Below are 115,343 nucleotides of genomic sequence, written 5' to 3'. Positions count from 1 at the left end.
CTAGAGCCGCCTTGAATGGCTGAACTCCGATTCGCACTGCATTGCCTGCCAATTGCACGTAACAATCGTGCGCGGCATAGTCGGCACCCATCACCAGCGCGGGACCAGTCATTCCCTCTAAGCCAATGAGGCCAACTTCGGCATCCTTGCCGTCCGGAGTCATCGCGACAACAGAGCCGATGCCTTCCTCAAGGAAGTAAACGGCCTCTATCCTTGAACCGGCAGTCTCCAACGGCATTCTCAGATCAAGGGCACGTCGCTCAAAATGCGGCTCCAAACGCGCGAGGTCATCCGCGCTAAGCCGTCGCAGCAATTCATTTTTGTAGGAAGCATTCACTGGATTGGTCATGGCTCAATCCCACTTGGGGCAAGAGCATTCCAATCTCCTTGCCGTCCGCGCCCGTAAAAACGTGCAGACGATCTCGTGACAATACGCCCCTTGGTACGACAATGACAGCGGAATGCGAATCGATGCACGGCGAGCCCCCGCCGCGTGATTACAAAAGACGCGAAAAGTATGTCAGAGTGGGAAACGTACCAAACTCAGCTTTGTACGAAACCGACATTCTGAGGTCCCAGCTCTTTCCCGTTACCTGTCGTCCTAGCGCGCCGATTCCCTTGAGCTTCGTGAGAATCGCACGAACTCCTGATTTAGAGCCGGCGCGCTTTCAAATCGTAACTGTTCACTGAGAACGACACCTCGCGCTCGGGGATGCCGCTAGATGTAACCGCTCCCCAATGCCGCAGCGCGTCCGGTCGGCCGCGGTGGGGGGCGGAGGATTTTTGTTGTCCTTCGCCGATCGCTCGGATCTACGATTGCTCGGAAAGTTGCGTCGGCGGGACGTCAGCAACACTCAGCGTGTCCGATCGAAATGCCCTAGTGGCGGCTGTCGGATTTATTCTGTACGGGGACACGTTTGAGGATCGACTGATGTCAGCCCGGGGCCGTCTGGTCCAATGTCGCGCGGATAGCGCCGATTCCCAACTCGTCGATGATCATGTTGTGGTGACTGGCCGTCACCACATCCTGCAGGATGGGCGGCCGTTCGGACTTGCCTTTGTTCGAGCTCAGGTTCCGCTGATGACGGAGCATGAGGTACTTTGGCGAATTCTCCCGGCCAATCTACATTCGCGCTGCCGCGAGACTGTTGTGCAGGCTCGGCCTCAATGTGCCGCACCGCACTTCCGTGGTTATCGGGCGTCCGCGACGCATGGGCACGGTCCGAGATCACGAGTGCTGTAGGCACTGGCTAGCATGCCGCGCCCGGCTGTGAACGAGGCGACATGACATTGCCGTGTATACGCAGGTGCGCGCGCCGGGGTCGCTTGCTTTTAGCGAACTTGCATGGCTGTATGGTTTATGAAAATGGCCGGGGGGCTATATGACCATATACCTGTTTCTCAATAGTGTCGCTGCATTCGGCTTGGTTATCCCACTCTATTTTATTCAGCGCGAACCGACCATTCTCGAGACTTTACGGCCAGGCAGGGGGTCGCCTGGGACCGAAAATTAGCTGCGGTGATTCAGGCGGATTTCGGTTGAGGAAAACAGTGCGGCCTGTCGTCGCCGGGTGGAGGGGAGCGTGGCGATGGGCTTAAGCAGATTTGAGAGACCAGTCGTCGTTCAGGTCAACCGTAACAGCTCTGAACGCATCGTGCTTGAGGTGAATGACGCGGCAACTATTTTGATGCGGGATCTTCGTTCTCAGACCAAGAAGCGGAATGCAGCGATGGATGCCTGTCTGCACGTGTTGCGTGGTGAGGCTCATCCGCCAACTGCAAGGCGGGCATTCGTTGCGGCCGCGCTCGAGGCGAAGATTCTACGCGGCGATTAGACCAGCGCGAAGGTCGGCCGGATATCCATTCAGGTTCAATCCTCCTCCCGATCGAAGCATAGAATGGGAAGTCCCTCTGCGTGATCATGGCGCGACCAAGCAGGGTGGCGCGGAGCATGCCTCCGGTGATCTAGGTTTAACAGCTTCCAACGCCCGCAGACTTGGCTCAGCTATTGAACAGAAATGCCGCCTGGAACTCCCGAAGGGCGCCTCGAGCGGTGCAGAGGGTTCATTTGAGGATCACCTGGACGCATGGTGGACACCCTCGCGCCCGACACCGCCTGCTTCATACCACCAACGGAGTTGCTTTGAAGCATTCGCTCGGTGTTGATCCCAACTTCCCTTGTTCCAAAGCTTCCGCCACAGGACAGATACGGTTCTTGGGCGGCAACCCCGTAAATCGTGCAATTTGGCGTGACGCACGACCTGCTCCCCATCCTCGAAGCGAATGACGGGAGCTGAGCGGCCTTGAATTTCTCTTCCTGAGCCACTGTCATGTCACTGGCTATCTGTGGAAGAAAGTACCGTCCCTGCTTAAGCGGCGAACGATAGACGGGCAAGGCGGGTCGCGAACTGATCCAGGGCAGGGTGATCCACCGCCACCCCAGATAAGTAGACGGCCAGACTGCTGCTAGGAAGTCGAACGCTGGACACGCGTGGCCACCGACGGAGCGTCACGCGCCTTCGTGCGCCTTCTTCGGATGGATCCTGATGTCAGCCTGCTGGCGCGGGCCCCGGACGGTCTGATCGCCGTCTTCAACCTCGAAAACGGAGAGCAGTCGTGGCAATCCCTCCTTACACAGCCCCTTCGCGCAATGCCTATGATATCGTGATCATTGGTGGCGCGGTAGTCGGCTCGCCGATGGCGTATTGGCTGAGCCAGGATTTTTCTGAGTACAGTCACAACCAAAGAGGCTCGTGACGGTACTTTTTTGCCCTTTAAGGCACTGGAAAAAGGGATTTCCTGCTGCCGAGCCTTGAAATTGTACTGACGGTACTTTTTCAGGAGACCATTGGGCTGCTGACGGACGCCGCCCTTAAAGCGCTGAAAGCAAAAGAAAAGGGCGCACGTCGTCGGTAGCGGCTGACGCCGGCAGCGCGGCGACGAAGAGTTTCATCTGCGAGACCGCGTTGATCGGATCGGCGTCGGAGAATTGCGTCCCGTCGGTCGAAAAGCTGATGTCCTTGAAGTGCCAGTAGCGATGCATGTTCTTGTCGGCATAGCCGATGTTCTGCCCCGTTGGCGTGTCGTCGTCCTTGGTGTAGCCGTGGGCAGGGTCTTTGATGTCATCAGCCCAAACCGCCGCATGAACGAAAGCATACTGCGCCTTCTTGTCGTCCGGCACGCCGGCGACCCAGCTCTGATAGTCGGGGTTCAGTTTGATCGGGGCACCGGCCTTGGCCTTCGCCTGTGCGCTCAGCTTTGATTAGGCCACGGCGGCGATCTGCATGGGGCCGCCGTCCCACCAGGCCAAGGCGGGAGCCGATGATAGGATCAATGAAAGAACGGAACCAAAGACGAGCGCGCCACGCATGTATTCCTCCCCAGAGCCAACATCGCTGAGACGACACGGCAATGACGACAATGGTGCCTTCACGGAAGGCCGAAACCTCTTCTGGATTCGACAGCAAGAGACAAATAGCGCATGATCCTTCTTGGGTTGGGGAATTCATTCATGCATGTGCACGAATTTTCGTGCGTGTTGTCCGTGGTACTTATCTCGGGCTGCGCAGCCGACTATTTGAACAATTACGATTTCGGTGACGCTCGCCGCTGGCGATGCGTACCACGCCAACATGCTTTTGCAGACGGTCGATCCATTCAATCCCAACAGCAACAACACCCATATCGAGGGCGACGGCGTACGCGCCGCAGCAATCGTCAACAGGTATCGAGGCGTGGCCGCAACTGCCGCAGCTGTGCCATCTGGCGGTGCTGATTTGGACTGCGCAGGCGGCAAGGGAAACAATCCGGTCGCACCCCATGGGGTGAAAATCACCAACGGTGATCCTAACGGACTAGATCGCGATCGCGACGGCATCGGGTGCGAGTGAAAGCGGCCAGGACGGTGGAACGATCTCGCTACGACAATCGGTCCGACAAGTGGCTGAAACGCACCGGAGCCAAGCAATATCGCCCGCGCCGGTGGGCTGGCATGCCTTTGCGAGTGATCTACGTGACGGTAGCCGCGGCTTCGGCTTTGGTGGCGCAGTTCTTCATGCAACACAGCGGCTCATTGCCCGAGGTCACCTACTGAATCTGACCAAGCCGGCTCCAGCGCCGATTGCCGGTGTCGCCTCCATCATCGATGGCGACACGATCGAGATCCATGGGCAGCGTGTCCGCTTCAATGGCATCGACGCGCCCGAGAGCCGGCAATACTGCGACGACGCCAAGGGATTCGAATATCCATGCGGGCGCCGTTCCGCCGAAGCGCTGGACGGCTTCCTAGCAGCCTCGAGGCCGGTCAAGTGTACGTTCGGGACTTGGTCGCTACGGCCGGTTTGTTGGTGACTGCAGGCGCGCCGACGGTCGAGCGTCGCCGCCTGGATGCTCGAGCACGGCCAAGCGCTCGATTGGCCAAAATACAGCGATGGCGCCTATGCAAAACAACAGACCAAAGCGAAGGCGTCGAAGACCGGTCTTTGGGTCGGAACGCTTCTGCCGCCATGGGACTGGCGGGCGCAGCATGGCGACGATGCGCAAGCGCCGCCGGCACCGCTTTTGCGATTGGCAACGGCAACTCCGGCTGCAATATCAAAGGCAACATATCAGCAAACGGCGGCGCATCTATCACGTGCCTGGACAGAAGTACTACAACGTCACCAAAATCACCGAAGCCAAAGGCGAAAGATGGTTCTGTTCAGAAGCGGAGGCCATGACAGCGGGCTGGCGGCGATCGAAGCGCTGATCGGTTTGCGGAAGCATATTCCGTTCGTTTGACTGATTTGGTTGGCGTCTCGACGGAACGGCGGAAACGTCTATGTTGCAGACCTATTTGTGGACTGCACTCGCTGACGCATATGATTGCCGCTTGTTTGATGGGCGGCACCGCTGTCTATGCAAGTTCGCCCTCGCGACCGAATACACTCAATCCGTAAAGCCTTGGTGCATCACCTGTTGATAATTGCTCCAAAAACGAGTCGCTGGAGTGCCTACCGCAAAAAAATGTTACGATGGGACAAATCACGAACAAGGAGATGAAAATGTCTGAATTTGCAGCGGGTGATGTTGTTCAACTGAAATCCGGGGGTCCTCAAATGACTGTTGAGCAAGTAGGCAAGACGAGCATGACGGACGAGGACGGCGTGTGGTGCGTGTGGTTTGAAAAAATCGGAAACAAGCAAGTCGTTCAAAGAGAAACTTTTCCGCCCGTGGCGCTGAAAAAATACGAACGCCCCGCCACCGGATCGATTGCGGTGCACAGAGCCTAACCATGATCCGCGCAGCGTTTATCGGAATCAACAAACATCTTGATCCGCTTGCGCGGGAACTGAGCGGCGCTGTGGGTGATGCTTCGACTATGTGCGCGGTGCTGTCGGATTCTATTGACCGGTTTCAGCCAACGCTTATCACTGACCACGACGCGACTTATGCGAGGGTTTCGGCCATCTTTGACGATGTGCTCGACGGTGCATCAGAAGATGACGTCGTCATCCTGTTTTTTGCCGGCCACGGCACGCAAGACCACCGATTAGTTTTAACGGATACGCGCTCTGACGACGTTCCGGGAACGACAATAGACATGACGGAGATTGCCGCGAAGTTTCGGACTTCGCGAGCGCGCGCTGTCCTGCTTTTGCTAGATTGCTGCTTTAGCGGTGGCGCGCCGGCACGCGTTCTGGATGTCGGATACATTCCGCGCGCAGCGGGGATGCCGCTCGCCGAAGTTGGTGGACAGGGCCGTATTCTTTTCGCTGCATGCAATCCAAACGAGGAGGCCCTCGAAGACCCCCAAACACGCCACGGTCTTTTTACGAAGGCGATTTTGGATTGCATACTGGAGAGTGATGGGCCGGTGAGCGTGGTTGCGATGGTGGACCGCGTTGTGCAAATGGTCCGCGCCAACGCAGCCCGATTCGGTTACGAACAGACTCCGGTGATGTTCGGTCATGTCGAAGGAGAGCTAACCCTGCCGAAAGGTATGCGCGGTAAATGCTACCGCGCGCTCTATCCCGAAAGGGGCACGGTCACTGTTTCAGGTCCAATTGGGGAGCTTTCGGCCTACGGAATTCCTCAGAATGCGCTGAACGCTTGGAGCGATCGTTTCCCCGCCGGTCTGAATTCATTGCAGATCGCCACTGTGAATAGCCATGGCGTGCTCGATGGAAAATCTCTTCTCGTCGTAGCGCCGACAAGTGCCGGCAAAACGTTTGTCGGCGAGATGGCAGCACTGAAAGCAATCGGCGAGGGAAAGAAGGCGGTTTTCCTCCTCCCTTACAAAGCGCTGGTCAATGAAAAATTCGAAGATTTCTCTGCGCTCTATGGCGACCTTTTGAATCTGCGCATCGCCCGATGCAGCGGCGATTGGCAAGATCAGGTTGGCGACGTTCTAAGGGGCAAGTACGACATAGCCTTCTTCACTTATGAGAAGTTTTTGGCTCTGTCAGTTTCCTCTCCGCACATCCTTCACCAAATCGGTCTGGTGGTGATTGACGAAGGACAGTTTATCACAGAGCCGGGTCGTGGGATGGTTGTGGAGCTAATCCTCACCAATCTTTTGAGCGCACGCGAGCGGGGGATTGCACCTCAGTTGGTGACCCTGAGTGCGGTAATCGGCGACACAAACAACTTTGAGCGCTGGCTTGATTGTGAACTTCTCCTTACGACCGAGCGTCCGGTTCCCTTGACAGAAGGTGTCATTGATCGGAGCGGCGTGTGGAAGTTGCAGCGTCCTAATGGTGAGGTGGAGGTCGCGCAGTTGTTCGCACGCTGCGAGATACGGCAGCGCCGGGATAAGCCATCTTCCCAAGACGTTCTCGTACCGCTGGTTCGGCATCTCGCCGGTCAGGGCGAAAAGGTCATCGTCTTTCGTAACGCGAGAGGACCATCCGCCGGTTGCGCGGAATATCTCGCGGCCGAGTTGGGTTTGCCGCCAGCACAAACAATCGCGGACATGCTGCCGGGAATGGATCGTTCGGATATGTCCGAACGCCTTCGCCGCGCGCTCAACGGCGGCGTTGCCTTTCACAACGGTGATCTTAATCGCGAAGAACGCATGATCGTGGAGAGAGGCTTTCGCGACCCAAACGGTGGGATTCAGGTTTTGGTGGCGACAAGCACCGTAGCTGCCGGCGTAAACACGCCGGCTTCGACCGTCATCGTGGCGGAAACGGAATTTCGCGGAGTGGAGCCGCAGCCTTACACTGTCGCTCAGTATAAGAACATGGCGGGCCGTGCAGGTCGCCTGGGCTACGAGACAGAAGGCAAAGCCATAGTTCTCGCCGACACCGGCATGGAGCGAGAGAATCTCTTCCGGCGCTACGTTCAGGGACGTCCCGAACGCATCCAGTCTTCCTTCGACGAAAGAAGCCCGGGCACGTGGGTCGTTAGACTTCTGGCGCAGGTAAAGGATATTCCAAGCAATGCAGTTGTCGATCTGGTGGCAAACACCTATGGAGGATTTCTTGCCTCGCTGAGAGATCCCGCCTGGCGCGGCAGCATGTCAACCCGGCTCCTCAATTTGATGACGAGGATGCAGCACGATGGGTTGATTGATGAGCGCGATGGAAGGCTGAGGCTAACGCCTCTAGGGCGCGCCTGCGGCGAGTCACCCCTCAGCTTGGAATCCAGTATGCAGGCTGTTGAGCTGCTACGCCAATTGCCGCCGGATTCGATAGGACTAGAGACGGTTCTCGTTTTATTGGAAGCGCTGCCCGAACGCGATGAAGACTACACGCCTCAAACAAGACGCGGTGAGCCGCAACGGCAGCAACAAGTTTCGCAACGCTTTGGCCAACATGTGGCGCGTGCCCTATGGCATCGTGCGGAAAGCGATGTGAAATATTACGGTCGCTGCAAACGTGCGCTCATCGTTTCGGACTGGATCGAAGGCGTTACAATCACGGATATTGAGACTGGCTACACCACCAATCCGTTTTCGCCCATTCGTCATGGCGACATAAGGGGTTTTGCTGACGGTACCCGCTTCCTGTTGGACTCGGTGCTCCGAATAGCTGCGATCGTTCTTGGTCGAGCTGATGATCCCGATGAGGTGAGTACTTTGCTTAAACGCCTTGACCTTGGAATACCCGGCGCAGCCTTCTCCTTGACTGAATTACCTATCGTCTTAGCGCGCGGCGAAATCCTCGAGTTGTGGAAAAACGGATATGGAAGTCGAGAGCAAGTCGAACATGCAACCGAAGCCGAACTCGTATCCTTGTTGAACGCGAGAGGGAATATGTTGTACGCCGCATTGCACGAGGAACTTGCTATCACTGGGTCCTGAACAGCCTTCGTATGGCTGCGGTCGATAGGAAGGCAGGGGTTGCGATGGCTTTTTCACGCCCGCTCCAACCTCATTTGGCCAACAGATCGCGATGCGGCAACATGGCATGTAATGATCATCACAAGACCGATGACCGTGCCCAGATTTTGCCCTGAGGAAGAGAACGCGACCACTCCCCTCAGATAGAAATGACCAAGCCCTGCTCGCCTTGGGCAGGAAACACGCAGTGGTAATTGAAGCGGCGCATTGTCTCGGGGTCGTTCCAGATCGTGGTGTTCTCTTGCGCATAATTGAAATAGAGAACCTTTTGACGCACCGGGTCATTCACAAGGATTCTTGCGATAGTTTCGGGATCGGGGTGGTTGTGGCGCGAGCCATCCGTCGAAAAGGCGAATGCCGTGCAATCGAGAATCCTAAGAATCTCTGGCGAGGTATTGGCCTTGCTGCCGTGATGGGAGACTTTGAAGCAAGCGAGGGGATAGGGTTCGGCCTCGCTCGCTCCGAGCTCCCGCAAAGCGCGCTCCATGATGCCCGGATGGGCATCGGCGCCCAAAAGGACGCGGCGACCGCCGAACTCGGCAATGAAGGCGATGCTGCTGCGATTAGGCGCGGCGGTGTCTTCCTTGAAGCGTTTGGAGGCGAGTTGCTCGACGTCCAGCCCGGACAAGGGCTCGCGGCCTGAGCCAGGTTCGCCCATTCCGTGGTCAGGGTCGAATGGGCGGAGTCCATTGGCTTCAAGTTCGTCCATCCAACGCGGGATCAGCGCGGCAAGATCTGCATCGTTGGGCGAGAGTAGGCGAATCGCGAGCCCGGCGAAGCTAATTTCGCCACTTGCCTCCGGGCTCCCACGTGAGGCTATGCGGCTGGCGAAGCGGGAGTTCCATTTCCAATTGAACTTATCGATGCCGGACGAAAGCTTTTCGCCCTGCTCGGCGTTGAGTGGCTCGGTTTCGAGACCCGCTGTAATGCGGTCACGCGCTTCGACAAGCTGATGGTAGGCATTGAACCACACCTCTTTGGGATTGAACGGCGCCGCCGCCTCGCGCACCAAAGGCATGGCTCCTTCGATGTGATCGGCATCGATGTGGCTGATTACGAAGAGTTCGCAGTTGCTCATCTCCTTTAGCGCAGGCCGGGCAGTGCCGTAGTCCTTTGTGCGGCCGAGATCGACCAGGGCGTGATACGAATGGTCCTCATCGCCCCAGGCGAGGACAAGCGCATCGCCCTCAGACGCCGGATTCATGGTGAGTGTGAACATTGAGCTACCTCATGGAGTAAGCTTGACCACTGTGAAGGCCTGTTGCGGATCGACGCGAGCCGCGACCCGCCGGACCAGCCCTCGCTCCTCTGAAGACTCCTCCTGCGACCCAGGAACCGATTCAAGACCGCGGGCCAGCCAGTCGCAGGTGAGCGAGAAAAATGGCACGCCGCGGCTGAACCCTTGTTCGAGCAATTCGGAGATACGATCGAAGTCGGGCGACCTCTCGGTCATCAGGCGACGCGCCAGGATAATAGGCCCGTCGGGGATTTGCGGAAACCGGTTGGTGATGTTCTCGAGCCATTGCCGTGGCACAAGCTCCGATGCTCCGGCTCCCACTGCGATTAGAGCACCCGCCACGGCCGCAAGCGGGTTGGTCATCTTGCTGCGGACGGCCTCGCGGACCTCTCCTTGCATGACCTTGAGAACCTCGGAGCCACGCTCGAAGTCGCGCGAAGCGAGGAACGCCAGCAGGCCGGACCATCGGTATGACTCGACGATGCCCGACGTCGCGGCTCGCCCTTCTGCTGGAGCGGCGGCGACGATTAGGTGAGCGGACCATTCGTTTGGGTCGCTCGGCCGGCCCAACTGCGGCAGAAAGGCCGCTTCGATGCGGGTACCGAATCCAAGGACGGCCCAGAGCGGCCCGCTGCGCTGCGTGTAGGCGTCCTCGAAGACCAGAGGATTGTGCTCGGGCACATCAAAGCGAAGAAAGTCCCGATCGCCCGCTGCCTCCCGCAAGGCGGGTGTTCGCGGGCCTGCCGCACCTAGGCGGGCTGCGTCGCGCGGCTTGGCCATTACCCCGACGAGTTCGGAGAACGAGGGGGCCGGCATTGAACGGGCGACACTGGTGACCGTCGGTCCCCTAGGGTTGAGAGGCTGCTGTGGAAATCGAGGTGCGCTGACCGCGTCTGGCCCCTGGGATATTGAGGTGCTGGCAAGAAGCGCGCCGGCTAAGGTCGCATACCCCAGCCATTCATGCAGGGAAGGGCCGCTGACAATCAGGCTATGGACACTCGCGCCTTGCTCGGCTTGGAGTTCCCTGCTGACGCTCGTCCCGTCGGGAAGCGTAATGACGGCGCTGTAGGCACCCGGCTCGACGTCAAGGCGCAGCTTTTCGCGAGTGCCGCCGACTACTGGTTTCAGTGGACCGGGGTTGTTGCCGTCGCGCCGCGACAATGCGACGACGAAGCCGGCCCCTACCTCCGCTGCGGCAGTAAACTCAAAAACCAATTCGGCGCCGGGGCCGCGACGCGGGACTGGCGAGGCGGTTTCGACGGTCGGTACCGCTCCGATTTCGACGAATGCCACGGGAGCGCGAGGGGTAAGTATCTCTGACCCAAGAGCCTTGCCGTCCCGATCAATTGAAATCGTCACTGTCTTCAGTTCTTCGAGGTCAAACTCCGCGAAGAAGGGCGCGGCCTCGCCCGCAGTTTTCGTAGACACGACCTCCCGATGGTCTGAGATGACGGTGCGACAGCGTGGCCATCGGGCTCGATCGGAAAGACTGACATAGGTTTTCACCCGATCAAGGCCGCCAGGATAGGTGATCGCAAAGCTTCCAGCGGCTCGGCCCGCCGGCGTCTGCAACGACCCGTCTGGTCGAGCAAAGAGCCTTAGAAACTGAGTGAGCCGGTCAACGAGAATGCCGGGTCGAACCGGCCAGCGTGCCCCCGACACGTCGGCCGCGGCACCGTTGAGCGCTCGGAGCAAACTGTCGGTGAAGACAGTTGTCTTATCGCGCCGACCGTCGGCCTCCTCATAGAGGCTAGTTGAGCAGAGCGCCCATTGGTGGCGCGTTCCACCGTGGTCGTCCCGCGCTCGTGAAAGCGAGATCAGCTTGGTGCCGAACTCCTCTTCGGCAGGCAGCCCCAACGAGGTCTTCAAACGGCAGCAATCGAACAATAACAGCTGCGACGTCGGCACAGCGTTCTCGAGCGCTGTAATGAACTGCTCGATCTCGGTCATTCCGGCGGTCTGCTCAAGCGGGTCTGTGTCGTAGTCTTCAAGTAAGAAGGCTGTCCTCCGACCGAAGCTCTCGCCGTGGCTTGAAAGGAACAGCACCATCACGTTGTCCTTGTGCGTATTGGCCCGCTTGACCCAGTCCTTCACTGCAGCCTTCACCTCGGCAAACGTCGCTCGTGGCACGGTTACGCTTGCATATTGGGCGCCAGCCTGCCCAGGGGGCGTTTCAGAGAGGGCCAGTGCAAGGCTCCCGAGCGGCCGCTCCGGGTTGGTGAATCCGGCCTTCTGATCGAGAAACCAGTCGGCGATAGCGCGTGCCGAGATCGGCGGTGAAGTAACCGGCTTCAGCTTCTTGCTCTGAAACGCGCCGACGCCAATGATCATCACATGGGTCGCGGGCCGTCGGTCGAAAGCGGTATCCACAAAGACGAGACCCTTGTCGCGTTCAGCGTTGTCGTCGCTACTCATCAGTCCCCCAGTTCCATTTTGGTCCGGACGCGCCGGCACGAACTATCAGTCTCAGGCGGCTGGCGTTTGCCCCTTCACCAACACAACCTGATCAAGGTCTATCCCCGATCGTGACAACGACTCGAGCAAGGAGGCGTCGTCCAGCAGCAAGGCGTCCTTGAGGCCAAGTCTGGCCTGCTGCAAAGCCATCCCCGCCGGCTGTCCCTCAGCGATCGCTGCATAAAAACGCACTGCGAATACCCTGGCGCCAATATCCCCGACTTCACCACGCATTCCGATAATAACAGGGACCGTTTCGAGCAGCGCTTCGGCGCCGACGAGACTGTCGCACGCATTGAGGACAACGAGAATCGGTGGCGTTGTCGTTGCCGCCAGCAGATCGGCAATCCACTGCAGCGGTATCGGTCGTGCTTGAGTACTGTGGACAAGCCCGTCGTCAAATAGCAAGGCGCCCTCGGCGGCATGACCCGAAAAATGGATAACATGCGGACGTCGTTCGTTTGTCCCATCGATCAGATCGGCGAACGTCGCTGCCGGAAGATGCTCGAGATCGATGAGATCGCGATGCAGCGCACTCTTGAGTGCCTTGAGAACGTCCCGCACCTCACGGTCGGTCTGGAGCCAGCGGCCCTCCTCGACGACTGACCCGTCGTCGCGCTGGTAGATGCGTTCGGTCGCTTCGGGATTGGCTGTGACGTAGAGGACTCGGAGCCGTTCGGGTTTGGGCTCGGGGATACGCGCGAGATGCGGGGCCGACTGCAGGAGCCCGTGAACCTGACGCGCGTGAGTGAGTTCCTCACGTCGGCGCTTCTTGTCGGCGCGCTCGCGTTCCTTGCGCAGGTCTTCTTCCGCGCTAGCGATCGCTGCCTGCTTCCTCGCTTGGTCCTTGGCGTTGCGACCGATTTTCTCGGCGACCGCGGCAGCCTTCTTACCGGTTTCGGTGGCCTTGTGGTCGAGTGACACAGCCGAGCGGAGATAGGAATTGATCGACGACGCATTGCGGGACCGCGCCGCCGACTGACGCTTCGAACCGGCATCTTTCCGCGCCAAAGCAACTGTTGCCTCGTGCCCGGCGAGTTCCTTCCGAAGCCGCCCTTCCGATTGCTTAAGCCGAGCGAGTTCGCTGCGCAGGCTATCGATGCGCGACATTGTCTACTCCGAAATCAGAATGGGTGCGGTCGAGCCAAGAGCAAGGGCTGGCCGGGGGCAATCAAACCGTGGCGCCTGAAACATCGGACCTAGGCCTCCTCGCTTCCCTGGCTCGCGTTTCTGAGGACAAAGTTCAAGTAATTCCGCTCAGAAGGCGGCAGAGTTGGCTGGTTCATGCAATTCTCCATCACTGCTCTTGAACTGGAAGCTAAACCGTATGAACTTGCCTACCAATTGTCGACCCACGAGGCGACGTATGGTCGATCAAGGCGACGGGGTATTCTGCTGAAAGTTCGTGGCGACCGAACAGCGTTCGAGCGGGCCGCGGCATTGGCGCTAGGAAGCGCAGCTCCGCCGAGAAGATCCCAGCGATCCCATCGGCAGGTGGTGGCGGCAGCGGATCGCAAGAGACGTCGGCTCGAATCGGTTCAGGCGAACACAGCTCGCTTTAAGGTTAAGCTCGCGCCTCACGACGGGTACATTGCTCGGCATGCGCTGCATTGGGGATTAGCGTGGCTAAGACGGAAATCGACGCGAACGGAAGTGGGCTAAAAAGCCTTATTGGCTCGCTCAAGGCCAGGGCGAAGCGTACCGCTGGACACTACCGTAAGGAAGACACGGGTATCACGCCCGAAGAATGGCCCAGGGACGCGGAGGTCGAGCTGATTGAAAGCCTTGTGCGGGAGAAGGCCAGACGGGTGACCGGAGGGGATTCCAGCCAGCAGTGGAAGGGGTGCCGTGAGTTCGCGCAGGCGATCAGAGATTCGCGCAACCCAACTGTCTCGCGTGAACATTTCGGGACGGAGGAAGCGCAGCGTCGCTACGAACGCGCAGAAGCCGATTTCTTCGATGGTATCGCGCTCTGGGCCGACAGTACAATGGACTATGTGACCTATCTGAGCGCACTAGCTGTCGAGACGGCTACGAAGCTCCGGATACTCTTTCTAGCGGCCAATCCCTCGGACAGAACTCGGTTGCGGCTCGACAGGGAATTGCGGGACATTCGAGAAGAGCTGGCAACGGCAGGATACCGCGAGCGGTTTGACCTCCAAGCACGCGGAGCAGTCCGTGCCAAGGACATGGTGCGGGCACTGCTTGAGCTCGAACCGGCCTATGTGCACTTCTCCGGCCACGGTACTGCTGATGGTGCAATCTGTGTGGAAGCATCCGATGGCACGAGCCACGAAATCGACCCCGACGCGTTGGCCGCGCTGTTCGCGGCGGCGGGCGAGAAAGTCCGGTGTGTCCTGCTCAACGCTTGCTTTTCTGAAAACCAGGCTCTTGCGATTGCCCGGCATGTCCCCTTCGTCATCGGCATGCGCACGACAATCAGTGACGAGGCGGCGATCGCGTTCGCCACCGGTTTCTACCGAGCACTTGGTGCCGGAAAGGGCGTCCCGGTCGCATTCGAATTGGGGATTGTCGAATTGAAACTGTTTGGCATCGCGGAGCACGAAACGCCTGTTATCGTGCAGTGTCCTTAGCCGGGTGTTCGCTTCTACAAGCCGCTTGAGCTCCCACTTGCGCAACACGATTTGAATGACCTCCGACCGCCCACTTTCATCTCTGCAGCAATGCTGATGAGCGCATCCTCAGTTGCGAGGCGCTTTCTAGCTCTTCAGCAAAGGATTTGCGCGTCACTGTCGGGTTTGGAGCCGTTCTCTGCGCAGTTTTGCTCTCTCCAACTCAGCGGCGATGAAGGGTGTAGCGTGTCTATCGCGCGCCTAGTGTTCTCACGCATCTCGAGGACGGTCGCGGCGCAGCGACAGTCAATGGCGGCTTTCAGTCAACCGCAGCGGCGGGCTTTTGGCCCAACCGAACTGTTGCCAGCGCAAAGCAATACGCGAAAGTCGCATCCTGTCAGGATTGCGGAAACCAAGAGGAAGCGCAAGCTTCGGGATATCGAACCTCGTTCATCCGTCCAACGTTGCTAAAGTGGCTTACGTCGGCCTTCGGCGCATCGGGAGGCGTCGGATGCTCACCCCTGAGGTATGGCGGGCAACGAACCTGACCGGTCAGTTCTTCCATTGAACGTTATTGATGCATCCGCGGCGGGTTTCAGACACTGGACCTGTCGCCATTTTCCTACGAGCGATTTCGTGCAACGAACCGTTCCTCGATGAGGCTGTGATCTAGACCATTCAGGCCGCCGGATACTCTTGCGATGACGCCAACTACGACGTTGAAATGATCGGTCGCATGTCACCCCGGCGGCTCAGGAAGGAGACGGCACGCTAGCCTGTGTGCCCACGTGACCTTATGTGGTGATCGACGCCAGCCAAGGAACAGCTCCATGGATGTGCGACCCGATGATTGTCGCAGCCGCGCTCAACGCCGGCGATGCAGGAACCTTGGCTGCGGCTCGGTCAGCCCTCGAATTGACTTGTCTTGGTCAAAAGCAACCCATCGCACCAAACGTGGTCTACGCAGCCCCACTCACAGGCGGCAGCAGCATCCGGAAAAAAACCACGTCCATTGAGATTTGCACTCGTGTTGCAGAGCAGCGAAATGCCCGTGAGTTTCTCGTACTCTATGAGAAGTTCTGCAAATTGGGTGTTCGGAAGCTCTTGAAACCGTCTGAAGTCGCGCAGTTCCGTCGAGATGGACGACCGCCGGGATTATTTCTTTCCACTCTGAACGGGTTCGGTGGTCGAACAGCATGTAAGGATCCGGCGTGCCGGGGTCAAACATGTCAGGTGCACGATCCTCCAAGCATATTGGCGCTACCGGCCGGAAGTGCTCTCGCACTTTGATCTTGTTGAGATGGTCCTTCATTTCCGGCGAAGTCGCAGCCGCCAGAATGCTTCTGCCTCCCAAGGCACGCGGACCAAGCTCTGCGCGGCCTGCAAGGAACACCACAGGCTTGTTGTCGGCGAGCAAACGGGCAAGATCTTTCAGACTGAAAGCAGCAGATTGCCAACCGGGGGGAATCTTGCCACGGCCCACATTCGGCCCGCTGTAGACTGACCAGTCTGACATCGAGAATTACGGCTTGGGGGGTACTGCCGCGCGATGTCGGCAATGCCCCCCCCCGTGTCCGCCGTTAGCACACGAAACCCGTAACCCGTCAGATATTCCGCGAGCATGGCGGACAGCCGCCTGTCTTCATCGACGATGAGGACCTGGTCCGCCATGCTCGTTTGTCCGCTCCGTTCGAACCTGTGCTCGTACAGAGCTTATCCGCGATCTTCGAGATCCCCGAAATCGTCGAGCAACTGCTCAAGCTGCTCGGCCGTCAACACCTCGGTGGCATCCAGCAGATCGGTCGTCAGCGCGCGCAAAGCCTCGCCGGCCCACTCGACAATCTCGGCGCGCACCTCCTCCACTGCGTCGGGATCGAGGGTTGACGCGCTGAGCAGCTCGGCGAGATCATTGTGCGCCTGGATTAAGCCCTGCTTGATGAGGCGAATATGGTTATGGACCTGGTCGGTGATCGCCGCCAACTCTTCTTCCTGCTCGGGCGTGATGTCAAGATCAACGAGCTTGGACCCTAAGTCATGCGCGCAGTAGCCCGTCCCATGGCGGAGGCCGGTCTGCATGTGCATGTCGGGTCCGCCGTGGCCGCCGCCGACGTCGAAGCGCTGCACGCCTCCGTAACCCTGGCTGAGCGCGCCAGAGACGCCGACGCTGGCAAGCGTGACGACCGCAATGCCGCCGATTGCGATGCGCTTGCCCCAGTTCTTCGACTTCGGAGTGCGGGAGAAATGTTGACGAAGTTTCTGCCACGCAGAGGGTTCAGTTTGGGGCATGAACATATTCCTTTGAATGTTGGTCGAGTGGAATGCCTGGATCAGTAGAACCGGCATTTGCAGCAGATAGGTTTGTGCCAGTTAGAAGGCAAGAGAATATAAGTATATTTCTAAATATATCCGACTATTTTTGCGCGAAACGATGCAATCGGGCATGTCGCCTACAGTTGAAGAGGCATAAGAGCCTATTGATAAGATAGTCTGACTTATTGTTCAACTTCTGGATTGATGTGATAGCGTCAGGAGCCGCGGCGACTCCACGTACCCCTTATGACTGCTGGGCCTGAGGGTGGCCCGTCATCCGATAAGCAACGGCCGAGGGTTAAGCCAGCTGGCCGGCGCAGTGCCTCATGCACAAGAGGCGGGCCATATGTGGATATTCACAAGGAGCGGATTTCGATCGCGGTGGCAGCGAGCTGACGCGGCGGATCGCTGGAATATTTCGGCGAGATTCCCAATGACACTGATGCCATCAAAAAGCTCTGCAACCGTCTGGGCATTCCGGCAAGCCGCTAGCGTTTGGCTAGGAGACCGGCGCGTGCGGTTATGGCCGTTATCGCCAACTCACAAGCCTGAGTCATCGCTGCGACGTGGTGGCGTCATCGCTGATTCCGAGGCGGCCGGCGATCGGGTGAAGATAAACCGTCGGGATGCCACCATGCTCGCCCGCCGCAATCGGGCCGGAGAGTTGACCCCCGTCTGGGTGCCCATAACGATCACGAAGCCATTCGCGACCTGATCGCCTGTGTAGCCCCGTCGTGCGACAGATATTGACGCGAGCGCATGAACGTCTTCGCGATTTCTGCTGCGTCACGGGCATAAGCAAGAGCGTGGGGCGGCCTGGCGAATGGCTTGCTGCCGATTGCTTTTGACATTGGCCTTCGAACATCCCGCTCAGCAGGTCGGATTCAGGACTACGTCGATGCCGTCATGATGCGGAACGGCGCCTGCAGCAGGTCCAGTAACAGATACTCAGCCGATCCCGGAATGAACCGGCGCTCGGTGGGTGATGCCTGCAGGCAATACGCGGTATCGCGTCAGCCAATGCCGTGGTGCTGGTTGCGGAAGTCGGCGACTTCACCCGCTTCTTCAATCCACGCCGGCTCATGGCCTACTTCGGCCTGGTCCCGGCGAGCAATCGAGTGGCGAGACCGTCTGGCGCGGGCCGCATCGCAACGGCCGGCAACACCCATGCCCGGCGCGCGCTGGTCGAGGGCGCCTGAGCTTACAGGATCAGACCGCATCGGCCGGCGCAAGGTCGACCCGATCGAAGCGCTGCCACACGTCGTTCGCGATCGGGTCGTTCCAGACGCGCCGGCGCGTCCAGGCAAAAATGCGGCCCGTCAGGGCGTCAAGTCCGCCTCTTGCACCTGATATCCGCAGTCCAAGTGCCTCGATCGCCGATCGAGTGGCGGGCCAATTTCTACGCCAAAGGCCGTTGTCAGCAATCATGACGGTGGAAGGAATCTAGCGCTTGGTGCCCGCGTCTGGTGTCGACGATGATTTTGATCGCGCACTCGATCTTCTTTAGGACTAATTTGCGCATGTACATGAAGCCAGTTCCCGCTGCGGCGAAGGTCGTGGCGCATGCTGCGCGAATGCCTCGCCGGCATGGCATCGTTCGTCCCGGCCGAAGACGAGCCCACGTCGACCCCGGAGCGGATCGCCGAGGAAATCGTGCGGCGCGTGTTTGCGGAAATGTCAGCGCTGCCCAGAATTGCCTTGGCTATCGGACGTGCAATAATGACGAGTGGAGCGTAGAGGATTACCCGCAATCGCGCGCCCCATGAACACCTCGGCTGGCCACTTGGATCAGATTCTCCACAATGGAAGGGCGGAAGGTGACGGGGGCAGGCACTGCAGGCAGCGAACGACGTGATGCTAAGTACGCGGACATTTGTTCACTAATATACCATGGGAAGTGAATAGAGGCGGCGCTCTGGCAAAGTGAGGCTGCGACACGCACTGACTTCATAGGAGACGCAGCGGCTTTGCTTTCGCACTGGAGCGCTGCGGTGAGCGAGCCTGTCGAGAATGGCGGCGGCCCCTGATATTTAGCTCGGCGATGATGCCATCTGGCAACAGGCGGTGATCAGGGTGGTTTGCGTCGATAGCGTTTCTCGACGATTTCGAACAGATGGAAGTGCTGCTCCTCAATGAGGGAGTGCGTTCCGAAGTCGTCGAGGATGAGGAGCCGCACGCGCGTGAGCTTGTAGATGAGGCGGCGGCAGCGGCCATCAATGCGGGCGAACGCAAATCCCTCGGAGAGCCGTAAAACGCGCAGGTAGAGCACGGAATGATCGAGCCGTGCCGCCTGACGGTCGAAGGCGCAGGCCAGCCATGACTTTCGATCCCGGTCTGGCCGGCGACGACCAGGTTCTGGTGCGCCTTAAGCGAAACTTAACGAAACAAGAACGATACCGATGGCATGGCGAAGCTCGCTGAGGCCAGCTTCAAAGCGGCCGCTTTGGCTCACCGTTTGATGTGGCGGCGAGGTTCAAATGTCCCCGTGGGGCAAAAATGTCACTTGCGCGCACGAGGATCAGCCCCATCTAACCGGCTCCCCCGGGTTGTAAGGGCAGATCGGGCGGGCGAGGGACACCAGGAGTGGGGCTGCAGCCCAAGCTTCTTTGAATAGCAGAAACCATTCTCCCAGGAGAAGGCATGTATAGGCAGCACGAAGATACACCAGGATGGGATCGGTCCAAGGCCAATCGACTCTATAAAGCATTGAAGAAACTTATCGTCGATTTTAAGGTGCCCCCCGATACGCGACTCGACCCACGTCTAATCAGCGTTACCCTGAAAACGAGCGTTACCCCGTTACGCGAGGCATTGATTCAGATCGAAACCGAAAAGTACATCGTCGGATCTCCTCGCAATGGCTACTACACAAGAAAGCTGGATACAAAGCAATTATCAGATGAGTATGGTGTTGCCAACGCAATACTTCAGGGTGTTTTCAGGGAAGGCCCAGATGAGCATTCCAAGCCGTGGTCGACGCTTCCTACGATCCCCAGCTCTAACGACTGTATTTTGTTTGGGGAGTTCCTCGAGGTATTTTATGAGAAGATCGCAGAGGGTGGAAACAATGGAAAAATGCTGGATCTCGTTCATGAGTTCAACATCCGAACGAGATATGTACGTCTTTTGGATTTGCAACGGCCGGAGCGTCTATCATGTATTATAACTGATATGAGACAGCTTGTAGAGCTTCTTGACAAGCAAGACAAAAATGGGGCGATCGCAAATATTGGTCGGCAATTCAGTGCGACAATTGAAACCGTCCCCGAGCTTGTGCTGGAGGGTAATCTTCGTGCCGGGGATACGAAAGAGAGCTGGTTGAAGACATTGCAGTCGAATTTCGACGAGAGCTGACCGGCGGTTTCCACTGAGATGTGGCTCTGGCTCACTTTTGCTGCTGTTGCTGCCGGCGCTTTTGCGGATTCCCCGGAGGATTAACTAATGCAACATCGACTTGCCCGCGCGAGCCTCGCGCCTGACGGATTGGCGCGGTGATTGATGTGAAGGTTATAGCGAACACCGCTCAAAAGCTTCGATCGCGCCAATTTTCGGGAATTTTTCCAGACGGGGGCCAGCCGGAGCGTTCAAAGTAGATATGTGCGTCGGCCCGCTGGCCCGCTCCTCGTCGTACGGACGAGCACACGCTGGTGCTGCTGCGGGGGCTTGCACCGCATACCCGACGCCGTCATCGCCGGCATTCTCAACAAACAAGGCCGCCGAACGGCGTACGGCACCGCTTCGGCGCGCCACGCCGAGGCTCGCCGGCGCACGCCCCCTCGTCTGGCGACAGACGTCACGGTCTCGCCCGAAAGGAAACTCTCCTCAGCGCTTCGGACAGGACCTTGGCCCAATCGACCGCGTGGTCCCCGGCCATGGGGTTCGCTACCTGCCCGGCATCGTGGATGCGCGCCCCAGGCCTTCATGGCTATTACCCATCCGGTTATGCCTGGGGAGCAGGGAGGATTTGCTCCACAGGTCAATAGCTAGGGCGATCGTCTCAGAAGCGACGCACATCCGGAAATGGTAGCACCTCCGCCTGTTGGCGGGGCTGTTTGAATTCTTCGAAGGCGACCGCCTCAATTATAGCGTCCAAGGCTTCACGCCCCGTCTGGCTCATCGGGTCATCACCACCAAGATAGTGGTACGCCCGATCTAAATGCACCCGGGCCGCGGAAAAATCGCTCTTCATTTAACCTCTCAGTAGCCGCCGCGTCAGCCCTCTACGAGGTCAGTGTCGCGCAACGGTGAACATACATAGGACAATTTGATTTAAACTTGACACAATCAGGAGGAGTAGCATGCTCGGACGATGACATTTTGCCAGAACTGTGCCGCAGTGAGAGCTGGCCTCGCAAGCCGCTGAGCAAGGATGTGGTCCCGAGGGACGGGAGGTGCTGCGCTCCCTCGGCACACACGGTGAGCTCGCTGGGTAGGGGTCGAGAGCTGTAATCCGTCGGTGGTCAGCACACCACTCGAAAGCGGGGCTTACGATTGGGGCACCTGATCCTAAACGGGCCGGGACTTCGGCGACCTGGTACTTCGCGGCAGCGGAAACCGGCTTGATTGGCCGTGGGGGCTGGGCGGAACAGATTTCGAGGAGCTCTGCGATAGCGTAGACAATGCGAAGGCTCGAGAACGTTTTAAAAAGCTCCCACACCGGGCCAGCGTAGCGTCTAACCCGTGTACTTCTGTGTGGTCGCCGTGCCGAGCCGCTCTGACGATCCCCAGGCAGGGCTCCGGCAAGATGCCACCGAGGACGCTGTACCATGCATCGGCGCCCGCGATCAGGGCCGCCGTGACGTTCCAGTCGCCGCTGTAGCCGATTGAGAATTCTTTCGGCAATATTTCTTTCTGGTACGCAAGTTGGCCTTCGATAGCATCGCCCCGGTCCGCTGAGTTTTTCATAGCGAGGATCTCAGGCAGCTGTCCCAGACGCGGATGAGTGCTGGCGTGAAGCGAAAATGCGTGTTTGCAGGATCGTCGTAGATCACGATCGGAAGGCCACTTTCGCGCGCCACTGTCGTAAAAATGCTCGAAAACCTCGTCCTCAGTGAGCGGACTGTAGGACAAAGCGGCGAAAATCCCGCGGCTGCGCCGAGGGCCTTCGCATCACTTGCATATTTTACCGCTTCATCGGTGCGCAAAGCGCCCACGTTCGCCTGCTTGAGATCGGTGATCAAATCGGCGCCCTGTGCAGCAAAGGTGGATTCCATCGGCCTGCTCGGCAGCACCGGCACTTACATGTATCTGTCACGCGAGGAACGCCGTCGGGCTTTTCCGAGGCGCTGGACGAAACGGGTGGACGAGTCCCGCTCGCGGTTTACGCCAAGCGATAGTGACGGCAGCGACGGCGTCTTCAAGTCCTACCCACAGGCGCATGAGGTCGTCGCCGACTGCTTCAGGCAAATGCGCGTCCTTGCAGATTAACTTGCGCGAGCGGGTCAGGCTTGCCGGATGATAAATGAGACGGTCAGCATCGCCAAGGCTGACTGCCCTGGTGATCAACGTGAGACCGTCCATCATACGGCGCGCGCCCTCGAACCCCGTTTGGAGAGCCAACATGCCTGAGCCGTTCGACATCTGTCTGCGCGCGATCTCATGGTCGGGATGAGAGCGGAGAAACGGATAGCTAACCCAAGCCACAGCCCGGTGCGTCGAGCGCCTGGGCGACCGCGAGCCCAGAGGCACTGTGACGCTCCATACGCAGCGTGAGTGTCTTCAGCCCGCGCAAGATCAGGAACGCGGACATGGGCGAGAGCGCTGCCCGGGTCGGATAGCGCAGGCCAGTTTCGCGCAACAGGTGCAATGTCTTCGCATCGCCGAGTATGACACCGCCCCGCGCATCGCCATGTCCGTTGATGTACTTGGTCAGCGAATGGATCACGATGTCAGCTCCGAGTTCCAGCGGACGCTGGAGGGCGGGCGAGGCGAAGGTGCTGTCGACCGCGACCTTCACGCCGCGAGAGTGGGCGTGTTTGGCAATGGCAGCGATGTCGAGGATACGGCTCAACGGGTTGATCGGCGTCTCGAAGAAAACGAGCCGAGTCCTTTTCGGTGATGGCCCCCTTGAGATTACTGGGATTTGACAGGTCGAGGGCAACGACCTTAGTCAAAATGCGGCAGGCCCTGTTCGACCATGGCGAGTGCATTGGCATAAACGGTGTTGTGGACGATGAGTTCGTCACCTTGCGAAAGCAGCGAAAGGATCAGCGTGCCGAAGGCCGCCATCCCCGAGGCGAGTACCAGCCCAGCATCGGCTCCTTCGAGATTGGCGAGCCGCTTTTCGAGGACCCCAGTCGTCGGGTTGTATTCGCGTGCGTAGAAGTCTTCCGCCAAGGGCTGCGGCGGCTTCGTTTGCTGCCACGCCTTCAAATCTAGGTCGATGTAAGAAACACAGGCGTCTGAACGGAATTGGAAAAGCCGGCCGGATCGTAGCCGTGATGGATGACCCGGGTGGCAAATGCGAGGTCGACCTCGTTCCGGAATGGCATTGATATTGCCTCGTTTTCAAGCGGATCTTCGGCGCTGGCCATCGGCTTTAGCCCTCTTGATTTCGGGGACAATGCCGTCACACTAACTCAGATGGAACGTTCAGTTGGCGATGAAAGAAATGGTCCAGCCTTCTCCTGCCGCTTCGACAGCTCGCCCTCAAGGTCTGGGCGCGCGCCAGATCTGCGAAGCTCTTCGCGAGCAGATCCTGGGCGGCATCTATGAAACGGGCAGCCAACTGCCGTCGTCCCGGGGCCTCGCAAATGAACTCGGTGTGTCGCGAACCACGGTGACGGTGGCATATGACCAGCTGGTCGCCGAGGGTTTCATTGAGGTCATCCAAGGCGCAAGACCTCGCGTTGCAGCTTCGCTAGTCGGGAGTAAAGCGACCAGCGCGGTGCCGAAACGGACTGGCCCGATTCACCTTTCCAGTTACGGCGAGCGACTGCGCGCCAGTCCGCCACGGTCCGACTACCTCCCCAACCGTCTCAAGGTCGATTTCCGCTACGGCGACCTCGCACCATCTGATTTCCCTGCACTGACGTGGAAGCGCGCGATGAACGCGGCGATGTCACAAAGTACCGGAAGGCTGGCCTATCACGATCCACGCGGCTCGCATCGCTTGCGCCAGGCGTTGCAGGGATATTTGTGGCGCGCCCGAACGCTTAGCTGCCGGGTCGAGCAGATCCTCGTCGTGAGTGGATCACAACAGTGCCTGGACCTTTGCGCGCGTCTGCTGCTGGATCCTGCTGACAGCTTCGTGATCGAGGATCCCTGCTATAGAATGGCGCGCCTGGTCTTTGCCAGCACAGGAGCCACTCCAGTGGCCGTCGCCGTCGATAGCGAGGGCATGAAGACGGAGCTGCTGCAGGAAATTCCGGCGCGGCTGGCCTATGTCACCCCGTCGCACCAGTTCCCGCTCGGCGGCGTCTTGTCGATTTCGCGGCGCTATCAGCTTCTCGAATGGGCTCGGCGCAACGACGCCTATATCATCGAGGACGATTACGATGGCGAGTACCGGTACGACATTCGTCCGGTGCCCCCGTTGCACAAGCTGGAAGACCGCAGTTCCGTGATCTATGTTGGGACGATCTCCAAGACACTGTCGCCGATGCTGCGCATCGGCTACCTGGTGGTTCCGGCCGAGTTGCAAGATGTCTTTGCGACGGCCAAGCAGCTTCTCGACAGGCATTCTCCGGTTGCCGAACAGGAGGCCCTGGCCTCACTTATCGAGAGCGGTGGTTATGAAAGCCATGTGCGACGCGTCCGCCGTCTCAACGGCGAGCGTCGAGAGGCGCTGCTTGCCGTCCTTCAACGCGCGTTCGCAGACAGTATTGTCATCGAGGGTGCTGATGCAGGGCTGCATGTCGTCGTCTGGTTCAAGGATCTTTCTCGCTCGCTGGAGGACATCCTGGTTGAAGAGGCGCGGCGGGTCGGGGTGGGCATCCATCCGATTTCATCACTATACATTCGAGATGAAGGCCGTGCTGACCGGATTGGACTGGTGATGGGCTATTCCGCCCTGACCATTCGGCAGATCGAGAATGGCGTTCGGCTCCTTACTGGCGCTGTTCAACGGGTAAAAAGCCTTGCGAGCACTCGGCAACATCCTCAATAACCGGCCTGACGGTGCACAGGCCTGGCTCGTGACCCCAGAGTCACGCCGGCAGCGATCGCAGACTGGATCAGCAAGACTTGCCATGACTGGCCCTGTCGCCCAGTCAGGGTCCAGGGCAGTACTCTGACCCTGCGACCTGGCGAAGAGAGTTCTCGACGAGACTCCTACATCCAGTGGAAGCAAGGCGCCGTGCGGCCGGCTTAAAGGAGAAAGCGTTGATGGATTTTCCGCTGATCGACGAGGAAATGGCAGAGATCGCACCTGACTTTCGCGCTATCAGCATTCTTGTTGATGCACAGGACAGTGCGCGAGGCGTCATGGCTCGAGACGTGTTGGGAGAGGCTTGCGATTTCGTCCGAGCGGGAGGACCCGCCTGGGGAGAAGCGCACTTAGCCAATTGGGCGGAGGCATACGTCCGATTCGGAGCAAAACCAAACCGGACGCCGTGCTCGGCGCACGCATTGAAAAAACGGGTGGAGAGGGACGGCCGCATCCCATCGATAAATCCTGTCGTTGACCTCTACAATGCAGTGAGCCTGCGTTTCGCAATACCCGTCGGCGGCGAAAATTTCGATGCATACGTCGGTAAACCACGGCTGACAATTGCGGAAGGAACGGAGTGCTTCCACACTGTTTTGAATGGCGAAGCGGTCGTCGAACAGCCTTCCAAGGGGGAGGTCATCTGGCGCGACGATCTGGCAGTTACATGTCGCCGCTGGAACTGGCGGCAGGGCACGCGCACCCGGTTGGAGACGGTGGGCGGCCGCATGTGGTTTATTTTGGAAAGCTTAGCAGCGATGCCGGAGGGAGCGCTCGAGGACGCAGCTAAGATGCTCGTGAGCGGTCTGAGAGAGCTTGCACCAGGGTGTAAGGTTTACGAACAGGAAATCACCACCGCAAAAGCCTCGGTCGCCAGTTCCGCCAGGCGGGTCGGTTGAGGAACGTGCCATCCCTGTCATCGCGGCTGAGCTGGCCTGCATGCGCGGCCTGATAGGCAGGCCGGCAGCACGGAAGCCTATCAGAGATGTCGATCGAGAGGCGTATGCTCACCCGTCGGGGGAGCTCTCCGCCTCCTTCGAAGGCTAACTTCCCGAGCAGATCGGTACGCAGCCATATCTGCGGGTCGCGAGCTTGCCGCCGACACCGCCAGCGGCTCGGCGGCACATGCTGTGTCCTAATTAATTTTGCCAACCCGGGAGGACGGCGCCAGCTCGGCGTCACACAGGTCCTGCTGGGCTACGCAAGCTGGACACACGGCCCTCTACGACTGTTGGGCCACTAAGATAGTTGGCCCGATGATCTGGGCTCGCCAGGTCACTTCACCAACTGGACGACTTCATTTGTAATTAACTGGCTGTTTCCTGAGGGTCAGATTGCCGGTATCCCGACCTGCAGCGCACACACGGAGTTCCCCCGATGTACACCCCTCCCGCCTTCCGCGATGATGATATGGATTTCCTGCGGGCGAGCGTCCGCGCATCTCCTCTGGCGAACTTCGTCACCGCGACGGCCGAGGGACTCTTCGCCTCGCCGCTGCCCCTCTTGCTTGATGAAAGCGAGGGCGAGCACGGCGTGATCTACGGCCATCTCGCCAAGGCCAATCCACAGTGCCGTGTTCCCCCGCTGGGCGACGGTCTGGCCATCTTCATGGGGCCGGAAGCTTACGTGACCCCGGCGTGGTATGCGACCAAACAGGAAACCGGGAAGGTTGTGCCTACCTGGAATTACGTCACCGTCCACGCCTATGGCCCGGTCGAGTTCTTCGAGGACACCGGGAGGCTGCTGGAGGCCGTGAATCGCCTGACCGACCACCAAGAGGGTGAGCGCGTCTCGCCCTGGGCGGTGTCGGATGCGCCGTCGGATTTCGTGCAGGCCCAACTCCGCGGAATTGTGGGTCTGCGCATGTCGATCACGAGGATCGAGGGCAAGCGCAAGATGAGCCAGAATCGGAACGCGGCCGACCGTGCCGGAGTGGCTGCGGGCCTCGCAGCGAGCGAGCGGGCATCTGACCGTGAGGTCGCCTCCTTCATCCCTTAGCAACATAAACTTCGTTGGTATCGACCACCATGACAAATTTGACGCAACTCGCCCCACGCCTTGCCGCGGCTTTTGTGCTGGCGATAACGCCTGGTGCTCGGCGACTCTATGTTGTCGCCCGCAGTCTCGCCGGCGGTCGCCCCGATTGCGTTCAATACGCTCGCCGACGCGTTGGCCTTGTGCCCAGAGCCATTAAAGGCCGCACAGCAGCGCGTCCTGGATTGAATCAGAGCCTGAGGGAGAGGTCGGGGAGGCCCTATGATTGCACTGGCCGTCCACCTCGCTACGGCGGAGCAGCCGGCCACATCAGTTTGGCTCCGGAGCGGTTCAGCATCCTTGCGGCCTGGTACTCACTCTGCAGAAGCGGCTGGGTAGGCTGGATCCATCTTCGGTCATTTCGCTTAGCAGATGAATGTCTCAAGAGGCGCGGTGGTACCCGTTGCGTGAAAGTCGGCTCACAATGATAGACAATCCTATGAATAGAGAGCGGGTGACTTCGACCGGCTCGCCTCCCTATGCCGAACATTTCGGCCTTGAAAATCGAGAAACGGCCAGTGAGCCGCGAATGGCGGCCGCCTTGATGAAAGAACGCCACTCCGTGCGCCTGGCGCCGCTTCGGTTTGCGCTCGACCATATGGCGACACCTGGGCTTGACGTCATGACGTTCCTCGCACTCGCCCGCGATCTCGGTCTGACCGACGTGCAAGTCCGGACTAATCCTTGCAGCAAGGCTGTTGTGCGCGGCAAGCCGTCGGCGGATATCCGGGCTGCCGCTGCCGAAGCGGGAGTCACGATTATCTCAGTCAACGCCTTGCAGCGATTCGACGAGTGGACTCCCGCCCGCAAAGCCGAGGCCAGCAAGCTCGCCGATTATGCGGCCGCCTGCGGCGCCCAGGCGCTCATGCTGGTGCCGGTGAACGACGGTTCGCGGTCCGCCAATGCCGAGCGCCAAGGCAATCTCCGCGTCGCCTTAAAGGCGCTAAAGCCAATACTTCAGTCGCGGGGTCTCGTTGGGTATATCGAGCCGCTTGGGTTCCAGACCTCCTCACTTCGGTCGAAAAAAGAAGCGGCTAGCGCCATTGCCTCGGTTGATGGCCAGTCCGCCTTCCGGCTTGTCCACGATACATTCCACCACACGCTTGCCAGCGAGACGTCCTTCTTCTGCGACTTGACCGGTCTCGTGCACATTTCGAGCATAAACGATCCAACCTTCTGGATTCGCCCGGATCGCATCCTGGGCGGCTCGGACAATTGCAGCCAAATCCGGACGCTACTCGATGGCGGCTATTCGGGCCCCTTCTCCTTTGAGCTTGTGGAGGAGGTCCATGCGTTAAATGACTTTGCAGGCGCATTTGCCGCCAGCATCGATCTCATCCGACGCGGGCTTCTCAGGCGAGTTCCGGTTTGAGGCGCGGAGGCAATTGAGCGGAGAAGTCATTGGAGATCGCTCCTGTGCCCTGATCATGCAGGTGCTTTGCGGGTCGCCATTGTTTCAAGACTGGCCATGGACCGCCTTGGGCGGCCCTGCCAAGTAGATGGGTCGGCAAGGCGAAACCTTGGATCTGGTGCTGAGGGGGCGGGCTATCGAAACTTTTGTGTTAGACCATGTCTGATTGAGGGGCGAACATTAGCGTAGCCCGATCTAAGTCAAGCGAGCTTGCGCCCAGCCGATTTGGGGTTTCTTCAGCACTGCCTCGCAACGTCCGGGGTTCAGCTCAAAGACATCGATCGTGTGTCGTTCCACGCTGCCGAAGCGAATGTAACCCCCGCTCGATAAAGGCCTCGAGCCCGACGCTTCAATCCCTTTCACGCCAACCCCCCCCTACGCCGCTCGCTCACTGCCGCGCTGTTGAGCGCGCGCTCGCGAGCGGCTTCTCCCGTCGAGTTACACCGTCCCGGCACGTGACCCGCAGAACTGACAGACAGATTGGATCGGCTCTTGAGCAGTTCCTTTCAGTTCGTACCCCTGCCGTCGATGCACAATCAAAGACACGATAGATAGTTTTTGCATGCTGCGGACTCCGCCACCTGGTCGATATCGAGAGATGGCATAGTGCCTACTTGCTTCTAGGTACTCGCAGGAATCGTTATGGTCCGCGGTGTACGTCACCAACAGGTCTTGCTCGGGCGGTCGGATGCATATAGCTCGACTGCAGAAGAATCGGCCGGACCTTCACCCGTCGCCTGCCGCGACTTCCAGCGCAATTCGTTTTCAACAAGGAACTACCTATGAGGCGGCAGCCCCCGGCATTCACGGTCGAGATAAGACAGAAGCGCAGTTCTCAAAAGCGAAGTGGTTCCATCTGGAGCGGTGTCGATCTTACCGCAGCAACGGCCGAGACAAGAAGAGAACTCGAGGAGATGGATCTGCCAAATCATCGACTTGTTGACTCAAGCGTCGTAGCGCTTGATGCTGAACACAGGCACAAACCGCGAGCGGAGCATCTCATGGCAAATTCCCTGGACGCTGAACCAGTAACAACTACAACCCAACCGGCAGCCAAAGTGGAGATGCCTGAAAAGAAGAAGGCCAAACGGTCGCCGAAGGCGAAGGCTGAGCCTAGGCCAGCTGCTCGGAAGAATGCCAGCGCGGCGTCTAAGGCGGAGGAAGCACCAGCAGCGACGACCGGACGTAAGACCTACTCTGAAAAGGAGCGCGCCGAGATGCTCGCCCTCATACAAAAGTCTATCAGTGGCGGCGCCACCCACAAGAGCGCCGTAAAGCAGGCCGGCATCTCGGAACAGACCTACTATCAATGGAAGAAAGCTACGCCGCCGGCGCCGGTTGGTGACGATCTGAAGGACCTCGTCGCGCTTGAGGAAGAAAACAAGCGACTGAAGAGCCTGCTCGCGGAACGCCTGCGCAAGGAGAACGCGGAACTGAAGAGGAAGCTCGGGCTTTAGTAATCCTGAATCGCGGATCGGAGCGCCAGAATTCTTGTCCGACGCCCGCTATCCGAGAGGTCGTAGTTTACGCGTCTGCGCTTCCCAAGGACCTGAACGCAAGTCGAAGAGCATTTGCGTCAGGCACTGCCCACCGTATTGCGGGGCAAACAAGCAAAAGGCCGCCCGTTGTTCCGGGCGGCCTTTGCCATTCAAATCATGCAGCGTGCCTATTCGGCGGCTTTCGGGAAGGCGATCGCTGGTTCCGGACCGGCATCCGCTTTTTGCGCATCCGACGAGATCTCACCCTTGCCGCGCCGGTACAGCCGGCTGAACAAGCCGCGCCGTGCGCCCGGCTTGATCTTGGCGCGGGTGAACACCATCAGCATCGAGGGTGTCACCACCAGCGTCAGCACCGTCGCGAAGGACAGGCCGAAGACGATCGCCGAGGACAGCGAAATCCACCATTGCGTCGACGGCGCGTTGATCGTCGTCTCGTGGTGGAAGATTTCCAGCCCAAGGCCAAAGGCGATCGGCAGCACGCCGAGAATGGCCGATACCGCCGTCAGCACCACCGGGCGCGCGCGCTCGCGGCAGGTCTGCAGCACGGCCTCCATCTTGTCCCAGCCCTCTTCGCGCAGCCGGTCATAGGTGTCGATCAGCACGATGTTGTTGTTCACCACCACGCCGGCCAGAGCGATGACGCCGATGCCCGACATGACGATGCCGAACGTCTCGCCTGTTATCAGCAGTCCGAGGAACACGCCGATCGTCGCCATGACCACGCAGGACAGCACCAGCCAGACGCTGGTGAATTTGTTGAACTGCATCAGCAGCACCAGGAAGATCAGGAAGATCGCCGCCCCGAAGGCCTTGCCAAGGAAGGCGCTGGCCTCGGCGCTGTCTTCGTTCGAGCCGGCCAGCTTCCAACGTATGCCGCTGCCGAGATCCATCCCGGAGACGGCCTTGGTGACCTCCGCCTGCACGGCCGCGACCTGGGCGCCTGCGGCAACGTTTGCCTGGACGACCACCGTGCGCGCGCCGTCGATACGGTTGAGGATACCGACCGTCGGCTCCGGCTTGCGCACGACGAAATTCGAGATCGGCACCGAGCCTTGCGAGGTCTGCACCCTGAGCTCGTCGAGCGTCGACAGCGTGCGCCGGTCTTCCGGCAGACGCAGCCTGATGTCGACGGCGTCGTCGGCGCCGGCAGGCCGGTATTCCGAAAGCTTCAGCCCGTTGGTCACCAGTTGCACCACTGTGCCGACAGCGGTTGGGCTGATGCCATATTGCGCTGCCTTGGCACGGTCGACCTCGAGCGCCCAGTCGACGCCGGGCGGCGGGAGGCCGTCGGAAATGTCGATGACGCCAGGCACCTTGCCGATGCGTGCCGCAACCGCGCGCGCTTTGTCGTCGAGCCCCTTGGGGTCGACGGCCGAAAGCCTGATCTGGATCGGCTTGCCCGTCTGCGGGCCGGCTTCCGGAACGCGAACCTCGACGTCGACGCCTGGAATGCCGGCCATGACGCCACGCAAATCGTTCAGGATATCGTTGGCCGATTTGCGCTCGCGCCAGTCGATGAATTCATACTGGATGACGCCGACGACGTCCTCGGACACATCCTGGCCGCCGCCCTGCGTCTTGCCGACACGGGTATAGACAGACTTCACGCCCGGCCAGCCGAGCAGCCGGTTTTCCGCCGTCTTGGTGGCCGCGTCCATTTCGGCAAGCGAAAGATTGCCGCGGGCGTGGACATAGAGCAGGCCGTAGTCAGGCTCGACATTCGGGAAGAATTCGACGCCGGCGCCGAATTTCGAATAGGCGTAGCCCACGCCAAACAACAGCGCCACGGTGAGGACAAGCACGGTGATGGGATAATGCACCGCCTGCTTGACCACGGCCATGTACCAGCCGTCGCGATTGTCGTCGGGGTGATGGGCGGGCGCCTTGGCGAATATGGCGCCCAGCGTCGGTGCGAAGACCAGCGCATAGAGCATCGAGGCCGAGAGCGTCACGATCAGCGTGATCGGCATATATTTCATGAAGTCGCCGATGATGCCCGGCCAGAACAACAGCGGTGAGAAGGCGGCAATGCGCGTCATCGTCGCCGCGATGACCGGGCCAGCCATGCGCTTGGCGGCAAGCGCGAACGCTTGCTCCTTCGGCATGCCCTCGCTCATGCGTCGCTCGGCGAACTCGGTGACGATGATGGCATCGTCGACCAGCATGCCGACAGCCAGGATGAGGCTGAACAGCACGATCATGTTGATCGTGTAGCCCATCATCGCCAGCAACAGGATGCCGATCAGGAAGGATGAGGGGATGGCCAATCCGATCAGCAGCGAGGCACGACCCGACAGCGCGTAGAGGATGACGATGAACACCAGGATGACGGCGATCATGACGTGGTTCTGCAGATCGCCGAGCAACTGGTTGACGAAGACCGACTTGTCCTGCGTGTAGGTGACGTTCATGCCTTGCGGCATCGTCTTGACGTAGGCGTCGGACACCTCCCTGACCTTGGCGAGCGTGTCGATCAGATTGGCGCCGATGCGCTTCTTGACTTCGATGGCGATGGCCGGCTTGCCATTGAGGCGCGTGATCGTCGTGGCATCGGCGAAGGTCGAGCGGATCGTCGCGATGTCCTTGGCCTGCACCACGGCATTGGGGCCGGCGACCACGGGCAAGGCCGCCACGTCCTCGGGCGTCTCGATCAGTGACGGCACCTTGACGGCGTATTTGCCTTCCGAGCCTTCGATATTGCCGGCGGCGACCAGACTGTTGGAGGCACCGACAGCGCCGATCAGCTGATCGAGTTGCAACCCGTAGGACGACAGTTTCATCGGATCGATGACGACTTCGACAAGATCGTCGCGCGAACCCTGCAACGAGCCCTCCAGGACGCCTGGCACTTCCTCGATGCGGTCGCGCAACTCGCGCGCCGCGGCGGCTAGCACGCGTTCGGGCAATTCGCCCGACAGGGTGACGACGAGGACGGGGAATTCGGAGATGTTGACTTCGGTAACGACCGGCTCTTCGGCCGCCTGCGGCAGGTCGGCCTTGCCGTCCTGGACCTTGGAGCGCGTGTCCTGCAAGGCCGTCGCCAGATTTGTCTGCGGCTGGAACTCGACCAGCACATAGCCGCCGCCCTGGAAGGCGGCCGAGCGCATTTCCTTGAGGCCTTTCAGGCTCTTCAGCTTGCTTTCCATCGGCCGCAGCAGAAGGCGCTCCGAATCCTCCGGCGAAATGCCCTGATAGATCAGGCTGATATACATCATCGGAATCGGAACGTCGGGCTCGGCTTCCTTCGGCGTCGACTGATAGGCGACCCAGCCGGCGAGCAGAAGGAAGACGAGGACCGAAATGGTCAGGCGGGCATTGTTGATTGCGAGTCTGACGATATCCATGGCTAACGCCTGTTCTTGAATTTCACGAGCTGCGTCGCAGCCAAGTGTCCCCGCCCGGGGTCTGTCCGCCGTACCCCATGCTACTGCGTGCCGGCGGTCGCTTCGCCCAGCAGTTTCTGGATGGTTGCCTGGTCGGCTTCGACCGGCTTGACCTCATCGCCTTCCTTCACCAGTTCCTGGCCGGCAACGATGATGCGCGCATCGGCAGGGATGCCGCCAAGCACCAAGCCGGTCGGCGTGTCGTCGACGAGGTCGATGGGGAAGAACGCAACCTTGTTGTCCTTGCCGACGGCACGGATGCCGAGGTCGCCCTTGTCGCCGAGCGTCACCACCGAGCGCGGCAGCAGCACCGCATCGGTCGGCAGCGCGCTGAGTGCGATTTCCGCCGTCATGCCGGCCGGCACGGAGCCGTCGGCATTGGGGACGGCAACCTCGACGCGGAAGGTGCGGGTCGCCGAAGAGGCGTCGCGGCTGATGTAGCGCACGGTGCCTTCGACGGTCTGGCCGCTGACCAGCCGTATGGTGGCCTTGTCCCCGAGTTTCAGGTAGCCGAGATCGCGCTCGCTGACTTCGCCGCGGGCAATCACCGGATCGAGCTTGAGGATGGTTGCCACCTCGCCGCCCTGCATGATGGAACTGCCAAGTTCCACCGGCACCCGGTCGATAACGCCGTCGAAGGGCGCCTTCACCTCGTTGCGGTCAAGTTCGGCCTGTGCCGTTTCCAGTTGCGACTGCGCCGAGGTCAGGTTCGAGCGCGCGGTGTCGAGCTGCAGCTTCGGCAGATTGCCGGTCTTCATCAGCCGCAAGGCTGCGTCCAACTCGGCCTGGCGCTGCACCACCAACTGCTTTGCATTGTCGACCATCGAGATCTTTTCTTCCGCCGCAAGCATCAGCACCAGATCCCCCGTCTTGACGTGATCGCCTTGCTTGACAGGCAGCTTGTCGATGACACCGGCGACGCGCGTCGCCAGCACCGCCCGCTTGTCGGCTTCGGTCAGCCCGGAAATGCGGATGGCGCGTGCATAGGTCTTGCGTGGCGGCGTCACCACCGCAACGGTGCGCAGCGGTGCCTTCGGCTCGGCTTCAGCCGTCTTCGGCTTGGCCGCGTCCGGCGCCTTGGCCTGTTCGGCTTCGGCTGCCTTGGCTTTGTTGGCGGCTACGCTGCCGACCGACGAAAACTCGCCTGTCGCCATCCACGCCGCGAAACCAATGAGCACAACAATGGCTGCAAGCTTGTGAAACCTGATGTTGGGCATCGTCATTTTTCCACCGCGGGTTCACCTCTGTATGAGGCAAGCGGTCCTCGTTGATGCCGGAGAAGCCAACCCAGGGAAGCGACCACGATCAGATGGCACAGAAGCTAGGCTGCGACCGTGAACCGAGAACGGCGCCAGTCAGAGAGTCCCCGCTTCAAAGAACCGGGCGTAAGGTCCATCCGCGAAGTGGAGCTGCAACTCATCAAAATTCTGCACGGTCTGGTCTAGCGCTCGCGTTTCCTGGCGCTGAAGGTTGGCTGGATCAGATAGCTCGATGGTCGGCGCGCCCAGGAAATCCCAAACCTTTCCTAAGCAAGCAGCGGGCTCGTGAAGGAGGCTCTCGTATTCCACTACGAGCAGCTGGCTCGACGTGAAGGAGTGCTCAATGCGCGCGTGGAAATCGTCCGCGGCTTTGAAGTAAGCCTCACAGTCAGCGATTGACAATCGGACGCGCGGTGGCCGAGCGGCGTCCGAACTGAATTTCAGCCATTGCCCGCTTTGTCTTGCCTGTGCAAAGGACCGTAGCGATTCTAATATATTTCGAGTTACGAGAATGACTTTGAGGGCTGGCCAACGAGTCAGTTCGGCAAAAAAAGCTGGGCGTTCGCGAAATTGGGGTTCATTGATCTTGCAGCCGACATGCGTCACTTTCTTGTAGTCTGGCGTGGGATAGCGCAAGTAGGCTTGTTCGAGGAGCTCACGATCGGTGCGTAGCAGGCGATCCTTCCCGGGCCAATTGGCATCATACTCATTGAGCAGCTCACCGTTGCTTAGTACCGTCGGATGCTCGTTTAGCAATTCCTCGAGATAGTGTGTGCCAGTCCTTGGCATCGCAAGGATCACAAAAGGCTGAGGCGTAGGCGTGGGGTGAGTCATTGCTATGTGTTTCCAGCTAGTAGCGGTCGCGAGGGTTTAGGGCAGACCAGGGCACAACAAGCTCGGCTGCTATGTCTTGAACTGGACTCAATCCTCTCGTGCCGGTCGCAGCAGCATCAACGCATCAGACGTCGACGAAACAGCGCAGCAGAGAGGAAAAACGGCAATACGGCGTACATACAAAGTGCGCCGATATGCAGCCCGACGTTGTCTGCCAAATGGCCGAGCATTACCGGACGGATCAGGTCGATAGAGTTCGCCAGCGGGGAGAAGGCCGCGACGCGCTGAAAGGCGCCTGGCAGTTGGCCGACTGGAAAGACCGCACCAGACAGGAACAGCATGGGTGTGATGACGAGCGTCTGATAGAATATAAAATAGTGGTAGCTGGGCGCGAGCGCGATGACGACCATTGCGAGGCTGGCAAAGGCAAAGCCGGTGAGAGCGACCACCGGCAGCACATAGGGCACGGACGTCCACGCCGCATAGCCCAGCGTAGCAGCAACAATGGTAATTGCCGTGCCTGCGAGAAAGGCCTTGGTGGCTGCCCACGCCAATTCACCGAGAACGATGTCGCCCAGCGTGAGTTGTGTATGCAGGATTGCTTCCCAGGTGCCCAGGTCGCGCATGCGACTGAAAACCGCGTATATTGTTTCGAAGGTCGATGCGGTCATCGCGCCTGTCGCGACCATCCCGGCTGCCAAGAAGGCAATATACGAGGCGCCTTCAACCTGACCCACCATTAGGCCAAGACCAGTACCGAGCCCGAAAAGGTAAATTAAAGGATCGGCGAGAGTACCGAGAAGAGACGCAAATGCGACCTTCTTCCACGCCAGATAGTTGCGGCGCCACACCGCAATCCAGTTCCACGCGTTGGCGGGCAGTGCCGCCGCAAGATCTTCACGCATCATTCACTTCTCCATCTCGCGTCCGGTTAGCCGCAAGAAGACGTCCTCCAGACTTGGTGGGCGCTCCAGAATCCGCAGACCTGCGCGCCCGCGAAGCTGGCCACGCACCTGCTCTGGATCGGGCGCATAGCAAAAGAGTGTCTCGCCGCTTACCTCAATGCGCTGAACGTACGGCTTGATTAGCGAAGTCAGCTCCTGCGGATTGCCGCCAAAGATCTCGATCACATTGCATCCAATATGTTCGTCTATCAACGCATGAGGGCTGCCCTCGGCAATCTTGCGTCCCCGCTCCAGTACACACAGCCGATCGCATAGCCGCTCAGCCTCTTCCATGAAGTGGGTGGTCAAAATGATTGTCTTTCCGCTCGCCAGCAGAAAACGGAGCCGCTCCCAGATCAGGTGGCGGGCGTGCGGGTCGAGGCCGGTAGTTGGCTCGTCCATTATAAGAAGTTGTGGGTCGTTGATCAGCGCGCGTGCCAACGTTAGACGCCGCTTCATGCCGCCTGACAGCTGGCCGACACGTGAGTCCGCCTTGCTCTCAAGGCGGGCAAACTCGAGGAGAGATGGAACGACCTCTTGAATCTTCCGTGTGCTCATGCCGAAGTATCGCCCGAACACCACCAGGTTCTCGCGGACCGTGAATTCCAGGTCCAGGTTGTCGAACTGCGGAACGACACCTATGCCCTTGCGGGCCAAGCGACTTCGAGCCGGCACCGGCACCCCGAGCACCGTGATCTTACCGGAGTCAGGCCGGGTCATGCCGAGGAGCATGCGGGCAATGGTGCTCTTGCCTGCACCGTTCGGCCCCAGCAGGCCGAAGCACTCTCCCGTCCCCACAGTGAAGGACAACCCTTTCACAACGAGTTTGCTGCCAAATGACTTGGTTACCTGGTCAAGGTCGATTGCTACATTGGACATACGTCTATCTCAGGCTGAAAACAGGCCAATCGGCCGGCCGGCAGCTTACTTTCGAGGTTCTGGTCCAGAGCAGCTGGTACCTGTGCTGGTCCTTGAGGAATGAGAGAAAGCGATTGTAGCAGCCGCGCAAAAAAGGGTCGAAGGCTACAGTCGCTTTCGGCTGGTTCTCGGTCTGATCGTTGATGTATGCCTAAGCTCACGACGTATTCTCTACCCAAGTGCTCAGTCGGAGCTGTGAAGAACGCCAGGCTCAACCAGCTGTGCAGAATCGCGCGAACGATCAGTACGATTCGAGCCGGCAATTCCCGGACTGCCTGTACCATTTGCCCTGGTGATCGGGTTTGCGACGATGATCGGCTTCTTGCTCCCATGGGGCTGGATGGCATTTTTGCGCGACAGCCAATCACTGTTGCTCAAGGTGCACAACGCATAAGCTTTCAAGGGAAGTAGGAGAAAGATGTTGATGAACGTGTGCAGAGAAAAGCCGAAGAACCGGACTTGGCGTGCACGCAAAGCTATCACGGTGCATCGAATGATCGTCATGCCGGCAATGATGATTGCCGTTGGCCAAGGCACCGTATTTGCCAATGCGAGCTCTGCGAGCCCGGCGAGTACAGCGACCGCGAGCAACAATGGACCGAGATTCTGTCCAATCACGTCCAACGTGAGGTAGCGATCGAGGCCCGGCAACAGGCGCAGTGCCAGCAGCGTGTCGCGGAAAGTGCTTCGTGCCCAGCGTAGTTGTTGGCGCAGATAGGGTCCCATCTTGTCCGGAACGACTGTCGCCGCGATGGCGTCCGGAACGTACTCGGTCCGAAAGCCTGCTTTCAGCATCAGGATGGTAAGATGGCGGTCCTCGCCGAAGTCGCTAGGTTTGCCCCTAAACAGCTGAGTTTCGTATTGATCCAGCAGCGACATCAGACAAGAGCGGCGGTACATTGCACAGGGGCCGCAACAGCACATGACCGCACCAAAGCGGGCCTGCGCTGCCCGTTCCTCGTTGCAAGCGAGCCAGTACTCCATGTCAATTAACCGGGTCAACCAAGTGTCGCTCCGGTTGGATGCCGTCAGCTGGCCCATGGCGGCGCCGATCGCTGGATCCCGCATCCTTGCGGTAAGTTTCGCGATCACGTCGGGCTCGAGAGTCGTGTCAGAGTCGACGCTGAGCACGAAATCTCCAGACGAACCACGGATCGCGGCGATCTGTGCTTTACGTTTGCCGACGTTGTGGGGGAGCTGAATAAAGGTGAATCTGGGGTCGTCTACGTAGGCGTGATGCACCGGCATGAGGGCGTTGCGATTTCCAGAACCGTCATCAACCACATAGACGTGCAGCTTTCCGGCGTATTCCTGGTTTGCAACCGAAGCCAGACAGGCCGAAAGTGTGCGCGGCTCCTCGTTGTAGCAGGGGATAATGACATCCACGCTCGGCCAAAGGTCGAAGGCGAGCAAGTCGTCCGAGCTTGAGGCAACGTGTCCCGGCTGCGCATAAACCGCTTGCATGCCTTTATAAACGGTCGAGAGCAGCGCGTAACACGAAACGGCGACGGTACTGGCTGTGGTAAGCGGGTCCATAGGATCTCGTTTGTTCAATGATGTTGAGGAAGGGGTCGGACTGTGAATCCGCGGTCGTGCAGCGCTGGGATCAGGCGGGACAGCGCCATAACGGTCTGGTCGCGTGGATTCCTTCGAGAGCAGTCACACCCGTCGTGAAGGAGCACAATCGCGCCCGGGCGGACCCCGGCGAGAACTGCATCGACAATCAAGTCCGCGCCGGGGCGAGACCAGTCTCGCGGATCGACTGACCAATGCAGGGGTGCCAATCCAGTGCTCGCCGAGACTTTGAGAGCTTCTTCGGTCCAGCTCCCATAGGGCGCACGAAAGTACCGCAGCGCAGCTTGGGGGCACGCCATCCTGATGGCGCTGTTCGCCTCAACTATTTCACGTTCAACTTCGCCGGGTTCGCATCTGGACAGGTCGCGATGAGTCATCGTGTGATTGGCCACTTCATGCCCATCCGCAATAATTCGCCGGACAAGCTCCGGCCGGTCTACAGCCGCGTCACCGATCAGGAAGAATGTCGCCGGTGTCCGGTGTTGCGCCAGCACGTCGAGGACCTCCGGTGTCCAAACGGGATCGGGACCGTCGTCAAACGTGAGATAGACGCTGCGCTCTTGGGTGCCGTCTGCGCAGTGACTGGACATTTCACATATGCGGTCCAGATGTTTCATAGCTCCGGACCGTTCCGCTCGATGAAGGTGCCGGACGGCCACTCGTCAATCGACCGCCCAATCGGCGAGACAAAGAGGAGATCGTCCTCCAAGCGCGTGGGCGGCAGGTCGGGATGCATGTCTGCCAGGGTCGAGCGGATGCGAACGTCCGGCACAATCTTCCCAAGCCCCACCTTGCAGAGCCTCTGGATGTGATTTCGCATTTCGTGCCGAACCTGGCCGAAAGCGAATGGAACGCCCATCTGCTGCAGCGCCGGATACAGACTGCGCAGGGACAAGCTGATGCCGAGGCCCTCAAGATCCCTACGCACCCCGTACAATCCGAGTTCGGCCACCAGCACGTCGATTTCGCCAACTTTGATGAACCGGCGCAGTAGACCGAGATGTGCCGCTACACCGTGCGTGTCCCTACCAATTGCGCGGAACTCTGGCCTCGCGCCGAACCAACTGCGGCCGCCTTCGAATCGCATTGCGGAGAAGGTGCCAGTCCCTCCATAGGTTTTGTGCAAGAAGTCTGACAGCTCGACATGCTCATGCAGTTGCAACTCGTTTTCCCAACACAACCTCCACTGCACTTCAGAGCGCATGGAAAGACCTCTGTCCGTTCCTGTTTTCCTGAGGTAAGCGCCTAATGACGGGGAGCTTGTCGCGTCGAGCCGGCGCGATATGGCTTTCGCAGGTCACCGGTGAACTTTAGCCGCACTGGACATGCGATCCGGTCGACACCGGAAGGCGTACGCCAGAAATGCTGTCCGGCACCCACGCAAGCATCAAGTTCCTTTAGGGCTTGCTTACATCTCTTGTGAGGTCCCTATGCGACGTTCAGCAAAACTGGTAAAATCGTTTGTTTCGATGAAAGGTATCCACTCTATGGATAGCCGCACGCATGCGTTTCAAGGGGCTTGATCTCAACCTTCTCGTTGTGCTGGACGCATTGCTGGCCGAGCGCACTCTCTCGGCGGCGGCACGCCGCATAAACCTAAGCCAGCCGGCCATGAGTGCGGCTGTCGCCCGGCTGCGCGACTTTTTCGGTGATGAACTGTTCAGTATGAACGGTCGAGAGCGCATCCTGACCGCACGAGCGATTGCACTTGCCCCCGCAGTCCGCGACGCTCTCCTGCGTATCCAGTCCTCGATTATTTCTTCGGATCCGTTTGACCCGGCTCGATCCGATCGACGCTTTAGGATCATTATTTCCGATTTCGCCACGCTCGTTTTTTTTGAAAAAGTCGTGGAGCGTGTCGCTCGTGAAGCCCCCGCCGTCACGTTCGAATTGCTGCCACTCGATGACTACCCAGACGAGCTCCTCCGGCGCGGCGACATCGACTTTGTAATTCTTCCGAATATGTTCATGTCGGGCGCGTTTCCAAGCGTGGCGCTTTTCGATGAGAAGCTGGTATGCGTGGGCTGTGCCGCCAACAAGCAGCTGCCACGGCAGCTTACATTTGAGAGATACCTGTCGATGAGGCACGTCTGCGTCAGGTTCGGACGTTGGCGCAAGCCCTCTATCGAGGAACTGTTCTTGCTCGAGCACGGCCTAAAAAGACGTGTCGAAGTCGAGGTGCAGGGCTTCAGCATGGTGCCGCCAATGGTGTCCGGCACAGCTCGTATTTCGTCCGTGCCCTTCCGGCTGGTTAAGCACTTCGAAAGAACGTTCCCCCTTAAGGTCGTCGAACTTCCACTGCCGCTTCCCGTTTTCACCGAAGCCGTCCAATGGCTGGCCAACCACAACGGTGATCCAGCCAGCATCTGGATGCGGGAGATAATGGTGCAGGAAGCATCCCGACTTGCTACTCCTGCGAATCCACGCGAGGCCCCCAGCGCTCCTGGATTTGTGTCGGCCGTTACCGCCCACACTCATGTTGCCTGAGGCGACAGATCGTCAGCTGATCGGCAGGTGTTGCGCTTGCAGACTGTGAGACGCCCGGAGCGAGGAGCGGAGCTCGAAGTGCATGTCTCTGGTCGGTACCTCATCCGGTTCGCATCTTGGCTGGCCTTGGTCTGAGGCCCATCGTGGGTTATGCCAGGGTTGCGGTCGATGCTCGCTTCGAAGCTCTGGTTGGAGTTGTCCTGCCATACGCTTGGGTGCAGAAGAAGTTCTCGATCAGATGACGCTTCCAGATCGAGAGGCGGCGGCAAGGCGCGCCTCGGATCGTGCTGGATTGCGATCCTGGCGCCGCGCTCGTTCAGATCGGCAATGATGGTGTTGATGTTGAACCCCGTGTCGGCGATCGGATCGCCGAAGGCGACGCCCTCGATGCGCGGGCGAAACCCCGTATCGAAGCGGCCTCCTGACGGGGGACGAAGCACACAAGTGCCGAGCGGATCGGTGAGCGCAAGGATCTTGGTCGCCATGACGACCCTGGAAAGGCCTGCGCCTGGCTTTGAGACCCCTGTTGCGCTTCCGCGGCACGCGTATCAAACTCATCGCACGGCCATGGGTGCAGCCGTGGCCGGGCTGCGGGATGAACCGTTTACGACAAGCGCCGCGGACGTTTGATCCGCATGCAGCAGCACATGCCCTGCAAACCCCGGCGGTGAGACCTGTCGCGCGATGCCTACGACAAGGTAGGCTCCGGTTACCCGTGCTCAGATCATGGCCATGCCGCCATTGACGTGGACGGTCTGGCCGCTGACGTAGGCTGCTTCATCGGAGGCGAGGTAGGCAACCGCGGACGCGACTTCAGCGCTGGTGCCCATCCGCCGGGTCGGGATCGCCGCCATAATCGCCTCTTTCTGCTTGTCGTTGAGCTTGTCGGTCATGGCCGATTCGATGAAGCCCGGGGCGACGCAGTTGACGGTGATGTTGCGGGTGGCGATCTCCTGCGCCAGAGACTTGGAGAAACCGATCATGCCGGCCTTGGAAGCTGAGTAGTTGGTCTGGCCCGAATTACCGGTGATACCCGAAACTGAAGTGATGTTGATGATGCGGCCGTGGCGGCGGCGCATCATCGGGTGGGTCAGTTCCCGGGTCAGCCGGAAAACGGCGGTCAGGTTGACCTCGAGCACTGAGTCCCAATCGGCGTCCGACATGCGCACGAACAGGCCGTCCTTGGTGATGCCGGCATTGTTGACCAGGATGTCAACCCCTTCGAGATCGGCCTCCGTCTTCTGGCCAAGCGCCTTGACCTCGTCGCGGTTCGACAGGTTGGCCGGAAACAGCTTGACCCGGTCGCCCAGTTCGTTGGCCAGCGTCTCCAGCTTTTCGATGCGCGTACCATGCAGGCCGACAATGGCGCCCTGCGCATGCAGTATCCTGGCTATCGCCTCGCCGATGCCTCCCGATGCCCCGGTGACGAGCGCCTTGCGGCCCTTCAATTCGAACATATCTTGTCCTCTTCTCTTCAGGCCGGCGAATTCGGTTTCGCCTGCCGGAAGTCTCGGCTCGATGGATGGCTTCCTGGGCGCTCCCGATCCGCGGCGACGTAATATTTTATCCAGCCAAACGGCCTTGGTGAGTTCACGCACCAATTGGGTTGCGGCGGCATCGGCCGCACGACCAGACGCGGCTCGACCGATCTGACCACCTGGAGCTGACTGGTGGACACTGGGAGAGCGTTCAGACTGTCTAGCAAGGCTCGCGGAAGGACTTTGCGGCGACATGGACGCTCACTATACGTGCTTGAACGCTAGAACTGCGTTCGTGCCCCCCATGGCAAACGCGTTGCTCATGGCCACACGCACCTTACGCTCGCGCGGCACGTTGGGCGTGACATCGAGATCGCAATCGGGGTCTGGCTCGCGATAGTTGGCGGTCGGAGGTACCACGCCCTCCTGAATCGCCATCACACAGGCGATCATTTCAATCGCGCTGGCTGCACCTAGGCAGTGACCGTGGGTGGATTTGGTGGAAGAGACGGACATCGAATGAGCATGCTCACCGAAGACTCGCTTGATCGCCGCCGTTTCGATTTGATCGTTGGCCTTGGTGCCGGTGCCGTGCGCGTTCAGGTACTCGACGTCCTCTGGATTCAGTTTCGCATCGGCAAGGCAGGCGCGCATCGCGCCTTCCGGCCCGTGAACTGCCGGCGCGGCGATGTGGGAGGCATCGGCAGACAGACCGATGCCCGCGACCTCGGCAAGAATCTTTGCACCCCGGGCGGTAGCATGCTCATAGCTTTCCAGTACGGCCATGCCCGCACCTTCGCCCAGCACCACTCCCTTCCGGTCCGCGGAGAAGGGCCGGCAAGTGTCCGGAGCGAGCACGCGCATGGCTTCCCATGCCTTCATCATCATGTACACGAACGCCGCGTCGCTGCCTCCCGCAAGCATCACGTCGGCCCGGCCATACTTGATCTGGTCTACGGCCGAGGCAATCGCATGATTGCCCGATGCACAGGCGGTGGTGACGGCGAAGACCGGCCCGCGAAGGCCGAGGCTCATGCTGACCTGGCACGCAGCCGCGCTCGGCATCGCCTTTACTCCCGAGAACAGTTCAACGCGGGACGCTCCCCCCAAAAGGACGTCGCGGTAGCCTTTCTCGGTCGCATCGAAGCCGCCGAAGCCGGCACCCACTATTGCGCCAAAGCGATGGGCATTGCCTTCATCGCAGGAGAGTCCGGACTGTCGCATGGCTTCGCGTGCTGCAAGCACGGCAAGCAGGCTGAAACGTCCCATGGAGAGCAGCTGCCGAGGCTCAATGTCGTGCTCAGGCAGCGTCTTGATCTCGGCGCCGATCGCGCCCTCCAGTCCGTGAAGCTGTGCATTGACAATGGGACCGATGGCCGATCGGCCCTCGCGCATGCCTTTCCAGATGGACCCGACATCGGTGCCCAGCCCGCACAGCCCGCCCAGTCCAGTGATGACGACCCGGCGATCCATTCAAGCCGCCTTGTTGAGCAAGCCGCGGATGGCTTCCACCATGTCCCCGACAGTTTGGAGATCAGACCACGCATCGGCCGAGTTCATCTCGATCTTGATGCCGTACGCCTGCTCGAGATCCCAGAGCACGTCCGCCAACCCCAGTGAATCGATCCCGAGCGCAGTCACTTCGTTCGCAGTGGTTATTTCGCCGACGGATGCTGCAGTCGTTCCCTCGGCGTTCTCCGATTCGATGCGCTTCCTGATTATCTCAATGACTTCCGTTATAAGTTGATCAGACATTTGTCTCTTTCCATTTCAGCTTGTTTTTACGTGGCGCGACATAACTCCTTGAGCCGCGCGCATCGGGGAACCAGCCATCAAACTTCTGCAACTGAAGAAGCTTAACGCCCATGGAGCCGGATAAGTCCGGCTGGCCTGCGGCGCAGGCCGCGATGGCGAAGAATCTTGCTGGGAGGCCGTAGCCACTCGGGACGGATATGCAGCCCCGAAGCTTCACAGCTCCGGACCGTTGCGGTCGATCAGCGTGCCGGAGGGCCATTCGTCCATGGAGCGTCCAATTGGCGATACCAACACGAGTACGTCATCCAGGCGCGTGGACGGCAGGTCGTGATGCACATTTGCGCGGCTCGAACGGACCCGGACGCCTGGCACAATGGTGGCTATGCCCTCTCTGCAGTACCTCTCAACATGGTTACGCATGGCGTGCCGAACCGTGCCGAAAGCGAAGGGAACCCCCATCTGCTGCAGGACGGGATATACGGCGCGCATAGAAAAGCTGATTCCGAGCTTCTCAAGATCCTGACGAACGCCATACAGGCCCAACTCAGCCACAAGAACATCGACGTCGCCAACCTTGATGAAGCGGCGCAGTATTCCGATGTGTGCCGCTACGCCCTCAGGGTCGCTGGCAATAAGGCGGAGTTCGGGTCTTGCGCCGGCCCAACTGCGGCCACCTTCGAATGGCTTTGCGCCGAAGACCCCGTTTCGTCCATAGATCTTTCGGAAGAAATCGGAGAGCTCGACATGGTCGGCCACTTGCAAGCTATTTTCCCAGCATAACCTCCACTGCACGGCAGAGCGCATGGAAGAATTTCTCCTTTCGGGTTGTCCTTAAGACGCTCATCACGGCATAGAGGCAGCGGTGATCGGTGCGTCAGGTGTTTGTCCATGCGAGATTTCAGCACAATGATAAAATCCTTTGTTTCGATGGAAGGTATCCACTCTATGGATAGCCGCAGAAATGCGTTTCAGGGGGCTTGATCTCAATCTTCTCGTCGTGCTGGACGCATTGCTGGCCGAGCGCAATCTCTCGGCGGCGGCACGCCGGATCAATCTCAGTCAGCCGGCGATGAGTGCGGCCGTCGCCCGACTGCGCGATTTTTTCGGCGATGAACTGTTCAGCATGAACGGCCGCGAACGTATTCTGACGTCACGTGCGGCAGCACTTGGCCCCGCAGTTCGCGACGCTCTGCTGCACATCCAGCGTACGATTATTTCTTCCGATCCGTTTGACCCGGCTCGATCCGATCGTCGCTTCAGGATCACTATTTCCGATTTCGCCACGCTCGTTTTTTTTGAGAAAGTCGTGGAGCGTGTTGCCCGGGAAGCCCCCGCCGTCAGTTTCGAATTGCTGCCTGTCAACGATAGCCCCGATGAGCTCCTCGGGCGCGGCGACGTCGATTTTGTAGTTCTTCCAGATTTGTTCACGTCGAGCGCGCATTCGAGCGTGGCCTTGTTCGACGAGAGGCTCGTATGCGTCGGCTGTCCCACGAACAGGCAGCTGAGACGGCAACTTACATTCGAGAGATACCTGTCGATGAGGCACGTCTCGGTCAGGTTCGGACGTTCGCTGATGCCGTCCGTCGAGGAATGGTTCTTACTCGAGCATGGTCTTAAAAGACGTGTCGAGGTGGCCGTGCAGGGCTTCAGCATGATCCCACCCATGGTGTCCGGCACGGCTCGTATTGCGACCATGCCCTTCCGGCTGGTTAAGCACTTCGAAAAAACCTTCCCCCTTCAGATTGTGGAACTTCCGCTGCCGCTTCCTGCTTTCACCGAAGCGGTCCAATGGCCAGCACTCCATAATACCGATCCGGCAAGCGTCTGGATGCGCGAGGTAATGATGCAGGAGGCAGCTCGCATGGCTGTTCCGCTGTGACAACACGCGAGGCTTTACACGTCCATTTCGCTTTCTACCTCTTCGACCAACTGCTTTCGCGTCGACAGCACGCGCTGGATGAAATCAATACTGGCGGCAAGCGCGCCAGCGAGCTCGTCAATCGTGCACACTTCCTCTACCAGTTCGAACGAGAAGGGTCCCGCATAGCCATGGTCAAGCAGCGCCTGGATCTGACTGGCATTGTCAGAACCTCCAAGAAGGCGATCCGGGCAAATCCAGAACATCGGGTCGTTCACGCCTGAAATGTGCGCCAGTCCGGTAAGCTCGCCAAACAAGGAGGCCTCGCCGGCGAGCGTGTGGTGGAACGTATCGTGCATCAGGCGAAACACGGTCTGGCCGTCAACCGCGGCAATCGCCTCGACCGCTTCCTTCTTTGATCGGAGCGAGCAGGTTCGAAAGCCCAGCGGCTCAATCAGGCCGACAAGGCCGCGCGATTGGAGGACCGGCTTGAGCGCGTTTAGAGCGAGGCGGAGACAGTCATGGCGCTCGCCAGCGCTGGCGCGCGAGCCGTGGTTGACTGGCACCAGCACGACCGTCTTGGCCCCGCACGCCGCAGCGTAGTCGGCCAGCTTGCTCGCCTCCGCCCGGCGGATGGCAGTCCAGTCGTCGAAGCGCTGCAAAGCGTTCATCGAAATTATCGTGACGCCGGCTTCGGTAGCGGCCGAGCGGACCTCAGCAGCCGGAATGGCGCGTGCAACAGGATTGCTGAAACGATGGTCACGGATTTGAACATCGGTCAGGCCCTGATCACGCGCAATTGCGAAAATTGCACTGACGTCGACAGAAGGCGCCGCCATGTCTTCCAGCGCAAAGCGGGGAGATACCTGGCGCATGGGCTTGGCTTTTCCTTCAAAAAGTGCGGCGCCAGTCTTGTCTGGCTTCTCCGCGCGCCCCACCGCAGGCGGATGCACAAAGCTGATTGGAGCAGGCTAGTCAATCGAGCGATTCTTGCATTTATGATAGAAAATTGGCACGCACTGATAGAATCACATCATTCAGATATTCTCCGGCACATAGATATCGAACGGCAGAAATGTCTGGCCCGATGTCTCCGCCGTGCCGTTCTTGAGGGCGCGGTCCATCAGCAGCATCAGCTCCTGGCAAAGTCGGCGCAGTGGCGTGGCGAGCGCCATCGTGACGATGTCATCCGCGAGAGCCGCCCGTGACTCCGGCGTGATTTCATTCACGATCACGACGAGATCCTGACCGTTGCACTCGTCCCGGAGCGCGGAGATGGCACCCTCCATGCCACCGCCGGCCACGTAGAACCCGACGAGCTCAGGTTCCCGCTGCATAAGATGCAGTAGCGCCTCGTAAGTGATCTGTCGTTTCTCAAAGTTCAAGAGCGTATCGAGCACCTCGAATGCTGGCTCGTTCTCACGGAAATAGGAGCGGAAGCCGCTTTCCCGCAGCTCATGACTCTGGAAACGGTGGCTGCCGACAAACACCGCCACTTTGCCAGGCCGTTTAGCGGCTTTGGAGAACATCCAAGCTGCCGTGCGCCCGACCCTGTGGTTGTTGAGACCTACGTAGCCCTCGCGCGCGCCAGCGGCGAAGTCAGAAAGCAGCGAGAAAACCGGGATGCCTTTTGCCTTGAGCTCCTCGACTGCCGCCGTGATCTTAGGGTGGTCTGGCGCCACCATGCCGATCGCGTGACAGCGCCTACCAAGATTCCTGAGGCTAGCCGCCAGCTCCCCGGGCGAATGCGAAGGCGCGAATTCGATAACCGGAGTGCCATGGAAGGTCTCGGCCGAAGTAACCGCTGCTTCGACCTCGCGCGCGAAATCTTGGTAGAAATGCTGGGCCGGCTTTCTCAGGATGAAGCCTAGCCGGTACTGCGGCAGGTCCCGTTGCAAGCGCTGTTTGATGAGACCCGCCGCATGATAGCCGATCGCGTGGGCGGCTTCATTGACCAGCCGCGCGGTCCGCTCCCGCACCGGAAGACGATCGTTCAGGACGCGATCGACCGTTGCTACGCTCACTCCGGCTTCGCGGGCGAGATCGGCAATTGTGGGGCGCTTGGCCGTCGCGCCAATTCTGATCGGCTGTCCCTGTGTCATCGGCCCGGTCCCGGCGACGGTTCCGGGCGGCAACGTGAAGATTTCGACATGCTCCACGATCGGCAACCTATCCAATGAACAGCGCTCAAGGAGCAACCGAGCATTCGTCGCTCTCGGTTTCGTTTGCGTAAGGCATCCATGTTTCTTGATTCACCGCATTGGCGCTTCTGATCTTGTGTCTCGCGACGCGCTGTTTAGAGCCGCGAGCCGATTGTTTCGTGCTGATGACAGCGCGGCGACTTGATTGGTCGCGCTGCAGCAATCTTGCTGGGGCGGGGTGGCCGGTTTAGTCTCTCGGCAAGCTCCCGCAGAAGGCGGCTTTCATGCGCGCTTCGTCCAATTCGCCTTCCCAGCGGGCGACGACGAGCGCAGCCACCGCGTTACCCACTACATTCGTCAGCGCTCGGCATTCGGACATGAAGCGGTCCACACCAAGGATCAGAGCCATCCCAGCAACGGGAACAGTTGGTATTACGGAAAGCGTGGCGGCCAACGTGACGAAGCCAGCCCCCGTAATACCTGCGGCACCCTTCGAGGAAAGCATCGCGACGACCAACAGGAGAATCTGATCGGCAACCGACAAATGCGTGTTCGTTGCCTGGGCGATGAAGAGGGCGGCAAGCGTCATATAGATATTGGTACCGTCCAGATTGAAGGAATATCCCGTCGGGATGACGAGACCCACGACGGAACGCTTGGCGCCTGCCTTCTCCATTTTCTCCATGAGCGAGGGCAGCGCAGCCTCCGAGGAGGACGTTGCCAGGACCAGCAGCAGCTCTTCCTTGATGTATCGCACGAGAGAAAAGATTGAGAAACCGTTGTATCGGCACACCGCGCCAAGAATCCCGAACACGAAGACGAATGCGGTGAAATAGAACGTCGCGACCAGCATGGCGAGGTTGGCCACTGAACCGATGCCATATTTGCCGATTGTGAAGGCCATGGCGCCGAAAGCGCCGACGGGCGCGGCCTGCATCAGGATGCCGACCAGCTTGAACACCGGCGCGAGTAGCGCTTGAAGCAAGGAAAGCACAGGCTTGCCGGTGTCTCCGGCCATCGCCAGAGCGCTGCCGAACAGAATCGAGAAGAACAGGACCTGCAGGATGTTGCCTTCGGCGAAGGCACCAACGATAGTTGACGGGATGATGTTCATGAGGAAGCCGGTCACCGACTGATCGTGGACCTTGGCCACATAGCCCTGCACGGCCTGGCCATCGAGCGAGGCCGGATCGATATCGAGGCCAGAGCCGGGTTGAACGACATTGGCGACAATGAGACCGACGATCAATGCGAGGCTCGAGAAGGTGAGGAAATAGATCATCGCCTTGCCGGCGACCCGGCCGACCTTCTTGAGATCGTTCATGCCCGCAATGCCGGTCGTTACGGTTAGAAAGATCACAGGTGCGATAATCATCTTCACGAGCTTGATGAAAGCATCGCCCAGCGGCTTCAGAGCCTCTCCGGTGCCCGGATACAAATAGCCGACTGCGACACCGAGGGCGATGGCGGTAAGCACCTGCACGTACAGTTGGGCGTAGAAGGCCTTGCGGGCTGGGGGACCGGCGCTTCGAATCGGTGGAGCCAACAGCTTTTCTCTCCCTGACCGGATCGGGGTGGGCCTCCTCCCTTCCCGCGCTTCTCCATCGCGGCGCTCCGGTCGAGCGCTGCTGTCGTTTCGGCTGCAAGCGTCGTGCCAAGTGGAAATCCCGCGCCCAATCGTGCATGTTCAGACGCTCGGTCACCCGGTGTCCCCGAGGTTTGTGCGGGTTTCCGCACTGGCTGCCTGATCCTGGGCGAAATCCCGCACTTAGGCTCGGCATTGTGCCGCGTCGAAGCAATACGGTCCGGTAGAAGAAAGAGGATTGACAGGGCGCCGTGCAGTAATTGCTTTGCCTGGCAGAGCGGCCGCCGGTTGTGTCTCTGGCGCCCCGATGTCCCCGCTTCCTTGTCGTATTTGCGACCGACCGCCACCGGAGTGGAGGATCACCTACACGAGCGTGCTCTGGCCGCGCTCCCGCCGAAGCAGAGCGTCTCGAAGGGGCCGTCGACAGACCGATTGATCCCGCGGGTCCTGGCGCAACCGTGTGATTGAGGAGATGCTTTGCAGCACGAACACTGAAGCCCGCACGACGACAACTTCGCGCCATGGCACGCGCCAGCCTGCTCTCGTGGGAATGGCATCAAATAGCGAGGAATGAACGATTGTCGCGGTCACTCAGCGAGCCGGAACCAGGAGGACGTCGGCAGCGATTGCCGGCGATAGAAGCGCGCAAATGCGTCGGCTCGCTCAGCGCGCCAGGCACCCTCGAGACGCCGGGGCAAACATCTTTGCCGTTCCCATCGATCTCCTAGAATCTGAATGATGGATTCTATCATAGCCTCTCTCATCCTTTCAGAAATGCAAGGAAGTTCGGTTGATTGGCCACATCGTTCCGAGCAGCTGTTGACTGCCCATCTCGTTCCGAGCAGCAGTGGTGGCCACCGGAAGAGCCTGTAGAGCGCCCCGATTCACTAAGGATAGTCCAGCTATGCATCGAGCATCGCCTCCCGCATTTTTCGTGCCTGCCTTTCATCGGACCCTGACCGAAGCCAAAAACCGAGACCTACTTTTCGTCTTATGCCTCCTGCGGAACTCCGGCGTGCTGCCGCCAACCCCGCGTCACGATTGTTTCTATCGACGTCCCAAGCACTCGTGGCTCCGACGCGCGAGCAAGTGCGCCAATCTGCGGCGGCCTACGGGGCGAAGAAACTCATGCCGGTCCCGGCCAACGGTGGCTGGGGCGCCGATGCCATTTGACCAGGGCCTCTACGCCCGGCGACGTCGCAGGCCCACATGGCGCGGCGTTGCTGTCGCGGCCCGGAATGGAGGATGACATGCTAAATCATGACAACAATCGCCAATCTGAAGAAAGTGCTGAGCAGACGCCGTCATGCTGCCCATCGCTTCACGACGCCAAAATGGAATCCGCTACTCTGCCGTCACGTGAGAGCGAGCTTGCCGGCGTAGTGGAAATATTTACTACAGCACTTGCCGCCCCCTCCGCGCTCGATGTCACGTTGACAAAGGTCGTAGATATTCTGCGATCGTTTCTGCCGATGCGGCACGGCATCATCTCTCTCTTAAACAGTCATGGCGAACTGGAAATCTTCGGCGCCGGCTCGAGCGAGAGCCGCCGTGTGCCGCGGAACGCGATCGACCACATTATGAGGGCGGGCACGCCCCTGGTCACCGAGAACATCGCCTTTCATTCGGCTTTCACCGCCGCCGACACGGACGTGCTCGGGGTCTCCAACAACGCAGCAGTGTCCTTCATCGGCGTTCCCATTCGCGTCGATGCGGATGTCGTGGGCACACTGACCATCGACCACGTACTGGGCGAAGACCCAAGAGCTTGGCTCGATCACAACCTCTATCTGCTCAACCAAATCGCTAATTTGGTAGGTCAGACAGTCAAGTTTCGTCGCTCCCTAGGGGGCGGTCGCCAGCAACCCATGGCCCAGCACGACTTGCAGCCAAAGCAGAACCAACCGGCGCGGCAGCGTAACAAGATTCACATCGAGGGGATGATTGGCGACAGTTTGCCGTTTCGCGATCTGATTGAGAATATCCAGGTCGTAGCCAAGCTCAAGATTGCGGTTCTGTTGCGAGGCGAGTCGGGTACCGGGAAGGAGAAGGTCGCCAAGGCCCTCCATGATTTGTCGCCGCGCGCCAAACGCCCCTTCATCAAGGTCAATTGCGCTGCGCTATCCGAGACAGTCCTGGAATCCGAATTGTTCGGTCACGAGAAGGGCGCATTCACAAGCGCGTTCAACTCGCGCAAGGGGCGCTTTGAGCTCGCCGACAAAGGGACGCTGTTCCTGGACGAGATCGGCGAGATCTCGCCATCGTTCCAGGCAAAGCTCTTGCGTGTGCTGCAGGAGCAGGAGTTCGAGCGCGTCGGCGGCAACCAGACCGTCAAAGTCGATGTTCGGATCATCGCTGCCACGAACAAGAACCTGGAAGAGGCAGTTGCCAGAAATGAGTTCCGGGAGGACCTCTATTACCGCATCAATGTGTTTACGGTGCGGGTGCCGGCGCTGCGCGAAAGGCGCAGTGATATTCCGCTCCTCGCAGCCGAGTTTCTCAAAAATTTCAATGATGAGAACGGCGTTACGATGACCCTCGATCCCGGTGCGGTTGAAGTGCTGATGAACTGTGATTTTCCCGGCAACATTCGCGAGCTCCAGAACTGCGTGTATCGGACAGCCGTTCTGGCGATGGGGGCATCGATAGGGAGAGGCGACTTTGCATGCTGCCAAGGCCAATGCTTCGCAGCGGCGCTGCATAAGGTCAGATCCGTCAGCCTGGCGCTGCAATCGCGTCCGATGTTGCCGGCGCCAGGGGGTGCGGCCATAACGCCGGCTGCTGCCGGTACGTCTCCCTCCGTCGCAGTCCCGCCTGAGACTACAGGGGAGCCGCCACTCAGCAGGATAGCTCACTTGAACGGTACGAGAACGACCGGTGCTGAAGCTGTCATCGCGGCCATGGAAAGATGTGGCTGGGTCCAGGCAAAGGCGGCACGCCTGCTTGGACTGACGCCGCGCCAGATTGGCTACACGCTGAGGAAATACGGCATTGAGATCAAACGTCTGTGAAGAATCAACCGAACCAGATGAAGCCTTGGTGCTTTGGCGCCTTGAGACGAGCGATGTGGGGTCCCCGCGTCGCCATTTCGATTCGATCGACCCAGGCAAGAACATGGGGCCATGACGCTTTGCTACCTAGCAATGAGATTGGCGGGCAGGAGGCCAATTTCAAGCTGTTTCGACCTGGTTGGCCCCAACGACAGGTGGCCGTTATGTAAAGCAAAATAGAACGAGGAACCGGTGACCGGTGCTACCACCCGATATGAGCTCTGTGCGCTCGCTATCCTTTTTGGTGTAGAACACGTCCATGCTAAAGACTCCTGTAAATTGCGGGCCCGCCTTTAAATTGCGGGCCCGCCTTTTCGCAGGAGCCCACGATGTCTTTTGAAAGGAAAATCTGGAAGGGCGTGCCGACCAAGATCGAAGAGAACCCTTGGCAGGCCGCACACCTTATTGACGAGGACTTGTACGATGGATCGGTGATCGCAGAGCAATGGATCGTTGCAGCGGCCGACTGGCGGTTTGGGCCTGAACAGGTTCGGTGCGTCGGAGCCGGGTCCCAGGCGCCCGGTAGCGGGAGCATCCCGGCGAAGTAGTTCATCTCGACATCAAGAGCTGGGCCGGCCTTGGCCTCGTCGGACATCGCATCACCGGCGGCAAACGGGCGTAGTCAATCGCCTCCTCGGCATCGGCGGGATTCGTCCATGTCTGGATCGACAATGCTCCGTGTGTGTCCGCTTTCGTCCAGGTCATGTCCGACAAGCGCAAGGTGTCCGCGGTCCTCAGAAGCCGCTGGTGTGGTTTGCCCGCTCTTGCTGATTCACGCCTGATGTTGGTCATTCATCTGACGACGTTGCTTGCGCCGGCAAGGGAAAGGTCTCGTCAATGCCAAACACAGGGTACGCACGAAGGGTGACCCTCACAGCTGCGATGTCCGACGAGTCACGCGAACTCCTGATCCAGGCGAAGACCCGACCACTGTCTACAGAGTGATTGAAGCAACGCCTCGGGGCCTTAACTGAAAGATTCCTCCAGCTGGCGGCGCAAGAACAATAGCGCCACGACTGAGACCGGTACGCCGGCGAACTGGATGGCCGACGTCGCCAGCAGCGCGATCGCTACTAGCGGCGCCGGCGCTGGGCCGCCGAACCCGTTGATGATCAAGCGGATCAGGGCTGCCTCGCGCGGCTTGTGCCGCGTTGGTTTGTACCCCATCAGACTCCCTTCATCCTATTGTCACGGCCGGCAGCTGCGACGATAACTAGCCCGAAATCTTGAACCTCCTGCCGACCCACGACAGCCACTTGGCCCGCCTGGGGTGGCGCGGGGAAGGGCAGGGCGCTCCGTGCATCAGGGACACGACCGGGAGCCCGGAGTGCGAATCGAACTTGCAGGCGATCTCTACAGCCTGCTGTGAGGTCCCGCCGGATTCGAGAATGGCCTCCGCGTAATGGGAGCCGCTGCCGACAACAAAATAGGGGCTTTCGAGCATGCCGGTCAGTGTCCAGGCGCCAGACGCCACTTGAGCGCGCCCGTCGGGATGAACGACCAGCAGACCGACGTTGGAGCCTTTTACACCCTCTGGCGTGTTGTGAACGTCAGCGCCAGCGGCGTACCAGTCCAGAATGGCCTCACCGGCGCCAACCTGGGGAGTCGTTGCGCCAATCAGGCGTCCATCCGGAAGACGGCGGATTTTGAGCTTGGAGCCGATTGACCCCAGGCCGGCGCCGTAGGCACGGCTGTCGGCGGCCATTACGCCGTGTTTGTAGGCGATCGTCGTCACAGCCACGTCCCCTCGTCAACCTTGCTCATGGCCGCGTCGGCCGAGCGTACGATCTCGACAGTGTCGACGCCGGCAGCGACCGTTTTCGCGGTTAGTTCCTGGGGCTGGAGCCCTCGATTCTTGACGACTGCCCTGGCCTCGGTCACGCATTGGTTGGCGATCTTGTGGATCTCCCGGTCCAATTGTGCGGTATCCATCTTTACTCCTGCTAACGGTTTCGAATTCCTTGCTATTTCGGTAACGGTCACGCAATCCTCGTGCCAAGGAGAGCGCCGACAACAGCAAAATGCCGGGCGTGCAGGTCACTTGTCGATTGCGCAGTCGTCGCCGGCTGGCGCGTGTGCAGGTTCACGTGGTTTTCGTCTCTGGGGTGCTATCTGAGTTGGCCCTTGCTGGCGGAGGCCAGAGCGCCGTGGCCACGTTGCGCGAGGGGATGTGCCGTGCCCCGAAGGTCTCGTATTCGTAGCGCTGAGGTATCATCGAGCTCACAGCGGTTTCCGGTGAGATAGGCGTCGGGATCGGCCAGAAAAGCGAGCGCCTGCTTGCGCGAGATCGTCAGCTCGCGCCCAGCATTTAGATGGAGACGCCGGCGAGACGGAGCGATCGCATCTGCGGCACTCGAGAGGAAAAAGGCGAGCGGATAGCGCAATTGGTGCTCCTGCCATGGTCGGGAACGCCCCGCCCTTAACGAAAGGCCGGTAGTCGGACCGCATTCGCCGATGCTGCACAACACGTGCCGTCTGCTGGATTGACGCGATCTTGCGAAGGAGTGCTCGAACTATGCCCGAAAATGAGTTCTCACGCTGACGCCCGCAGACTTGCCGGCCTCATCCCGGTGAGACGTAGCCTGCCGTCGCCGAACTTGGAAAAGGCGGGCTGGCCTCGATATTGGCTGACGGCTGTGTCGAGTGTCCAGCAGGCAGAACCTAGAAACTGGCGATGAACACGGCGAAGACGGCCAGCTTCGGCAATGATGGTTGAGCGACGCGGCTACTGGAACGCGACTGGGGCGAACGTAGACTGGTCGCGGGTTCGTCGATTACGCTCCCACAAACAGCGGGGAGGTGCCTTGCACCAGACGGCTGGGCGCCGGGTCCGCGGGATCAATGGCTGCCGAACCGACTCTAGGCCGAATGGCCTCCAGCGGTCTCGTGCTCAATCGCGTCCCACTCGCTGCCCCACTTTTCCGGTATCCGAGTACGATAGCGGTCTATGATCGCCATCCGACACGGAGTGTCGGATTGTCGGGTCCGCGACAAACCTCTTCGTTCAGGCACTTTCTTGTCTAGGGCTTAGGCTAACCGCTGGAAACGAATGTCGGGTCGATGGGTGAGTTGATACGATTTTTGCGAGCCTTGGTGTGGAGCAGGAAGAGGTGGGATCTTGGAAGCGTGGACCGTCGATGCCACACGCTCGGCGCGCGGCAGCCGGTTTGCCTCGACCAGAGCCACACGCTGTTGCGGGACAGTATGCTACCGAGGAAAAACCTGAAGTGACCGCAGATCAAACATCATCCGCTGGACAGTTGCCCACCCGTCGGGGCTTATGGCCCTGCGTCAGGTCTACAGCGTTTCTTCAACGCTTGGAGGCAGATGGTTGCCGCCGTTTTCTGGATCGGTCTCGTTCGCACGGCTTCTTGTCCAGGGCTTGCTGGAGGCGAGGCAGCGTTCGTCTGATTGGAAACGGATTAGGGTTATCCCGCTCATCATACGGCCGTCACGCGGTTGGCTTCCTTGAGTGCGAGTGGTTTTCTCTGCCCGCTTCATCCGCGGCGTTCGCCGACGCGCCTAAAGCGGATACTGCCGGCGATGCTTGCATCAGGTACGAGAGGCGGCTTTTACGGTCGCATCAGCTTCCTCTTTGGGAATGTCGTCGAAGGATGAGTAGTTCAGATCGTACAGTTTGGAATAGAGCCCGCCCATAGCCATCAGTTTGTCGTGGTTGCCGGTCTCGATAACCTGGCCGTTCTGAAGTACGATGATCCGATCGGCATAGCGGATTGTGGCGAGCCGGTGAGCGATGACGAGGCCAGTGCGGCCTTCCAGGAGTTTTCTCAGAGCCTTCTGGATCAACATTTCCGTGTAGCTGTCTATGTTGGCGGTGGCCTCGTCAAGAACCAGGATCTTGGCGTCGGCAACAAGAGCGCGGGCGAAACTGACAAGCTGACGCTGGCCGAGAGAAAGGTTGCCGCCGCGTTCGCCGAGCTGGGTTTCATACCCGTTGGGAAGGCTCGTGATGAAGTCGTGGGCTCCGACCACCTTAGCGGCCTCGATCACCCTGTCGCGCGTGGCCTCGGTCTTGTGATAGCGGATGTTCTCGAAGACTGTCCCGGTGAACAGGAACGGTTCCTGCAGTACCATGGCGATCTGGAGGCCGAGGGATTCCTGGGTGAGGTCGCGCACATCGCGTCCGCCGACCAGCACCTGGCCTTGCTGAACATCATAGAAGCGGTGGACGAGGGCCATTGCGCTCGATTTACCAGAGCCGGTCGGCCCGACCAAGGCGACGGTCTCGCCGGGATTGACCTCGAAAGATACGTTGCTCAGCACCGGATGGTTGGGATCGTAGCCGAACGTAACGTTCCTGAACTCAACCGAGCAGTCCATTTCCGCCGAAAGTACCCGCGCGTCGCGTTTGTCCTGCACCTCGATCTGGACGTCCAGCACCTCGGTCAGGCGCTTGCCGGAGGCCATCGCTCTCTGCATGACCGAATATTGCAGGGTAAGTGAACGAATTGGGTCAAAGAAGCGTTGGATATAGAATATGTAGGCAACCAACGCTCCTACTTCGATGGGACCATTCATGGAGCCGCCGACCACAATTACGACAGCCATGGCGAGGCCTGTGAGGCCATCCACGATCGGCACCATTATCTGTGTATACCTGGCAGCGATCAGGTGGGTTGTGAGGTCAGCATGTGCCTTGTCGTCATACAATGCGAAGTTTACCTGCTGGCGGTCCATGGACTGAACGGTGCGCACGCCGTGAATGGCTTCGGCCAACGCGCCGTTAACAACTGAATTGGTGTCTTGTGCAGCAGTGAAGGCGTCGCGAGCACGCGGCAGCCAGACGATGCGGATAACCAACAGGACCGGCAAGACAGAGAGCGTCAGAAGGCCGAGCCTGAAGTTGACGCACAGCATAACGACAATGATGCCGAAGAGAAGCGTTATGTCGCCTACAGAGTAGATTGAGCTTTCGAGGAATTCCTGGATAGAGTTGACGTCGCCTTGGAGGCGGGACATCAGGCGTCCGATCTCGGTCTTGTCCATGAAGGAGAGCGATACCATCTGCAGATGCGCAAACATGGCGCGGCGGATGTCGAAGAGGACGTTTCCGGCCATTTTCCCGATCACGGCTTCCTGTGCGTAAGCGGCGCCGAAATTAACCAGAATGGCGAGCGCAAACGCGCCGGCGGCCTCAAGCAGTGCGGAGCGATCAACGCCTGCCGGGGTTATGGCCTCGTTGATCGCGTAGCGGATGATCAGCGGGATGAGAAGCTGCGTGCCAGTGAAAATCAGTAATGCGGCGACGGAGACGGCTGCCGTGGCCTGGTAGGGACGAACGAAGGCCCAGATGCGCCGAACGATCTTTTGGTCAAAGGCCCGGCCGAACATCTCCTCCTCGGCGCGATGGGAACCGACGACCGCGCGCGGGGGACGTCTGCCGCCGTCATTGGGTTCGATTTCGATTTCGCTGGCGTGCTCCTGGGCCATCAGGGCGCGCCCCTATACTTCGTCACAATGTCATCTCCCGGGCGCAACTGCAGATCATGAAGGGCCTTGTAGCGTCCTTGCTTGGCCAAAAGCTCTTGATGGGTACCACGTTCCACGATCTTGCCGTTGTCGACAAACAGGATCCGGTCGGCGTGCTTGAGCGAACTTAGCCGGTGGGCGATGATGATCGTCACCCTATCCTTGGCGAAACGCCGTATCGCCACGCGAATGCGCTGTTCGGTGGCGGCGTCGATCGCGGCCGTTGAGTCGTCGAAAATGACGACTGATGGACGCAACATCATGGTGCGAGCTATGGTGAGGCGCTGCCGCTGACCCCCTGACAGAGAAGTGCCCCGTTCGCCGACGACCGTCTTGTAACCTGCGGGGAGGCCCAGGATGTAGTTGTGCAACTGGGCGGATTCGCTAGCGCGCTCGATCCGCTGTTCCTTTGCCCAAGGGTCGCCATAAGCGATGTTGTTCTCGATCGTGGTAGTGAACAGGAATGCATCCTGCTGTACGACAGCGACCGCCTTGCGAAGCGTGGCGAGGGTGACCCCACGGATGTCCTGCCCGTCAAGCATGATGGCGCCCCCAGTGACGTCGTAAAAGCGGGGGATCAGGTGAGCGATTGTCGATTTGCCCGAACCCGGCGGACCCACGATCGCGATCGTCTCGCCCCTACGGGCACAAAAAGTGACATTCTCAAGAACGGCCCGGTTTCCGGTGCCGGGATATGCAAACGAGACATTGTCGAAGCGCAGAGTGCCTTCACCGATCTCAAGTGGTCGGGCGGTGGGAACATCCCTGATCGTATTGTCCTGATCGAGCAGACCGAAGAGGCGCGAACCGCAAGTATAAGCGCGGGCGAAGCCGTTGACCATCAGGCCAATCTGCCGGACGGGCATTTGCAGGATCGTCATGAAGGCCAGGAACATGGTGAGCGTCCCAACGCTGATCTGGCCGACGATGACCTTGTTGCAACCGATCCAGAGGACCAACCCCATGGCGAGAAAGAAGGCCAGGGTCATCGCCGACGTATTTGGCACGTACACGTCAACCTGCTGGTGAGCGACTTCGAGCGCGTTTTTCGACGCGCGGTCGAACTTTGCCATCTCGTAGGCCTGTGCCGAAAAGGCCCGGACAACGCGGATACCCGCCAGATTTTCCTCCATCACACGGCCGAGGACGGAAAGCCGCTCCTGCAGGTTGAGCCAGATGGCGCGTAGCTTGACCTGCGTGATCGACGATCGCCAGGCTACGAAAGGCACGAAGCTCAGCGCGATGAAACCGAGCAGCGTGTCGGTTGAGATCATCCTGTAGCCGCCGATCCCGATCAGCATGGTGAGCAGAAGCAAGCGAACCAGGGCGGTGGAAAAATACATCCGCACACCATCGAGATCGAGGATGCCGAGGGTGATCAGGTCGCCTGAATGCACCCGGTCGTGAAAGGAAAAGCTGAGGCGCTGGACCTTGTCGTAAAAAGCCAGCCGCAGTTCGTACGCGACGTGATGTCCGACGGCCTCGGCAAAATAGTTTTGCGCCATCGTGAAAAGGCCGCGTAGCGTACTCGCGGCGAGCAGCAGGAGAGCCGGAACCCACAGCGCTTGTTCTGCAGCCGCCCCCGTGGCACCGCCCCCGAGGACTACCTTGGTCTGGTCGATAGCGTCGCCGAGAAGCTGGGGAATGAGCACCTGCAGGATTACGGCTGCGATAGTCGACCCGATCGCAAGCGCGGCTTGGCCCGGATGCCTCAGATTCATGCGCGTGATGCGCAGCAGCGTGCTCAAGCCCCGGCCCCACCCGGCCGCTTTCACATGCGCGGACGATTTGAGAGAGGTCGTGCCAACAGCATCACTGCTCACGGTGTGTCCCTAACTTAACTTAGCGCCTTCAAAAACAAGCCATCGACTCACACCAACGAAGTCCTCAAGTTGACCAGGGCATTGGCTCAAGTCGTTGACCCGGCGAGTTGCGCCACGGCATCGCTGTCTGGCATGTCAATCACCGTGATCCCGCTTGCCCCAAGGAAACGCGCTTCGTTTCTGGTCAGCGTTTTCCCGTCCATTATCGCGTAACGTGGGCCTTCTGAGCGCTTCATGATCTGCCTGGCGTAAGTGCGCAGCATCTGATCGTTGAAGCGGCAGCCGAGGAATAAAAAGCCCCGGTCGGTGCGCCGTTCCTTGACCACGTCAGGGATAGGGGTCTGGATGTCGATCTCGGTCAGGGCTTCGACATAGTCGGAATCGGCTATGAGGAAATTTGCGGCCGGCCTGATACTGCCATGAGGCGCGTAGAGAACCGTCCTTGTCGCTGCTCCGGGCTCGAGCTCCGTCCCGAACAAGTCGTAGGTTCTGGTCCAAATGTCGCGAGTTTCGTTCGCCCGGGTGACGCCTTGTATCTCGGCGACGTCGGTTCGGCCGGCCTCAGCCAGCGCCGCCCTCATGGCGCCTTCGTACCAGCTGTCGACGATGAGGGAGAGCGGGAGCTTTGCGAGCCAGTTGTGGAGGAGCGTCGGCGCCGTCGGCCCCGCGAATATATCTGCCATCCAGGCTTGAAGTGTGCGGCGATGCCGGCGCTGCTCGATGAATTGCGCGACCGACCACATGTTGGTGCGGATCTTCGAGGGAGCTGTGGCCCGGGTGTTGAGTGCGGCGGCGACGGCCTCCGGGGTGCACGGTACAGGCGGCTCCGCTGAGCTTAGCCGCAGCAGACCCGGACCGAGATACGGGATCACGTGATCGGAAATGAGCGCTTGTCTGGCCAGCTCAAGCAGCTTTCGGGCAAAACTGTCGCGGACGACGAAGAGGTGGCCCGAGGTCGGGATCGTGTTCATGCTCGTTTCCTCTCCACGCCTCCTGATTGAGGCGAAACGTCAGTCGTCGTCCGAAAGCTTTCTTGCCTCGACGGTGATCGGCAGACGCGTATTCGGGGGAAGATCGGGTAGGAGAAGGCGCCAGCCGTTCCTGAGCGTTACGACCCCACCCCACAAATCTTGGTTCTCGAACTTGATAATCGCCTCTTCGAGATCTTTTTTGGGGACGTACGCGGACAATCCGGCATCGGTCCTGCGGATCATAACTTTCATCAGGCCGTCCCTTGCTTCGCGTTTTCTTCGGCCCTACCGGCAAGGTCGGCCCTGTCGAGGCTCATCAATTCGCGCGCTCGCATGCCAACGACCGTGCCACGGTCGATCCATTCGACGGCATAGATGAAGAACTGCTGTAGAAAGGTGCCGATGTCGCGCACATAACCCTCTTCACCCTTGCGCACGAGATTTTCGCCGATCTCCCTGCCAGGATAGGTGCCGTCATTCTTTATGTGACGAGTGGCGCGGACCCGCTCTCCCGGCCTGAATTGGGGAGGCCTGCGGATTTCGACCTCCTGTTCGCGTGCGAGCCGCATGGCGGTTCCTTGTTTGTTTGAGGCCAGAGTTGTTGATGGGGCGCGCAGGCTTTCCCGGAAGCAGCCCTATGCCGGGTCAGGCGGGAACGCAGGTCTTCGGCACCGGGCATACCGAGGCACATTGTTGCGTGTCGAATTCTCCCTGGCATTCTGTGCACTTCTGCGGCTCGACCACGTAGCTCTCGCCTTTGAACTTGATCGCACCGGACGGGCATTCGAATTCGCAGGCGCCGCATTGCGTGCATTGGGATGCGATGATCTTGAAAGCCATTTTGACTCCTGTTCGAGTGGAATGAGACGGCTCAGGCGTTCGCCGCGAGTGCCGGGACGCCGGACTCGGCGGCGTAAATCGCGCCGATTGCCGTTTCGATATAGTCATGGCCATAAGCGTCGGTTGCTCGGATACCGGCGTCCGCCAACTTATCCTTGGGGCAGTTTCCAATCTTGGCGCAAAGCACGATGTCTACGCCTTCCAGCGCGGCGATGACGCACTCGAGAGTGTCGTTCTCGCCCCACCCGCCGAGGCAATACTGCTCAACCTTGCGGTGCCCGACAAAGTTGATACCTATCGGCGAGGCTTCATACACCTGGAATTCCTTGGCATGGCCGAAGTGTTCGTTGACGCGGCCGCCGCCCCTAGTCGCCACCGCGACGACCAGGGACTTGCCGGAGCCGGCTGCCTTGACCATTCCAATCGCTTCGCTCCTGGCCGCCAGGTGATCACGGCGCTCGTCCGCGACCAGCTCCCGATAGGCTTCGCGCTTGCCGGCATCATAGGTGAGCTCGCCAGGAATCTGGTCGATCGTGAATTCCTGGCCACGATCCTCGCCGAGCAGGCCGACGGCATCTGCCCGGCACTGCCGGCAGTGGCGCATCAGCTTGGCGCCGCCTTGAAGAAGATCCTGAAGAGCCGTCATCTCCATTGCATTTGGGCCGCGCTGCCCGGTCAGTCCGTAGTACGTGCCGTGAGCCGGGTCTGAAATCAGGGGCATGACGTTGTGCAGGAACGCGCCGCGCTGCTTGACCTGCTTGTTCACCTCAACCAGGTGCTGGTCGTTCACCCCGGGGATCATCACTGAATTGATTTTGGTGAGGATGCCGCGCGCGCTCAGCATCTCCAAGCTCAGCATCTGTCGCTCGTGCAGGATCCTGGCGGCTTCGATGCCGACGTAGCGGCGGTGGTCGTAAAAGATCCAGGGATAGATCTTTGCTCCGACTTCCGGATCGACCATGTTGATGGTGATCGTCACGTGATCGACATTCATGTCGGCAAGCTCGGCGACATGGTCCGGCAGCGCGAGCCCATTGGTAGAGATGCAAAGCTTGATGTCGGGGATTTCCCTGACGACGCGTTCGAACGTCGCCTTTGTCTTCTCCCAGTCGTAGCAGGCATCGCCCGGTCCGGCGATGCCCAGCACGGAAAGCTGCGGCACTTCGTTGGCGACCGCGATAACCTTGCGTACCGCCTGGTCGGGCGTCAGCTTTTCCGAGACAACCCCAGGCCGGCTTTCGTTGGAGCAGTCATATTTGCGATTGCAATAGTTGCATTGGACATTGCACGCAGGCGCGACAGCGACGTGCATGCGCGCGAAATAGTGATGCGCCTCTTCAGAAAAGCACGGATGATCCTTGATCTTGTCCCAGACAGCCGGATCCAGATCGTCCGGTCTTGTCGACGACCCGCAGGAGGTAGATACGCAGCCACCCGAATTCGCGCTCGCCAGCAACTGGTCGGAGAGCTTCGTCTCGGTCAGGCTCTCAACCGAAATTGCCGGTGCGGACATCGAACGGCTCCGTTGCGGGTTAACGTCGCAGTTCAAAGCGCAAGCGCAATGCCAACTCAAAAGGCGGCACTATGATCGGCAATTGGCTTTCGCGTCGGATATCATGAGGCTGCTCCGACATAAATTTGTCGGACCTCGGACAGCGGCAGCCGCATAAGGTGAGGAAGGCGACTACGGCCGGACATCATTGAGAGACAGAAATCGCGTGTCGATCCCTTCACCCGTGAGCGCCTCGGCACAACGTTCTCGACCGGTCTCCGGCGAAGATGTCGATCTCGGCGACTGTGAACTCATCGGCGGTGAAGGTGTCGCCGCATACTGTGTCGGCATGGTTCCAGCTGGGAGATGCGTGCCTCCCCTTTACTCTCGTCCAGACGCCCGCCTGGGCTCCTCATGATCGCGATCAAAAGCGTGATCATCGTCAGAGACCCGAGCAGCTTGGCCTTGGCACGGACAGTTCCCGCGCACCTGGCGCAGGGGTATGGTCTTGTTCTCGACATCGTGAGAACGCTGGAATTTCTTCATCTCGATGTCATGTCGGCGCAAAGCGTATCTGACCTGCCGCGTTCGTTAACCCGGTCCGGCGGTATGTGAGCCCTGGAAACACTCAGGAGTTGTGGTCCAATGCTCCTCCCAAGTAGCATTCATTCAATTCTGGAAGCACACTGTTCACCCGCCCCCTTTGCGAGGATGGCGCCAGAAGCGGTTGGCGCTTGTGGTAACTTCAGGAGTACACACGTGCCCTATGCAAACGCGGATCATCCGAACTTGAAGAGGACACCGAAGCCACCGCGCGGATAGTTCCATTCGATCTCGCCGCTGGCCTCGCACAAGATGCGGCAGGTGCCGCACTCCATGCAGCCATCAGCGGTGATTTCAACCTGACCTTTGTCGTTCGACTCATAGCATTTCGCTGGACAGACGTGGGTCAGCGCGACCAGATTCGCGCTTGGTTGCTCGTGCGGTCGCACCTTTATATGCGGACGGCCGGAGTCCACCAGATAGCGGTTCTGGTAAAGCTTGTCCTCTACACGCAAGTTCGTCACTGGGTTTGTCATGTGGTCAGTGCCTCACCGCCACGCCAATGCCAGGCGGATAGCGTCCCTGACCAGACCCAACCGCGATCGCGCCTTGATGAAGGCTGCGGTAGTAGCCCTTTCCTTCTCGATCTTTGGCGTGCCGTCGACCCGCATGAAGTTCTGCGCGGCTTTCGACATTAGCCGCGGGTAGGTCGTGAAGAAATTAGCGGCGTTATTATGGAGTAAGGCTGGCATGTCTTTGTATTTCCGCAGGTCCTTCACCACGAAGGATTCGTCCAGCATCGTCTTGTAAAGGGCGAGGTTCCGTTTGGTCATAGGATCGTTGCGTCTCTTGACTTGGATGATAGCTTCAGCCGCAATGCGACCGGAGGTCATGGCGAGGTTCGAACCCTCGCGGTGAATGGCGTTGTTCAATTGCGCAGCATCGCCAACAACGACCCAACCGTCGCCAAAGAGCTGCGGAATTGCCTTGTAGCCACCTTCAGGAATGAGATGCGCCGCGTATTCCTTCACCTCCGAGCCGGCGATCAGCGGCCGGATCGAAGGATGGTTTTTTAGCGCCTCCAGGAGGGCGTAAGGGCTCTCCATCTTCGCGGTGAAATCCGAGACGAGGCAGCCGATGCCCAGTGAGATCGATTCCTTGTTGGTGTAGAGGAACCCGAGCCCGGCCATGTCGTGGGATATCGTGCCGACTGCCTCGATCACGCAGCCTTCACTCCCTTTGACGCCGAACCGCTGCTCAATGACCTCTTCGGGCAAGAAATGCATTTCCTTGACGGCCAGCGCCACGGCTTCGGGCGTCAGCATCTTGCGCAGGCCGCCTCGCGTGCCAAGCAGCCCGCAGACACCTTCTGCAAGAACAACGACGTCCGCGTAGATCGCTCCGCCAGCCCGATCTGTCCGCACCCCGATCACCTTGCCCTTGTTGTCACGCACGAGTTCCGTCACGGTCGTCTCGCACAGAAGCGTCGCGCCGGCCTGGCGCACCCTGCGCGAAAACCACTTGTCGAACTGGGCACGGATGATGGTATAGCGATTGGGGCTCACCTCGTTGAAGTCCTCCGACCGATAGTGAATCCCGGTGTGGGAGGTCTCGTCCATGACCCATAGCCGCTGTTCGACCAGATGCCGCTCCAGAGGTGCATCATCGCGGAAATCCGGGATGATCTTCTCCAGCATGTTCGCGTACATGATGGCGCCCTGAACATTCTTGGAGCCCGGATATTCACCTCGCTCCAACTGGAGTACCTTCAAGCCGTCGCTTGCCATCGTGTAAGCAGCTGCGTTCCCGGACATGCCGGCTCCGATGACAATCGCGTCGAATTCTTCGTTGATCATCTCGATCTCCCTTAGCTCGCAAGCTTGTCGCGGCTGTGCGGTGACAGCCGCCGGGTGAAGGCCTCGGTGAGCGCGGGGAGGAAGCGGACCGCATCGGTGACGATCCCGAGGTGAGCGAAATCGAAAATCGGAGCGTTCGGGTCGGTGTTGATGGCCACGATGAGATCGGCTGCCTCAACCCCAACGCGGTGCTGGATCGCGCCAGAAATACCAGCCGCTATGTAAAGCTTCGGCCGGATTGTCTTGCCAGTCTGGCCGATCTGCCGATCCGCCGGCATCCAGCCCTTTTGGACCAGCGGCCGCGAACAGCCAAATTCGGCGCCAATCGCTCGCGCGAGACTCTTCACAAGCTGCAGGTTCTCCGCCCCGCCGAGGCCGAGCCCTCCCGCAACCACCACATCGGCATAGGCGAGATTGGCTGTGCCTGACTGGCTATCCGGCAGGAAGCCGAGGATTTTGGTGACGATCTCATCCTCGGCCAGTGAAAGCTTGTGCGCGATGACGCGCCCGATCGCTCTGTCCGCCCGCTGCGGCATGGGCATGACCCTCGGTCGCACCGTCGCCATCTGCGGCCTGTAGTTCAGCGTGTATATCGTGCATAGCAACGAACCCCCGAAAGTCGGACGGGTCGCGGCAAGCGAACCGTCGGCATCCACATCGAGTTCGGTGCAGTCGGCCGTGAGCCCTGTTAGCAAGGTCGTCGCGACGGACCCGGCGAGATCCCTGCCGAGCGTGGTCGCTCCGAGAAGCAGAATCTCGGGTTTGTAAGTATCAACCAGATCGGTCATCGCCTTGGTGAAAGGCTCATTCCGATAGTCGGCGAGCAGCGGCGACTCGACGAAGTAGACAAGGTCGGCGCCATAGGCGAAGGCTTCGGCGACCGCGTTCTGGGTGGCTTCTTCCGGCGGTCCGAGCACAACGCCACAGAGCTGGACGCCAAGTTTGTCTGCCAGCTTGCGGCCCTCACCAAGCAATTCGAAGGACACGGAGTGGACCTGGCCGCGTTCAAGCTCGATGAAAACCCAAACGTGCCGATAGGCCCTGAAACGCTCGGGCAGTTCCTTCGTCATCCCGGCACGGCCGGCGGGCGGGCGGGGAGTGTCTGGGTTCGCGCTCGACATATGGTCTGCTCCTTGCCGTCAGGCGCCGTCGAAGGCGAGTTCCGGTTCCAGTGCCGGCTGGCGGGTGAAAATTGCAACAATCAGTTCGTCGGCGAGGTCGCGCAGCGTCTTCTCGGCCGTGTCAATTTGCGCTGCCTTTTCCGACCGCGCCGTAGGGGCGAAAACGCGTCTGACGACCGTCGGCGAGCCACGCAAGCCGCACTTGGTGAGGTCCTCAATGCCCGCCTCGGCCGCACTCCATTTCACAACCTGCCTCCGCGCAGCGCTCAATGCGTCTTCGATCGAGCCCCGACGCATCTCGTTGGTGCCTTCCAGCATGGTGATGAGGCAAGGCAGCTTGCTCTTCAGCGTCTGCGTCCCGCCCTCGCAACGACGCTCCACCGTGATCTCGCGCGCAGCAAGATCGATGGTAGCGATTCTCGCGACATAGGTGAGTTGGCTGAGATCGAGACGCTTGGCGATGCCGGGCCCGACTTGCGCGGTGTCGCCGTCGATCGTCTGCTTGCCCGTGAAGACCACGTCCGGCGTGCCGAAGGTTTCGCCGATCTTCGCGATTGCCTGGGAGAGAGCAAGTGATGTCGCCAGTGTGTCGGAACCGGCAAAATAGCGGTCGGTCAAAAGCACCGCGCGATCGGCGCCGTAGCCAAGCGCTTTGCGCAGGGAGTCCTCTGCCATGGGCGGACCCATGGTGAGCACGGTGACCTCGCCGCCATAAGCGTCGCGTAGCCTGAGAGCTTCTTCGAGGGCGAATAGGTCATAGGGGTTGATGATGGTCGGCACACCCTGGCGCATGATGGTGTTCGTCACCGGATGGACCCGTATCTGTGCCGAGTCCGGCACCTGCTTAATGCTGACGACGATGTGCATTGGCGTTTCTCTACGCTGTTATCCGGCGGGCTGGCGGTGCGAGTTCTTGGCTGCATCATTCGTGCCAAGTGCTTTGCGGCCCTGTTCCCCTTCGGGCTGCTCACTACGGATGGCGCCGTTGCGATCCCGAACTTGTCGACTTCTTGACATTGTCGCGTCGCGTCTATGTCGCGATCATTCCCTGCCGAACGGCTTCAGGACGGGATCGAAAGGAACGAAGGCGCGGCGTGTCGTGCAAGCTTTATCCGGATCGTGATCTTTGAGCACCTTGAAGACCCGGTGCGTGAGCGGCGAGGAAACCGCGAAGTCCCCGTAAGCCCGTTCCAGCAGGGCGCGCACGCGCGCGGCGATCACCTGGTCGGGCAGACCGGAGAAATCTTCCTCAGCAAGATATTGTCCCACACGCTTCATGATATGGAGCCGTGAAACGTCGAGCACCTTCGGATCATAGGAGACGCCAAGGACAGAGAAGAACTCCTCCGCGGCCGACACTCCTTTCAGTCGCGTAACGATATCGGTGACATCGATGGGACGGCCGTCAGCGGAACAGGTCATTACATTCTCCCTTGTCGGAAAACTGTTGGGTCAAATACGAAAAACTCTGATCTACAGCCGCGAAAATCCGCAGTTTGATGCACGAGGTGGGCTGAGCCAGCGAGGCAATCGGTTGGTCGCAAGGCTGGGCACCCCGGTGCCCGGGCGTGGCGAACAGGCGCCATGCGCAGCGCCGAGCAGTGCGAGATGGGCTCGATTATTGCCGCATTGGCTCTCGATCTGCCCGGGCTCCGACCTGAATGGGACCGAGGTCTTGTTGCTGGCATCTATGAGGAGATCGGCCAGACGCGGCCGGATCATGCGCCTTGATCTCCGGAGGGTTTTGGAGGTCACAGCCCCGACGATCGGCTTGGTGGCGGCTGTCGGTCGGCGTGACGCCTGCGCGACCTTGGCTGCCAGGGCAGGCAATGCGGTCAGGTCGATGCCAGCATCTGCGTGCTGGAGGACAGCTAACGCGGCGGCCACCTCTTCCAGCGCGGCATTGCCCGCGCGCTCGCTGAGTCCAAGGACGGTGGCCGAGGCATGGCGCGCGCCGGCGCGGATCGCCGCCAGCTGGGCGACAAGCTCGAAGGTCGAAAAGGGGTCGAGAACGCCGGCTGTGCCAGCCAGCCTCACGCGCCTTGCGCCGGCGCGCGCCGCCATCATGATAACGCGCCCGAGATGATCCCGGTCGGCCCGTGAAGCATCCTCGCAGCCAACGGCGACGGAGGAGCCGCTGGCGGCTGCGCGCCCGACCATATGCTCGATAAGCTGGAGCGCTCCCGCCTGATCGAGGCCGAGCTTGGTGGCAAGTTGGATGTTCGATGCAGGAAACGACAGATTGACGGCCCGGACCGCGCCCTCGATCGCTGCTTCGAGATCCGGTGAGGTCATCCGGCACCAGGCCGTGAGCCGCACCGAGAGGCTCCGCGCGACCACGGCGCGAATTGCGTCGATCTCGTCGGCGCCCATTGCCGGCGTGCCGATCTTGATCTCAGCGACGCCGGCTGCTGCAAGCGACTCAGCGATCTCAAGTTTTTCCGCCACGGTGAAGGCAACGCCGGGTGCCTGCTCGCCCTCGCGCAGAGTCGTCTCCTTGAGAAAGACCTGACTTCTCATGAATGGTCGCCCGAGCTTCCGGCGCTGAGACAGGGACCGCATTGAAGGTCTTCGGCACTCCGCCCTTCCGGCGCAGAACTGAGGGACTCGCGCAGCTTCTCCACGATGGCAGGCAAGACCTCGAGCACCCGGTCCACGTCGTCTTGGTCGTTGTCACGCGAGAACGAGAAACGGACCGCCCCATGTGGGATGTTCATCGCCCTCAGCACATGGCTCGGCTGTGCACAGCCAGAGGTGCAGGCGGAGCCTGAGGAACAGGCGATACCCACGCGGTTGAGGAGATGCAGGATTCCATCACCTTCGATACGTTCGAAGGCGATGTTTGCGGTGTTCGGCAAGCGCTCGAAGGGATCGCCGTTGACGAAGGTGTTTGGTACACGCTGAAGAATCCCGTTCTCCAGCCGGTCGCGTAGCCACTTTATCCGTGTGGTCTCATCATCCATGAATTTCAGGGCGAGTTCGGCTGCCATGCCGAGCCCAACTATGCCGGGCGTGTTTTCGGTTCCCGCACGCCGGTCTCTCTCTTGGTGACCGCCTTTGATCAGCGAGTGGAAGCGCACACCGCGCTTGAGGAAAAGTGCGCCGACGCCTTTCGGTCCATGCAATTTATGGCTGGAGAGCGATAGCATGTCGATAGCGGTCGATTTCAGGTCCATGGGGAGCTTGCCGACCGCCTGCACGGCATCGGTGTGGAAAAGGGCGCCGACTTCCTTCGCCAATTCGGCGAGCTTTGCGACGGGGAAGATCGTACCAGTTTCGTTGTTGGCCCACATGATCGAGACGATTGCCACGTTTGAGCTGAGGGCTGCCCGGTAAGCGTCAATGTCGAGCCGGCCATGGTGATCCACCGGGATCCTGTGCACCTTGACCCGGCGCGTCTGCTCAAGATGTGCGCAGAGCGCCAGCACTGCGGGATGTTCAACGGCGGACGTCACGATCTCTGTCCGGTCAGGCATCACCTCGAGCGCCGAAAGAATGGCCGCGTTGTCGCTTTCCGTCCCACCCGAGGTGAAGGTGATCTCGTCATCAAACGCCGCGCCGATCAGCGCCTGCAGCTGCCGCCGCGCGTTTCTCAACGCGGCGCCGGCAAGGGTGCCAAGACCGTGCGCCGACGAAGGGTTGCCGAATTGATCCGTAAGGAAGGGCAACATCGCTTGAACGACCTCGGGATCGACCCGTGTCGTTGCGTTGTTGTCGAGATAGAGAACTGTCATGGGTGTGGTCTCCAATCGAGCGGAATGACGTTAAGCGCAAGGATTCATCGCGCTTGCACCCGCCGTTGATAGCCGAGACGATCCAGAGCCGGTGCAGCACCCACAAATTGATTTAGACAGGCGCCGCCGTCGCGATCGACGAGCTCACCTCCCGGGCCCTCTCTCCTGCTTCGACGATCAGCTGAAGGACTTGCCGCATGAGCACTTCGCTCGCGCGTTTGGGTTATCGAAGACAAAGCCGGAGGATTCGAGCCCCGTGACGAAGTCGACGGTCATGCCGGCGACATGCGGTTGGGAGCCGGCGTCTAAGAACACCTTGATCCCATCTGTCTCGAGGATCGCGTCGCCCTCGCGCGGGACGCTCTCCAAGCCGATTGAGTATTTGAAGCCGGAGCAGCCGCCGGGCTGAACCATGATGCGAAAGCCTTCCGCGGGGTCAGTAGCGGCGGAAAGAGCGGTCTTGACCGCGGCAACGGCCTTGTCGGTGAGCGTAATCATGGCTCGCTTATCCTCGTGCGTGACGATTTTGCGGATCACCATGCATGGTCCGTGCCAATGGGAAAAGCGGCGCTGGAACAGTGCGACATCGCTAACACTGCCGCGATTCCGGTTCGGAATTGCTGCGAAGGCGTCCGGCAATCGACACGTATTGTCGGATTTGTCGCGTCCGCCACAGGGGCTGGGCCCGAGTTCCCGCTGAGCTGGCACGTAAGCCAGTTTCCGAGATGCTTCGGCAAATTGGCACGAGTTTTGAGGCTCCCTTTTGGCGAGGACTAACGCTCCTGACCGACAGTATGGGCAAGCAGAGGTAAGACATGCACCAGCGCGAGAAACCTTCGCCAGAGAGAATCCGGCGGGCACGCGAAGACAGCCCCAAAATCCGCGACCGCGATCTCGCTGGCCAATTGGGCATCTCGGAAGCGGAGCTCTCCGCGGCACATTGCGGTTTTGGCACGGTGCGCATCGAGCCACGCGTCAATGTTGTTCTAACCGCTCTCAAGGCGGTCGGCGAGGTAATGGCGCTGACCAGCAATGATAGTGCCGTGCATGAGAAGATAGGCATCTACGACAAGGTGCTCACCGGCAGCCATCACGCCATGGTGCTCGGCAATGACATTGATCTGCGCATCTTCCCGAAGGTGTGGGCGCATGGCTTTGCCGTCGAGACACGCGAAGGCGGGGAGATCCGCCGCAGCCTGCAATTTTTCGACGCCGCAGGCGAGGCAGTGCACAAGGTGCATCTGAGGCCGTCCTCAAACCTCTATGCCTATCAAAGACTGACAGACGAACTCCAATCCTCGAACCAGGAGCCGATTGTATCGGTTAAGACGAGGTCAGCCGAAAACGAGGCAAACATTCCGGACCAAGCCGCTACCATCGACGACCTGCGGGAGCACTGGAGCCAGCTGACCGACGTACACCAGTTCTTCGGCATGCTGAAGACGCTGAACCTCAGGCGCCGCCGGGCGGTCCGCATGGTCGGCCAGGACTACGCCTGGCTGCTTGACAATGCTGCCATTGGCGGCATGTTCCATCGTGTCGCCGAGGACGAGATGCCGATCATGTGCTTTGTCGGCAATCCTGGCTGCATCCAGATCCATTCCGGCCCGATCAAGTTGGTCAGGCAGATCGGGCCTTGCATCAACGTTCTCGACGCCACTTTCCACCTGCATCTCAGGACCCAGCACATCCGCGAGGTTTGGGCCGTGCGCAAGCCGACCAGGGACGGCCACGTCACGTCACTCGAAGCCTATGGCGCCGACGGCAATATGATCATCCAGTTTTTCGGGACGCGCAGGGAAGGCGAACCCGAGCGCGACGACTGGCGGTTACTGACCGAGAACCTGCCGCGCTTTCCCAATTCAACCGCCGCTTGAGGTAGGACCGACGCATATTGATTTCCGTTTTCGCTCGGCGTCCGCGCCGCTACTCTGGATTCTGCTGACCACCTCTGCGCCTGCCGAGGCCAACGAGAGCACAGCTGTCTTTTGCGACCCGTCGCGGATCGCCTTGACCGTAGTCTCCAGCCCCAGGGCGCTACACCCGTGGCGAGCCAGCCATCGATGGTTCCGTTGCGATGTCCCAGAACCGGAAGCTGCCCCTGGTCTAATGCGTCAGCTGTACGTCGATCGAACGTCCAACATCCCGGCCCTGTACGGCGCCGGGTGGCATCAAGTGGTCGAGGTGAAATCGATCGGTCCCTTCGTCCAGTTTCCAGAGGGATGGGTCCACAAAGGCGTGCTCGAATGATCCATAAGGTCGGCAAGGCCCGTCGGCGTCCAATGCCAAGTCCGCAAGGGTAGCGTGCGAGATGGATGCAAAGCTGAACGCCGCCCGAAGCAGACCGTATCATCAAAGAACGCCAGCGCATCCTGTTCGTGCTATCGGAGCAGGGCGGTTAGATTCTCGGCCCGGGGCGGCGACGCAGCAGTCGAAGGCCTGGTTGCCGGTACGACGAGTGCGGTCGAGGATTTCTCCGGCGGGCAGCAGCTGTCCGACGAGGCGATCGTCACCGCCAGGCGAGGTGATCCTGACGCAGAAGAATGTCGGGGCGGAATCTTCAGAGCTAATTTGCGGCCTCGCGATAGCCTCGGCGGACGTAGGCCTTCTTTTCGCCGTTGGCGGCGTCGGCGGCCCCAAGCTCCAGCTCCGCCGCTCGGCGGCAAACCAGCAAGGGATCGGGGCCGGAGCCTTCTTCACGAGCGCGCAGGCTCATCATGGTCAGTGATCGTTCCTGCGAACCAATCGCTGTCAGCAAATCCACCTTGCCTGCGAACCGTCGATTACCACCGCAAAGCCGCTCGCTCCCTACAGCGCTTGTGGAGAGCGCGCTCGCGAGCGGCTTCGCTACCGCCGAGCGACACCCGGTCTGGGAGGGACCTCGTTCGATCCTTAGGCAGCTTCCACCAGGCTCCTCGTTAGCTTCTATGCGCACCGTTGTGATGTCTGGAACGGACAAGAATGTCGAAAGCCCTACCAGGCGTAGCCCCATACCGGGTCGCCACGACGATATATGAGCGGGTGCCAACGGTGCCCCTATTCGGCACGCGATTTGCTCAATGTCATCTGAGGCGATGTCGGCAGTGCGTCACGCAGTTCAGCGGCGTAAACGCCTGAACGCAGGAGGACCAAATGGTAGCCAACCCGGTTCCAGATCATGTCCCCCCGGAAATGGTGGGCGACTTCAGTCTTTTTACCTCGCCAGGCATGTCCCCGACGCCCAACGGCGATCCGCACGCAGCAGTCGCTTGCGTGCATGCCGGGCCGCCGATCTTTTATTCGCCTTGGAACACGCGGGCCGGACAGGGTACTTGGGTCATCACTCGGGCGGCAGATCAGCGCCGGGTGCTGCAGGAGACCGAAGTCTTTTCCAGTCATCGCAGCATCTTCGCATCTGCATTGGGCGAAGACTGGCCGATGATCCCGCTCGAACTCGATCCACCGTACCATGGAGTCTTTCGCTCACTGCTCAATCCGCTGCTTTCGCCACAGCGCGTAGCGGAATTTGAACCAACTATCCGCGAGCGAGCGATAACGCTCATCGACAGCATCGCCTCGCGGGGCACGAGCTGCGACGTGATGAAGGATTTCGCCTTTCCCTTCGCCGTCAACATCTTCCTTCGCTTTCTCGGACTGCCGGATCACCGTCTCGATACATTTGTCGGCTGGGCGAAAGATCTGCTCCACGGCGACGATGTGAGACGGCCGGCGGCTGCTCGGACTATTGTGGCGTTCATCGACGAACTAGCGGCGATGCGCCGCAAAGAGCCCGTCGACGATTTCATGAGCTTCATCGTGCATGCACAGGTCGAGGGTCGCGGGTTGACGGACCAGGAGGTCCGTGGCATTGGCGTGCTTACCTTCGTTGCGGGACTCGACACCGTCGCTGCAGCCATTGGCTTCGACTTGGCCTATCTCGCGCGCAACCTCGAAGATCAGGAATTGCTGCGGAACGAACCGGACCGGATTGTGCTCGCAGCCGAAGAGTTGCTGCGCGCCTATCCGAGCGTTCAGATGATCCGCGTGGCACGGAAAGATATCGATTTCAAAGGCGCGCCGATCCGCAAGGGAGACTTTGTTTCCTGCGCCACGATGATTGCAAATCGTGACCCTGCGGAATTCGAGGCCCCCAACACGGTCGATCTGACGCGAGAGGGCAACCGCCACGCCGCCTTTGGCTATGGTCCCCACCGTTGCCTTGGCTCTCATCTCGCCCGGCGGGAAATTGTCATTGGGCTGGAGGAGTGGATGGCGCGCATACCGCCCTTTCGGATCAAGGAGGCAACAGCACCCATCACCCATGGCGGCCATGTGTTCGGGATCGAAAATCTGATTCTGGATTGGGCTTGACCAAGGCCGCCCGGAACTGGGCACAGACGTGGGAAGTAGCCGTGCGCATTATCGTTCACAAAGCCAGGTGCCAGGGTCATGCGCAATGCTCGGCGCGAGCGCCGGCAGTCTTCAAGCTGGATGAGGCGGGCTACATCCTACCTGGTGACATTGATGTTGCGGATGGGGAGCAACTGCTTGCGGCAGATGGGGTGCGATCCTGCCCCGAACTAGCGCTGGAAATAGACGATCCGCCTGCTGCGCGCATAGTAGCCCAGGCCACGCGCAAACGGAACAATGCGCTCCCGGAACACCTCAGAACGACGGAATTTTCGACTATGGACCCCGCAAAAACTACCGAACTACTCGACCGTGAGGCGATCCGCGACTGCCTCTATCGGTACTGCCGCGGGATAGACCGCGCCGATGAGGCAGCGCTGCGTAGCGCCTACTGGCCTGATGCACATGACAATCATGGGGCCTATCGCGGCTCGGCCGAGGGCTTCATCCGGTTTGCGCTCGGTGTCTTCAAGACCGGACCGCGCAACATCCATCAGATCACGAACGTCCTTGTCGAATTCATCAAACCGGCTCAGGCCGCAGTCGAGAGCTATTTCACCGCGCTGCAACGCGGACCGGACAAAGACGGAGAAATGCGCCAGATGCTGCTAAGCGGGCGCTACTGCGATCTGTTTCAAAAGAGGGCAGGCGAGTGGCGGATTGCCGATCGGACCGTCGTCTACGATTGGCTCGAGGAGCAGGTCCCAGCTGCGGTGCTTGAGACAGAACGGTTCGGCCTGCGACAGCCGATTGGAGCACCGTATCCGAACGATCCGGTCTACGCGATCGGAAAGCATCGCGTTGCTTCTCGCGATAATGCGTCCCCAGCTCCGAACGGGAAAACCACATCGGTGGGACGATAATTTATGACAACTCTGCTACGCCACAGCAAGCTTAGCGATACCCTGCACGCTAAAGATGCGGCCGCCAGGGTAGCCTTTCTGCCCCGCGACAGCGTGACCGCGACAGCGCTCTGGTCTGAGGCCACGAGCGCGCCGAGGCCGGTCTACATCGATTTGCTGGACTTGGCAGAGCCGCTCATCGAGGCAAGCCCCTGTGCTTGAGGCGTCGGACACACATTCGACTATCCGACCGAGAGTTGGATCGCAGCCAATGCGGACGACGCCTGTCTGGGAACGCACGCGACCGGCGCCAGCACAGGGTGCTCTACGGGGGCGCACCATTCCGCCGCACCACGTCGAGGGCAGAGATTTCAGAGACTCCTGGAGAAAGTTCCCATGAAGCATGCAGGACGGGTCGTAATCATAACAGGCGCCGTGGGCGGAATCGGCCGTGCCCTGGTCGATGTTCTTGCGGCAGATCAAGACACTATTGTTGCGGTGGACCTTCCTGGGACCGGCGTGTTTGAACTGGCCCGCGATCTCGGCGAGCAGCACCTTGGCCTCGAGTGCGATGTCTCGCGAGAGGGAGATATCCTCGCGCTCTATGGCCGGGTCGAAGCACAGTTCGGGCAGATCGACGTCCTCATCAACAACGCCGCGGTGGGACCCAATGTGGCTGCCACTGTCGACACCGATGTCGACGCCTTCCGACGCCGCCTGGCAGTAAACCTGATTGGGCCGTTCGTCATGGCGCGCGAGGCGGCGAGGCGCATGAGGCCGGGAGGTGCCATCGTCAACGTCGCTTCGATGTCGGGCGTGGCCAGCAATCCCAGACGCCATGCCTACGCAGCCTCGAAAGCAGGCCTGATCTCGTTGACAAAGTCGCTTGCATGCGAATGGGCTTATCGCGGCATCCGCGTGACGGCGGTAGCGCCGGGCTGCGTGCGCACGCCTATGACTGCAGAGCTGGAACGAGCAGGCAAAATGGACCTCTCGGCGATGCGCCGTCGCGTGCCAATGGGGCGCATGGCTCGGCCCGACGAGATCGCCCGGGCTGTGCGTTTTCTGGCAAGCGCACAGGCGCACTACGTCACGGGATCCGTGCTGGCGGTCGACGGCGGCTGGATGTCATTCAACCAACCTGGGGATGCCTGCCCTGAGGTGGAAGGCGTTCCCCTAAGCGAACTCTCCTGTCCGGCCCAACGCGCCGACGCGCGAGTGGTGCTCGTCACGGGTGGTGCGAACGGTATAGGCGCCGCCGTTGCTCGCCGTTTTGCCGCGAATGGTGATACCGTAGTGATCGCCGATAAAGACCGCACCGCGGCAACTCTCCTGGCTGCATTGCTCGGCGGAAAGAACATCGCGAAATCGGTAGATGTGGCCGTCGAGGCCGAGGTGGTGGCGGTGTTTGAGGAACTGAGGGAGCGCTTCGGGGGCGTCGATATCCTCGTCAACGGTGCTTCTGTCGTCGACACTTTTGTGGCTGGGATCGAACAAATGCCTGCAGACATCGAACGTGTCCTGCATGTCAATCTCACTGGCGCCTTCGTTTGCGCGCGTGAAGCGATCAAAGCAATGCGCCCGGGCGGCGTGATCCTCAACCTCGGATCGATCAACAGTTTTCTGCCCTTCGCGCCGCGTCACGCCTACGGTGCCTCGAAGGCGGCGATGGACATGCTGACCCGATGCATGGCGGCCGAACTGGGGCCCGCCGGCATTCGCACAGCCACCGTCGCTCCTGGCTATATCCGCACTCCCGCCATTAGCGAGTTGGCGAAAACCGGCCACATCGACTTGGCAACGATCGGCCGACGGATCCCTTTGGGCAGGATGGGAAGGCCGGAAGACGTTGCAGATGCAGCGTTTTTCCTGGCTTCCTCCGACGCCTCATACATCAACGGCTCGATCCTCTATGTGGACGGCGGCTGGACCGCGTTCGGTGACGCAGGAAACGCCAGCGAACTCTACGACGAATGCTTTGCGGAGGCGGGTGTTTGAACGTCGACCATCGCTACGCTACCGGGCGCCGTCCATGAAAGCGGAGACCTGGCTTGGAACGCGCCCGCGGCGCGGCCCCGATCCAAGATGTCGGCGGGGCAACGTCCCTCGGCATGGGGACAAGCTCTCGCGCGTGCCGGCAACCATGGATCCGGACTGCTTATCGTACCACTATGCCCCTGCCAGGCGCCCGATCCGAGGCAATCGCGTGTCTCGGATGAGCGCAGTTCCAAATCCGCCAACCATCAGCAAACAAGGAAACATAGTGGAATTCGCCACCTTCATCCTGGCCGCCCAACGTGGGTATCATCAATCCCCCGAGATCGTTATCCGAAACTCGATCGAACAGGCCATCGCTTCGGAACAGGCCGGCTTCGGCACAGCCTGGTTCGCAGAACACCACTTCAACAACTACAGCCTGATCCCTTCGCCATTGATGATGGTGGCCCACTGCGCCGGAGTGACGAGCACCATTCGCCTCGGCACTGCCGTCTGCGTGCTGCCGCTCTACAAACCGCAGCGCCTGCTCTCCGAGATCGGCTTCGCCGATATCCTTGCGAACGGTCGCCTGGAACTCGGCGTCGGCTCTGGATACCAACAGTTCGAGTTCGAGCGCTTCGGCGTCAGTATCGATGAGGCGCCGGCGATCTTTTCGGAACATCTCGATATCCTTTTGAAGGGTCTCAACCAGAACATCTTCGAGCACGATGGCCACTATGAGAAAATACCCCCGACGGCGATTTCAGTATGCACCGTCCAAAGGCCGGCACCGCCCATCTGGATGGCCGGCGGGCCGGCCCGCATGAAACGGGCCTACCGAGAGGGTCACAATTTCTTTGTCACCGCATTCCACGACGGCCTGGCGAGCTTGAGCACGTTGCGCGGAGCAATCAAGGAGGCGGCGGCTTCCGAGGACAGGAATGTGACGGACGCCAGGATATCGCTGTTGCGTTGCTGCTACGCCAGCGATGACGAGGAGGAGATCAACAGCTATCTCGACAACGCCCGTTTCCAGCGCCGCCTGTCCGAGGCGCTGCATCAGCGCCGGCAGCAGAGCCACGACGGCTATCTGCTGCAGGAAACGCCCACCCAGCAGGATCTGTCCTTCGGGGCAATGCGCAACAACCTGCCGATCGGCAGTGTGAATCGCGTGATTGATCGCTTGCTGCAAGAGATCGACATTCTGAAGCCGGATCAGATCGCAATCCAGACCCAGTTGGGGGATTTCGACCAAAAGCTAATGCTGCGCCAGATCGAACTCTGGGGAGACAAGATCATTCCCGCAATCAACAAGGCGCTGGGTTATGCGCGCGTTTGAAATCATAAGGGGGCCAACTTCGTGGCCGCAGCTTCTTTTTCGTTCCACTCGGCATAAACGGATTCAAATGGCACGTTCATGAACGGAACTTGGCGTGGGTTTCGATGAGTGGCGCTGCCGTCACCTGGACGGCCCCAGATGGGGTTCCCCACTATCTCGCCTGCCGACGGGCGAGCCTTCACGGCTAACCGTCGCTTCAGGACCTGCTCGCGCCGTCAGCCAAATTCACGGCGTCGTGTCCTGGGTGAAATTCTCGCCTGCCCGACAGGCTGCAGGACGCGTTTCAAGGCGAGGCTCAATTGCATGATCAAGGCGGTCGATTTCCCCGACCGCTCATTGGGCACGAGCCTGCGCACACGTGTGCCCGAAAGACTGACTGACCCGCGTTGCGCTCGGCAGAGTGCTGCGTGAAGGCACAGACCAGGAGAACGGAACCATGTCCGGTCAAAACGATGCGCATATCGGCACCGGCCAATGGCCGACGATCCAGCCGGAGAAGGAGTTCGACGAACATGTGCTTGCCTGCGTCTTCTCCTGTGCGCTCAAGGAGGTCGAGGCTGGCACGACAGTGGCGGAGTCAACAGGCCTTTCGCTTGCCGAGCTGCGCGAGGTCTTGCCCCGCGGTTTCCCTGGTACCGCGATGGCAGCATTCGCCTCGGCAAACGTCAGCGATGCTGAGCCGGGTGTAGAGGAAGAACTTCTGCGCGGCCTGCTACTGGCACATGCCCGGGCGAGTCATCCGGCGAGCGCCCGCTTCGCTAAGATCCTCGCCCGGCGCGCCATGCATGATGGCCATCTGTGGCAGGACCTTGGGCTTCCCGACCGGACCGAGCTCAACCGCCTTCTGGCCACACACTTTCCGACGCTGGCGGCCGGCAACACCCAAAATATGAAATGGAAGAAGTACTTTTACCGCAAACTCTGCGAGGCCGAAGGGTTTTCGCTGTGCACTGCGCCCAATTGTCGGGAATGCAGTGATTTCGAAAATTGCTTCGGCCCCGAGAAAGGCGAATGTGAAGAACGCGTCACACCGGTTTAAACGCCGCTTTTCGTCACGAGGCCCTGAGGCCTTGATTACCGTTGTGCCACAAGCGTTTTTCCCGGCGCCGCTGTACGGAGGAGGGGACATTCATCGCCTCGCGATATTTTGCGACGGTGCGGCGAGCGAGATCGATACCGTCTTCCTTGAGCCGGTCAGCGATTTCATCGTCCGAAAGCACGTTCTCAAACGATTCTTCGGCGACCATTGCTTTGATCCTATGGCGGACAGCTTCGGCGGAGTGCGCGTCACCGCCTTCGCAAGAAGCGATCGCGACAGTGAAAAAGTACTTGAGCTCGAACACTCCACGTGGGGTGTGCATGTACTTGTTCGACGTTACCCGGCTTACAGTCGACTCGTGCATGTTGATCACGTCAGCGACCGCCTTGAGATTGAGGGGTCGTAGGTGGGCGACGCCATAGTCCAGAAAGGCATGCTGCTGGCGCACGATTTCGTTCGAAACTTTGACGATCGTCTTGACGCGCTGATCGAGACTGCTGATTAACCAGAGCGCATTCTGTAGGCATTCGTTGAGAAATGTCATCTCTTTCGATTTTTTGGCGACTCGGCGTGAAACTTCCTTGAGATAAGTGTGTTTGATCATCAACTTGGGCTGCGTGTTCGGATCAGGCTCGATCTGCCATCCACCTCCGGGCGAGGGAGTGGCCCAGACATCCGGCACGATGCATTCCGGCGCGCCCGAGTGGAATGCGTTTCCGGGCTTGGGGTCGAGCGCACGGATTTCCTGCAGCATGTCGAAAAGATCTTCGTCGTCGACGCCGCAACGCACCTTCAAAGTCCGATAATCGCACCGCGCAAGCACGTCAAGGTTGGCAATCAAAGCCGCCATGGCCGGGTCGAACCGGTCTCGCTGGCGCAACTGTATCTCAAGACATTCGCCGAGAGATCGTGCGAAAATCCCCGGCGGATCGAGGTGCTGCAAGATACCCAAAACTCGTTCCACATCGGCCAGCGGGATGTTTAGCTTCCCAGCCAGCTCCGAAGCACTTGCCCCAAGCAAACCAGTGTCATCCAGATGTCCCGCAAGCACATTAGCAATCAGCCGCTCGTGCGGCGTGAAGGCGGTGAAGGAAATCTGAGAAGCGACATGGTCGTGCAGCGTTTCTGGTAAGGCGACAAACTCCTCGAAGGCACGATGATCGCCAGGCGCGGTGCTCGATTTCCCTTGCCTGGGCAGATCCCGGGACATCTTCGCATACTCCAGAAGGGGATTTCTCTCGAGCTCCTGGGCCACGAACTGATTCAGTTCGGGAATGTTCATTTGAAGCAGGCGAATCGACTGGATGAGTTGAGGCGATAATCCCAGAGACTGTTTCTGAAGTAGGCTCAATGACGGTTGCATGGTCACTTATTCCTGTCTAGAAGCTCTTGACTGCGGCTGGTTTCGATCTCTCACAGGGTCGACGCCTCTCATGCGCGTCACCTTTGAATGACCTTCCCGGACGCGCCGCTTTAGAGCTTTGCCCTTGTGCAAGTGGCGTCCAAACGCAGCTGCACATCCTCGGCACCAGGTCATGCAGCGTCCTTCAATGTTTGAAGGACGTTCTGCGGGGATGAGACGCCATAAGGGTCGGTCCCGCAGTTGTCGGAGAAACCTTCCTCCTCAAACCACTGCTCCACCACGCCATTATTGACCAGAGCCGCGTAGCGCCAGGAGCGCATACCGAAGCCGAGATTGTCCTTGGCAACCAGCATGCCCATTTTGCGGGTGAACTCGCCTGAACCGTCGGGGATCAGCTCGACTTTCTGCAACCCCAAGGACTTCCCCCATGCATTCATGACAAAGGCATCGTTGACGGAGAGGCAGTAGATCGCGTCAACTCCTTCCTTCTTGAATTCCGCATAGAGATCTTCGAAATTCGGCAGTTGGTAAGTCGAACAGGTCGGTGTGAAAGCACCGGGCAGCGAAAACAGGATGACCCGTTTGCCGGCAAAGTAGTCGTCGGATGTTCTTTTTTCCCAGCGGTAGGGATTTGGCCCCTGGACTGAATCATCGCGGACACGCGTAAGAAACGTGACGAAGGGAACCTTCTTTTTACCGGTCATCAATTTTCTCCTTGAAGGGAGGTGGCACTGGATTCTTGCAGGGGCTGGCGCAATACCGAGCTGCGGGTCTCGTGCATGGCATGATGCCGACGGCGCTCCCGATGCTTTCTCCATTCGGGTGTATGGGAACGGCCCGGCTCCAGGTGTTCTTCACCCGAACCGCATCGACGTGGGCGATTGGGGGACGCGGCTCCGGATTCGTGGCAACGGCCCGGCTCCAGACCTTTCTCACCCGAAAGCCATCGATATGAGGGATGAGGGCACCTTCTAGCGCCGCGATTGGTCTGGCCGCGACTAGGGCGCCGGAGCCGGCATGGATCACCCACTCCTCATACCCGGGGTCAAAATGCTGGCAACCGGACATGACCAGGAGCGGGATGAGCATATGCGTCGCAAAAGTGATTCTCCGCGCCGCAGAGCGGCGTGGCTGAACTGGTTCAGCGTATTGGCTGGACTTGCCTGTTTCCGGCCGACGTGGGCTCGGCCGAAATTTTGAGAAGCCTCTTGGCCACTGACATGCTGATGCAAACCGATTTCCGGCAAATGCGCGAGCATCATCTGGCGTCTCGGCATCGGACCCCAGTTGCAAAGCCGCTTCGGAGGACGGATCTCCGAACCGGACGACGTCCCGATCTTCAGCGAAGACGGCCACCGTCGCCTTTGTCCATCGTTTGGAGCTTGGGGCGTCAGCCATGGTAGTCACCTTCTTCCTGGTTTGATGGGCTCTAAGCACAAGGCTGCAAGCGGCATGCCATTTCCAATGAAGCTGCTCCTGCACCAGCGCTATCGCTTCGGTACGACGTCTTCGCCAACCGGAGGTGCGCGCCAGAGCCGTCACGTCATCACACCGAACAAAAGTCCTGTGTAGAGAGGGTATTCACCCGTCCGGCGCCGGCTGGCAAAGGACGGGCCAGACAGGGCAAGCCCAGGCAATACCCCGCATCGGCCGGCACAGCGATTGCACAGTGTGTTTGCCCTGGCGTGTTTTTACGTGCGACTAACGTGAACGCAGGCCGGCAGCGCCACGATCCGGATTCGATAAGGATCGCTTTCGACTCGGCTACGATCTTTACACGCATGGTGTTCCTCTCGCCGAGCGTCCCTATCGAAATCCATTGTGTCGGAAACTGGACTAGAATTGTCGCAAAGCCGACCCAAAGGTCGCCAAGAAGCGTCCGCTGTTTGCGGGAACCGGCAGAACGCAACGGAGCGCCAACCGGGCACGCAAATAGCCAACAATCTTGTCAGTGGGACGTCTGCAAATTTCGAGGAGAGCCTCGGCTGCCCCTAGCGAGGCTTGATGCAGGAGCGCATTGATCTTCCGCTCCAACTCAACTGAAAGGATTTCTGTGATCCATTCGATCGCTATGCCTGGCAGGCACTAAATCGGCATTTCAAAACCGATGATTTGACGGGTCTCGCTAGCTCGCGCCGAAAAAGTTTGCTGCCCATTTGTGCCCGACGTTCAAACGGTTGAAGAGCAGATTGCGCCCTTATCTCCCAAGCTCGTCGGCGTCCACCAGCGGGACGAGGTCGTTGCCATGAAGTTGTCGGACATAGTCATTCGAGAGGTGAGACCGTCGTTGCGCTGACACCCTTGCAATATCAGGACATCGATGTCGGCGAAGATGGGCTGCGCAACCTGACCAAGTCCGCCCGGCCGAGCGCTGATCGCTCGCTGTAGTCTCGGTGCAGGCCGGCAAGGCACCGGCGCTGGTCCATGCCCGTTGAAGAGCCGACGTGGAAGAGGCAGTACCGCGATCCAGGCGGCCATCCTAGGCGAGACGAAGGCCTGGATCGAAAAAGTATCGTGCGCAGACCGCGTCGCGCGGCTGGTGCGAGTCCACCTCGACGGCGAGCTTCTCTCCCACCAGGCGGTTAGGTTGCGTGTTTCGGGTCGAATACGAACACTGTGAGTGCCGCGAGCAATGTGGCAATTGCGGTGTAGGCAAAGACACCCGTGACGTGGTCGGGATCCTTCAGCAGCAGTCCGCCGAAAATCGCGCCGGCTGCGATGGCTACCTGGAACGTTGAGGTCATCAGCACGGCGGCGCTTTCGGCCTGCTCGGGAACCGCACGCAGCAGTATCCAAGTCTGCAACCCCACCGGCACCGCGCCGAAGGCAAAGCCCCATACGGAAACCGCAATCGCCGAGGCAAAGGTCGATGCTCCAAACTTCAGCAACGAGACAGCGGCTATCGCCATAAGGAAGGATGGCAGGGCCGCGACTGCCTTGAGACTGTGTTTGGCCAGGAATGCTCCGGCAAAACTGCCGAAGAAGCCGCTTATGCCAGAAAGGAGCAACAATATCCAGATCCCGTTGGTACCGAGCTTGGGAGTCGTCTCGAGGAAGACCCGAATATAGCTGAAGCTGGTGAAGTGCCCAGAAGCGACCAGCAGTACGACCAAAAGTGCGACCTTTATGGTCGGATCTTTGGCCGCATCCAGCAGACTGCGGAATCCAGCCATTTCAACCGGAGGCAGCGTCGGCATCGTTAAAAGCAGCACCAGCAGCGTAACAGCATTAAGCACTGCGGTGAGCGTGAAGGCCACTCGCCATCCCAAGCTGCCGCCGACGACGGCGCCGAATGCAGGCACGCATACGAGAGCGACCGAAACGCCGGCGAGGATGATTGACATGGCGCGCGGCAGAAGATGATTTGGAACGAGCCGTATCGCCAGCGATGCCGAAATCGACCAGAAGCCTCCGAGCGCAATGCCGAGCATAACGCGTGCTGCCAGCAAAACCGGCAGCGACGACCCGACTGCCACCAGAAGGTTGGACAGGATCTGAAGCAGCATCATTGCCCACAGGACGGTCCTGCGGTCCAGGCGCTTTGCAATAATGGCCATCGTCGGCGCTGAGATCGCCGCAGCAATGCCCGTCGCTGTGATCGCATATCCAGCCGCATCCACTGAGATGCCGAGATCGCGCGCTATCAGCGTCAGCACGCTGGCTGGCAGACACTCTGCCGCCACCAGCCCGAAGGTGCCCAAAGCAAGCGAAATGACCGCACCCCATGCGGGAGGAGATAGTCGATCCGGCGTTTCTGGGCCGTGCAGAACAGTCTCGATAAGACCCGTCGCCGATTCGGTCATGAACATCCTCGCCCAACATGGGTTGGCTGCGATGACCCGAACTAAAGGCAGAAGCGCGCCATCGCTGCCCGACATCTTGTGACAGTAGGGCGTGCAATTTCGGTGCCGGTTCTCCGTGCCCGACGGGGGTGTCATCGTCGGCAGACGTCTCATCAGGCTGTTCTATGCCGACCTCGGCGTCCGTCTCGAACCAGCCATGCGCGCCAGCAGTTCCGAGCCCGGATGTCTGATGTTCCGTGACGGGACGACGCGAGCCGGTCGCTATGACCGCCGCCTTTAAGCAGCCAAAAACCGGCTCTGACTGAAAGGACCATTTCCGGTGGCTCGAACCTGACGTTTTGTGTCGGGCATTGTCGGGTCCGCTACACGGCTTGTTCCAACAATAATCTATCTGCCAGCGAGCACTTGTTAGCGCACAAGCTAACTAGCTAGAGCCAAAAGGAAAAATCCCGCTTTGGCTGTCCTTCGAAAAAGTTGGCACGAAACTTGAGACCTCGTTGTGAGGCGGCAAGAGCTGCCCATCGGCATTTGTGTCCCGGGCAGCCGCGACGGATGAAACCAAGGAAGGAAACCTATTAATGTCACGTCTGCGTCAGATCGCCTTTTACGGCAAGGGCGGCATCGGCAAGTCCACCACCTCCCAAAATACGCTCGCCGCTCTCGTCGACCTCGGGCAGCGAATCCTCATCGTCGGCTGCGACCCCAAAGCGGATTCCACCCGCCTGATCCTGAACTCGAAGGCTCAGGATACTGTCCTGCATCTCGCGGCACAGGAAGGTTCGGTGGAAGACCTCGAGCTTCAGGACGTGCTCAAGGTAGGCTACAGAGGCATCAAGTGCGTGGAGTCCGGCGGCCCGGAGCCGGGTGTAGGCTGCGCCGGCCGCGGCGTCATCACCTCAATCAATTTCCTTGAGGAGAACGGCGCCTACGACGATGTCGACTATGTCTCCTACGACGTGCTCGGGGACGTGGTTTGCGGCGGTTTCGCGATGCCGATCCGCGAGGGCAAGGCGCAGGAAATCTATATCGTCATGTCCGGGGAGATGATGGCGCTCTATGCCGCCAATAATATCGCCAAGGGCATCCTGAAATATGCACATTCGGGCGGTGTTCGGCTCGGCGGACTGATCTGTAACGAGCGTCAGACCGACCGTGAGCTTGACCTGGCCGAAGCACTGGCTTCCAGGCTCAACTCCAAGCTCATCCACTTCGTGCCGCGCGACAACATCGTCCAGCACGCCGAGCTCAGAAAGATGTCAGTGATCCAATATGCGCCCGACTCCAAGCAGGCCGGAGAATACCGCGCGCTTGCTGAGAAGATCCATGCGAATTCTGGCCAGGGTACCATCCCGACCCCGATTACCATGGAGGAGCTCGAGGACATGCTGCTCGATTTCGGCATCATGAAAACCGACGAGCAGATGCTTGCCGAGCTTCAGGCCAAGGAAGCGGCAAAGGCGGCAGCCCAGTAACCGATATTGGGCGCCCTCCTTGAGGTGGCACGCCTTGCAAAGAACGGCGCCTCGTCGGTGAGGCGTCACCAGACACCTTGAAAGGGGTCCCATGAGCCTGGAATACGAGAATGATGGTGCTCTCCATGCGAAGCTTATTGAGGAGGTGCTATCGCAATATCCGGACAAAGCGGCGAAGCGCCGCAAAAAGCATCTCAGCGTCGCAAAGAGCGGGGACCAGGCCGGCGGGGAAAACGAGATCCTTTCCGAATGCGACGTCAAATCGAACATCAAGTCCATTCCGGGAGTGATGACCATACGCGGCTGCGCCTATGCCGGCTCAAAGGGCGTGGTCTGGGGTCCGGTCAAGGATATGGTCCATATCTCGCACGGCCCCGTCGGTTGCGGCCAATATTCCTGGTCACAGCGCCGCAACTACTACGTCGGAACAACGGGCATCGACACGTTCGGGACAATGCAGTTCACATCCGATTTCCAGGAGAAAGACATTGTCTTCGGCGGTGACAAGAAACTGGAACAGATCATCGATGAGATCGAGCTACTGTTCCCGCTGAATAACGGCATCACGGTGCAATCCGAATGCCCGATCGGTCTCATTGGCGATGACACCGAGGCAGTTTCTCGCAAGAAGGCCAAGGAGTACGAAAAGACTATCGTGCCGGTGCGCTGCGAGGGCTTCCGCGGCGTCTCGCAATCACTCGGCCACCATATCGCCAATGACTCCATCCGCGACTGGGTCTTCGACAAGAAGGACGTCGATTTCGAGGCCGGTGCTTACGACGTCAACGTGATCGGCGACTACAATATTGGCGGCGACGCGTGGGCCTCGCGCATCCTGCTTGAGGAGATAGGATTGCGCGTGGTCGGCAACTGGTCCGGTGACGCGACACTCGCCGAGATCGAGCGCGCCCCGAAGGCCAAGCTCAATCTCATCCACTGCTACCGGTCTATGAACTACATCTGCCGGCATATGGAGGAAAAGTATGGCGTCGCCTGGATGGAGTACAATTTCTTCGGACCGTCCCAGATCGAGACCTCCCTGCGTAAAATAGCCAAGCATTTCGGCCCCGAAATCGAGGAGAAAGTCGAGAAGGTCATCGCCAAGTACAGACCGCTTGTCGACGCGGTCATCTCAAAGTACCGGCCACGCCTCGAAGGCAATACCGTCATGCTCTACGTCGGCGGCCTGCGCCCCCGCCACGTCATCACAGCTTACGAAGACCTCGGCATGATCATCGTTGGCACCGGCTACGAGTTCGCTCACAACGATGACTATCAACGCACGGGCCATTACGCAAAGAATGGCACGCTGATCTATGACGACGTTACCGGCTACGAGTTGGAGAAGTTCATCGAGGGAGTTCGCCCCAACCTGGTTGGCTCTGGCATCAAGGAAAAATACCCCGTGCAGAAGATGGGTATCCCGTTCCGTCAAATGCACTCCTGGGACTATTCGGGACCTTATCACGGCTATGACGGCTTCGCCATTTTCGCGCGCGACGTGGATCTTGCGATCAACAATCCGGTCTGGGGCCTCTACCAGGCACCTTGGAAACAAAGCCCGTCCCGTGGGCAGGCGATGGCTGCCGAATAGATGCCCTGTCCCAGGCCTAGTCTCCCCAGAGAGACGATGAACCCTCGCGGCTTGTGAGCCTCGGGAAACCGCAAACGTCTCCACGTACCTGAGCTGCCGTATGGCGCGGCCAGATGGAAAGAGGTAATACCAATGCCGCAGTCGGCCGAAAAGATTCTCGACCACGCTCCGCTGTTCCGCGAGCCGGAATACAGGCAGATGCTCGCCGGGAAGAAGCTGAATTTCGAATGTCCGCACCCGGATCAGATCGTTGCCGATCAGGGTGAATTCACCAAGACCTGGGCATACCGCGAAAAGAACCTCGCCCGACAAGCGCTTGTGATCAATCCCGCCAAGGCCTGCCAGCCGCTCGGCGCTGTGTTCGCGGCCGCGGGCTTCGAGCGGACCATGTCCTTCGTCCACGGTAGCCAGGGCTGCGTGGCCTACTACCGCTCTCATCTATCGCGCCATTTCAAGGAGCCTGCTTCGGCGGTTTCCTCCTCGATGACCGAGGATGCGGCAGTATTCGGGGGCCTGAAGAACCTGGTCGATGGGCTCGCCAACACCTACCAGCTTTACGACCCGAAGATGATCGCAGTCTCGACGACTTGTATGGCGGAGGTCATTGGCGACGACCTGCACAGCTTCATCGAGAACGCCAAAGACGAAAAGTCGGTGCCGCGCGACTTTGACGTGCCCTTCGCCCACACGCCGGCCTTCGTCGGTAGCCATGTCGACGGCTATGACGGCATGCTGAAGGGCATTCTAGAGCACTTCTGGAAAGGCCAGGAGCGCACGGAAACCAAGGGAACCATCAACCTCATTCCGGGCTTCGACGGCTTCTGCGTCGGCAACAACCGGGAACTCAAACGCCTGCTCGATATGATGGGTGTGTCCTACACCTTCATCCAGGACGCCTCTGACCAGTTCGACACGCCATCGGACGGGGAATACCGCATGTATGACGGCGGCACCAAGATCGAAGAGGTGAGGGGGGCACTTGACGCCGAGGCAACGCTTTCGCTCCAGCACTACAACACGCGAAAAACGCTGGATTATTGCGGGCAAGTTGGGCAGGCCACGGCTTCCTTCCATTATCCGCTGGGCGTCCAGGCGACCGACGAATTGCTGATGAAGGTGTCGGCGCTTTCCGGCAAGGAAATCCCCGAGGCAATCCGACTGGAGCGCGGCCGACTGGTTGATGCCATGGCCGACAGCCAATCCTGGCTGCACGGCAAGAAATACGCGATCTACGGCGACCCGGACTTCGTGTACGCCATGGCCCGCTTCGTCATGGAGACCGGCGGCGAGCCGACACATTGCCTGGCAACCAACGGCTCCTCGGCCTGGCAAGCCGAGTTGCAGGAACTGCTTGACGCCTCGCCCTTCGGCATGGACGCTCAGGTCTGGGCGGGTAAGGACCTTTGGGCGCTGCGATCGCTTCTCTTCACCGAGCCGGTGGACCTGCTGATCGGCAATTCCTATGGCAAGTATCTGGAGCGCGACACCGGCACGCCGCTGATCCGCCTGACGTTTCCAATCTTCGACCGGCACCATCACCATCGCTTTGCGCTCATGGGCTACCAGGGCGGGTTACGCGTGCTGACCACGATCCTCGACAAGATCTTCGACAAGCTCGATCGCGAGACGAGCCAGACGGGCGTGACGGACTATTCCTATGACCTCACCCGCTAAAGCACACGGCCAGCTTTTCGCCCAGGCTGTTCATTGCCCGAATGGACTTTGGAGACTGACGCAATGACCTCGCTCAGTGCCAAGATCCAGGACGTTTTCGACGAGCCTGCATGCGACAAGAACCGTGGCAAGGACGTCAGGGCGCGCAAGGAAGGCTGCGCACGGCCGCTGACGCCGGGAGCGGCAGCGGGCGGCTGCGCGTTTGACGGGGCCAAGATCGTCCTGCAGCCGATCACTGACGTTGCCCACCTGGTGCATGCGCCGCTCGCCTGCGAGGGAAATTCCTGGGACAACCGCGGTGCAGCTTCGTCCGGGCCAACCTTGTGGCGCACAAGCTTCACGACCGATCTTACCGAACTCGATGTGGTGATGGGGCGGGGCGAGCGGAAGCTCTTCAAGGCGATCCGCGAAATCAAGGAAGCCTATGCGCCCGCAGCAGTCTTTGTCTATTCGACCTGCGTGACGGCGCTCATCGGCGACGATATCGAGGCCGTCTGCAAACGCGCCGCCGAAAAGTTCGGCCTGGCCGTGGTTCCCGTCAACGCGCCGGGCCTGGCTGGCTCCAAGAACCTGGGCAACAAGCTTGCCGCGGAGGCGTTGCTCGACCATGTCATCGGCACGGTGGAACCCGACGACGCCGGCCCGTATGACATCAACGTCCTTGGTGAATTCAACCTTTCCGGCGAATTCTGGCTGGTCAAGCCGCTCCTGGATCGGCTCGGGATCCGGGTTCGCGCCTGCATTCCGGGCGACGCGCGCTATCGCGACGTAGCTTCCGCGCACAGCGCCCGGGCGGCCATGGTGGTGTGCTCGACGGCCCTCATCACTCTAGCCCGCAAGATGGACGAGCGCTGGGACATCCCGTTCTTCGAGGGCTCTTTCTATGGCATCTCGGATACGTCGGAAGCACTCCGCAACATTGCTGAGCTCCTGGTGAGGAAGGGGGCCGATCCGGAGATCCTGGACCGCACGGAGAGGCTGATCGCCCAGCAGGAGGCGATTGCATGGAAGAAGCTCGAAGCCTACCGGCCGCGGCTCCAAGGCAAGCGCGTGCTGCTCAACACCGGTGGTGTGAAGTCCTGGTCGCTCGTCCATGCGCTGGTGGAGATCGGCATGGAGATCGTGGGCACCTCGGTCAAGAAATCCACGCTCGAAGACAAGGTGCGCATCAAACAGATGCTCAAGGACGACAACGATACGTTCGAGCAGATGTCAGCGCGCGACCTTTACGCCATCCTCTCTGGAGGCAAGGCCGATATCATGCTCTCGGGTGGGCGCACGCAATTCGTCGCGCTGAAGGCCAAGATGCCCTGGCTCGACATCAACCAGGAGCGCCAGCACCCTTACGCCGGTTATGACGGCATGGTGGAACTCGTACGCCAGATCGACCTCGCCATTCACAACCCGATCTGGCGCCAGGTGCGCGAGCGACCCCCGTGGGATGGTCCGATCCATGGGTACGACGCACTGCCGGGCCCAAGCGACGACGCCGAGAACCTGCACGCTGTCCAGGAAACCGCCGGCAAGGCGCCGACGATTTGCGTGAGTGCTGAGGAGATCCGATGACGCGTATCCTTCCCCAGACAAAATCAGCCGCGATCAACCCGCTGAAATCGTCACAGCCGCTTGGTGCCGCCTTGGCGTTTCTCGGCATTGACGGCGCAGTGCCGCTGTTCCACGGCGCCCAGGGCTGCACCAGCTTTGCCCTCGTGCTGTTCGTGCGGCATTTCAAGGAAACGATTCCCCTACAGACGACCGCGATGGATGAAATAACAATCATCCTCGGCGGGTCGGACAATCTGGAAGAGGCGATCTTCAACCTCAAGACCCGCACGACGCCAAAGCTGATTGGGGTCTGCACCACGGCCCTGGTGGAAACCCGTGGCGAGGATTGCGCAGGCGACATTTCGGACATCAGGCTGAGACGGGCGGAAGAACTCGCGGGTACCGAGATCGTGCTGGCCAACACGCCGGATTTCGCCGGCGCCCTTGAAGAGGGCTGGGCCAAGGCTGTCACCGCCATGATCGAAGGCATTACAAAGCCTGGGGAGCGGGCGCGGCAGTCAAAGAAGATCGCGATCCTTCCTGGCTGGAACCTCACCGTGGCTGACCTCGAGCATTTGCGCGAGATGGTCGAAAGCTTTGGCCTGCAATCGGTGATCTTGCCAGACCTTTCAGGCTCGCTCGACGGTACCGTGCCAGACCACTGGGTCCCCACCACCTATGGCGGAACGAGCATCGAGGATATCCGCGAGCTCGGCACGGCCGAGCACTGCATCGCGATCGGCGAGCATATGCGCCGCCCGGCCGAGGTTCTCTACAAGGCGACCGGCGTGCCTTACGTGCTGTTTCAGTCGCTGACCGGATTGAAGGGCGCCGATCAGTTCGTTTCGCTGCTGTCGGCTATTTCTGGCCAGCCTGTGCCGGCAAGCGTCCGCCGTCGGCGGGCGCAACTGCAAGATGCGTTGCTCGACGGACATTTCCACTTCGGAGGCAAGAAAATTGCGATCGCTGCTGAACCAGACCAACTCTATCAATTCGGAGCGTTCTTCGTCGACATGGGCTGCGCAATCACGGCGGCCGTCACGACGACCGGTATGTCGAAAATTCTGGAAAAGGTACCGGCGGAGTCGATTCAGGTCGGCGATCTCGGCGATCTGGAATCACTTGCAAGCGGCGCTGATCTTCTGGTCACCCATTCACATGGACGCCAGGCCTCGAAACGCCTTGGCATTCCGCTTATGCGCATCGGCTTCCCCGTCTTCGACCGGCTTGGCAGCCAGCACAGGCTCTCGATCCTCTATCAAGGGACCCGTGACCTGGTCTTCGAGGTTGCCAACCTGTTCCAGGCCGGCCGGCGTGCGCCGACGCCTGATGAGCTCGATCCATTCCGCAAACGCCAAACGCCAGGTGAGCCCGATGCGTCGCTTCTCACTCGTCACTGACGAGGTTCACCGTCCGATGCGTGAACGACAAGCAGGCGCTTTGCGGGTGGCAATCGCTACCCAGGACGTCAAGCAACTCAACGCCCATTTCGGGTCGGCCAAGCGCTTTGTCATCTACGATATGACGCGCGAGGAGTGGGAGCTTGTGGAAGTCATCGAGTTCGACGACGTCTCCGACGAAAGTGGGAAACATCACTCCGAGAGGGATGACCGCATCACACCGAAGATAAAAGCGCTGAAGGGCTGCCACCTCCTGTTTTGCCTGGCGATCGGTGGACCTTCGGCAGCCAAGCTTGTTTCGGCAAAAATCCATCCGATCAAGGTGCGGCATACTCAGAGCATCCAAGAGGTGCTGGTTCGCACGCAGCTGATGCTCAGGACCTGCCCTCCACCTTGGCTGCGCAAGGTCCTGGCTGAGGCAGGCGTCGCGAAACAGAAGCCGTCCTTTGAAGACGAGGACTGAAATGAGGAGGCGAAATGTTCGACCCTGCCCTTAGCCTTGCTGTCGATGAGGACGAGGTGGCGCTTGCCAGCCCGTTTCTCAAATGCCTCGTGCGGCTAATACGTGCTCAGGACTCCTACGGCGCGTGGGAAGGCAAAGCGGACCGCGAACTGCTGGCCGCCTTCATCATCACCAAGCAACAGCGCCGTGCGATCCCGATCATAGGCGATCCCGACCCGGACGTCCTGTGGAGGCTAGATATGTTCTACACCGCCATTGGGCTTGCGATCGAGGAGCGCTGCGGCCTGATGGCATCGCCGATCATGGAGCTGAGCCGTGAAGGCTTTGGGCGCGTGCTTTTCACGACTGGGCGGCTGGTCGCTCTGTCGAAGACGCTGCGCGACGTCCACCGGTTCGGCTTCGAGACGTTGCGGAAGCTCGCCGGGGCCGGCACGAAGCTGGTCAGCGACGCAATCGCAGCCATCGAAACCTATCCCGAGGTGGCGCGTGCGTGATGAAGCAGGTTTCGAGCCCAGGGGCCATGACAATCTTCAGCAGCCGCGATGGCCAACCGTCGCAGCCGACGCCGTCCAGGCGGATCAAGCTCCTGAAGTAACACCGATGAAGCCACTCATCCTGATCTGTTCGCAAGATGCCGAGCTTTATCTGTTGCTCAGCCACATACTGGAGGTGGACGGCTTCGCCACTGAGCCGGTAAGGAGCGCCAAGGAAGTGCTTGCATTGGCCGACGAACGCGAATTCCAGGCCGTCGTGCTGGACTGCGGTCCGGCGAGCATAACCGGGGCCCCAATCTGCGCCCGGCTCAAGGGGGAGCCCCGGACCGCCGACCTTACCGTTATTGCCCTGATCGCGCCGGGTGCCGAGGACCAGCACCTCGATCTCCTCAAGGCTCGCATTGACGAGAGATTTGTGCGGCCGATCGTCCCGGCCAACCTGCTCGACTTTCTACGGGCGAGGCTGGCGCTGCCGAAGCGGGGCGCACATGGCGTTGAAAACGGCGGCTGGCTCACCTTTGGTGACCTCGAGATGAAGGTGGATGCCCGCCGGATTCGCGGCAATGGCCACGACATTCACCTCGGAGTCATCGAGTTCAACGTGCTGCTGCTTATGATGGAGGCTCCCGGCAAGGTCTTCAGCCGGAAGGAGCTTATCGGCACGGCTTGGGAGAAAAACATCCATGTCGAACCACGCACCGTCGATGTCCATGTCAGCCGGATCAGAACAGCCCTCAAGAAGGCTTGGCCCGGCGGCGGCATTCTCACTGTCAGGTCGGCCGGCTACTCGCTCCAGATGCCGGACGGCTGAATCAGTTGAGGTGTAGTGCCACTCCCTTTCCCTCGCGCTGTGAGTCGGTGTTGCGGCCTGCCGCTAGACTAAACGAGATACTCAGGAAGAAGCAGGCAAATGGGTTTTAAAAGCGTACTCTGTGTGACGGACGCAGACCATTCCGATCATGACGTCGAAACTGCTGCCGGCTTGTGTGCTGAAGTCGGTGCGCATCTTTCCGTACGGATAATACCGGCTCTGATGCTCGTTTTGTCATATCGGCCGATGAGAGATGGTGTCCCCGAGTGGCCCACGGGGCGTGGACAGGCAATGGCCACATTGAACAATCAGTTTCGGCAAGACAGATTTACACTGGACGTGCCCAGACTGGAAAGACGCTCCGAGAAGATCCAGGAACTGCTGAGGGCAATGTGCCTTTCCTATGATGTCGATACGGATTATTGCAATTTGACTGGCGTGGGGGAGGTGGTGCGACAGCGGGCACTCTGCGCCGACCTGACCATTGTCGGCCCCGCACTTCTCAACGACAGTGTTGTCGGACCTGTCGTCATCAACGGCAGCTTATTTGATACGGGAAAACCGGTGCTTATTGTGCCCAAGCGCGCTGAGGCGACCCTGTGGCCAAGGCGCGTCCTGGTCGGTTGGGATTCGCGACTCGAGGCATCCCGTGCCGTTCGGGAAGCGCTGGGTCTCCTATGCGCTGCTGAGGAAGTTCGTGTTGTCCTGGTGGGTCCGAAGGCGAACCACAAAGGGTACGGCGCGAAACCTGGAGCCGATATTGCTGCCTATCTCACGCGCCACGGTGCTCGGGTGTCGGTTGACCTGTTGCCAAGTGCTGGCAAATCGGCGGCCAAGGTGCTTGCGCAGCACGCAATCGATACATCTGCCGACATGATAGTCATGGGCGCTTATGGCAGCCGTCGCCTGCGTGAGCGGCTCTTCGGCGGCGCAACGAAATGGATTGTTGACAAGCCGACATTGCCGCTGTTTTTGGCGCGCTGACCGGCTCGGGAGTTGCACCGATGCCGCTCGAAGCTTTAGTTCACTTGGGCGAACTATTCAGATATCGGGAAAAAGATCGCGGCGGCGCGAAGCTCCTCGAGGCAGTGCACGAGGCCTGACCGAACAAAATGCTCCGGTCTTGAGTTGCTTGTCGAACTCTCGCCCGAGACGGCCCCAAAGGCCGTGCAGCGGCGCTGCTCGAGCTCATCGAAGCACGGCCGCGGCAGATTGGCCCAAGACGAGAAAGGTAGCTTGGCTTAATTCAGTTGAGAAAGACAGTCGTTAGCTTGGTAGACGAGTTAGGACCTATTGCTGCGGCCAGCACAGCCGTTCGCTCAAGGCAATGCTCTTTGCAGCGCCAGGCATAGGCTGCCATTGTTCCCGGCTGCCCCATGTCGAGGGCAATTGCAGCTTCATATAACTCAAGACGAGTGCCCTCAGGCAACTTAAGGTAGGGCTTTCGCCGCAGCTCGTGATGACCTTTAGCTGGCGCCGGACGGAAGCAGTGTGCGATCCTCACTGCCCCGGAAAGCCTGCCTTAGCCGAATTCATGGCTGACGAAGAGATGAGCTTGGCGAAAATAGGGGCAAGGATATGCCGGCTCGCCGGCGAAAGGTGGATCGCGTCAAGGTAGAAGACGTCTTCACCTGATCTCAGCGGGCAGTTTTGCTGCCCACACAGAGCTGGGACTATGGGAATGAACTGTACGGTTCGCGGCAGCAGATCCGCGAGCATTCGATTGTTCTGCCAGGACATCTCGGCCGGCATGGTAGAGCACGGCGCGTCGCCCTTCATGAAGTCGGCACGGACGAGGCAAGTCAGCACATCGATGGATGGTTCCGGCGTGGGTCCAACCACGGCGGTCTTGATGCCATGGGCCGCCAGTGAGGCAGCGGTCTGTTCTATCGCGGACGTGAAGTTGGCATTGGAAGTCTCCTGCGAAGGCCAGCTTCCGTCTGTCGAGAGGAAGCTGCCTCCACGCCCCGAGTAGGCGTTCCAGCGGCCTGCCAGGATCACGAGTGTGATGTTGGGATCGGCAAGCACCGATTGGAGCGCGGACGCATTGAAGGCCGGGCAATCCGCTCTCAAGGGACTGGCGGGAAGCATCGTCATGTCGGGAAAAGGAGCGCACCCCGCCTTTGTGATCTGTCTGACGCGCACGCCTGTCGTCCGGGCCGCCTCGTCTAAAGCAGAGGCAAGATGGGCAGCCTGAGAATCGCCCCACAAAACGACCCTCGGAGCGATATTGCCGAAGCCGAGGATGCATTCGCCCGTCTTGGGAATGAGCCCGCCACGCTGGAGGCAGGAAGAGGATTCGAACTTGGCTCTTTCCGCTCTGAGCGCTTGAACAGAAGGACCGTCGTCAGGACCCCGGCTTGGGAAGCCGGAGCTGTAGATGATAGCCAGGGATAGACAGCAGACGCCGGCCATTGTGCCGGCGGTCGGTACCATCCACTTCCAGCCTGTGGCCCTCCGGCGAAACGGGCGCTCGACAAAGCGCCAGGAGAGTGCTGACGCGAGCAGTGCGGCGAGTACGACCGCGACACGTTCAGAGACGAACAATTCGCGATTCCGATAGATGCCTGCAAAGACCAGCAACGGCCAGTGCCAGAGGTAAAGCGAGTAGGATGTGAGCCCGATGAAGGCGGCAGGCTTGATCGACAGCGCTTTCGAAACCATCGTGTCGCGGTGAAAGCCGGCCGCGATGATGAGCGCCGCTCCAATGCAAGGAGCAAGCGCGTATAGGCCGGGAAATGGCGTATCCTGATTGAGCAGGAAGAGTGAAGCGGTGATGAGCGCCAGACCTGAGGCAGCGAGGAGTTCCGCAATCGTTCGGGTTGGCCTCATTGCCTTAGCAGCAGGCAGCGCGATCAGCCCGCCCGTGAGCAGTTCCCAAGCGCGTGTCGGAAGCATGTAGAATACAAAGGGCGGATCGCTCTGAAGCCAGTGCTGAGCGGCGGTGATGGAGATGATGCCCAGCGCCGCGACGATGACTGCCGCCCACGGTCTCAGCCATCGCATCATGAGTATGACCACCAGAGGCCAAAGGAAATAAAACTGCTCCTCGACGGCCAGCGACCATGTGTGCAGGAGAGGGAGCGAGGTCGCGGCTTCAGTGAAATAGTTGGTGTTGACGTAAAAAAAGAAGTTGCTGGCGGAAATCGCAGCGGCAATGGCGCTGTTGCCGAAGCCGATGAACTCACCCGGCGGCAGCACAAACCACCCCATCGCAAAACATGCGGCCAGCATCGCGAACAGGGCAGGAAAAATCCGTCGGACCCGGCGGTGATAGAAGTCCAGCAGCGAGAATTCGCCCCTGTCGGTGCGCTCGATGATGTCAGACGTTATCAGGAAGCCGGAGATCACAAAGAAGACGTCGACCCCAACGAACCCGCCGCTGACCGCTGAAAAACCAGCGTGATACAGGACAACCGGAACAACGGCGACGGCCCGCAGACCGCTGATATCCGCTCGGTACTTCATGCAGCTGATCGTCCTCAGAAGGTTCCGAGCAGCGTTTTTCATGGTCGTTACGCATCGTAAAATCGATAGTTTCGATGAAGTGCATCTACCGTATGAATGCGGGCCATCGCGTGCGACTAAGAACCGAACCAGACCGGACACAAATCGCGCAACGCAGAATCCCGCTCGATCAAAGTGAAAGACGGTTTTTCACTAGAAGGCGAACCCGTCCGGTCACCGGCCACTCCGGCTTGTCAGCGTGCGCAGTGGTGCGCCGATGGTACGGGCGCCGAGGCAAAGACCGCCACTCCAGCGCGCTACATGAGCTTGAGATCGTCAGTCGGATCGATCAGCTGCTGCCTTGCGTCAGCTCGACTTGAATTGGTGTGGCTCTTGTTCATCTCTTCCGCGGTCCTTGTGCCCACCTAGCGCATGTGCGCAGTATCCACCTTCACCGCGCCCGTGATGTCGATCGGCGATTGCCGCGCGGCCGTTGAACAGACGAAACCTATAAGCGCGGCTGGACGGCCAGTCAGAAACAGCACGCTGCCGGATTGGCCACCTACCGCAGCTGCAAAGCAGGCCAGTCATCTCTCAATCGACTGGCTCGCCCGTGCCACGTGGGGCAGTTCCGATTGGGATGATCGGCATCGCCGATCGTACGGTTTCTCATAAGTAGATCGGGCGTCGAGTTTGCAGGCGAGTTGCGCAGGCATTCGTTATGGAGCTCTGGGGTTCGGTTGTTGATCGCATGCGAGGCGCACGCATTCACATCGTAGATGGGCTCCATCGAAACAATCTATTTTACGGAGAGTAACGGACATGAAAAAGCGTTGCTCGGGAGGCGACGCCCACCGGAAATCTCTCCAGGTCATGCGCAAGGCGGAAGGTGGAGCGGCGTCCTCCTTCTGATGCCTAGGGTTCATCACTCAATTTCGTCGCTCGCTTCCTGGATCCATCCCGCAGCGTCACGAGCCTGATCATTTGTGCTCGCGACCGGCGGACCCGTTCGGCGCGACCGGCAGACGATCTGCATTCCTCCAAATCCGATGCCGTGCGCGAGCTTCTCAACACTCCGGACGGATTTTCGGCGAAGGTGAGCTATCTCAAACGGTATGCCGCCACGCTTCGCTGCGGACTTAAGGGCGCAATGGATGTCGCCGAAGCCGGATCGTGGGTTGGACCCGAGGGTGCAAAGCGGTCTTGGCGTATGAGATGCATGAACGAACTGCAGCCGCTATCTCGATGACGATACCTTACTGAACCAATCGCGCGACGAGGATTGTCTGGCCAGGAACAACGTTCCGACCTGGTGGCCGCGCGCTCCTTGCCGCGATTTGGCGTGTGCTGGCGTCTTCAACGCAATCGCTGCTGATCGCCTCGAGCCGCTGTCGGCTTCCACCGTAATCGACGGCGGCTGCGCCGGCGGAGATGTAAGCTCGAGCGCAGCGGTCGGACGAATGGCCCACGTCATCGGCATTGACCTCGACGAAGGGAGCTTGTGCTGGCGCGCGAAGAAGCTGCCGCGCGCACCTTAGTCGAGTGCTAATGGGAGCGTCATGCGACGTAAGAATGCTATGCCTATCAGATCATCATGGGAGAGATCCACGTCGCATGACACATGAGACATTACCGGATTCCCCGGACGGCGCCCATCTGAAAAAAACGCTAGAGTTGGTCAAGCTGGTGCTGTTCCGAAGGGCGACAAAGTGCAAACCTTCAAGGCCTGCCGTTCAACGTCGGATACTCGACACGATCACAAACCCGCTGTCAGTTGGTTCCATCAAAGTTTCCTCCTGGCACGTCGATTGAGGGAACATTCCGAACACATCAGCGCACGTCCTGCCATGATCAGGCTAAGCGAACATTTATTCGGGATCGGAGCTACCCTGTTAGCTTACCGGTAAGAGCACCGGGACAAATCTGCCGCCGGTGCAAGGTTTCCCACCTCAACGTCGGATAGCCGACACGATCACAAACCTGCTGCCAGTTGTTTTGATCAATTTTCCTTCTGGCACGTTCGATGCAGGGAATCTTCTGAACACATCAGAAGGATGTCCTCCTATGGTCAGGGTCACTGAAGAATGCTGTTGCCGCACTGGGACCGCGCTTCGGCTGATCCACAACCGGTCAGAAGTGGGCGCATCACCTTGGAGGCGAGCGACTGCGCCCGCTTCACACGCCGAATAAGGTCGGTAAGCATCCGCTGAGCGAGACGCTATCATCGAAGCGGGTGGAAACGTCGATCCCGCGCACGGCCCCCACGTCCCGACATGAGTGTCGATCTCATCACTTGGCTGGATCCCTGGGCCTCACACAGCCGACCACACGAACGCGGGGACAAACGCTAGCGAATCCAGCCGCACCGGCGTCGAGAATGGCCGCGTAGTGCGGAAGCCGAATGACCATGGCCGATGTTCGCCGCGAGCATCGCGTGTTTGGGAAACATCTATAGGAGCAGGACAAGTGGACATCTCTTGCATTGGGGTGGGTGCTGGACCGCCTAATCTCAGCCTTGCGTGTCAGATACACGAGCAGATCGGTCGAGGGGCACTGTTCTTGGATCGGCAGGTCGACTTCCGGTGGCACCCCGGCAGCGCATTGGATTCGCCGGAACCCCAGGTCAACCACCTCAAGGATCTGGTCACGCTGGTGAACCCGCGATCAGCCTACACTTTCGCAAACTATCTATACGAGAACGGGCGTCTATTCCACTTCCTGAACGCACAGTTCGAGGCCGTGCTCAGAGCTGAGTTTGAGCAATACCTGAACTGGGCCTTCCACCGGAACCCGCTTGTCTGCGGCGGCGAGACTGTGCGCGAAATCCGCTTCGAGGGCGAATTTCGGGTGTGGACGGACGACGCAGTTCGTGGCGCCAGAGACCTCGTGATCGGCATCGGCAAGCAGCCGCGGATTCCGTCTCAGTTTCAGGGCTGGACCGGGCGCAACCTGTTCCACTTATCGGATTTACCGCGCATCCATCCTGAGGATTGGAAAAAGGACGTTTGCGTGGTTGGTGGAGGCCAGTTGGGAGCGGAGGTGCTATTACACCTCGTCGGCCTGCCAAAAGAGCGGCGGCCTCGATCGATCACTTGGGTCTCGGAGGGCGAAAACTATCAGCCCATCGACAACAGCCCGTTTACAAACGAGTTGTTCATAGCGTGCTCTTCGGATCGCTTGGCGGCAATGAGCGAGTCGCAGCGCAAACTGTACCTGAGGCGTTTCGTGCTTGCTTCCGACGGCATTTCGGAAGAGACGTTGAGCGCGATTTATCAAGCGCTATACCGGCACGCGTTTTTGGAGCCAAGCCACTGCGAAATCACACTGCGGCCGGGCTGCACCGTCTCGCACTGCGTCAACGCCGGCGCGGGTCACAGGCTGACCCTGCGCCGCGGCAGGAGTGAGCTCGAAGAAGTCACGGCCGACATCGTCATCCTGGCCACCGGTTACGAGAACGCGTTGCCAGACTTCTTGGAGCCGATGGCCTGCCGGCTGGAAAAGAGCGACAACGAATTGGCTATCCGCGAAGATTTTTCCGTGTGCTGGGACGGACCGCCTGAAAGGCGCATCTTCGTACAGAGCGCGACCCTCGGGCAGCGCGGGCTGGCTGATCCAAATCTAGGCCTGCTGGCCTGGCGAGCGCGTCGCATCCTCGACAGCCTTCTGGGACGCGTGCCGCAGGCGAACCGCGAGCATGCCGGCTTCATCAGACCTGCCCCCGTCGACAACTGGCCGCACCCCGTGGCGGAAGAAATGGGCAGCGGGATATGACCTACGGCTACTGATCACCAGCGGGAGGGGCCGAGGAATGCTGTCCGCCTTCGCTGCAGCGAAGAGCGGGGTGGATGCGGCATCCGTGTCCCCGCGAAGCAGCATTCGCGCTGTCCGTCGGCAGCTCGCACTCGACGCTGGGCCTCATCGACAACGGCTTTAGCAGAAAAGCTCAACCGTAACCGGGCGGCACTCAGTCGTTGCACGCGGGAGCCAGTCGCGGAGCTAGCCCCGCCCTTTCGAACGGCGCCGAAATGCTGCTGCTGGAGGAGCCGAGCCATTTGACCGCAGAAGAGAGCCAAGCTGTTCGGTTTCTTACGCAGGAGTGGTTGCGGTGTCCAAAAACTTACAGCCGGCAGAAACTTGTCGGGTCGAAGACAGCTGGCCAACTGGGCCTATGAGGTTTCAAAGGGGTAACCATGGAGTTAACGGGCACTAAGCGTGCTGGCACGGCCTTTGCGGCAATACTCGTGAGGGCTGACCGCATGAGAACACGCAAGCCGGATTGGTTGCCTGCCAACTCGTGTGTTCCGCTCTTGAGAGAGAGAACGACCAGCTAACCCATAAGCGCCAGGAAAGGTGTGGGAATTTGGAGAACGAAACGGTGTTGCGTATTGAGTCCCCCGCTCCGCCAATCAAAGTGGACACTTGGCTGCGTGGCGAACCCATCACGAACTTTCAGCCCGGCAAGGTCTGTCTGGTCGAATTTTGGGCGACTTGGTGCGGACCTTGTGTGGCGGCTATACCCAATCTGATGCAGCTGCAAGAGGAATATCAAGACAGTGGATTCGAGGTCGTCGGAATCGCAACTAGCGAACAGGCTCCAACCGCAGACGAGGCGCGGACCAAGTTGGATGCGTGGCTGACCGAGAGGTTCCTGAATCTGAATTACCGGATTGCGTTCGATTTTACCGGTGAAATGAACAGACTATGGATGCAGGCGAGTTCTTCTCCCGGAATCCCTGAGTCGTTCCTGGTTGATGGCAACGGCCGCATCGCTTTCATCGGACACCCGGCGGAACTCGATGAGGTTTTACCCAAAGTTCTGAACGGCAGCTGGCGCAGCAGCAATGAAGCGAGGGCCGCCGACATAAGGCGGTTCGCTACTAGCCAACGCACAGCGCGCGAACGGGCCCGGACCAAACCGATATACGCCAAACTTAAGCCCGCCACACAGGCCGAGGATTGGCCGGCCGCACTCTCGGCAGTTGAAGAAGGCCTGGCATTGATGCCGGACTATATCGGGTTTCGGCAAACTCAAGCGAATCTTCTGCTTCACAAGCTGCGGGACATGCAGAGCGGCTTGCCAGTCATGCGCCAGTTAGTCGAGGACGCGATCAACAAAAAAAACGAGGCCGTGTCTTGGATGGTCATGGCCCTGAATCAGCTCTTCGATCCCGCGATAGACAACTCCCATCTTCCCCGTGCTGAGCGCTTTGCGATAGGCAACACGCTCTCGGAACAAATCCTGACACTGAATCCCCCGGATGGCGACGGGCGCCTTAAATTCCGTTGCTACCTCCCGGTAGCTCAGTATTACCACGAGAGCGGCAACAACGCTCGCGCGATCGAGTTGATCGAAGCGGCACTGAAATCGCTGGATATTCCGGAGCCAATGCCTGATCACATCAAACAGACACACCATAGCCCCTTGCTTCAAGCCCTGGCCGACTACACGGGTGAGAACGTCTGTTGCGGGGACTTCTGTGTGGCACCGCAATCAAGGCTCCTGAACACTAAAGCGGAGTGGCCTCATGAGCAGAGATTGCAAAAGGCATGACAAGTGGAATCGAACCCTGGTCAATTCGCCCAATGCATGCAGCCCGCTCGCAGCAAGTATGCCCATGCAGCACCGAGGGGATCGTTGCTGTAGGTCAAGGCTGGGGCGTCAACGACCTCCAGAGACGGTTCGCCGCGGACGCGATGTTCGACGAGAATTTAAGCTATCGCGGAGGACGTCACAGTCCAGGACATGTTCAAGGTCGGCCCAAGCACAGCATTACCTGGAACCCGGCCCGGCCAAGCCGGGGGGCGGCCGCGTAAGCGGGCCCGAAGTTGGCGCAGCCGAACGCAGAGCTCGCCCTCTGAGACGACACTGAATTGAGGAAACGATATGTCTCACACCGCGCTTGATCCTGCCCGTCGACCATCGAACGGCTCCTGGCGCTGATCCGAGCTCAGGACAGGCGATGCCAGGGCAAATGACCGAGCTGCTGGTCGGCTTCATCATCACGAAAAACTGCGTCCTTCAGATCCCGATCATTGGCGATTCTGCTGTGTAGGCTCGACATATTTCACACAGCAGCGGGGATTGTGATCGAGGAGCGCTCTTGCGTGACCACATCGCCAACAATGATGAAATCGATCGGGGTTTCGGGGTTTTCACGGGCGGGCAGTTAATCGTTTGAGACGTCCACCGCGTCGTCTTCGAGACTTTCCGGAAACTTGCCCGCACCGGTACGAAACTGGGCGACGATGCGACTGCGGTCATTGCCTGTCCGACGTTGCGAGGATGAAACCGAATTTTCGAGGAAGGCTCATGTCAAATCTGGATGAGATGTTGAAGAAAGTCCGAAAGCTGCAACTGCGCGCGGCGATTGCCAAGACGAACTTGCGCGACCTTGCCGAGGGCCTCCCGAACAAATGGACTGAGATAGCGGAAGTCGCCGAGACAGCGCACGCTGTTTATGCCGAGTTGAATAGTGCCCGGAGAGAGCTCGCCAAAATGAGGACCTTACGATGACGAGCATCACCCGCGACGGCTCCAAATGGGTGCCGGAATATCTGGCCGCTATAGACGAGAAAATCTGTATCGGCTGCGGTCGCTGTTTCAAGGTCTGCTCGCGCGAGGTCATGCATCTTCACGGCGTGGATGACGCGGGTGAAATCCTCGGCATCTGCGACGGGGAAGACGACGACTTCGACGGTGAGCTCAATCGTATGGTCATGGTAGTGGACCATGCCGGCCGCTGCATTGGCTGCGGAGCCTGTGGCCGTGTCTGCCCAAAGAACTGCCAGACGCATGTCGCGGCCGACCAGATTGCAGCATGAGCAGCATCAATGACGGGATAGGAGAACGACTTTGGACCTCATCATCTTTAGTCGACTCGCGGCGGTGGTTGGAGCGGCAACGCTGTGTCCGTTCTCTTCGCTTAGCACGCGATCCGTCTAGCCGTCGTCGCTACGCTGGCCTGTTCGCTACTGCTCCAGAGGGATTATTTCGGCAGCGTGCTCTTTCTGCTCTGGCGGTCCAGTGTGCTTGTCGAGCAGAGGTAAGGGTAGGCCAACGCAGTTCGAACCAGCCGCCACAAGATGACGAGTTGAGGAATGAATGTTCAGATGTATCTCAGCTCGTTCTGACTGCGCTGTGTGTTGACGCTGTGTTGAGGCGTAGTGACAGAGCGGAACTCACGTTCACGCCCAACAAGAGACATCGAATTGATAGGACAAGAATACAGGTGGGCCGGAACTGGCCAGGGGTGGCAACATGCTCGGTGAAGCTGTTTGCGTTCGCCACGCACATAGGAGGCTCGCAGCACGCCGGCACCGGTCGATCGAACGGAGACGCCGGCGATGATGTGAGTCACTTCTACAACGTTCCAGAACATAGCTGGCTCAGCACGAACGCCCATGACCTAGGCTGGAGATAGTTCAGCTTGAATACCTCTGCTGGAGAAAACATGCTGAAAAAGTTCCCACGCTATCCGCTCACCTTTGGCCCAACGCCGATCGAGAAGCTCGACCGCCTCGGCAAACATCTGGGCGGCAAGGTAGAGATCTACGCCAAACGCGAGGACTGCAACTCAGGTCTCGCGTTCGGTGGAAGCAAGCTGCGCAAGCTCGAATACATCGTTCCCGATGCGATCGCGTCAGATGCTGATACGCTGGTCACCGTCGGGGGCGTGCAGTCCAACCACACCCGGATGGTCGCAGCGGTCGCGGCCAAGATCGGCATGAAATGTCTTCTGGTTCAGGAGAGCTGGGTTCCACATGACGATGTCGTCTACGACCGGGTCGGCAACATTCTTTTGAGCCGCATCTTGGGCGCAGAGGTGCGCCTGGTCGACGAGGGCTTTGACATAGGTATCCGCTACAGTTGGGAAGAAGCGCTCCATGATGTCAAGGCAAGGGGCGGCAGACCTTATGCGATACCGGCCGGGGCCTCTGTCCACAAATACGGTGGCCTTGGCTATGTGGGGTTCGCTTACGAGGTGCGCGACCAGGAGAAACAGCTTGGTTTTGCCTTCGACTACATTGTGGTCAGCACTGTCACAGGTTCAACGCATGCCGGCATGATCGTCGGGTTCGCGAAGGACGGTCGACAGCGCAACGTGATCGGTATCGATGCATCCGCCACTCCAGCAAAGAGCAAGGCGCAGGTGCTTAGCATTGCCAAACGTACAGCGATGCTCGTCGAGCTCGAAACGGAACTTGTCGAGGCTGACGTGGTGTTGCTCCAGGACTACGCGTACCCGCGCTATGGCGTTCCGTCCGAGGAAACGAAGGAGGCGATCCGTCTGTGCGCGCGGCTCGAGGGTATGATCACCGATCCGGTCTATGAGGGCAAATCGATGCAAGGGATGATCGACCTCGTCCAGAAAGGTTTCTTTCCAGAGGGGTCGAGGGTCCTTTACGCCCATCTGGGTGGCGCGCCCGCAATCAATGGTTACGGCTACACCTTCCGTAACGGCTGACGGGCGACAGCTCGCGTATGCCGCCCTGCCGTGCCGGACGTGTCCACGACAGTGCCGAACCGGAAAGGCCGGAGCCAATTCCGCGGACGGTCGATGATCTGGTAAATAATTCAGAGCGTTACGCGCAGAGGCTCGCGACCAAATTCCTCCCTGGGCGGTTGGCCGTCGAGAGACACGAGGCCGTTGAGTTCGTGCTCCGCTGCCATTCTGCGACCCAACGACTGTTCACTCCGCGACAAAGTGCGTTCGGTTCATCTCCTGGGTACCTTACCCAGCCCATTGCAATCTGAAGAAAAGCTTTGCGCCCAAGTTGGCACGACTCTTGAAGCTCTGTCGACAGGGGAGGAGCCAGGACTCAGATTCCACCACGCAATTGGGATGCTGGGCTGGAGCAGCTCGCACCAATGAGAACGCAACTGAAGGAGAGATCATGGAATTCTCGCGGATTGCGGCCGAGTTAAGCCTATTCCTCGACACGACTAATGATGTCGCTGAATCCGAACAGTTGTTCGAATTGTTGTCCGCGTTTGCGCTGAATTTCGATTGCCCGTGGATAGCCTATGGCCCCCTTGCACCAGAACAAAAGGTTTTGAAGCCGACCCGACCGGACTCTGCGATGATGTGGAATTACCCTGATGAATGGCAGGAGCGCTACTTAAAGATGGGTTATGCCAAAATAGACCCGCTCATCAAGAAAGGTCGAAAGGGGGTAGGGCCCTTCCGGTGGAGTGAGGTTTATACCCACGAAAGCACGACTGAAAATGAACGCCGCGTCCTGGACGAGGCGGGGACGTTCGGCTTGAAGTCAGGCGTTACCGTTCCATTACATGGTCCCGCTGGCAGCTTTAAGCTTATGTGTTTTGCTAAATCCTCGGACGGCGAATTGGAAAATAGAGCGATCACCTATCTGCAAATTGCCGCAGTACAGTTTCATCTGAGGGTTGCGAAGCTCGGAACGCAGAGGTCATCGGAGCACGCCTATAAGATCTCTGATAGGGAAAGAGAGTGCATTCATTGGATATCGAAAGGAAAAACGTCAGGGGAAATAGGGACGATATTAGGACGGTCCCAAAACACGGTTGATTTCCATGTGAAAAACGTGATGCGGAAGTTGGACACGACCCGCAGAACGGCACTTGCTGCGAAAGCTGTGGAACTTGGGATTATCGAACCATAGAAAGGAAGATTCGGCGAGCTCGGTGCGCGGCCTGTCGTGGAGCTCGAGCCTCGTCATACGCGGCGCCGATGGCTGCCGCAACCTCCAAATCCATCACTCGCTCGCCGAGAAGGCCTATCATGTCGCGCAAGAGACCGGCCAAGAGCGCACGCAGGTTCCTCATGCCATCGGTCGTCGATGATTCCTTTAAGACCCGCAACCGAGCTTTGCCGGGGAACATCGATGACCGGATGACCGCCGCAATGCCGCTCGCTGCGGCACTGTTGAGGGCGCTCGCGAGCGGCTTCGCGATCGCCGCGCTCCACAGCCTGTGGTGACGTGCTCCAGCGGTCGGACGACTCCTATGATTTGGTCGGCCGAATTCTCGCAGGGGCGATGGGGCTGATCCGTCAACTACCCGATGCCGTAGTATCGGTGCTTGTCCGGAAAATCTATATGTTGTCCACCGCATTCACCCTAGGTATCAGCTCTGGAGCAACGCAATAATGGGGTATTTTTAAGAGAGATAGCCACACCAATTAGAATTCCCGCGAAGTACCGGCCCAAAAAAGTCAATCCGACGATTCTGGTGTCAATGTGACATGAAGAACATTCACCACGAGCAGAAAGTTTTATCACTCTCCCCGTGAATGATCTCCGTGCAGAGGACCTAAAGATGAACATCAACGCGTTCACGGCTCATGAATCCAATGTTCGCCGATATTGCCGGGCCTTTCCCACAGTCTTTACGAAGGCACTGGGGGCGACGATCTGGGACGAGACCGGCAAGCCTCACATCGATTTCCTTGTGGGTTCCGGCGCGCTCAACTACGGACACAACAACCCGAATATTATGGCACCAGCAATCGAATATCTTATCGGTGAGAACATTGTGCTGTCGCTTGATATGCATACGGTGGCTAAGCGTGACTTCATTGAAGCCTTTGTGGATTCGATCCTGAAACCCAGGGGGCTTTCCTACAAGATACAGTTTCCTGGGCCGACGGGCACAAACGCCAACGAAGCGGCGCTGGCCCTTGCGCGAAAGTATACCGGCCGCTCGAGCGTCATGGCATTCACAAATGCGTTCCACGGTATGTCGCTCGGCTCGCTAGCGATCTCGGGGTCGGCGTCCACCAGAGAGCTGGGAGGCGTTGCGCGCCACGATGTGATCCGTATCCCATTTGACGGCTATCCGAGCCAAGCGTTCGATTCCGCCAATTACATTGATTGCGTTTTGAGCGACCCAGGGAGCGGCATAGAAAAGCCAGCCGCAATCATTCTGGAGACCATCCAGGCAGAAGGGGGCATGAACGCCGCATCCGCGGCTTGGCTCATAGAAATTCAGCGCATTTGCCGCAAGCATGGCATTGTTTTTATCGTCGACGATATCCAGGCGGGTGCGGGCCGAACAGGCGATTTCTTCTCCTTCGAGTTCGCCAAAATCGAACCCGACATCGTGTGCCTTTCCAAGTCACTGAGCGGTTCAGGGAGTCCGTTCTCCATTGTCCTTATTCGCCCCGACATGGACATATGGAAACCCGGAGAACATAGCGGGACCTTCAGAGGCAATAATTTCGCCTTCGTGACGGCAGGGGCCATGTCCAAAATGTGGTCGGACAGCCGGTTTACTGCAGGCGTGGAACAGACAGCGGCCAAACTGCAGGGGCACCTTGACCGCCTCGTCGCGAAATTTCCCAGATACATTGAACAAAAACGGGGCCGCGGTCTGATGGCTGGCCTCAAGTTCCGTTCACCGGCCCTGGTCGGCAGCGTGCACGATGTCGCGTTCGAGAATGGCCTGCTTATCGAATCCTCAGGGCCAAATCGCGACGTGATCAAAGTCCTCCCGCCGATAACCATCACCGATGTCGAACTTGATAACGGCGTCGCCATTCTTGACCACGCACTACAGGAGCAAGACAATGCGTAATCAGATTCCTCAACCGCCCGCCATCTCTCCTGTTTCGATCAGACACCGGACCGGCTCGATCAGCACTGCTGACATCATCTCGGTCCTGAAAGGCGAGACGACCGCTCTGCACATCAAGCAGGCTTTCAGCACTGAAGTAGCCGAGGAGATCAGCGCGAACTTCAGTGCCAGTACCGGTCTCAAGCAGCGAAAGGATGGAGTGCCAGGACAGTATGTTGGCGCATCCCACTACAGGAAGGATGCAGCCACCTATTTCGCAGAGGCCGAAAATGCGCGGCCGCACGTCGAGGCCCTGTTTAAGAATTTGGTTGACCCGGTCCGAGCAATATTCAGCGCATTGAAGCGCGAGCTTCACAACCAGGGCATCGAACTGCGACTGGCCCGTTCAGAACACGGTCAGGCCAATGTTTGTCGTGCCATCAACTGGTCTGGCAGCGGCGCATTTTCATTGGACCCCCACGACGACGTCGCTCAAGTCTTATGTGCTGGCAATGGTTATGAGCTTTCTTCCGTGGCGCACAACACTGTCGCAGCATTTAACTTCTATCCGAGCATGCCCGAGGAAGGCGGCAATCTGAGGCTCTGGAGCCATAAGCCGACAGTTGCCGACCGAAAGTCGCAGGGCGTGGAAACCACCGGCTATCCCTACTCGGCAGCCTATCTCGAGGCCGTTCCTTGCCGCGAGATCCAGCTCAAGGCCGGGGATATCGCTTTGATCGATGGCGGCTTCGTTCACGGGGTTACCGGTCAACCAGGCAACGGAAAGCGTCGCTTGTTGCTGAACAGCTTTTTCGGGTTTGCGCGGCCGGATCTTGTTCTCTGGTGGACCTGACTTTGGAGGACCGACCTTTAATGCGGATGGATTGCGCATCTATCAGCGTCGATGCGCAGTCGACTGCTGCTGACCTTCGACTTACGCCCGCCCGCCACCGGATCGCCCGCAACGGATGATTGCGCCGCACCCGCGCCTCAAGGTCAACATAGCTAAACAGTTCGCCAGCTCGATCGTCGCCGCCGCGCACGTCACTTCCGAATCCCTTCGGAACCAGTGAATTACCGCTGCGATCCGGTGGCGAGTGCCTTTTCAACAGCTTGCTAGAGAAATACCCAAACATCGGGGTTGCAGTCATGCTGGAAAACCGGTGCGGTTATGTCAGTCGCCCATGCCAACAACGCCGCCGATAGCGCTGCCGCAAAGGCGGGTACTGACTGTCAAGGTATCGCTATCCCAAGCGTTGCAACAGATTCGTCAAACAAGTTTACAGACTCTTTGCGAATGCAAGTCGCTGACCATGGTAAGTTCGCTTTAAGTCCGAGATTGGCCGTAGCTAATCGTCAACTCAATGGTTTGGAATGCGTGAACATAGAACCTGCAGCTTTGATCGCAAGACGCACCAGAGAGGCCCTTTAATTGATATCGACATTTTCGAAGCTCATGAGTCTAACGTTCGTCGCTATTGCCGGTCGTTTCCAACCGTCTTTACGAAGGCCCTCGGAGCGACAATCTGGGACGAGGCCGGTAAGCCATTTCTCGATTTCCTTGTAGGGTCCGGCGCACTCAACTAGGGACCCAACTATCCTTGCGCCAGCAATTGAATATCTCGTCGGTGAAAACATTCCTCTCTCGCTTGATATGTATACTGCGGCAAACGTATCCGGGCAAAGACAACGAGGACGCGCTACCGTGCAGCAAGAAGGGGTGGGTAACTACCGAACAGGCGCATATCCCTATTTCACATTCATCAAAATCGCGTTGCAAAAGGTATGCATGATTGCTGTAAGCTATAATGTTTACTCAGAATATGTGACGTATAATTGTGTAAGAGACTGTCGAGAGTTCGAGTTCAGGAAAATTCTATGTCATTTGATTTAGACAACTTTTTCTGGTTCGATGCGGGGACTTTGGCCGGAAAGGGTTCGGCCACGCTCGTTCGCCTCCGCTCGTGGAGCAGTGCTGCTATATCACGGAGGCGGTCTGCAAAGTAAATCATTCCACCCTTCATCGCTGAGATCCGGCAGGGAACTGTCGATCTGTTCGCTGGCAAACAATCACCAGGGAGAACTACAATGTTTCGCAATAATTTGAATTCGGACCTCGTCCAGTTGCAAAAGATCGACCCGCTGGCCTTCAAGGCGATCGAGCCCGGAATAGCTAGAGAGTCATCCGCCTGCCTTACAAATCTGGCGAATCTCTCGCGCAATGAGTTCACCTCGGAAGGGCGTGGGGCGGATTACCTCGATAGCATCCAACTGTCGCTGCTGGCACGATCGGAGGGTGTGATGGATCTTCTGGGCAAGATGCACCCCAATGGTTGCGACGGACTTTGTTCATCAATGATCATCTGCGATCTTCTCGCCGGTGACGGCTACGTGAACAAGGTAGCCCATCAGATCTTGGGTGCGGCGCGCTGCCCGACGTTCATCAACTCTGACATCTCTCAGTTCATGGTGGACCGTTGCATCCGCGACGGCCTTTTCGCAATCTGGCAAAGCGCGACCGATCCGTTCTGGATTAAAGACGGGTCGGTGGACGGTGTGCTGATGGCTTACGGCACGCACCACATCCCGCACGCTCAACGCACCACCGCTGTCCAAGCGGCTGCGCGAATTCTTCGGCCCGGTGGCGTCTTCGTTCTTCATGACTTCGAAGAGGGTTCAGCCACCGCCCGCTGGTTCGCTGACGTAGTGTCAACTCATTCGGTGACGCCACACGACTATCCTCATTTCACCGCGGGCGAGGTTCTTGATCTGTTCGCTGCTGCGCAGTTCGATGAGGTGACTGTGCAGCGAATTACAGACCCATTCGTCTTCCAGGCAGAAGACGAGGAGAGCGTTCTCCAATCGCTGGCCAAATACGTCGTGAAGATGTACGGGCTAGAGAAGCTCCGCAACGATACGCAGCGTGTGCTCGCGCTTCTTGATGAGTATTTCGGGCTCGCCGTGACGGGAACCTCTCGCGGTGGCTTCGAAGCGCGCATAGCGCGCAACGCTTTGGTCGGCAGTGGGCGACGGGTGTGAAATTATCACTGGGTCGACCAAGGTCGATTTCTGCTTCACCCTGCCGTGTGTCATCTGCTTTGAATTCTCGAATTGCTACCGCTCAATTAGAGTTGTCTAGCCCAACAGTATGAAACGTATCAACATCGGACACAGCGAGATATCTGAACAGGCGATTGGCTTTCACTCAGTCCGATCGATAGACGAGGTTTCTGGCGAGGCGCCGGAACTTGCATGTCGTGCCATGGTATCTAAGAGAGGGCTCGTCAATCGCCTTGATCATAGCCGCGCATCTTGATCGCCTGCCGATCTTAGAGTCGATTGGTGCCCTCGCAACCGATCTGCCCTCGCAACTGAGAAGCCAATGCCACGGCACCTACTCCAAGCACCTATCGAACTAGAGGATGTACCCGGATACCGTTGGAAGGATGGGCTTCTTGGGCCGGATGAGCCTAACCCGGTTGGGCATGTTTGCCCGACAGGATCATCGCCGTTTCTTCTGCTCTGCGATCATGCTGGTCGGCTGATCCCTAAGTCGCTCGGGTCTCTTGGCGTCTCTCCAGCCGATCTCATACGTCATATTGCTTACGACATCGGTGCTCTCGGCGTCAGTAGACGGGTGTCCGAACGACTCGACGCCGAGTTGATCTACCAGCGCTACTCCCGGCTTATCGTTGACTGCAATCGTCCACCCCACAACCCGACAGCATTTGTCACGATGACCGACGGAACGACTATCGCGGGGAATCTGGATCTAACTGTACCGGCTGCTGCCATGCGCCTGTCTGAGATCTTTCATCCCTACCAAGCGAGGATCGAGCATGTGGTTCGGACCCGTCTTGCCGCGAAACGTCCAACGGTGATCTTGACCGTCCACAGTTTCACCCCTTGGCACACCGACTACCCGACGCCGCGCCCTTGGCACCTAGGCCTTCTTTTCAACGAAGATCGCCGCCTGGCAGACGCGCTGGCCGAAGAATTCAAGATGGCGGGCGATCTCGACATTGGCTTCAATCAGCCTTACGCGCTGGAAAATGAGTCGGATTATGCAGTCCCCGTCTACGCGGAACATCGAGGTCTGCTCGGAATCGAGTTGGAAATTAGGCAGGATATGATCACGGAACCGGCCGATCAGATCAAATGGGGTGATCGGTTAGCGGAAGCACTGAGAGCTGCGCTTAGACGCATCGCTCCTGAATTTGTCTGAAAGGAACGCACGGCCCGAGCCAGCACTCTCGGAATGAAAATCCCCGCGTGGTGATGATTGGCAATCAGGGCTTGTCGGTTGTAATAAAATGCGCGGACGCTCGTTTCCGGTGGAACGCGTAGCGGCCTATTCGGCAGATTTGCAACCTGAGCGGGCCCGTTACCTTAACCACTGTGCGGAATTCGGGCCGACTCCCGCTTCGCTGACGATAAGGCGCATCGAGCTTGAACACAGTAAGGGGTGGTGATCAACGGTGCCGGCGGTCGGCGTCACTGGTCGGTGGATGACAAGGCGCGGATCATCGCGGAGACGCTGGAGCCGAACGCAATCATTTCCTAGGCCGCCCGTCGGTATCGCCTTAGGCCGCAGCAGGTCTTCGCCTGGCGCCGCGAAGCGCGCAAAAAGGCCACTTCGGTGCAGCAAGATTCTCCTGCCTTTGTGCCGACGGTGTTGGCGGCGGCGGAACCTGTAGTCAGCCGTTCACCGAAGCAGCGGAAACGGCAAGCCACCCGAGATGCCGGTATGATCGAGCTTGAGATCGACGGCATCGTCATGCGCGTCGGCCGGGGCGCCGATATCAAGACGGTGGCCGCAGTAATCCGCGCGCTGAAGGCGGACCTCGTGATCGGGCCGACGGGGGCGGTCAAGGTGATGGTCGCGACGAAGCCAGTGGACTTCCGCAAGGGCGCCGAGGGTTTGGCCGCGCTGGTGCGCGAGACGATGGGCGCCGATCCGTTCTTATGCATCGGGTGAGATTTTGTGGCGGAGCCGTCCTGGCGCCAGCCGAGGTCTGCCAAATCTGGAATCCT

General features: G+C 59.4%; 92 protein-coding genes and 6 pseudogenes (1 of these 98 running past the window's edge). 48 read left to right on the top strand and 50 right to left on the bottom strand.

Features of this window, described 5'->3' with window-relative positions:
* Nucleotides 1–349, bottom strand: partial view of a Crp/Fnr family transcriptional regulator gene (locus FJ490_RS29025; RefSeq protein WP_064994871.1) — the 5' portion only. It extends 374 nt beyond the left edge of the window; 349 of the gene's 723 nt are visible here — the first part of the coding sequence; its start codon is at nt 347–349; the stop codon falls past the left edge of the window.
* 1,240 nt (nt 350–1,589) lie between these two features.
* On the opposite strand from FJ490_RS29025, the gene FJ490_RS29020 reads away from it, so the two are divergent.
* The gene (locus FJ490_RS29020; RefSeq protein ID WP_041163934.1) at nt 1,590–1,835 is read left to right on the top strand and encodes a DUF982 domain-containing protein; all 246 of its coding nucleotides are present in this window, start codon (nt 1,590–1,592) and stop codon (nt 1,833–1,835) included.
* Between the two features lie 1,037 nt (nt 1,836–2,872).
* Here the strand turns inward: FJ490_RS29020 and FJ490_RS29015 are convergent.
* Nucleotides 2,873–3,181 carry a hypothetical protein gene (locus tag FJ490_RS29015; protein ID WP_064994870.1) on the bottom strand — a complete coding sequence of 103 codons (309 nt, stop codon included), beginning with the start codon at nt 3,179–3,181 and terminating at the stop codon, nt 2,873–2,875.
* A gap of 415 nt (nt 3,182–3,596) precedes the next feature.
* Here FJ490_RS29015 and FJ490_RS29010 point away from each other — a divergent pair, with 415 nt between their 5' ends.
* The 4 genes from FJ490_RS29010 (at nt 3,597) to FJ490_RS28995 (ending at nt 8,284) form a co-directional block, all read left to right on the top strand.
* The gene (locus tag FJ490_RS29010; protein ID WP_224655969.1) at nt 3,597–3,890 is read left to right on the top strand and encodes a calcium-binding protein; all 294 of its coding nucleotides are present in this window, start codon (nt 3,597–3,599) and stop codon (nt 3,888–3,890) included.
* A 496-nt stretch (nt 3,891–4,386) separates the two neighbouring features.
* Nucleotides 4,387–4,779, top strand: a complete 393-nt coding sequence (locus FJ490_RS33690) for a hypothetical protein (RefSeq protein WP_318013159.1) — start codon at nt 4,387–4,389, stop codon at nt 4,777–4,779.
* 263 nt (nt 4,780–5,042) lie between these two features.
* Nucleotides 5,043–5,270, top strand: coding sequence for a DUF2158 domain-containing protein (locus FJ490_RS29000; RefSeq protein WP_084016088.1), 228 nt, complete (start codon nt 5,043–5,045; stop codon nt 5,268–5,270).
* A 2-nt stretch (nt 5,271–5,272) separates the two neighbouring features.
* Nucleotides 5,273–8,284 carry a DEAD/DEAH box helicase gene (locus FJ490_RS28995; RefSeq protein WP_064994868.1) on the top strand — a complete coding sequence of 1,004 codons (3,012 nt, stop codon included), beginning with the start codon at nt 5,273–5,275 and terminating at the stop codon, nt 8,282–8,284.
* Between the two features lie 178 nt (nt 8,285–8,462).
* Here the strand turns inward: FJ490_RS28995 and FJ490_RS28990 are convergent, their stop codons facing one another.
* From FJ490_RS28990 to FJ490_RS28980, 3 genes are read right to left on the bottom strand one after another with little or no spacing between them, the layout of a single operon-like run.
* Entirely contained in the window at nt 8,463–9,542 is a 1,080-nt protein-coding gene (locus FJ490_RS28990) for a hypothetical protein (RefSeq protein ID WP_064994867.1), read from the bottom strand.
* A gap of 9 nt (nt 9,543–9,551) precedes the next feature.
* Entirely contained in the window at nt 9,552–11,975 is a 2,424-nt protein-coding gene (locus tag FJ490_RS28985; protein ID WP_064994866.1) for a caspase family protein, read from the bottom strand.
* Between the two features lie 51 nt (nt 11,976–12,026).
* A complete protein-coding gene (locus FJ490_RS28980) occupies nt 12,027–13,124 on the bottom strand; it encodes a CHAT domain-containing protein (protein ID WP_064994865.1) in 1,098 nt (365 codons plus the stop codon).
* Between the two features lie 512 nt (nt 13,125–13,636).
* Between FJ490_RS28980 and FJ490_RS28975 the strand changes: the two genes are divergently transcribed.
* Nucleotides 13,637–14,608 carry a CHAT domain-containing protein gene (locus FJ490_RS28975; protein ID WP_064994875.1) on the top strand — a complete coding sequence of 324 codons (972 nt, stop codon included), beginning with the start codon at nt 13,637–13,639 and terminating at the stop codon, nt 14,606–14,608.
* An 882-nt stretch (nt 14,609–15,490) separates the two neighbouring features.
* Here the strand turns inward: FJ490_RS28975 and FJ490_RS28970 are convergent.
* Together FJ490_RS28970 and FJ490_RS28965 are read right to left on the bottom strand one after the other, a co-directional pair.
* A pseudogene (locus FJ490_RS28970) lies at nt 15,491–16,097 on the bottom strand (carbamoyltransferase C-terminal domain-containing protein); the annotation flags it as partial.
* A gap of 203 nt (nt 16,098–16,300) precedes the next feature.
* Nucleotides 16,301–16,873, bottom strand: coding sequence for a periplasmic heavy metal sensor (locus FJ490_RS28965; RefSeq protein ID WP_064994874.1), 573 nt, complete (start codon nt 16,871–16,873; stop codon nt 16,301–16,303).
* A gap of 1,013 nt (nt 16,874–17,886) precedes the next feature.
* Between FJ490_RS28965 and FJ490_RS28960 the strand changes: the two genes are divergently transcribed.
* Nucleotides 17,887–18,096 carry a transposase gene (locus tag FJ490_RS28960; RefSeq protein WP_084016086.1) on the top strand — a complete coding sequence of 70 codons (210 nt, stop codon included), beginning with the start codon at nt 17,887–17,889 and terminating at the stop codon, nt 18,094–18,096.
* An 869-nt stretch (nt 18,097–18,965) separates the two neighbouring features.
* On the opposite strand, the gene FJ490_RS28955 is transcribed toward FJ490_RS28960, so the two are convergent.
* Nucleotides 18,966–19,211, bottom strand: coding sequence for an ATP-binding protein (locus FJ490_RS28955; RefSeq protein WP_280952669.1), 246 nt, complete (start codon nt 19,209–19,211; stop codon nt 18,966–18,968).
* Between the two features lie 326 nt (nt 19,212–19,537).
* Between FJ490_RS28955 and FJ490_RS28945 the strand changes: the two genes are divergently transcribed.
* Nucleotides 19,538–20,251 carry a GntR family transcriptional regulator gene (locus FJ490_RS28945; protein WP_064994861.1) on the top strand — a complete coding sequence of 238 codons (714 nt, stop codon included), beginning with the start codon at nt 19,538–19,540 and terminating at the stop codon, nt 20,249–20,251.
* 643 nt (nt 20,252–20,894) lie between these two features.
* Here FJ490_RS28945 and FJ490_RS28940 read toward each other — a convergent pair.
* From FJ490_RS28940 to FJ490_RS28930, 3 genes and pseudogenes are all read right to left on the bottom strand, one after another.
* On the bottom strand, nt 20,895–21,086 hold the full coding sequence (locus FJ490_RS28940) for a hypothetical protein (protein WP_013533545.1): 192 nt from the start codon (nt 21,084–21,086) through the stop codon (nt 20,895–20,897).
* A gap of 712 nt (nt 21,087–21,798) precedes the next feature.
* Nucleotides 21,799–22,110, bottom strand: coding sequence for a dihydrodipicolinate synthase family protein (locus FJ490_RS28935; RefSeq protein WP_140688030.1), 312 nt, complete (start codon nt 22,108–22,110; stop codon nt 21,799–21,801).
* A gap of 37 nt (nt 22,111–22,147) precedes the next feature.
* Nucleotides 22,148–23,388: pseudogene (locus tag FJ490_RS28930) on the bottom strand (aminotransferase class I/II-fold pyridoxal phosphate-dependent enzyme).
* A 110-nt stretch (nt 23,389–23,498) separates the two neighbouring features.
* Between FJ490_RS28930 and FJ490_RS28925 the strand changes: the two are divergent.
* The 5 genes from FJ490_RS28925 to FJ490_RS28900 all read left to right on the top strand — a co-directional run bounded on the left by FJ490_RS28925 (nt 23,499) and on the right by FJ490_RS28900 (nt 29,945).
* Nucleotides 23,499–25,004, top strand: coding sequence for a PLP-dependent aminotransferase family protein (locus FJ490_RS28925; RefSeq protein WP_064994856.1), 1,506 nt, complete (start codon nt 23,499–23,501; stop codon nt 25,002–25,004).
* 215 nt (nt 25,005–25,219) lie between these two features.
* The gene (locus tag FJ490_RS28920) at nt 25,220–25,942 is read left to right on the top strand and encodes a B3/4 domain-containing protein (protein WP_176479568.1); all 723 of its coding nucleotides are present in this window, start codon (nt 25,220–25,222) and stop codon (nt 25,940–25,942) included.
* Nucleotides 25,943–26,420: 478 nt separating this feature from the next.
* Nucleotides 26,421–27,041 carry an FMN-binding negative transcriptional regulator gene (locus FJ490_RS28915; protein WP_064994855.1) on the top strand — a complete coding sequence of 207 codons (621 nt, stop codon included), beginning with the start codon at nt 26,421–26,423 and terminating at the stop codon, nt 27,039–27,041.
* Between the two features lie 565 nt (nt 27,042–27,606).
* On the top strand, nt 27,607–28,449 hold the full coding sequence (locus FJ490_RS28910; protein ID WP_064994854.1) for a TIM barrel protein: 843 nt from the start codon (nt 27,607–27,609) through the stop codon (nt 28,447–28,449).
* An 821-nt stretch (nt 28,450–29,270) separates the two neighbouring features.
* Nucleotides 29,271–29,945, top strand: a complete 675-nt coding sequence (locus FJ490_RS28900) for a transposase (protein WP_224655970.1) — start codon at nt 29,271–29,273, stop codon at nt 29,943–29,945.
* 209 nt (nt 29,946–30,154) lie between these two features.
* On the opposite strand, the gene FJ490_RS28895 is transcribed toward FJ490_RS28900, so the two are convergent.
* The 8 genes from FJ490_RS28895 to FJ490_RS28860 form a co-directional block, all read right to left on the bottom strand.
* Nucleotides 30,155–33,331, bottom strand: a complete 3,177-nt coding sequence (locus FJ490_RS28895; protein ID WP_095790674.1) for an efflux RND transporter permease subunit — start codon at nt 33,329–33,331, stop codon at nt 30,155–30,157.
* A gap of 80 nt (nt 33,332–33,411) precedes the next feature.
* A complete protein-coding gene (locus tag FJ490_RS28890) occupies nt 33,412–34,587 on the bottom strand; it encodes an efflux RND transporter periplasmic adaptor subunit (RefSeq protein WP_086081372.1) in 1,176 nt (391 codons plus the stop codon).
* 138 nt (nt 34,588–34,725) lie between these two features.
* The gene (locus FJ490_RS28885) at nt 34,726–35,463 is read right to left on the bottom strand and encodes a sulfotransferase (protein WP_064993564.1); all 738 of its coding nucleotides are present in this window, start codon (nt 35,461–35,463) and stop codon (nt 34,726–34,728) included.
* Between the two features lie 116 nt (nt 35,464–35,579).
* Nucleotides 35,580–36,368, bottom strand: coding sequence for an ABC transporter permease (locus FJ490_RS28880; RefSeq protein WP_064993578.1), 789 nt, complete (start codon nt 36,366–36,368; stop codon nt 35,580–35,582).
* A 3-nt stretch (nt 36,369–36,371) separates the two neighbouring features.
* Nucleotides 36,372–37,286, bottom strand: a complete 915-nt coding sequence (gene nodI / locus FJ490_RS28875; protein WP_064993563.1) for a nodulation factor ABC transporter ATP-binding protein NodI — start codon at nt 37,284–37,286, stop codon at nt 36,372–36,374.
* Nucleotides 37,287–37,508: 222 nt separating this feature from the next.
* Complete coding sequence (nodC, locus tag FJ490_RS28870; protein ID WP_064993562.1) at nt 37,509–38,861, bottom strand: chitooligosaccharide synthase NodC; 1,353 nt, start codon at nt 38,859–38,861, stop codon at nt 37,509–37,511.
* A 14-nt stretch (nt 38,862–38,875) separates the two neighbouring features.
* A complete protein-coding gene (nodB, locus tag FJ490_RS28865; RefSeq protein ID WP_064993561.1) occupies nt 38,876–39,517 on the bottom strand; it encodes a chitooligosaccharide deacetylase NodB in 642 nt (213 codons plus the stop codon).
* Complete coding sequence (locus tag FJ490_RS28860) at nt 39,514–40,104, bottom strand: NodA family N-acyltransferase (protein WP_064993560.1); 591 nt, start codon at nt 40,102–40,104, stop codon at nt 39,514–39,516. The genes nodB and FJ490_RS28860 overlap by 4 nt, the downstream gene beginning before the upstream one ends.
* A gap of 299 nt (nt 40,105–40,403) precedes the next feature.
* Between FJ490_RS28860 and FJ490_RS28855 the strand changes: the two genes are divergently transcribed.
* Nucleotides 40,404–41,387 carry a LysR family transcriptional regulator gene (locus FJ490_RS28855; protein WP_064993559.1) on the top strand — a complete coding sequence of 328 codons (984 nt, stop codon included), beginning with the start codon at nt 40,404–40,406 and terminating at the stop codon, nt 41,385–41,387.
* On the opposite strand, the gene FJ490_RS32880 is transcribed toward FJ490_RS28855, so the two are convergent.
* The 5 genes from FJ490_RS32880 to FJ490_RS28830 form a co-directional block, all read right to left on the bottom strand.
* A complete protein-coding gene (locus FJ490_RS32880) occupies nt 41,375–41,872 on the bottom strand; it encodes a hypothetical protein (RefSeq protein ID WP_064993558.1) in 498 nt (165 codons plus the stop codon). The genes FJ490_RS28855 and FJ490_RS32880 overlap by 13 nt on opposite strands.
* Nucleotides 41,873–42,106: 234 nt before the next feature.
* Complete coding sequence (gene fabG / locus FJ490_RS28845; protein WP_064993557.1) at nt 42,107–42,844, bottom strand: 3-oxoacyl-[acyl-carrier-protein] reductase; 738 nt, start codon at nt 42,842–42,844, stop codon at nt 42,107–42,109.
* A 285-nt stretch (nt 42,845–43,129) separates the two neighbouring features.
* Nucleotides 43,130–44,338: a beta-ketoacyl-[acyl-carrier-protein] synthase family protein gene (locus FJ490_RS28840; protein ID WP_064993556.1), complete on the bottom strand. Its 1,209-nt coding sequence runs from the start codon at nt 44,336–44,338 to the stop codon at nt 43,130–43,132.
* Nucleotides 44,339–44,620, bottom strand: a complete 282-nt coding sequence (locus FJ490_RS28835; protein ID WP_064993555.1) for an acyl carrier protein — start codon at nt 44,618–44,620, stop codon at nt 44,339–44,341.
* Nucleotides 44,621–44,833: 213 nt separating this feature from the next.
* Nucleotides 44,834–45,424, bottom strand: coding sequence for a NodA family N-acyltransferase (locus FJ490_RS28830; protein WP_064993554.1), 591 nt, complete (start codon nt 45,422–45,424; stop codon nt 44,834–44,836).
* A gap of 157 nt (nt 45,425–45,581) precedes the next feature.
* Between FJ490_RS28830 and FJ490_RS28825 the strand changes: the two genes are divergently transcribed.
* Entirely contained in the window at nt 45,582–46,499 is a 918-nt protein-coding gene (locus FJ490_RS28825) for a LysR family transcriptional regulator (RefSeq protein ID WP_064993553.1), read from the top strand.
* 14 nt (nt 46,500–46,513) lie between these two features.
* On the opposite strand, the gene FJ490_RS28820 is transcribed toward FJ490_RS28825, so the two are convergent.
* The 3 genes and pseudogenes from FJ490_RS28820 to FJ490_RS28810 form a co-directional block, all read right to left on the bottom strand.
* Nucleotides 46,514–47,353: a TIM barrel protein gene (locus FJ490_RS28820; RefSeq protein WP_064993577.1), complete on the bottom strand. Its 840-nt coding sequence runs from the start codon at nt 47,351–47,353 to the stop codon at nt 46,514–46,516.
* Between the two features lie 162 nt (nt 47,354–47,515).
* Nucleotides 47,516–48,580, bottom strand: a complete 1,065-nt coding sequence (locus tag FJ490_RS28815) for a LacI family DNA-binding transcriptional regulator (protein ID WP_064993576.1) — start codon at nt 48,578–48,580, stop codon at nt 47,516–47,518.
* 194 nt (nt 48,581–48,774) lie between these two features.
* A pseudogene (locus FJ490_RS28810) lies at nt 48,775–50,168 on the bottom strand (dicarboxylate/amino acid:cation symporter).
* Nucleotides 50,169–51,454: 1,286 nt separating this feature from the next.
* On the opposite strand from FJ490_RS28810, the gene nifA reads away from it, so the two are divergent.
* Both nifA and FJ490_RS28800 read left to right on the top strand, forming a co-directional pair.
* The gene (gene nifA / locus FJ490_RS28805; protein WP_064993575.1) at nt 51,455–53,215 is read left to right on the top strand and encodes a nif-specific transcriptional activator NifA; all 1,761 of its coding nucleotides are present in this window, start codon (nt 51,455–51,457) and stop codon (nt 53,213–53,215) included.
* A 368-nt stretch (nt 53,216–53,583) separates the two neighbouring features.
* On the top strand, nt 53,584–53,802 hold the full coding sequence (locus FJ490_RS28800) for a hypothetical protein (RefSeq protein ID WP_064993551.1): 219 nt from the start codon (nt 53,584–53,586) through the stop codon (nt 53,800–53,802).
* Between the two features lie 418 nt (nt 53,803–54,220).
* Here the strand turns inward: FJ490_RS28800 and FJ490_RS32875 are convergent, their stop codons facing one another.
* The 10 genes from FJ490_RS32875 to nifB all read right to left on the bottom strand — a co-directional run bounded on the left by FJ490_RS32875 (nt 54,221) and on the right by nifB (nt 63,891).
* The gene (locus tag FJ490_RS32875) at nt 54,221–54,421 is read right to left on the bottom strand and encodes a hypothetical protein (protein ID WP_176479567.1); all 201 of its coding nucleotides are present in this window, start codon (nt 54,419–54,421) and stop codon (nt 54,221–54,223) included.
* Nucleotides 54,422–54,467: 46 nt separating this feature from the next.
* The gene (locus FJ490_RS28790; RefSeq protein WP_064993549.1) at nt 54,468–54,989 is read right to left on the bottom strand and encodes a hypothetical protein; all 522 of its coding nucleotides are present in this window, start codon (nt 54,987–54,989) and stop codon (nt 54,468–54,470) included.
* Entirely contained in the window at nt 54,986–55,186 is a 201-nt protein-coding gene (locus tag FJ490_RS28785; protein WP_064993548.1) for a hypothetical protein, read from the bottom strand. The genes FJ490_RS28790 and FJ490_RS28785 overlap by 4 nt, the downstream gene beginning before the upstream one ends.
* A 1,620-nt stretch (nt 55,187–56,806) precedes the next feature.
* On the bottom strand, nt 56,807–58,705 hold the full coding sequence (locus tag FJ490_RS28775) for an ABC transporter ATP-binding protein (protein WP_064993547.1): 1,899 nt from the start codon (nt 58,703–58,705) through the stop codon (nt 56,807–56,809).
* Nucleotides 58,705–60,567 carry an ABC transporter ATP-binding protein gene (locus FJ490_RS28770; protein ID WP_064993546.1) on the bottom strand — a complete coding sequence of 621 codons (1,863 nt, stop codon included), beginning with the start codon at nt 60,565–60,567 and terminating at the stop codon, nt 58,705–58,707. Before FJ490_RS28770 ends, FJ490_RS28775 begins: the two co-directional genes overlap by 1 nt.
* Nucleotides 60,568–60,653: 86 nt before the next feature.
* Nucleotides 60,654–61,538, bottom strand: coding sequence for an SIR2 family protein (locus FJ490_RS28765; protein WP_064993545.1), 885 nt, complete (start codon nt 61,536–61,538; stop codon nt 60,654–60,656).
* Nucleotides 61,539–61,577: 39 nt separating this feature from the next.
* On the bottom strand, nt 61,578–61,790 hold the full coding sequence (gene nifT / locus FJ490_RS28760; protein WP_064993544.1) for a putative nitrogen fixation protein NifT: 213 nt from the start codon (nt 61,788–61,790) through the stop codon (nt 61,578–61,580).
* A complete protein-coding gene (locus FJ490_RS28755; RefSeq protein ID WP_064993543.1) occupies nt 61,790–62,107 on the bottom strand; it encodes a nitrogen fixation protein NifZ in 318 nt (105 codons plus the stop codon). Before FJ490_RS28755 ends, nifT begins: the two co-directional genes overlap by 1 nt.
* 76 nt (nt 62,108–62,183) lie before the next feature.
* Nucleotides 62,184–62,378 (bottom strand): 4Fe-4S dicluster domain-containing protein, encoded by a 195-nt coding sequence (locus tag FJ490_RS28750; protein ID WP_013533512.1) that lies wholly within the window; start codon nt 62,376–62,378, stop codon nt 62,184–62,186.
* A 31-nt stretch (nt 62,379–62,409) separates the two neighbouring features.
* Entirely contained in the window at nt 62,410–63,891 is a 1,482-nt protein-coding gene (nifB, locus tag FJ490_RS28745) for a nitrogenase cofactor biosynthesis protein NifB (RefSeq protein WP_064993542.1), read from the bottom strand.
* Nucleotides 63,892–64,284: 393 nt separating this feature from the next.
* On the opposite strand from nifB, the gene FJ490_RS28740 reads away from it, so the two are divergent.
* Complete coding sequence (locus tag FJ490_RS28740; RefSeq protein ID WP_064993541.1) at nt 64,285–64,485, top strand: hypothetical protein; 201 nt, start codon at nt 64,285–64,287, stop codon at nt 64,483–64,485.
* A gap of 164 nt (nt 64,486–64,649) precedes the next feature.
* Here the strand turns inward: FJ490_RS28740 and FJ490_RS28735 are convergent, their stop codons facing one another.
* The 8 genes from FJ490_RS28735 to FJ490_RS28700 all read right to left on the bottom strand — a co-directional run bounded on the left by FJ490_RS28735 (nt 64,650) and on the right by FJ490_RS28700 (nt 71,622).
* Complete coding sequence (locus tag FJ490_RS28735) at nt 64,650–64,949, bottom strand: ferredoxin family protein (protein WP_064993540.1); 300 nt, start codon at nt 64,947–64,949, stop codon at nt 64,650–64,652.
* Between the two features lie 12 nt (nt 64,950–64,961).
* On the bottom strand, nt 64,962–66,269 hold the full coding sequence (locus FJ490_RS28730; protein ID WP_064993539.1) for an FAD-dependent oxidoreductase: 1,308 nt from the start codon (nt 66,267–66,269) through the stop codon (nt 64,962–64,964).
* 11 nt (nt 66,270–66,280) lie between these two features.
* Nucleotides 66,281–67,390 (bottom strand): electron transfer flavoprotein subunit alpha/FixB family protein, encoded by a 1,110-nt coding sequence (locus FJ490_RS28725; RefSeq protein WP_064993538.1) that lies wholly within the window; start codon nt 67,388–67,390, stop codon nt 66,281–66,283.
* A gap of 18 nt (nt 67,391–67,408) precedes the next feature.
* Nucleotides 67,409–68,257: an electron transfer flavoprotein subunit beta/FixA family protein gene (locus FJ490_RS28720; RefSeq protein ID WP_013533507.1), complete on the bottom strand. Its 849-nt coding sequence runs from the start codon at nt 68,255–68,257 to the stop codon at nt 67,409–67,411.
* A gap of 174 nt (nt 68,258–68,431) precedes the next feature.
* Entirely contained in the window at nt 68,432–68,812 is a 381-nt protein-coding gene (nifW, locus tag FJ490_RS28715; protein WP_064993537.1) for a nitrogenase stabilizing/protective protein NifW, read from the bottom strand.
* Between the two features lie 51 nt (nt 68,813–68,863).
* A complete protein-coding gene (locus FJ490_RS28710) occupies nt 68,864–69,910 on the bottom strand; it encodes a pyruvate carboxyltransferase (RefSeq protein WP_224655971.1) in 1,047 nt (348 codons plus the stop codon).
* On the bottom strand, nt 69,907–71,124 hold the full coding sequence (gene nifS, locus FJ490_RS28705) for a cysteine desulfurase NifS (protein WP_064993536.1): 1,218 nt from the start codon (nt 71,122–71,124) through the stop codon (nt 69,907–69,909). The genes FJ490_RS28710 and nifS overlap by 4 nt, the downstream gene beginning before the upstream one ends.
* Before the next feature lie 177 nt (nt 71,125–71,301).
* A complete protein-coding gene (locus FJ490_RS28700) occupies nt 71,302–71,622 on the bottom strand; it encodes an iron-sulfur cluster assembly accessory protein (protein WP_064993574.1) in 321 nt (106 codons plus the stop codon).
* 317 nt (nt 71,623–71,939) lie between these two features.
* Between FJ490_RS28700 and FJ490_RS28695 the strand changes: the two genes are divergently transcribed.
* Nucleotides 71,940–73,001, top strand: coding sequence for a ChuX/HutX family heme-like substrate-binding protein (locus tag FJ490_RS28695; protein WP_064993535.1), 1,062 nt, complete (start codon nt 71,940–71,942; stop codon nt 72,999–73,001).
* A 689-nt stretch (nt 73,002–73,690) separates the two neighbouring features.
* Here the strand turns inward: FJ490_RS28695 and FJ490_RS28685 are convergent.
* Nucleotides 73,691–73,882 carry a hypothetical protein gene (locus FJ490_RS28685; protein ID WP_086081371.1) on the bottom strand — a complete coding sequence of 64 codons (192 nt, stop codon included), beginning with the start codon at nt 73,880–73,882 and terminating at the stop codon, nt 73,691–73,693.
* 374 nt (nt 73,883–74,256) lie between these two features.
* Between FJ490_RS28685 and FJ490_RS28680 the strand changes: the two genes are divergently transcribed.
* The 6 genes and pseudogenes from FJ490_RS28680 to FJ490_RS28660 all read left to right on the top strand — a co-directional run bounded on the left by FJ490_RS28680 (nt 74,257) and on the right by FJ490_RS28660 (nt 80,710).
* A complete protein-coding gene (locus FJ490_RS28680; protein WP_064993533.1) occupies nt 74,257–75,474 on the top strand; it encodes a cytochrome P450 in 1,218 nt (405 codons plus the stop codon).
* Nucleotides 75,369–75,638 (top strand): annotated as a pseudogene (locus tag FJ490_RS33685) (ferredoxin); the annotation flags it as partial. The gene FJ490_RS28680 and the pseudogene FJ490_RS33685, both read left to right, overlap by 106 nt.
* Before the next feature lie 153 nt (nt 75,639–75,791).
* A complete protein-coding gene (locus FJ490_RS28675) occupies nt 75,792–76,376 on the top strand; it encodes a nuclear transport factor 2 family protein (RefSeq protein WP_064993573.1) in 585 nt (194 codons plus the stop codon).
* 375 nt (nt 76,377–76,751) lie between these two features.
* Nucleotides 76,752–78,353, top strand: a complete 1,602-nt coding sequence (locus tag FJ490_RS28670) for an SDR family oxidoreductase (RefSeq protein WP_064993531.1) — start codon at nt 76,752–76,754, stop codon at nt 78,351–78,353.
* 265 nt (nt 78,354–78,618) lie between these two features.
* Nucleotides 78,619–79,671, top strand: coding sequence for an LLM class flavin-dependent oxidoreductase (locus FJ490_RS28665; RefSeq protein ID WP_064993530.1), 1,053 nt, complete (start codon nt 78,619–78,621; stop codon nt 79,669–79,671).
* Nucleotides 79,672–80,107: 436 nt separating this feature from the next.
* Nucleotides 80,108–80,710: a nitrogen fixation protein NifQ gene (locus FJ490_RS28660; protein WP_064993572.1), complete on the top strand. Its 603-nt coding sequence runs from the start codon at nt 80,108–80,110 to the stop codon at nt 80,708–80,710.
* Between the two features lie 13 nt (nt 80,711–80,723).
* Here FJ490_RS28660 and rpoN read toward each other — a convergent pair whose 3' ends face one another.
* From rpoN to FJ490_RS28640, 3 genes are all read right to left on the bottom strand, one after another.
* Nucleotides 80,724–82,073 (bottom strand): RNA polymerase factor sigma-54, encoded by a 1,350-nt coding sequence (gene rpoN, locus FJ490_RS28655; protein ID WP_084015736.1) that lies wholly within the window; start codon nt 82,071–82,073, stop codon nt 80,724–80,726.
* Nucleotides 82,074–82,243: 170 nt separating this feature from the next.
* Nucleotides 82,244–82,777 carry a peroxiredoxin gene (locus FJ490_RS28650; RefSeq protein WP_064993528.1) on the bottom strand — a complete coding sequence of 178 codons (534 nt, stop codon included), beginning with the start codon at nt 82,775–82,777 and terminating at the stop codon, nt 82,244–82,246.
* Between the two features lie 1,878 nt (nt 82,778–84,655).
* Nucleotides 84,656–85,876 (bottom strand): MFS transporter, encoded by a 1,221-nt coding sequence (locus tag FJ490_RS28640; RefSeq protein ID WP_064993570.1) that lies wholly within the window; start codon nt 85,874–85,876, stop codon nt 84,656–84,658.
* A 578-nt stretch (nt 85,877–86,454) separates the two neighbouring features.
* On the opposite strand from FJ490_RS28640, the gene nifH reads away from it, so the two are divergent.
* The 9 genes from nifH to FJ490_RS28595 all read left to right on the top strand — a co-directional run bounded on the left by nifH (nt 86,455) and on the right by FJ490_RS28595 (nt 96,313).
* Nucleotides 86,455–87,348 carry a nitrogenase iron protein gene (nifH, locus tag FJ490_RS28635; RefSeq protein WP_064993527.1) on the top strand — a complete coding sequence of 298 codons (894 nt, stop codon included), beginning with the start codon at nt 86,455–86,457 and terminating at the stop codon, nt 87,346–87,348.
* 91 nt (nt 87,349–87,439) lie between these two features.
* Nucleotides 87,440–88,942 carry a nitrogenase molybdenum-iron protein alpha chain gene (gene nifD / locus FJ490_RS28630; protein ID WP_064993526.1) on the top strand — a complete coding sequence of 501 codons (1,503 nt, stop codon included), beginning with the start codon at nt 87,440–87,442 and terminating at the stop codon, nt 88,940–88,942.
* Nucleotides 88,943–89,074: 132 nt separating this feature from the next.
* Nucleotides 89,075–90,616 (top strand): nitrogenase molybdenum-iron protein subunit beta, encoded by a 1,542-nt coding sequence (gene nifK / locus FJ490_RS28625; RefSeq protein ID WP_064993525.1) that lies wholly within the window; start codon nt 89,075–89,077, stop codon nt 90,614–90,616.
* Nucleotides 90,617–90,679: 63 nt separating this feature from the next.
* Nucleotides 90,680–92,182 (top strand): nitrogenase iron-molybdenum cofactor biosynthesis protein NifE, encoded by a 1,503-nt coding sequence (nifE, locus tag FJ490_RS28620; RefSeq protein ID WP_064993524.1) that lies wholly within the window; start codon nt 90,680–90,682, stop codon nt 92,180–92,182.
* Complete coding sequence (gene nifN / locus FJ490_RS28615) at nt 92,179–93,561, top strand: nitrogenase iron-molybdenum cofactor biosynthesis protein NifN (protein ID WP_064993523.1); 1,383 nt, start codon at nt 92,179–92,181, stop codon at nt 93,559–93,561. Before nifE ends, nifN begins: the two co-directional genes overlap by 4 nt.
* The gene (nifX, locus tag FJ490_RS28610; protein ID WP_064993522.1) at nt 93,527–94,024 is read left to right on the top strand and encodes a nitrogen fixation protein NifX; all 498 of its coding nucleotides are present in this window, start codon (nt 93,527–93,529) and stop codon (nt 94,022–94,024) included. The genes nifN and nifX overlap by 35 nt, the downstream gene beginning before the upstream one ends.
* A gap of 14 nt (nt 94,025–94,038) precedes the next feature.
* Nucleotides 94,039–94,518 carry a NifX-associated nitrogen fixation protein gene (locus FJ490_RS28605; protein WP_064993521.1) on the top strand — a complete coding sequence of 160 codons (480 nt, stop codon included), beginning with the start codon at nt 94,039–94,041 and terminating at the stop codon, nt 94,516–94,518.
* Entirely contained in the window at nt 94,511–95,329 is an 819-nt protein-coding gene (locus FJ490_RS28600; RefSeq protein ID WP_064993520.1) for a response regulator transcription factor, read from the top strand. The genes FJ490_RS28605 and FJ490_RS28600 overlap by 8 nt, the downstream gene beginning before the upstream one ends.
* A 291-nt stretch (nt 95,330–95,620) precedes the next feature.
* Nucleotides 95,621–96,313, top strand: a complete 693-nt coding sequence (locus FJ490_RS28595) for a universal stress protein (protein ID WP_224655972.1) — start codon at nt 95,621–95,623, stop codon at nt 96,311–96,313.
* A gap of 516 nt (nt 96,314–96,829) precedes the next feature.
* Here the strand turns inward: FJ490_RS28595 and FJ490_RS28590 are convergent.
* The gene (locus FJ490_RS28590) at nt 96,830–98,797 is read right to left on the bottom strand and encodes an acyltransferase family protein (protein ID WP_064993569.1); all 1,968 of its coding nucleotides are present in this window, start codon (nt 98,795–98,797) and stop codon (nt 96,830–96,832) included.
* A 2,256-nt stretch (nt 98,798–101,053) separates the two neighbouring features.
* Here FJ490_RS28590 and FJ490_RS28585 point away from each other — a divergent pair.
* The 14 genes and pseudogenes from FJ490_RS28585 to tnpB form a co-directional block, all read left to right on the top strand.
* Nucleotides 101,054–102,547 carry a SidA/IucD/PvdA family monooxygenase gene (locus FJ490_RS28585; RefSeq protein WP_224656172.1) on the top strand — a complete coding sequence of 498 codons (1,494 nt, stop codon included), beginning with the start codon at nt 101,054–101,056 and terminating at the stop codon, nt 102,545–102,547.
* Between the two features lie 604 nt (nt 102,548–103,151).
* Nucleotides 103,152–104,327: a redoxin family protein gene (locus FJ490_RS28580; RefSeq protein ID WP_064993568.1), complete on the top strand. Its 1,176-nt coding sequence runs from the start codon at nt 103,152–103,154 to the stop codon at nt 104,325–104,327.
* Between the two features lie 759 nt (nt 104,328–105,086).
* Entirely contained in the window at nt 105,087–105,290 is a 204-nt protein-coding gene (locus FJ490_RS28575) for a CCE_0567 family metalloprotein (RefSeq protein ID WP_064993516.1), read from the top strand.
* The gene (fdxB, locus tag FJ490_RS28570) at nt 105,287–105,598 is read left to right on the top strand and encodes a ferredoxin III, nif-specific (RefSeq protein ID WP_064993515.1); all 312 of its coding nucleotides are present in this window, start codon (nt 105,287–105,289) and stop codon (nt 105,596–105,598) included. Before FJ490_RS28575 ends, fdxB begins: the two co-directional genes overlap by 4 nt.
* 111 nt (nt 105,599–105,709) lie before the next feature.
* Nucleotides 105,710–105,823: an exopolysaccharide production repressor protein gene (locus tag FJ490_RS33680; RefSeq protein WP_140688170.1), complete on the top strand. Its 114-nt coding sequence runs from the start codon at nt 105,710–105,712 to the stop codon at nt 105,821–105,823.
* A gap of 404 nt (nt 105,824–106,227) precedes the next feature.
* Nucleotides 106,228–107,241 carry a 1-aminocyclopropane-1-carboxylate deaminase gene (locus FJ490_RS28560; RefSeq protein WP_064993514.1) on the top strand — a complete coding sequence of 338 codons (1,014 nt, stop codon included), beginning with the start codon at nt 106,228–106,230 and terminating at the stop codon, nt 107,239–107,241.
* Nucleotides 107,242–107,671: 430 nt separating this feature from the next.
* On the top strand, nt 107,672–108,418 hold the full coding sequence (locus FJ490_RS28555; RefSeq protein WP_064993513.1) for a LuxR family transcriptional regulator: 747 nt from the start codon (nt 107,672–107,674) through the stop codon (nt 108,416–108,418).
* Between the two features lie 119 nt (nt 108,419–108,537).
* Nucleotides 108,538–108,735, top strand: a complete 198-nt coding sequence (locus FJ490_RS28550) for a hypothetical protein (RefSeq protein WP_064993512.1) — start codon at nt 108,538–108,540, stop codon at nt 108,733–108,735.
* 338 nt (nt 108,736–109,073) lie between these two features.
* Nucleotides 109,074–110,330 (top strand): diaminobutyrate--2-oxoglutarate transaminase, encoded by a 1,257-nt coding sequence (gene ectB, locus FJ490_RS28545; RefSeq protein ID WP_064993567.1) that lies wholly within the window; start codon nt 109,074–109,076, stop codon nt 110,328–110,330.
* Nucleotides 110,323–111,162: a hypothetical protein gene (locus FJ490_RS28540; protein WP_064993511.1), complete on the top strand. Its 840-nt coding sequence runs from the start codon at nt 110,323–110,325 to the stop codon at nt 111,160–111,162. Before ectB ends, FJ490_RS28540 begins: the two co-directional genes overlap by 8 nt.
* A 578-nt stretch (nt 111,163–111,740) precedes the next feature.
* Nucleotides 111,741–111,978, top strand: a pseudogene (locus FJ490_RS33595) (diaminobutyrate--2-oxoglutarate transaminase); the annotation flags it as partial.
* A 419-nt stretch (nt 111,979–112,397) separates the two neighbouring features.
* Complete coding sequence (locus FJ490_RS28525; RefSeq protein ID WP_064993510.1) at nt 112,398–113,348, top strand: methyltransferase domain-containing protein; 951 nt, start codon at nt 112,398–112,400, stop codon at nt 113,346–113,348.
* A gap of 343 nt (nt 113,349–113,691) precedes the next feature.
* Nucleotides 113,692–114,534, top strand: a complete 843-nt coding sequence (locus FJ490_RS28520; protein WP_084015730.1) for an N-formylglutamate amidohydrolase — start codon at nt 113,692–113,694, stop codon at nt 114,532–114,534.
* 621 nt (nt 114,535–115,155) lie between these two features.
* Nucleotides 115,156–115,272 (top strand): annotated as a pseudogene (gene tnpB, locus FJ490_RS28515) (IS66 family insertion sequence element accessory protein TnpB); the annotation flags it as partial.
* Between the last annotated feature and the right edge of the window lie 71 nt (nt 115,273–115,343).

The organism is Mesorhizobium sp. B2-5-11 (assembly GCF_006440835.1).
In the GTDB taxonomy this organism is placed as follows: domain Bacteria; phylum Pseudomonadota; class Alphaproteobacteria; order Rhizobiales; family Rhizobiaceae; genus Mesorhizobium.
The sequence above is the reverse complement of the archived record's forward strand: the minus strand, read 5'-3'. Positions and strand labels throughout refer to the sequence as shown.

What these genes read in the sequence shown, in the direction of transcription:
- FJ490_RS28525 (WP_064993510.1), top strand. Translation starts at nt 112,398, where the DNA reads ATGTTTCGCAATAATTTGAATTCGGACCTCGTCCAGTTGCAAAAGATC.
- FJ490_RS28710 (WP_224655971.1), bottom strand. Translation starts at nt 69,910, where the DNA reads ATGAGAAGTCAGGTCTTTCTCAAGGAGACGACTCTGCGCGAGGGCGAG.
- nifT (WP_064993544.1), bottom strand. Translation starts at nt 61,790, where the DNA reads ATGAAAGTTATGATCCGCAGGACCGATGCCGGATTGTCCGCGTACGTC.
- FJ490_RS28785 (WP_064993548.1), bottom strand. Translation starts at nt 55,186, where the DNA reads ATGGATACCGCACAATTGGACCGGGAGATCCACAAGATCGCCAACCAA.
- ectB (WP_064993567.1), top strand. Translation starts at nt 109,074, where the DNA reads ATGAACATCAACGCGTTCACGGCTCATGAATCCAATGTTCGCCGATAT.
- FJ490_RS28885 (WP_064993564.1), bottom strand. Translation starts at nt 35,463, where the DNA reads ATGACTCACCCCACGCCTACGCCTCAGCCTTTTGTGATCCTTGCGATG.
- FJ490_RS28800 (WP_064993551.1), top strand. Translation starts at nt 53,584, where the DNA reads ATGTCTTTTGAAAGGAAAATCTGGAAGGGCGTGCCGACCAAGATCGAA.
- nifS (WP_064993536.1), bottom strand. Translation starts at nt 71,124, where the DNA reads ATGACAGTTCTCTATCTCGACAACAACGCAACGACACGGGTCGATCCC.
- FJ490_RS28940 (WP_013533545.1), bottom strand. Translation starts at nt 21,086, where the DNA reads ATGAAGAGCGATTTTTCCGCGGCCCGGGTGCATTTAGATCGGGCGTAC.
- FJ490_RS28910 (WP_064994854.1), top strand. Translation starts at nt 27,607, where the DNA reads ATGGCGGCCGCCTTGATGAAAGAACGCCACTCCGTGCGCCTGGCGCCG.
- FJ490_RS28945 (WP_064994861.1), top strand. Translation starts at nt 19,538, where the DNA reads ATGTATAGGCAGCACGAAGATACACCAGGATGGGATCGGTCCAAGGCC.
- FJ490_RS28900 (WP_224655970.1), top strand. Translation starts at nt 29,271, where the DNA reads ATGAGGCGGCAGCCCCCGGCATTCACGGTCGAGATAAGACAGAAGCGC.
- FJ490_RS28965 (WP_064994874.1), bottom strand. Translation starts at nt 16,873, where the DNA reads ATGCCCCAAACTGAACCCTCTGCGTGGCAGAAACTTCGTCAACATTTC.
- nifW (WP_064993537.1), bottom strand. Translation starts at nt 68,812, where the DNA reads ATGACCTGTTCCGCTGACGGCCGTCCCATCGATGTCACCGATATCGTT.
- nifK (WP_064993525.1), top strand. Translation starts at nt 89,075, where the DNA reads ATGCCGCAGTCGGCCGAAAAGATTCTCGACCACGCTCCGCTGTTCCGC.
- FJ490_RS32880 (WP_064993558.1), bottom strand. Translation starts at nt 41,872, where the DNA reads ATGGCGACCAAGATCCTTGCGCTCACCGATCCGCTCGGCACTTGTGTG.
- FJ490_RS28750 (WP_013533512.1), bottom strand. Translation starts at nt 62,378, where the DNA reads ATGGCTTTCAAGATCATCGCATCCCAATGCACGCAATGCGGCGCCTGC.
- FJ490_RS28775 (WP_064993547.1), bottom strand. Translation starts at nt 58,705, where the DNA reads ATGGCCCAGGAGCACGCCAGCGAAATCGAAATCGAACCCAATGACGGC.
- FJ490_RS28890 (WP_086081372.1), bottom strand. Translation starts at nt 34,587, where the DNA reads ATGCCCAACATCAGGTTTCACAAGCTTGCAGCCATTGTTGTGCTCATT.
- fdxB (WP_064993515.1), top strand. Translation starts at nt 105,287, where the DNA reads ATGACGAGCATCACCCGCGACGGCTCCAAATGGGTGCCGGAATATCTG.
- FJ490_RS28725 (WP_064993538.1), bottom strand. Translation starts at nt 67,390, where the DNA reads ATGTCGAGCGCGAACCCAGACACTCCCCGCCCGCCCGCCGGCCGTGCC.
- FJ490_RS32875 (WP_176479567.1), bottom strand. Translation starts at nt 54,421, where the DNA reads ATGGGGTACAAACCAACGCGGCACAAGCCGCGCGAGGCAGCCCTGATC.
- FJ490_RS28640 (WP_064993570.1), bottom strand. Translation starts at nt 85,876, where the DNA reads ATGACCGAATCGGCGACGGGTCTTATCGAGACTGTTCTGCACGGCCCA.
- FJ490_RS28985 (WP_064994866.1), bottom strand. Translation starts at nt 11,975, where the DNA reads ATGAGTAGCGACGACAACGCTGAACGCGACAAGGGTCTCGTCTTTGTG.
- FJ490_RS28740 (WP_064993541.1), top strand. Translation starts at nt 64,285, where the DNA reads ATGATCGCGATCAAAAGCGTGATCATCGTCAGAGACCCGAGCAGCTTG.
- FJ490_RS28650 (WP_064993528.1), bottom strand. Translation starts at nt 82,777, where the DNA reads ATGACCGGTAAAAAGAAGGTTCCCTTCGTCACGTTTCTTACGCGTGTC.
- FJ490_RS28575 (WP_064993516.1), top strand. Translation starts at nt 105,087, where the DNA reads ATGTCAAATCTGGATGAGATGTTGAAGAAAGTCCGAAAGCTGCAACTG.
- FJ490_RS28990 (WP_064994867.1), bottom strand. Translation starts at nt 9,542, where the DNA reads ATGTTCACACTCACCATGAATCCGGCGTCTGAGGGCGATGCGCTTGTC.
- FJ490_RS28605 (WP_064993521.1), top strand. Translation starts at nt 94,039, where the DNA reads ATGTTCGACCCTGCCCTTAGCCTTGCTGTCGATGAGGACGAGGTGGCG.
- FJ490_RS28915 (WP_064994855.1), top strand. Translation starts at nt 26,421, where the DNA reads ATGTACACCCCTCCCGCCTTCCGCGATGATGATATGGATTTCCTGCGG.
- nodI (WP_064993563.1), bottom strand. Translation starts at nt 37,286, where the DNA reads ATGTCCAATGTAGCAATCGACCTTGACCAGGTAACCAAGTCATTTGGC.
- FJ490_RS28720 (WP_013533507.1), bottom strand. Translation starts at nt 68,257, where the DNA reads ATGCACATCGTCGTCAGCATTAAGCAGGTGCCGGACTCGGCACAGATA.
- FJ490_RS28555 (WP_064993513.1), top strand. Translation starts at nt 107,672, where the DNA reads ATGGAATTCTCGCGGATTGCGGCCGAGTTAAGCCTATTCCTCGACACG.
- nifD (WP_064993526.1), top strand. Translation starts at nt 87,440, where the DNA reads ATGAGCCTGGAATACGAGAATGATGGTGCTCTCCATGCGAAGCTTATT.
- FJ490_RS28825 (WP_064993553.1), top strand. Translation starts at nt 45,582, where the DNA reads ATGCGTTTCAGGGGGCTTGATCTCAATCTTCTCGTCGTGCTGGACGCA.
- FJ490_RS29020 (WP_041163934.1), top strand. Translation starts at nt 1,590, where the DNA reads ATGGGCTTAAGCAGATTTGAGAGACCAGTCGTCGTTCAGGTCAACCGT.
- FJ490_RS28670 (WP_064993531.1), top strand. Translation starts at nt 76,752, where the DNA reads ATGAAGCATGCAGGACGGGTCGTAATCATAACAGGCGCCGTGGGCGGA.
- FJ490_RS28830 (WP_064993554.1), bottom strand. Translation starts at nt 45,424, where the DNA reads ATGCGCTCTGCCGTGCAGTGGAGGTTATGCTGGGAAAATAGCTTGCAA.
- FJ490_RS28880 (WP_064993578.1), bottom strand. Translation starts at nt 36,368, where the DNA reads ATGCGTGAAGATCTTGCGGCGGCACTGCCCGCCAACGCGTGGAACTGG.
- FJ490_RS28995 (WP_064994868.1), top strand. Translation starts at nt 5,273, where the DNA reads ATGATCCGCGCAGCGTTTATCGGAATCAACAAACATCTTGATCCGCTT.
- FJ490_RS28550 (WP_064993512.1), top strand. Translation starts at nt 108,538, where the DNA reads ATGTCGCGCAAGAGACCGGCCAAGAGCGCACGCAGGTTCCTCATGCCA.
- FJ490_RS28660 (WP_064993572.1), top strand. Translation starts at nt 80,108, where the DNA reads ATGTCCGGTCAAAACGATGCGCATATCGGCACCGGCCAATGGCCGACG.
- FJ490_RS28815 (WP_064993576.1), bottom strand. Translation starts at nt 48,580, where the DNA reads ATGACACAGGGACAGCCGATCAGAATTGGCGCGACGGCCAAGCGCCCC.
- FJ490_RS28590 (WP_064993569.1), bottom strand. Translation starts at nt 98,797, where the DNA reads ATGAAGTACCGAGCGGATATCAGCGGTCTGCGGGCCGTCGCCGTTGTT.
- FJ490_RS28835 (WP_064993555.1), bottom strand. Translation starts at nt 44,620, where the DNA reads ATGTCTGATCAACTTATAACGGAAGTCATTGAGATAATCAGGAAGCGC.
- FJ490_RS28700 (WP_064993574.1), bottom strand. Translation starts at nt 71,622, where the DNA reads ATGATTACGCTCACCGACAAGGCCGTTGCCGCGGTCAAGACCGCTCTT.
- FJ490_RS28540 (WP_064993511.1), top strand. Translation starts at nt 110,323, where the DNA reads ATGCGTAATCAGATTCCTCAACCGCCCGCCATCTCTCCTGTTTCGATC.
- nodB (WP_064993561.1), bottom strand. Translation starts at nt 39,517, where the DNA reads ATGAAACATCTGGACCGCATATGTGAAATGTCCAGTCACTGCGCAGAC.
- FJ490_RS28935 (WP_140688030.1), bottom strand. Translation starts at nt 22,110, where the DNA reads ATGGAATCCACCTTTGCTGCACAGGGCGCCGATTTGATCACCGATCTC.
- nifH (WP_064993527.1), top strand. Translation starts at nt 86,455, where the DNA reads ATGTCACGTCTGCGTCAGATCGCCTTTTACGGCAAGGGCGGCATCGGC.
- rpoN (WP_084015736.1), bottom strand. Translation starts at nt 82,073, where the DNA reads ATGCAACCGTCATTGAGCCTACTTCAGAAACAGTCTCTGGGATTATCG.
- FJ490_RS28695 (WP_064993535.1), top strand. Translation starts at nt 71,940, where the DNA reads ATGCACCAGCGCGAGAAACCTTCGCCAGAGAGAATCCGGCGGGCACGC.
- FJ490_RS28735 (WP_064993540.1), bottom strand. Translation starts at nt 64,949, where the DNA reads ATGACAAACCCAGTGACGAACTTGCGTGTAGAGGACAAGCTTTACCAG.
- FJ490_RS28895 (WP_095790674.1), bottom strand. Translation starts at nt 33,331, where the DNA reads ATGGATATCGTCAGACTCGCAATCAACAATGCCCGCCTGACCATTTCG.
- nifB (WP_064993542.1), bottom strand. Translation starts at nt 63,891, where the DNA reads ATGTCCGCACCGGCAATTTCGGTTGAGAGCCTGACCGAGACGAAGCTC.
- FJ490_RS28980 (WP_064994865.1), bottom strand. Translation starts at nt 13,124, where the DNA reads ATGTCGCGCATCGATAGCCTGCGCAGCGAACTCGCTCGGCTTAAGCAA.
- nifN (WP_064993523.1), top strand. Translation starts at nt 92,179, where the DNA reads ATGACGCGTATCCTTCCCCAGACAAAATCAGCCGCGATCAACCCGCTG.
- FJ490_RS28925 (WP_064994856.1), top strand. Translation starts at nt 23,499, where the DNA reads ATGAAAGAAATGGTCCAGCCTTCTCCTGCCGCTTCGACAGCTCGCCCT.
- FJ490_RS28520 (WP_084015730.1), top strand. Translation starts at nt 113,692, where the DNA reads ATGCCACGGCACCTACTCCAAGCACCTATCGAACTAGAGGATGTACCC.
- FJ490_RS28730 (WP_064993539.1), bottom strand. Translation starts at nt 66,269, where the DNA reads ATGATCAACGAAGAATTCGACGCGATTGTCATCGGAGCCGGCATGTCC.
- FJ490_RS28820 (WP_064993577.1), bottom strand. Translation starts at nt 47,353, where the DNA reads ATGCGCCAGGTATCTCCCCGCTTTGCGCTGGAAGACATGGCGGCGCCT.
- FJ490_RS33690 (WP_318013159.1), top strand. Translation starts at nt 4,387, where the DNA reads ATGCTCGAGCACGGCCAAGCGCTCGATTGGCCAAAATACAGCGATGGC.
- FJ490_RS28680 (WP_064993533.1), top strand. Translation starts at nt 74,257, where the DNA reads ATGGTAGCCAACCCGGTTCCAGATCATGTCCCCCCGGAAATGGTGGGC.
- FJ490_RS28595 (WP_224655972.1), top strand. Translation starts at nt 95,621, where the DNA reads ATGGCCACATTGAACAATCAGTTTCGGCAAGACAGATTTACACTGGAC.
- nodC (WP_064993562.1), bottom strand. Translation starts at nt 38,861, where the DNA reads ATGGACCCGCTTACCACAGCCAGTACCGTCGCCGTTTCGTGTTACGCG.
- nifA (WP_064993575.1), top strand. Translation starts at nt 51,455, where the DNA reads ATGCTAAATCATGACAACAATCGCCAATCTGAAGAAAGTGCTGAGCAG.
- FJ490_RS28855 (WP_064993559.1), top strand. Translation starts at nt 40,404, where the DNA reads ATGCGTTTCAAGGGGCTTGATCTCAACCTTCTCGTTGTGCTGGACGCA.
- FJ490_RS28860 (WP_064993560.1), bottom strand. Translation starts at nt 40,104, where the DNA reads ATGCGCTCTGAAGTGCAGTGGAGGTTGTGTTGGGAAAACGAGTTGCAA.
- FJ490_RS28765 (WP_064993545.1), bottom strand. Translation starts at nt 61,538, where the DNA reads ATGAACACGATCCCGACCTCGGGCCACCTCTTCGTCGTCCGCGACAGT.
- fabG (WP_064993557.1), bottom strand. Translation starts at nt 42,844, where the DNA reads ATGTTCGAATTGAAGGGCCGCAAGGCGCTCGTCACCGGGGCATCGGGA.
- FJ490_RS29000 (WP_084016088.1), top strand. Translation starts at nt 5,043, where the DNA reads ATGTCTGAATTTGCAGCGGGTGATGTTGTTCAACTGAAATCCGGGGGT.
- nifE (WP_064993524.1), top strand. Translation starts at nt 90,680, where the DNA reads ATGACCTCGCTCAGTGCCAAGATCCAGGACGTTTTCGACGAGCCTGCA.
- FJ490_RS28560 (WP_064993514.1), top strand. Translation starts at nt 106,228, where the DNA reads ATGCTGAAAAAGTTCCCACGCTATCCGCTCACCTTTGGCCCAACGCCG.
- FJ490_RS28755 (WP_064993543.1), bottom strand. Translation starts at nt 62,107, where the DNA reads ATGCGGCTCGCACGCGAACAGGAGGTCGAAATCCGCAGGCCTCCCCAA.
- FJ490_RS28840 (WP_064993556.1), bottom strand. Translation starts at nt 44,338, where the DNA reads ATGGATCGCCGGGTCGTCATCACTGGACTGGGCGGGCTGTGCGGGCTG.
- FJ490_RS28675 (WP_064993573.1), top strand. Translation starts at nt 75,792, where the DNA reads ATGGACCCCGCAAAAACTACCGAACTACTCGACCGTGAGGCGATCCGC.